Raw genomic sequence first — 113,288 nt, forward strand, 5'->3', positions numbered from 1 at the left:
CAACAACGCCCGCACCGGCCGCACCGGCGACGGCGCTGTGGGGGCAAGGCTATGGCGCGTGGAGCCATGGTTCCAGCGATGGCAATGCATCAGCCTACAGCAGAAACACCGGCGGCTTCGTCACCGGCATGGATTCTCTGATCGCCGGGACATGGCGGCTGGGCGTGCTCGCCGGTTACGGCTCGACATCGCTGCACGGCGCCGCCTCGTCCACCTCCGCCGACAGCTATCAGCTCGGTGTCTATGGCGGCACCAGCATCGATGCGCTGACCTTGAGCCTTGGCACCATCCTGGCGCATCACGCCATCGATACGCACCGCTCGGTGACTTTCGGTTCGTTGGCGGAGACGGAAAGTGCCGGTTATGCCGCCAACACGGTGCAGCTGTTCGGTGAAGCCGCCTACCGCATCGATACGCCCTATGCCGCCGTCGAACCCTTTGCCGCAGCCGCCTATACCCATCTGAAGACCGATGGTTTTAGCGAGACCGGCGGCATCGCTGCCCTGTCGGCGCCAGCGGCAACGACAGATCTGACCACGACGACGCTGGGGCTGCGCGCCTCGCGCGCCTTCACGCTTGGCAATGCCACCACCGTCACCGCGCGTGGCATGGCGGGCTGGCGCCATGCCTATGGCGATGTGGCGCCGCAGGCGCAGCTTGCCTTTGCCAGCGGCGGCGAAAGCTTTGCCGTCAGCGGCCAGCCGATTGCCGCCGACACCGCGCTCATCGAAGCCGGGCTCGCCTTCGATGTCGGCAAAGCCACCACCATCGGCCTCACCTATACCGGCCAATTCTCCAGTCAGGCTAACGACAATGCGGTCAAGGCCAATCTGGCGGTAAGGTTCTAGGAGATGAACACGGCTGCCGCGATGAGAAAGCTGTCTTTCCCATACGTTACGATCGAGACTGGCAGAACCGGAACTCTTCGCAACATCACTTGCGTGGAGGAGGCGTTTGAATGGCTTACGCTTTATTGGCCCAAACAGTATAGGGGAGCACGATGGTCCATGGCTCACCAAGCTTGTATAGACGCCACAAACAGAAAGGCGAGTGTTACGAGTGTTCAAAAGGCATTTATCGAAGCCGCCAAAGAGGCCGGAATTTATTTCAATCAGCAGAAATTTCCAGTTAGGACATAAAAAGTGAGCGTGCGTACTACACCATTCCGACTTAGGTATTGTGCAATAGGTTTCACTTCTCGGCACGACCAGACCTCAAGCGAATGACCAGATAATAACACCTCCACCCTTGACTTTTCGGCGGGTGTTGGTACATGTCCGCCTGAATTTCCGCTTATAGCCACGTTGTTGGACTGAACGGCGGTCCTCTTCTAATAAAGACAGGTAAACTGAAAATGGCTAAGGCTGCAAATATCAAGATCAAGCTTCTGTCGACCGCTGACACCGGTTTCTTCTACGTCACGAGCAAGAACAGCCGTACGAAGACAGAGAAGTTCTCTTTCCGCAAGTACGACCCGGTCGTACGCAAGCACGTTGAATTCAAGGAAACCAAGATCAAGTAATCCTGGATTTTCCCGCATGTTCAAAATGCCGCCTTCGGGCGGCATTTTTGTTTGTGGCGATCCGATTCGGGGGCGGCCTCACGCCGCCTCGGAGACAACCTTGTTGCGCCCCGATGCCTTGGCGCCATACAGCGCCTCATCGGCACGCTTGAGCATGTTCTGCACGCTGTCATCCTTCGACTGCACGCTGGCAATGCCGATGCTGATGGTCACCGGCACGCTGGTGACGCCGTCGTCGACGAAAAACGGCGTCGAGGCCACTTCACGCCGGATGCGCTCGGCAACGATGGCCGCCATGGTCAGGTCCGTATCGGGCATGACGATGAAGAACTCCTCCCCGCCATAGCGGCTGGCAAGGTCGCTGCCGCGCACGTTGCGGCGCAGGCGCCGGGCGAATTCCCGCAGCACCTCATCCCCGCCATCATGGCCATAGGTGTCGTTGATCAGCTTGAACCGGTCGATGTCCGTCATCAGGATCGACAGCGGACGGCGGCGGTCGACGGCACGCTTGAACAGGGTGGCCAGATGCGTTTCCAGATACAGCCGGTTGTGCAGGCCCGTCAGACTGTCGGTGACCGCCATCTCATAGGTCTTGACGACGCTGGCGCGCAGCCCGTCATGATAGGCCTTGCGGCGCAGCTGCGTGCGCAGGCGCGCCAGCAACTCGTTGGAATTGAGCGGCCGCACCACATAATCGTTGACGCCCAGTTCCAGCGCGCGGCGGATTTTCGGCTCCTCGCCCTGGTCCGCCACGATGATGATCGGCATCGACCGCGTGTTGTCGAGCGAGCGCAACTGCGCGCAAATGCGCAGCGGATCGTAATCGGCAAAGCTCGATGCGATGATCAGGCAGTCGTGATTGCCCTGAATGGCGTCGAAAAAGCCCGTCTGCGGATCGGTCTGTACATCGACGGTGCATTCTTCGGCCAGGATGGTTCTGATTCGCTCGACGCTGCCGGGCCGCTCATCGATGAGCAGCACCTTGGCATCCCGGGCTATGGCCTCGGTGCCGCTGGGAAAGCGCAGGATGGATTCCAGGCCGACATCGCGGGTCGTTGCCACCCGCAGCCGCAATTCGTCGGTGAGGTTCTTCAGGCGGACAAGGCTTTTCACCCGGGCGAGCAGTTGCAGGTCATTGACCGGCTTGGTGAGAAAATCATCGGCGCCGAAGTTCAATCCGGTGATCCGGTCCATGTCCTGGTCGAGCGCAGTCACCAGAATGACCGGAATATGCGCCGTGGCGGGTTGCGATTTCAGCCGGCGGCAGACCTCGAACCCGTCCATACCCGGCATCATGACATCGAGAAGGATGACATCGACGCTGTTGTTTTCGCAGAATTCCAGCGCTTCATAGCCGTTCGATGCCGTCACGACTTCATAATATTCCGCGCTCAAGCGCGCTTCCAGAAGCTTCACGTTGGCAGGAACATCATCCACGACAAGTATGCGGGCCGTCATAGTTCACTTCTCCGGGAAAACAGGCGGCTCACGCGTCACCAAGGTAGGATTTGATGGTTTCGATGAATTTCGGCACGGAAATCGGCTTGGATATATAGGCCTCGCAGCCGCCCTGGCGAATGCGTTCCTCATCGCCCTTCATCGCGAAGGCGGTGACGGCGATGATGGGGATCACATGCAGATCATCATCCGCCTTCAGCCATTTGGTCACTTCGAGCCCCGAAACCTCCGGCAGCTGGATGTCCATGAGGATCAGGTCGGGGCGATGCTCGCGCGCCAGATCGAGTGCCTCGAGACCGTTGCGCGTGCGGATGGTTTCATAGCCGCTGGCTTCGATAAGGTCGCGGAAGAGCTTCATGTTGAGCTCGTTGTCCTCGACGATCATGACTTTCTTCACCATTGGCAATGTCCCGTTGATCATGCGTGGTGCGGGTTTGCCGCCTTGACAAGGCTCCCACCGCAGCATCATTGAATGGATGCATGTGATAGCGTGTTTTGATTGATGAAAAGGTAACTCTTCAGGTCAGTCAAAAAATGCTGCAGATCATGTTTAACCAAGGCTTTATTGAACATCTTCTTTTGTAGAGATTCAATTGGTCATTGGCACTCCGGGTTGCAATGGGCTTCCTGCGCGCCGCCAAACGGAAATATTGTTTTCAAGGGTGTTCGGATGAACACACATTTCGGGACCGACAGGCAGAATGAAACAGCAGATGAACCTTGAGGGTGCGCAGGATCTGGCGATCAATGCCCTGGTCTTCCTGGCGCAGGACAGCGAATTGCTGCCGCGCTTTCTTGCGCTTACCGGCATCACGGCGGATCAAATCCGCCAGGCGGCACAGGAGCCGGGTTTTCTGGCGGGCGTCCTGCAGTTCTACCTGGCGCATGAGCCGACGCTGATGCGTTATTGCGCGGCGACCGAGACGGACCCTGCCCTGTTCCAGCAGGCGCTGCATCTGCTGCCGGGCGGCCGGCAGGAGGATGTGTATTAAGACCGCAAACGGCTTGCAAGCGGCCTGTCTCTTCAGTAAGTTCGGCATGTTCTATTTATGTTCCGAGCATCATGGCGCCCCTCAACGATCCTGAATTTGGATTCTGCCGCGACTGTCTGACAGCGCAGGCCTCCGCCGGGCGCCGCTGCCAGCAATGCGGCAGCCCGCGCCTGCTGCGCCACCCGGAACTCTACAGGCTCTCCATCGCGCATGTGGACTGCGACGCATTCTACGCCTCGGTGGAAAAGCGCGACAATCCGGAGCTGCGCAACAAACCCGTCATCATCGGCGGCGGCAAGCGCGGTGTCGTCTCTACCGCCTGTTATGTCGCGCGCATTCATGGTGTGAAATCCGCCATGCCGATGTTCAAGGCGCTGGAAGCCTGCCCGCATGCGGTGGTCATCAGCCCGAACATGGAAAAATATGTGCGCGTGGGGCGCGAAATCCGCCAGATGATGCGCGATCTGACGCCGCAGGTCGAACCGCTGTCGATCGACGAGGCCTTTCTCGACCTGTCGGGCACGCAGCGCCTGCACCACGACCCGCCGGTGCGGGTCATGGCGCAGTTTTCCAACCGCGTGGAAAAGGAAATGGGCCTGTCCGTCTCGGTCGGCCTTTCCTATTGCAAGTTCCTGGCAAAAATCGCCTCGGATTTCGACAAGCCGCGCGGCTTTTCCGTCATCGGCGAAGCGGAAACGCCGCGTTTCCTCAGCGACAAGCCGGTGACGATGATCTGGGGCGTCGGCAAGGTGTTCGCCGCCACGCTGGAACGGGACGGTATCCGCACCATCGGCCAGTTGCAGACCATGGAACTCGGCGCGCTGATGGCCGCCTATGGCACGATGGGCCAGCGTCTTTACCAGCTGTCGCGCGGTATCGACACGCGGCGGGTGGAGCCCGACGGCGAATCCAAGAGCGTATCGGCCGAAACGACGTTCAATGAGGACATCGGCACGCTGGAAGAGCTGGTTCCGATCCTGCGCTCGCTCTCGGAAAAAGTCTCGCGCCGCCTGAAGGCCGCCGACATTGCCGGCCGGACTGTGGTCCTCAAGCTCAAATCCCGTGATTTCAAACTCAAAACCCGCAACCGGCAATTGGCCGATCCGACCCAGCTTGCCGACCGGATTTTCCGCACAGGGCTGGCACTTTTGGAAAAGGAGATTGATGGCACGCGGTTCCGGCTCATCGGCATCGGCGTGAGCGACCTCAGTGATGACGGCCGCGCCGATCCGCTCGATCTCGTCGACGTGCAGGCGACCAAGCGGGCCGTGGCGGAGACTGCCATCGACAAGCTGCGCGGAAAATTCGGTAACAACGCCGTTGAGACCGGCTACACCTTCGGCAAGATCAGGCAAAGGACACGGCCTGTCCCGGACGAGATTGATTGATTTGATTCAGGGATTTACGGGAAATTTCGGAGAAAATGAATCCGGATTGTTTTGGATTGCAATGACGATGGTGCAGGATGCCTTTTGCAGCAAAGCGAAGGAGATGGCCAGACCACCGTCCGAAGGCGCTATTTCAGCGGCAGAAACAGGTCCGCGGCCGCCTCATGCTCCGGCACCTGCGGGAATAAGCTCAGACGCTGGCAGTACATCGGGAAGTCACGCGCCTCCTCGCCGCTGGCCGGAAGCCAGTCGCGATACAGATAGAGCGCAGCGGGCTCCAGATTGTCGGTGTTGCCGACGACGCGCAGCACCGCACAGCGCCCGCCAGGAATCTCCCCGGCTTTGACCTGCTCGCCTTTCACCTCGACCGGCTGGTCGGTGCCGACACAAAGGTCCATGCTGTAATCGGCGGGCGACGCGGGGTGGCGCTCGGAATGCCAGACCGTGAAGGTTGGGTGTGTCCTGGGGTGCAGGCCGGCAGCCTTGCGCCAAGCAATGAACCGCTTGATGGTGGCACCGATCATCGCGGGGTCACCCCGGTGTTCCATGAACGCTATCCGCGTCGGGACTACATCGCGAATCGTCACGTCATTCGTGGTAAAATTCTTCTGCATGCGCTTGCTCCTTGCGTTGTCAAAAGGCCCGAAGGCCGCAAGCCACGGCTCCCAGTCGGGAGATTTCCGGAACGACGAAGGCGATTGCCCGAACCGCTGCCGGAAGGCACGGGCGAAGGCATCGGGCGCATCGTAACCAGCATCCATCGCTATATCCGTGACGCTTTGGGTATCCGTGTAGGCCAGCCGGTACGAAGCGCGCTTCATACGGGCAAGCTGCACATAGCGATGCACCGACAACCCGAAGGTGGACATGAACTGCCGGTGGAAATGGTATTTCGAGAACGCCGCGACACCGCTCAGCACGTCCAGGCCCAGATCATCGTCAAGATGCTGTTCGATGTGATCCAGCACCCGCTGCATCCGGGCATGGTAGTTTTCAAGGGCCGCCTTCATCGCCTGTTCCTCCGTGGCGTCACCAGCTAGCCCCTTGCGGATATACAGCGCTCGACCGATCTTGCGGTTTGGGAGGGATCGAACAATAGAGTGCAACCCGCCTCAGCGCGGTTGTGGCTGCGCGTCTGCGCTTAAACCATCTCCACGTCGACCACGCCGGGAATCGCCTTCATCGCGCTGGCGACCTGCGGGCCGACGCGATAGCGGTGTGGCAATTCGATCTCCACTTCACTGGCGCCGTTCTCCTTGATCAGGATGAGGGAGACAATCTGGCCGTCATTCTGCGGGGCGAGATAGGGCGTGATGGCGCTCAGCGGTTCGCTGGAGCGCATATAGAGCCGCAACGCCTTCTGCATGCGCGTCGCTTCATCCTCAAGCGATTGCGCCGTCTGGATGCGCAGGCTGATGCCCTCTGGCCGATCTTCGGCGCCGACCGTCACCACAACGGAGCGTCCCGGCTCCAAGAGATCGCGGTACTGCGCCAGCGCCTCGGAGAAAAGCACCGCCTCAAACTGGCCCGATGCATCGGAAAACTGGATGATGCCCATCTTGTTGCCGGTCTTGGTCTTGCGTTCCTGCTTGGCGGTGATGGTTCCGGCGAGCCGTCCGGCATTGGCGCCGCGTTTGACCGCGGCGGAAAATTCGGCCCAGCTCTGCACCCGCATCTTTTCCAGGATCGGCCGGTATTCGTCGAGCGGGTGGGCGGAGAGGTAGAAACCGGCGGCTTCAAACTCGCGCCGCAGTTTTTCCGCCGACAGCCATGGCGCCGCATTGGGCAGCTGCAGCCCCTGCGATCCGCCCGCGGCCATGCCGCCAAAAATATCCGCCTGCCCGCTGACGCTGTCTTCCTGGGTGCGCTGCGCATGGCCGATGATGCGGTCGAGACCGGCAATGAGCGCCGGGCGTTCGCGCCCGAAGCAATCGAATGCGCCAGCGTTGATCAGGCTTTCAAACACGCGCCGGTTGACAACGCGCGGGTCGATGCGCTCGCAGAAATCCTCAAGGCTGGCATAGGGCGTGTCGCCGCGCTTCTCGACGATATGGTCGACCGCCGCCTCGCCCACGCCCTTGATGGCAGCGAGCGAATAGAAAATACGGTTATCGCCGACTTCAAACAGGCGGAACGACGTGTTGACCGAAGGGGTGACCACCTCGATGCCCAGCCGCAGCGCCTCACGGCGGAAATCGTTGAGCTTGTCGGTATTGGCCATATCGTAGGCCATCGACGAGGCCAGGAACTCGACGGGATAGTGCGCCTTCATATAGGCCGTCTGGAACGACACGATGGCATAGGCAGCGGCGTGCGACTTGTTGAAGCCGTAATCGGCGAATTTTGCCAAGAGGTCGAAAATGAAATTCGCCTGCGGCTTGGTCACACCGCGTTCCACCGCGCCGTCGACAAAGCGCTCGCGCTGCTTGTCCATTTCGGCGCGGATCTTCTTGCCCATGGCGCGGCGCAGAAGATCGGCTTCACCCAGCGTATAGCCGGACATTTCCTGCGCGATCTGCATCACCTGTTCCTGGTAGATGATGACGCCCTGGGTTTCCTTGACGAGATGGTCGATCTTGGGATGGATCGACGCCATCTCCTCGTCGCCATTCTTGCGCGCATTGTAGGTCGGGATGTTTTCCATCGGCCCCGGACGGTACAGCGCCACAAGCGCGATAATATCCTCGATCCGGTCGGGCTTCATGCCGATCAGCGCCTTGCGCATGCCGGTGCTTTCCACCTGGAACACGCCGACCGTCTCGCCGCGCGACAGCATTTCATAGCTGAGCTTGTCATCCAGCGGCAGATTGGACAAATCCACGGAAATGCCGCGCCGCTTGACCAGATTGACGGCGGTCTGCAGCACCGTCAGGGTTTTCAGGCCGAGAAAGTCGAATTTGACCAGCCCCGCCTCTTCCACCATCTTCATGTTGAACTGCGTGACCGGCATGTCGGAACGCGGATCGCGATACATCGGCACGAGTTCGGACAGCGGACGGTCGCCGATGACGATACCGGCGGCGTGGGTCGAGGCGTGGCGGTAAAGCCCTTCCAGCTTCAGCGCAATGTCCAGCAGGCGCTCGACAACCGGTTCCTTGTCGCGCTCTTCGCGCAGGCGCGGCTCGTCCTCGATGGCCTTTGCCAGCGTCACCGGATTGGCCGGGTTGGCCGGAACCATCTTGGTCAGGCGGTCTACCTGACCATAGGGCATTTCGAGCACGCGGCCGACGTCGCGCAGCACGGCGCGCGCCTGCAGCGTTCCGAAGGTGATGATCTGCGCCACCTGATCGCGGCCATATTTGGCCTGAACATAGCGGATGACCTCGTCGCGCCGTTCCTGGCAGAAATCGATGTCAAAGTCGGGCATCGAAACGCGGTCGGGATTGAGGAAGCGTTCGAACAGCAGGGAGAAGCGCAGCGGATCGACGTCGGTGATCGTCAGCGCATAGGCAACGAGCGAACCCGCACCGGAACCACGACCGGGACCGACAGGAATATCATGGGCTTTCGCCCATTTGATGAAGTCGGACACGATGAGGAAGTAACCCGGATATTTCATCCGGGTGATGATGGAAATCTCGTACTCCAGCCGCTCGGCATATTCCTGCTGCGTGTGGCCATCGGCCAGACCCAGCGTTTCGATGCGGCTTGCCAGCCCTTCGCGTGCCTGCCGCGCCAGTTCGTCGGCTTCCGCCTGCAGCGCCGCTTCGGGATCGTCGCTCTCCCCGGTGAAGCGCGGCAGGATCGGCGCGCGATTCTTCGGATAGTAGGAGCAGCGCAGCGCGATCTCGACGGTGTTTTCCAGAGCCTCGGGCAGATCGGCGAACAGCGCCACCATCTCGTCCTCGGTCTTGAGATAATGGTCGGGTGTCAGGCGGCGGCGGTCATCGATGGACAACAGTGAACCCGCCGCAATGGCCAGCAGCGCATCGTGCGCCTCATAATCCGCGCTCTTGGAAAAGAACACGTCATTGGTGGCAACCAGAGGCAGTTCCAGCTCATAGGCAAGCGCGATATGGGTCGCTTCCAGGGTGCGGTCATAGCCGCGATGGCGCTGCAGCTCGACATAGAGCCGGTCGCCATAGAGCGAGCGCAGATGAATGAGACGCTGACGGGCGCGGTCGATGCGGTCATCCTTGATCGCCTTGGCGATCGGCCCTTCCGGGCCGCCGGAAAGAACGATGATCCCCTCGGTCAGCCCCGGCAGCCAGGAAGCGGCGACGTGGACGGGATCGCCGGCGGGCGTTTCCAGATAGGCGCGGCTGACAAGCCGGACAAGATTGGCATAGCCCGTTTCCGTCGCCGCCAGCAGCACGAGCGGCGCAAGACCGAGAGCTTCGCGCCGGTTGGCGCTGCGGCTTTCCTCGGCCTGATCGTGAAAGGCAATATCGAGCTGACAGCCGATGATCGGCTGCAAGCCGGATTTCGATCCCTTCTGGGCAAATTCAAGCGCCCCGAACAGATTGTTGGTGTCGGTAATGGCGATGGCCGGGCTTTTGTTCGCAACGGCGAGATCGATGACCTTGGCAACCTGCAGCGCGCCTTCGAGCAGGGAATAGGCGGAATGCACCCGCAGATGGACGAAACGAAGCGCCTGCTTTTCCGCATTGCCCGCGCCTGGGTTACCCTGTCCGTCTGCCACTGTATCCATCTCCAGAAATTTTGAACGGAGAACGTGATTCACCGTTGGCGTATTCTCGAACAATGGTCAGGGGGTGTCCACCTATACTTTGGCCGCCGGATCGTGCGACTGTGAACAACCTGTGATGCGCTATCGAAAGGCCCGCGAATGAGCAATGCATATCCCGAAATCTATCTGGTGCGGCACGGTCAGACGGAGTGGAGCCTGTCCGGCCAGCACACCGGCCGGACCGACATACCGCTGACGGCCGCGGGCGAAGCGGCGGCCCGCACCCTCGCCGGCCGCCTGCATGGCCTTGTCTTTTCCGCCGTCTGGTCGAGCCCGTCCCAGCGCGCGTCGAAAACCTGCGTCCTCGCCGGATTTGGCGACACCCGTGTGATCAAGGACGACCTGGCGGAATGGGATTATGGCACCTATGAGGGCATCACCACCAAGGCGATCCTGGCGGAGCGCCCCGGCTGGCAGCTTTTTCGCGACGGCTGCCCCGGCGGCGAATCCACTGGTGATGTCGGTGCGCGTGCCGACCGGATCATCCATGCCATACGCGACGCGAATGACCGGGTGCTCATTTTTTCAAGTTCGCATTTCCTGCGGGTGCTGACGGCCCGCTGGCTTGGCTTGCCGCCCGAAGGCGGTGCGCTTTTCGTTCTGGATACCGCCAGCATCAGTGTGCTCGGCTATGAGCACGACCTGACGGAACCGGTTGTTCGCAGGTGGAACCAGACATGACGATGGGCGACGCCCGCGGGCCAGGAACCAGGCGAAACCTAGTCATCCCGGCCCCGCCGGTTCTTTCAGATAACGCTGACCCACATGGCGAATGTTGCAATAAACAGACTGACTGTAACGAATGACATGACGTCCTGGAAAAGTTCGCTCATCGGTAAAACCCTTCTTCGTTTGCTCTATGTATATGTTTTGTTCTATTTTTGTTCCAAAGTCAAGCGCACCAAAACCACCATTGGCGCTATGGTTGTCGATTTCTTAACAGAGGGTAAAACGCACGCCGCCCCGCGGGCACCGACAAACGCAAACGGGCACGGATTTCTCCGCGCCCGTTTGCTATGTATGGCGTGAACGGATCAGGAGACCGTGGTGATCTTGCCGTCCTTCAGGGTGACCCGGCGATCCATGCGACGGGCAAGTTCGTGATTGTGCGTGGCGATCATTGCCGACAGGCCGGACTGGCGCACCAGGGCCTCCAGTGCCTCGAACACATAGGATGACGTCACCGGATCGAGATTGCCGGTGGGCTCATCGGCAAGCAGCACGAGCGGCGCATTGGCCACGGCACGGGCGATGGCGACGCGCTGCTGTTCGCCGCCGGACAGTTCCGACGGACGGTGCGAGGCGCGCGCGCCCACCTTCATATAGTCGAGCAGCTGCTGGGCGCGTTCCGACGCGACGCGCGGTTTCATGCCACGGATCATCTGCGGCATCATCACGTTTTCGAGTGCGGAGAATTCCGGCAGGAGATGATGGAACTGATAGACGAAACCGATGTCGTTGCGGCGGATCGCCGTGCGCTCTTCATCGGACAGCGAGCCGCAGGCGCGCCCGTCCAGAATCACATCGCCATTGTCGGGCCGCTCCAAAAGGCCAGCCGTGTGCAGAAGCGTCGACTTGCCGGCACCCGACGGCGCGACAAGCGCAACCATCTCGCCCCGGCCGAGGGAGAAATTGGCATCGTCCAGGATAACCAGCTCCCGGTCGATCTCATTGTACCGGCGGCCGACACTGGTCAGCTGAAGAATGGGCCCGGCTGACATTATTCGTACCTCAAGGCTTCAACGGGATCGAGCTTGGCCGCGCGCCATGCGGGGAAAAGCGTCGCCAGAAACGACAGGAAGAGCGCCATCAGGATGACCGAAAAGGTTTCATTGAAATCCATCTTGGCGGGCAAGGTGCTCAGGAAATAAAGCTCCGGATTGAACAGAGTTGTTCCAGACAACCAGGAGAAGAATTGCCGGATGCGTTCGACGTTCAGGCAGACGAGGACGCCGAGAGCCACACCGGCGATGGTGCCGCTGACCCCGATGGCGGCACCCGTCATCAGGAAGATGCGCAGCACCGAGTTACGCGTCGCCCCCATGGTGCGCAGGATGGCGATATCGCGGCCCTTGTCCTTGACCAGCATGATCAGGCCGGAAATGATGTTCAGCGCCGCCACGAGCACGATCAGCGTCAGGATCATGAACATGACGTTGCGCTCCACCTGCAGGGCGGAGAAGAAGGTCACGTTGCGCTGGCGCCAGTCGGTGAGCATCAGCGGCCGCTGCGCCGCATCCTCGATCGGCTTTTTCAGCGCGTCGACATTGTCGGGATTGTTGGCGAAAATCTCGATGGACTGGACCTTGCCTTCCTGGTTGAAATAGAGCTGGGCTTCATCCAGCGGCATCAGCGCGATCGAGGCGTCATATTCGGACATGCCGATCTGGAAAATGGCGACGACCGGATAGGATTTCACCCGCGGTGAAACCCCGAGCGGCGTCACATCGCCATCCAGCGACATCAATGTCAGCTTGTCGCCGATGCCAAGGCCCAGATTTTCCGCCATGCGGGTGCCAATAGCCACGCCGCCCGCCTTGTCGAAATTGGCGAAGGTGCCCTGCTTGACGTTCTTGGCGACGAGCTGGAGCTTTTTGATGTCCTCTTCGCGCAGACCCCGCACGAGCGTGCCGGTGCCCTGCCCGACATTGCCCTGGCCCAGCACCTGCCCCTCCACCACGGGAATGGCGAAGGAAACACCGGGAACCGCATCGATCCGCTTGATCACATTGTCATAATCATCCAGCGGCCGGTCCATCGGCTGCATGATGACATGACCGTTGATGCCGAGAATGCGCGTCAGCAATTCGCTGCGGAAACCGTTCATGACGGCCATGACGATAATGAGCGTCGCCACGCCGAGCATGATGCCGGTGAAGGAGAAACCGGCAATCACCGAAATAAACGTTTCCTTGCGCCGGGCGCGCAGATAGCGCCATGCGATCATCCGCTCATAGGAAGAGAACGGTTTTGGACCCTGTTGTACAGCAGTGACGGCCGATTCGGTCATAGAGTTCCAGCCTGAAAGTCAGCGGGGCCTGCAAGCTTGTTGATTGCAGCTTCGATGCTCAGGGTTTCCCGTTCACCCGTCGCGCGATCCTTGATCTCGACTTCACCGGCGGCAACGCCGCGCGGCCCGATGATGACCTGCGTCGGCAGGCCGATCAGGTCCATCTTGGCGAATTTCGCACCGGGACGATCGTCCGTATCATCCAGCAGCGGTTCAAGCCCGGCATTGGTCAGGGCCTCGTAGACCTTGGCGGATGCCGCATCGCAGGCCTCGTCGCCCGGCTTCATATTGACGATACCAGCACCGAACGGCGCAACGGCCCTCGGCCAGATGATGCCGTTCTCGTCATGCGACGCCTCGATGATCGCAGCGATGACGCGGGACGGCCCGATGCCGTAGGAACCCATCGAAACCATATGTTCCTTGCCGTCGGGACCGGTGACCTTGGCGCCCATGGGTTCGGAATATTTGGTGCCGAAATGGAAGATGTGGCCAACTTCGATGCCGCGTGCGGCAAGCTGTTCGGACGCGCCGACCTTGTCCCACGCCGCCTCGTCGTGCATTTCATCCGTCGCCGCATAGGGCGTCGTCCACTGGCTCACGATATCGGCGACCTGCGCATTGTCATCGAAATTGGTGTCTGCCCCCGGAACCGGCAGGTCGAGATAGGCGCGGTCGCAATAGACCTGACTCTCGCCGGTTTCGGCCAGAATGATGAATTCGTGGCTGAGATCGCCGCCGATGGGGCCGGTATCGGCACGCATGGGAATGACCTTGATTCCGAGGCGCGAGAAAGTGCGCAGATAAGCCACGAACATGCGGTTGTAGGCGGCCTTGGCGCCTTCGAAATCGATGTCGAAGCTGTAGGCGTCCTTCATCAGGAATTCACGCGAGCGCATGACGCCGAAACGCGGGCGGCGCTCGTCGCGGAACTTCCACTGAATATGATAAAGATTGAGCGGCAAGTCCTTGTAAGACTTCACATAAGCCCGGAAAATCTCGGTGATCATTTCCTCATTGGTCGGGCCGAACAGCATCTCGCGGTCGCCGCGATCCTTGATGCGCAGCATCTCGTCGCCATAGGCGTCATAACGGCCGCTTTCGCGCCACAGATCGGCGGACTGGATCGTCGGCATCAGCAGCTCGATGGCACCGGACCGGTTCTGTTCCTCGCGGATGATGTTGGACACCTTGTTGAGGATGCGCAGCCCTGCCGGCAGCCAGGCATAGATGCCGGCCGATTCCTGACGGATCAGGCCGGCACGCAGCATCAGCCGGTGCGAGACGATTTCCGCCTCTTTGGGATTTTCTTTCAGGATAGGCAGGAAATAACGGGAAAGCCGCATTGAGATCACCAAATTGAAACACAGCCTGAATGCTTGAAGAATCAGGCAAAACCAAGTGCAAAGTTAGCGTATTGCCCAAAAATCGTTGCCGATTTCCGGAAAGAATCATACGCCGCCAAATGTGTTGCCGCATCCCGCCCAAAATCCGGATAATCCGCGACGCAGCACTGTTTCTTAGCGGCTTAACAGCGGGTTGGAAACCCGCCAACGGCAAATGAGACGCTACAGATTTGTGACAGTTTTGTTACGCTGCCGGATTTGTAAGCAAAAAATGACTGTATCGAATATTTTTCGTGACATTTCGAAGGCAGTCCGCTATTTTTTTAATCATAATGAGAAAGTAAGAATAATTCTGCTTTCCAGCGCGGTCAAAGTCTTGGGAGGATGTGACCTTTGGCGCGGTAATACGCAGCCACCATGCAAATGGAATAGGGTCAGACGCGATCTAACAATGCAAGGCGAAAGCCTTGCATTTTTTTTGCCTTGATACGGAAATACAAAGACTTATCAAGAGAATTTAAAGTAGATTTCACCGGCGGCAATGTTCCGGCCGCATTACTTTAGTTCTATTTTGCTACTACTTGAGCAACACGAAGATGCATTCCCAAACAGGCAATCGCCCCGGATGTGACCAGTCCGCTCGCGTCCCCTTGGCCCAGCAGATCAGGATTGCATGCCGGAGCTAGCGGCGATTCGCATGAATTCATTTCATCGTCCCGAGCGCGGTCTTAGACTAAGGTCGCAATGTTCAGCTCATCTTTACCTGCTAGATTGGCGGTGCAGGATCAATGTGCCAAGCGTGGGGATTGGCACATCTGCGACGTTGCAATGTTCGGGGACGAACCATGAGAATTCACACGCGCGGCACGGCTGAACCCGGCAAGCGCAGCATTTGCATCAGCACGATTACGCGCAATCGTCCATTCATGCTGCAGAACCTGTTGCACTCCTATGCCGCCATGGATGTTCCCCATGGGGCGGATTTGCATTTTCTTATTGTCGAAAACAATGAGATGGCCACGCTGCACGATGTCATCGCGCAATTCCGGGCGCTCGTACCGCAATGGACGGTCCAGTACGAGGTGGAACCGCGCCTCGGCATTGCCCGCGCCCGCAACCATGCGCTGGCATGCGCCCTGGCCGGCAATCACGATCTCATGACATTTGCCGATGATGATGAACGGGTGGAACCCGACTGGCTGATTGAACTTCTGGCCGAACTGGATGCCTCGACCCTCGATATCATCGGCTCTCCCGTGCGCGCCGCACCGATTTCCGCCGATGCGCCGTTTTCCGCGCAGCTCGTCTGGGCCGGCCTCAACCGGCGGAACATGGAAAGCGAACGCAAAGCCCGGCTGCGCTATGAGCGCAACGAAGCGCACAAGATCCTGCTGGCAACCGGCAGCTGGATGGGCAGGCTGAGCTTCTTCGACCGGACAGGCCTGCGTTTTGACGATTCGCTTGATCTGGCCGGCGGCGAAGACTGGCGTCTGTACCGGGAAGCCAGGAAACTCGGCGCCAGGACCGGCTGGACGCCGCATGCCATTGCCTATGAAACCGTGCCGATGGACCGGCTGACCCTCGGCTATCACTTTCGCCGCGACCGCGACAGCAGTTCCATTGAAACCTGCACGAGGCTTGCCCAGCAGCGCGCGCGGACCTTGCTGCGCATTCCCGGTTCGCTGGCCATCCGGGTGTTCAAACTGTGCAGCTATACCCTCGCCGCACCGTTCACGCGCGGGGAAGCACTGGTGCGGCTGGCGGCGTGCATGGGCAGTATTTGGGGAATCTGTCAGGGCTGCCTTGGCAAGAGATCATCGCACTACCGGCGCACAAGCGGTTTTTAACGGCTGCACGCTTGTGATGCGTGGTTCGCCGTGCGGATACGGGATCTGACCCCGGTCCTAATGCAGCTGCGGGAAGAAAACCGGAATGCTCTCGACGCCGAAACCAAGCTTTTGGTTGACGATGTAGAAGAGGATGAAAACCACGGCTGAAATCGCGGTGGTGATCAGGAACACCCGTCCCATGCGGTGCTTGTGCGGTGCGCTGGCTGTGGTGCCCAGCGTGACATCATTCTCGTCGGCCTGGGTGCGCAGGCCAAACGGCAGCACGGTGAACAGCGTCAACCACCAGAAGATGAAATAAACCGCCATTCCAGTTGCGATGGGCATGTCAGACTTGCTCCAGTTCGATCAGCGTCCCGTTGAAATCCTTCGGGTGAAGGAACAGCACCGGTTTGCCGTGGGCGCCGATTTTGGGTTCGCCATCACCCAGAATACGCGCACCCTGCAGTTGTAGCTGATTTCGCGCCGCCAGAATATCGGTCACTTCGTAGCAGAGGTGGTGCATGCCGCCGGACGGGTTCTTTGCCAGAAAGGCAGCGATGGGCGACTGCGCATTCAGGGGTTCGAGAAGTTCGATCTTGGTGTTGCCGACATCGATGAAAACCACGGTCACACCATGCTCCGGCAGGACTTGCGGCTCGGTGAGTGTCGCACCAAGCGTATCGCGATAGACTGCCGATGCCGCAGCAAGATCGGGAACGGCAATGGCGACATGGTTCAAACGGCCGAGCATTCTTGACCTCACGTGCGGGTTACGAACACGGTGACGATCGGCTTCTTGCCCCACGCCTCGTTGGCAGCGGCACGGACGGCGCGGCGCACCGCCTCGCGGACCATCGCCAAATCCTTGCGCTTTTCACGCGGGATACTCTGCACGGCGCCAACGGCCGCATCGTAGAGCAGATCTTCCAGCAGTTCGCCTTCCCGATCGTTCTCGGGCAGGCCGACCGGCACGACTTCCGGATCCTCGATGATGTTGTACTTCGCATCCAGCAGCATCGATACCGCGACATGGCCGACATAAGACAGCTTGCGCCGGTCAACGATGCCGACCTCTTCCTCGTCGCCGATGAGCTTGCCGTCCTTCATCACGCGGCCAAACGGCGCCTGATCGATGATCTCCGCCCTGCCCGGTGCCAGACGCAGAATGTCGCCATTGCGCACCTGCGGCACCTCGGGAATGCCGGCCATGGCCGCCAGCGAGCCCTGTGCCACGAGATGCGCGGCTTCGCCATGCACAGGCACGAGAATGCGCGGGCGCACCCATTCATACATGCGCTTCAGCTCGTTGCGGCGCGGATGGCCCGAGACGTGCACCAGCTGGTCATCGTCGGAGATGATATGGATGCCCTGCTCGATCAAAAGGTTTTTTGTCTCGATGATCGGCTTTTCATTGCCGGGAATGGTGCGCGAGGAATAGATGACCGTATCACCGGCCGACAGCGCCACATTGCGCATCTCGTCACGGGCGAGCTTGGCCAGCGCCGCGCGGGATTCGCCCTGGCTGCCGGTCAAAATGATGACGATGTTCTCGCGCGGGATGAAACCGTAATCCTCTTCGGAGAGGAATTCCGGAATGCCGTCGAGATAACCCAGCTCGCTCGCCACATCGATCATGCGCTTCATCGAGCGGCCGAGCACCAGCACCTGGCGTCCGGCATCGCGGGCGGCGATGGCAATGGAGCGGATACGCCCGACATTGGACGAAAAGGTGGTGATGGCAACGCGGCCGCGGGCATTTTCGATGATGTCGCGCAGGCTGTCGCCGACCTCACGCTCGGAGGGTGATTCCCCCTCCCGCAAGGCATTGGTGGAGTCGCACATCATCGCCAGGACGCCTTCGTCGCCGAGCGCGCGGAACCCAGCCTCGTCGATCAGCGGTCCCAGTGACGGCTCCGGGTCCATCTTCCAGTCGCCGGTGTGAACAACGATGCCCAGTGGCGTCCGGATTGCCAGCGAGACCGGTTCCGGGATGGAGTGCGTCACGGCAAGCGCTTCGAACTCGAAAGGGCCGACATTGAACCTTTCGCCGGCACGGTAAATGGTGACGGGAATATCCGGCGCGCCCGGCTCCGACTGGCGCTTGGCCTCCAGCAGGCCGGCGGTGAACGGCGTCGCATAGACCGGCACGTTCAACAGCGGCCAGAGGTCGAGCAAGGCGCCGTAATGGTCCTCATGGGCATGCGTGATCACAATGCCCTTGAGATTATGCCGCTCGGCCTGCAGAAAACGAATATCGGGAAGAACGAGATCAGCGCCTGGAAGATCCGGTCCGGCGAAGGTGACGCCCATGTCGACGACCACCCATTCGCGCTTGTGTGCGGGGCCATAGCCATACATGGCCAGATTCATCCCGATTTCACCAACGCCGCCCAAAGGCAGGAACACGAGCTCTGCCTGATCGGAATTTGCCATTTATACTCCTTACAACCGGCTATCCGGCACTTGCCGATGCAACTGCTCCGAAATGAACATCGCCGGCAGCAATCTTCACCCGTTCCCCATCATTATCGCGTATGACGAAACGGCAGTCTTCGTCAATTGTTTCGAATATACCACGCAGCACCGAGCCGTCGACCCGCACGGCAACTTCACTGCCAATTCCTGCCGCCCGCTTGAGCCAGCGCTTGCGAATCTCGGCAAGCCCGCGCCCCTCGTCCCAGATGCGGCTGTTTTCCTGCCAGGCATCGGACAGCGCCAGAAACAGCGTTTCCGCATCGCAGGCCGCACCGAGCTGCTTCAGCGACGTCGCGGGATAGGGCACGTCCTCGGGGTAAGCAACCACATTGACGCCAATGCCGACGACAACGGCAAACCGCCCGTCCGGCAGATGCGTCGATTCCAGGAGAATGCCGGCAAGCTTGGCCTTGTTGGCCAGAAGATCATTCGGCCATTTGAGTTCCACCCGCAAATCCGACACGCTGGAACCGATACCATCGACACCAAGCGAAACCGCGCCTTGCGGGCAGACGGCGTCAAGCGCATCCGCCAGGGAAAGCCCGGCGACAAAGCCGAGGGTGGCCGCGGTCTTCAACTCGAAAGTACCGGTGAGCAGCAGGGACGCCGCCAGATTGCCATGGGATGTGGCCCAGGCGCGGCCGCGGCGACCGCGCCCGCTTTCCTGTTTCTTGGAGACGACCCACAGCCGTCCGGGATCGCCGGCCTGCGCACGCTCCAGCGCGACCGCATTGGTCGAGCCGACCGTATCGAAGGCCTCCATCCGGAAGCCGTTTTGCTGAGCCAGCGGCGAGAGCGAGAATCCCATTGATCAGGGTTCCCGGCCTCAGAAGAACGTTTTCGCGGCAGCTTCCGCATAGGTGCTGACCGGTCCGCCGATCAGTACGTACAGCAGCGTCAGCAGGCCCGAAACACCGAGGACCAGGCGCAGTTCACCGGCAACCGGCACGAACCCGCCAGCCGGTTCATCGAACCACATGATCTTGATGATGCGCAGGTAGTAGAATGCACCAACGACCGACGCGACAATACCGATGATGGCCAGCGCGTAGAGATTGGCCTGCATCGCGGCAAGGAAGGTGTACCACTTGCCCCAGAACCCGGCGAGTGGCGGAATACCGGCCAGCGAGAACATCAGGATGGTGAAGATCGTCGCCATGACCGGATTGGTGCGGGACAGGCCAGCCAGATCCTCGATCAGTTCGACATTGCCGTGCTTGCGGCGCATGGCCAGGATGAAGGCAAACACGCCGAGCGTCGTGATCAAATAGATCAGCATATAGATCGCCACGCCGCGCACACCGACCTGCGTGCCGGCGGCAAGGCCGACAAGCGCATAGCCCATGTGGCTGATGGACGAATAGGCCATCAGGCGCTTGATGTTGCGCTGGCCGATGGCAGCGAATGCCCCCAGAACCATCGACGCAATGGCGATGAAGACGATGATCTGCTGCCAGTCATGGGTGATTGGCTGGAATGTCTCGACGGCAACGCGCGTCAACAGCGCCATGGCGGCCATCTTCGGCGCGCTGGCGAAGAAGGCGGTGACCGGTGTCGGCGCGCCTTCATAGACATCCGGCGTCCACATGTGGAACGGCACGGCGGAAATCTTGAAGGCAAGACCGGCAAAGATGAACACGAGGCCGAACACCACGCCAAGCTGGCGCTCGCCGCCTGCCAGCGCCTGGGCGATGCCCGCAAAGCCGGTGTGGCCGGTAAAGCCGTAGACGAGCGAAATGCCGTAAAGCAGCATGCCCGACGACAGCGCGCCGAGAACGAAGTATTTCAGGCCAGCTTCCGTCGAGCGGGCGCTGTCGCGGTTGATTGCAGCGATGACATACAGCGCCAGAGACTGCAGTTCGAGACCGAGATAGAGCGACAGGGTGTCATTGGCCGAAATCATCAGGAGCATGCCGAGGGTCGACAGCAGGATGAGGATCGGGAACTCGAACTTGTCGAATTTCTCCGCCTTGGCGAAGCCGACCGACATGACGAGCGCAATGATCGAACCGACCAGCGTCAGCACTTTCATGAAGCGCGCGAACGGATCCGAAACGAAGGCACGGCCGAAGGCGTGACCATCGTGCGGGAAGAGAACGAGGATTGCCAATGCTGCAAGCAGCACGGCAACCGCCAGTCCGTTGACCAGGGAATTCGCCCGTTCACCGGAGAAGGCCCCGATCATCAGTAGAGCCAATGCGCCCACTGCGATGAGCAGTTCGGGAGCCATAAGCGTCAGGTTGGCAATCATGTCGGTCTGCATCGGCCTTGGCCTCTTCCTGCTATTTCAGCGCCAGTGTGGCGGCTGCGGACAGCGCGTTATTGTATTGATTGATAAGGGCGTGCACCGAGCTTGCCGTCGCATCGAAGACAGGCATCGGATAAACACCGTAGAAGATGGTGAGGATCACCAGCGGATAGACCACCAGCTTTTCACGCGGCGACATATCCAGAAGCGACTTCAGGCTTTCCTTGTCCAGCGACCCGAACACGACGCGGCGATAGAGCCACAGCGCGTAGGCGGCCGAGAAAATCACGCCTGATGTTGCAAACAGCGCAACCCAGGTGTTGACGCGGAAGACGCCGAGCAGGGTGAGGAATTCACCGATGAAGCCCGAGGTGCCCGGCAGGCCGACATTGGCCATAGTCAGGACCAGGAAAACCACCGCATATTTCGGCATGTTGTTAACGAGGCCGCCATAGGCAGAGATATCGCGGGTGTGGGTACGGTCATAGACAACACCCACGCACAGGAACAGTGCGGCCGAAACCAGACCGTGCGACAGCATCTGGAACAATGCGCCCTGGATGCCCTGCTCGTTCGCGGCAAAAATACCCATGGTCACATAGCCCATGTGCGCGACCGAGGAATAGGCGATCAGCTTCTTGATGTCTTCCTGCATCAGCGCCACCAGCGAGGTGTAGACGATGGCGACAACCGAAAGCGTGTAGATCAAGGGAGCAAAATCAGCCGATGCAACCGGGAACATCGGCAGGGAGAAGCGCAGGAAGCCGTAGCCGCCGAGCTTCAACAGGATGCCGGCCAGAATGGCTGATGCAGCCGTCGGTGCTTCCACGTGCGCATCCGGCAGCCAGGTGTGCACCGGCCACATCGGCATCTTCACGGCGAAGGATGCGAAGAAGGCCAGCCACAGCCATGTCTGCATGGAGGCCGGGAACGGATAGGCGAGCAGCGTCGGGATATCGGTCGTACCAGCCTGCCAGTACATGGCCATGATGGCCAGCAGCATCAGCACGGAGCCGAGCAGCGTGTAGAGGAAGAACTTGAAGCTGGCATAGACGCGGCGCTTGCCGCCCCACACGCCGATGATGATGAACATGGGCACCAGCACGGCTTCGAAGAAGACGTAGAACAGCACGATATCCAGCGCGCAGAACACACCGATCATCAGTGTTTCCAGCACGAGGAAGGCAATCATGTATTCCTTGACCCGGTTCTGGATCGCTTCCCAGCTGGCCAGGATGCACAGCGGCATCAGGAATGTCGTCAGGATGACGAACAGCATCGAAATGCCGTCCACGCCCATGTGGTAGGAAATCCCGGAGTCGAGCCAGGCCATCTTTTCCACGAACTGGAAGCCGGCATGGCCCTTGTCGAAATAATACCAGATCGGCAGGGAAAGCAGGAATGTGATGACCGTCGTCCACAGTGCCACGTTGCGGATATTGCGCCGCGCGGATTCACTGTCATCCCGGATCAGAAGGATCAGGAATGCACCGACCAATGGCAGGAAGGTAACAGTCGATAGAATTGGCCAGTCGGTCATCAGAAGTTGCTCCCGAGCATCATCCACGTGACGAGTGCGGCGACCCCAATGAGCATCGCGAACGCATAATGATAGAGGTAACCGGTCTGCAGGCGCACCACGCGGTTGGTGACATCCACGACGCGGGCCGAGATGCCATCCGGACCATGGCCGTCAATCAGCCAGCCATCGCCCTTCTTCCACAGGAACTTGCCAAGGGCTTTGGCCGGACGCACGAACAGGAAGTCGTAGAGTTCGTCAAAATACCACTTGTTGAGCAGGAACTGGTACAGGCCGCGATGCTGCTCGGCCAGCCGGACGGGTGTCTGCGGCGAGCGGATGTAGAAGTACCAGGACAGGATGAACCCGGCCAGCATCGCAAGGAACGGCGAGGCAGCAACCAGAGCGGGCACGTGGTGGTGCAGCTCCAGAATCTCGTTTTCCTTGCCCGTGAACAGTGCACCCTTCCAGAACTCGGCATATTCGTGACCGAAGAAGTATTCGCGGAATATCACACCGGCAAACAGCGCGCCGATGGCAAGGATGAACAGCGGCACCAGCATGACATAAGGCGATTCATGCACGTGATGCATGACGTCGTGCGAGGCACGCGGCTTGCCATGGAACGTCATGAAAATCAGGCGCCATGAATAGAAGCTGGTGAACAGCGCTGCAATCACCAGGAGGATGAAGGCATAGCCTGCCGCCGGGCTGGTCGACGCATAGGCCGATTCGATGATCGCATCCTTGGAGAAGAAGCCGGCGGTACCGATCGCGGTGCCGGGGATGCCGAGACCGGTCAGGGCAACCGTGCCGATGATCATCATCCAGTACGTCTGCGGGATAAGCTTGCGCAGGCCGCCCATGTGACGCATGTCCTGCTCGTCGGAAACCGCGTGAATGACGGAACCGGCGCCAAGGAACAGCAGGGCCTTGAAGAAGGCGTGCGTGAACAGGTGGAAAATGGCGGCGCCATAGGCACCCAGACCAAGCGCCACGAACATGTAGCCGAGCTGCGAGCAGGTCGAATAGGCGATGACGCGCTTGATGTCGTTCTGCACCAGGCCGACCGTGGCGGCAAAGAAGGCAGTCGTCGCGCCGACAAGCGTGACAACGATCAGCGCCGTGTGCGACAGTTCGAAGATCGGCGACAGGCGCGCAACCATGAACACGCCTGCGGTCACCATCGTTGCCGCATGGATCAGCGCGGACACCGGTGTCGGGCCCTCCATGGCGTCAGGCAGCCAGGTGTGCAGCAGGAACTGCGCGGATTTACCCATCGCGCCCATGAACAGCAGCAGGCAGGCAACCGTGATCGCTTCCTGCTTGCCCAGGGCATAGCCGAGGAAATTCAGGACAACCTTGCCGTCCCCTGCGCCTTCCGCCGGAAGATACTGGGCGGCGGACTGGAATAGCGTGTCGAACTGAACCGTATCGAACAGCACGAACAGCGCGAAAATACCGAGAAGGAAGCCGAAATCGCCGACGCGGTTGACGATGAAAGCTTTCATCGCCGCGGCATTGGCCGAAGGCTTCTTGAACCAGAAACCGATGAGCAGGTAGGACGCAAGACCCACGCCTTCCCAGCCGAAGAACATCTGAACCAGATTGTCGCCGGTCACCAGCATCAGCATGGCGAAGGTGAAAAGCGAGAGATAGGCGAAGAAGCGCGGCCGATGCGGATCGTGATGCATATAGCCGATCGAATAGGTATGGACGAGCGCCGACACCGTGTTGACGACGATCAGCATGACAGCGGTCAGCGTATCGATGCGCAGGGCCCAGTCGAAGCTCAGCGAACCAGACTCGACCCAGTGCATGACCGGAACCTTGAACGCCTCGCCATGGCCGAGCGCCACGGTCGTGAATGCGATCCATGAGAGAACCGCAACCACGATCATCAGACCGGTGGTGACATACTCGCTCGCCTTCGCGCCGATGGACGAGCCGAACAGACCCGCGATCAGAAAGCCGAGCAGCGGAAGGAAGACAATCGCCAGATACAGCATGCCCCCGTCAACCTTTCATCATGTTGACGTCTTCTACGGCAATCGACCCACGATTGCGGTAGAACACGACGAGAATAGCCAGACCGATGGCAGCCTCAGCGGCCGCTACGGTCAGGACAAACAATGCAAAAACCTGTCCAACCAGATCACCCAGCGCGGCGGAGAACGCCACGAAATTCAGGTTGACGGCGAGCAGGATCAATTCGACCGACATCAGGATGACGATCACGTTCTTACGATTGAGGAAGATACCGAAGATCCCCATCGTGAACAGGAGCGCCGAAACTGTCAGATAATGTGCAATACCGATGACCATCATGCGCTCCTGTCAAATACCCTTGCCCGTTTCGACCTGCTTGACCTCGATGGCCGTTTCAGGCGTGCGTCCGACCTGCTGGGAGATGTTCTGGCGCTTGATGCCTTCCTTGTGGCGAAGCGTCAGCACAATCGCGCCGATCATGGCGACCAGAAGCACGAGACCGGCAATCTGGAAGTAATAGATGTAATCCGTGTAGAGGATGTCGCCGAGCGCCGCCGTATTGGTGCGCGTGGCGATATCGGGTGTCGGCTGAACAACCACGCGGCCGATACTTGGCGTGAAGACCGAACCGCCGAGAACGACAATCAGCTCCACAGCCAGGATCATGCCGACAAGCGCGCCGACGGGCGCATATTGCAGCGCGCCGCGCTTCATTTCGGCAAAATCCACATCCAGCATCATCACGACGAAGAGGAAGAGGACGGCCACCGCGCCGACATAGACCACAAGAAGGATCATCGCCAGGAATTCAGCACCCGTCAGCAGGAAGAGCCCCGCCGCGTTGAAGAAGGCGAGGATCAGAAACAGCACGGAGTGCACGGGATTACGCGCCGCAATCACCATGAACGCACTGGCGACGGTGATGAAGGCGAAGAGATAAAAAAACGCCGCCGCAATACCTGTCAGCATGGGTTCCCCCGATTTCCATTCCGGCAGACTGTTCTGCCATTTTAAAAGCGATTCACGGAGTTTCCGCGTATTCGCAGCCTCATAACGCATGTTCCCGGCGGGTAGAAGCACCCTGCCCTAAGACACATGCGCGCACTCGGACGGGACGACGCCCCATCCACTCAATTGTTACCGGTACGGCGCATCCATTGCGATGTTCCGTGCCAGCTCGCGTTCCCAGCGGTCGCCATTGGCGAGCAGCCGGTCCTTGTCATAATAAAGCTCTTCACGGGTTTCCGTAGCGAACTCGAAATTCGGGCCTTCGACAATGGCATCCACCGGGCAGGCTTCCTGGCAGAAGCCGCAATAGATGCACTTCACCATGTCAATGTCATAACGCACCGTGCGGCGCGTTCCGTCATTGCGGCGCGGACCGGCTTCGATGGTGATGGCCTGTGCCGGGCAGATCGCTTCGCAGAGCTTGCAGGCAATGCAGCGTTCTTCGCCGTTGGGATAGCGGCGCAGCGCATGTTCTCCGCGAAAGCGCGGGCTGAGCGGTCCCTTTTCAAAGGGATAGTTCAACGTCGCCTTCGGCGCGAAGAACTGGCGCATCGACAGGAAGAAGGCGCCGACGAACTCCGCCAGCAGGAGCGATTTAGCAGCTTGTGCGAGTTGTGCCATGCTGATTCTCCTTACGGTGTCAGGCCGGTGATTTTAAGAAACGCCGCGGTGGCGATGACCATGAAGAGCGAGATCGGCAGGAACACCTTCCAGCCCAGACGCATCAACTGGTCATAGCGGTAGCGCGGAACGAATGCCTTCACCATGGCGAACATGAAGAAGACGAAGAAAAGCTTGAGCATGAACCAGACGATGCCGGGTACCCAGTTGAGGAACCAGACGTCAACCGGTGGCAGCCAGCCGCCGAGGAACAGGATCGTGGTCAATGCGCACATCAGGGTGATGGCGACATATTCACCGAGGAAGAACAGCAGGAACGCGGTCGACGAATACTCGATCATGTGACCGGCAACGAGTTCCGATTCCGCTTCGACCAGATCGAAAGGCGGGCGGTTGGTCTCGGCCAGCGCCGAGATGAAGAAAATGACGAACATCGGGAACAGGCCGAGCCAATGCCAGTCAAGGAATGTATTGGGCAGGCCGACCATGGTGCCGAGACCGGTCTTCTGCGACAGAACGATATCCGTGAGGTTCAGCGAACCGACAGTGAGCAGAACGGTGACGATGACGAAACCGATGGAGACTTCATAGGACACCATCTGCGCAGCGGAGCGAAGCGCGCCGAGGAACGGGTACTTCGAGTTCGATGCCCAGCCGGCCATGATGACGCCGTAGACTTCGAGCGAGGAAATGGCGAGCACATAGAGAATGCCGACATTGACATTGGCAATCGCCCAGCCCTCATTGACCGGAATGACCGCCCAGGCCGCCATGGCCAGTACCGAGGATACCAGCGGTGCCAGGAGGAAAATGCCCTTGTTGGCGCCGGACGGAATGATCGGTTCCTTGACCACGAACTTCAAAAGGTCGGCAAAGGACTGCAGCAGGCCGAACGGTCCAACGACATTCGGGCCGCGCCGCAACTGAACTGCCGCCCAGATCTTGCGATCCGCGTAAAGCAGGTAGGCGATGATCAGCAGCATCACCACGAGCATCAGCACTGATTTTCCGAGGATAATCAGCAGCGGCAGGATGTAGGTTGCGAAAATATCTTCCATATCAGTCTCTTCCCCGCCTACTCGGCCGCCTGCTTGAAGCCGCCCTTGGCCAGCGCGGAACATTCAGCCATGACAGCTGAGGCGCGGGCGATCGGGTTGGTCAAGTAGAAGTCTTGGACCGGCGATGCGAAGGCCGTCTTGTCGACGGTGCCCGACGCATTGGCCAGCTTCTTGATGTCGGCAGCGTCACCGGCCTGAATGGCGTCGACGACAGCCAGGTGCGGGTATTCTGCATAAAGGTGTGCGCGCAGGGCGGCAAGCGAGTCGAATGGCAGCTTTTTGCCGAGCACATCGGACAGCGCGCGCAGGATCGCCCAGTCTTCCTTGGCATTACCAGGCGCAAACGCGGCGCGGTTGGTCATCTGCACACGGCCTTCGGTGTTGACGAAGGTGCCGGACTTTTCCGTATAGGTCGCGCCCGGCAGGATCACGTCGGCATTGTGCGCGCCCTGATCGCCATGGGTGCCGATATAAACGGTGAAGGCACCGCCCTTGCCGGCCCAGTTCAATTCGTCAGCGCCGAGCAGGAACAGAACGTCGAGTGCATCCTGCATCTGCGCAACTGTCTTGCCGCCCTCGCCCGGCACGAAACCGATATCGAGCGCGCCAACCCGGCTGGCAGCGGTATGAATGACGCCGAAACCGTTCCAGTCATCGGCAAGTGCGCCGGTATCCGCTGCAATCTTGGCAGCAAGGCCGAGAACCGCATTGCCATCGGCACGGCTGAGAGCGCCCTGCCCGATGATGATGATCGGCTTCTTGGCCTTCTTCAGCACGCCGTGGAATTTCAGCGAACCATTGGCGAGTTCCGCCAATGTGTCGGCACCGGCGCCGAGATATTCGTAGTTGAAGCGCAGGTCGGCCTGTTCGCCGATCAGCGCAATCGGAATGCCGGCAGCGCGCCAGCGCTTGCGCAGGCGGGCATTGAGCAGCGATGCTTCAAAGCGCGGATTGGAACCGATGATGAGCACGGCGTCAGCGTCTTCGATACCGTCAATGCTTGGATTGAAGATATAGGAGGCGCGGCCATTGGCCGTGTTCAGCACTGTTCCATCCTGGCGTCCGTCGATGTTGGCGGAGCCGAGCGATGTGACAAGCTGCTTGAGCGCATACATTTCCTCGACGCTGGCGAGATCGCCGGCAATCGCGCCGATCCTGTCGCCGGTCGTCTTGGCAACGGCAGCCTTGATCGCCTCGAACGCTTCCGGCCAGCTTGCCGGAACCAGACGGCCATCGCGGCGCACATAGGGGCGGTCAAGGCGCTGAGTGCGCAGGCCATCCCAGATGAAGCGGGTCTTGTCGGAAATCCATTCCTCGTTCACCGCCTCGTTGACGCGCGGAAGCACGCGCATCACTTCGCGGCCGCGGGTATCGACGCGGATAGACGAGCCGACCGCATCCATCACGTCGATGGATTCGGTCTTGGTCAATTCCCACGGACGGGCCTGGAAGGCATAGGGCTTCGATGTCAGCGCACCGACCGGGCAAAGATCGATCACGTTGCCCTGCAGCTCCGATGTCATCGCCTGCTCGAGATAGGTGGTGATTTCGGCATCTTCGCCGCGGCCGATCAGGCCAAGCTCGGAAATGCCAGCCACTTCGGTGGTGAAGCGGACGCAGCGCGTGCAGTGAATGCAGCGCGTCATGACCGTCTTGACGAGCGGTCCGATATATTTGTCTTCAACGGCACGCTTGTTTTCCTTGTAGCGCGAGGAATCCACGCCAAAGACCATCGCCTGATCCTGCAGATCGCACTCGCCGCCCTGATCGCAGATCGGGCAATCCAGGGGATGGTTGATCAGCAGGAATTCCATCACGCCTTCGCGGGCCTTCTTGACCATCGGCGTGTTGGTGAAAATCTCCGGTGTTTCGCCGTTCGGGCCCGGACGCAGGTCGCGCACGCCCATGGCGCAGGATGCGGCAGGCTTGGGCGGTCCGCCCTTCACTTCAATCAAGCACATGCGGCAATTGCCGGCGATCGACAAACGCTCATGGAAACAGAACCGCGGCACCTCGGCACCCGCCGTTTCCGCAGCCTGCAGAAGCGTGTAGTGATCCGGTACTTCGATTTCCCTACCGTCGACTTTGATCTTTGCCATCGTCTGTCCAACCTCGCGGAACATTCCGCATTTTCATTTGGCATTCCCGCGATACCGCTGAAATACCTTCAATTGCTCCATGCCGGTCCAAGCCAGCATGGCTTTATTCGGGCTTCACCCCCGCCAAGGCGGCGGATTGTTTGACCCACTCATCCCGCACGATACGCCCGCCGAATTTCAGATGATCATCGACCCAGGCAGTTTCCCGGGGTGACCATGCTGCAATCTGCGCATAGGTGTAGATGCCAAGACCGTTCAAGACCTGCTCTAGCTTCGGACCAATGCCCGAAATCCGCTTCAGGTCATCCGGCAAGCCCGGCTTTGCGATTGCCGCCGGTTTCGACGGACCCGTTGAGACCACCGCCAGCTTGGCTTTTTTGCCAGCAACCGCCTTTGGTGCCGTTTCAGTCGCCTTCTTGCGAATGATCGTCTTCAATTCAGCAACATCCGGCGCCTGCTTTGCCGCGGGCGCCAGCGGCTTCAGCTTCGTATTGGCGTCAAGCACACCGGCAAGAGCGCCAGCCCACAGACCCCACATCTGGCTGGCGATGCCGAGAGTCAAAACAGACGCCGCCGCCATCGCGCCCATCGGCGGTGTCAGCAGATTGGCAGCCGGAACGATCTGCTTCGGCATCACTGCCGACCAGTCCGCACCCGATCGCTTGTCTGTTTTGGTATCCGGCATATCCCCTCAACCCTATTCCGCTGCAACAAGCACGGGGCTTGCCGCAGAGGCATTGCGTGTAAACTCATCGATACGGCGTTCGATTTCCGGACGGAAATGCCGGATCAGACCCTGTACTGGCCATGCCGCCGCGTCGCCGAGCGCGCAGATGGTGTGGCCTTCGATCTGCTTGGTCACGTCGAGCAGCATGTCGATCTCGCGCTTCTGCGCATTGCCGACCGCCATGCGTTCCATGACGCGCCACATCCAGCCCGTGCCTTCGCGGCATGGCGTGCACTGGCCGCAGCTCTCATGCTTGAAGAAGTAGGACAGGCGGGCAATGGCGCGAACGATGTCGGTGGACTTGTCCATGACGATCGCAGCCGCCGTACCGAAGGACGACTTGACGTTGCGCAGCCCATCGAAATCCATCGGGCAATCGATGATATCAGCAGCCGGAACGACCGGGCAGGATGCACCGCCGGGAATAACCGCGAGGAGGTTGTCCCAGCCGCCGCGAACGCCGCCCGCGTGCTTGTCGACCAACTCGCGGAAGGTGATGCCCATGGCTTCCTCGACCGTGCATGGACGGTTGACGTGGCCGGAGATCATGAACAGCTTGGTGCCGACATTGTTCGGACGGCCGATGCCGGAGAACCAGGCCGCGCCGCGGCGCAGGATGGTCGGGGCAACGGCAACCGATTCAACATTGTTGACGGTCGTCGGGCAGCCATAAAGACCCATATTGGCCGGGAATGGCGGCTTCAGGCGCGGCTGGCCCTTCTTGCCTTCAAGGCTCTCCAGCAAGGCGGTTTCTTCGCCGCAGATATAGGCGCCGGCGCCGTGATGGACATAGATATCGTAGTCCCAGCCGTTCTTGTTGTTCTTGCCGAGCAGCTTGGCGTCATAGCATTCGTCAATGGCGGCCTGCAGCGCTTCACGCTCGCGGATATACTCGCCGCGCACATAGATGTAGCAGGTGTTGGCGCCCATGGCGAAACCGGCGATCAGGCAGCCTTCGATCAGCGTATGCGGATCGTGGCGCATGATATCGCGGTCCTTGCAGGTGCCCGGCTCGGATTCGTCGGCATTGATGACGAGATAATGCGGGCGTCCGTCGCTTTCCTTGGGCATGAAGGACCACTTCAGACCCGTCGGGAAGCCGGCGCCGCCACGGCCGCGCAGGCCGGAGGCTTTCATCTCGTTGATGATCCAGTCACGGCCCTTGGCGATGATCCCCGCAGTGCCATCCCAGCAGCCGCGTGACATCGCACCCTTCAACGACTTGTCGAAAAGGCCGTAAATATTGGTGAAGATGCGGTCTTTGTCAGCGAGCATATCGCACCCGTCCTACTCTCTTCGTCCATTCTCCAGCGAAAACGCACATCGTTTCCGCCAATGATCTTATCTCGGCTTCTTGCCGAAAACCTTGATGTACTCGGCTTCGCCGCCCTTGGCCAAGGCCTTGGCTTGCTTGACCCAGTCGTCACGTTCGATACGGCCCTTGAAGTTGAGGTAACCGTCAACCCATTCGCGCTCGGCCTTTTTCCAGCTGGCGACCTGGGCAAATGTGTAGATGCCGAGTTCATGCAGGATACCGGCAATCTTCGGACCGACACCGGAAATCAGTTCGAGATCATCCACGGCGGCAGGCTTTTCGATCGCCGCCGGACGATTCTTGTCGTCGAGCGATACGGCCTTTGCCGGTGCCTCGTCCTGCTTTACCGCACTGGCGGCCGGAACAGCAGCGCCATCGGCAGCCTTTGCCGCGCGTTTCGGCTTGGCCGCGCCATTGCCTTCGATCAGCGTCGTTGCGCCGCCCTCGGGGGCGGAGAAATAACGGTCGATCTGCGGGCCGGGCGTGATCGTATCGCCCTTGCCGGCTTCGAAAGCATCGATGATTTCCTCGAGGCGTTCGGGTGTCAGATCCTCATAGGTATCCTTGAACACCATGATCATCGGCGCGTTGACGCAGGCGCCAAGGCATTCCACCTCTTCCCACGACAAAGTGCCGGATTCATTGGTGTGGAACGGCTCATGATGGATGCGGTGCTGGCAGACCTTCTTCAGGTCCTCCGCGCCGCGCAGCATGCACGGCGTGGTGCCGCAAACCTGGATGTGGGCACGGGTTCCGACCGGCTTCAGCTGGAACTGCGTGTAGAAGGTCGCCACTTCCAGAACGCGGATCAGCGGCATGTCGAGCATGGCTGCAACATGTTCGATGGCAGCCTTGGTGACCCAGCCATCCTGCTCCTGCGCCCGCATCAGCAGCGGAATGACCGCGGACTGTTCGCGGCCCTTGGGATATTTCTTGATGGTCTGCTTGGCCCAGGCAGTGTTTTCGCGATTGAACGCGAAGGCTGCTGGTTGGACGCTATCTTCTGCAAGACGACGGACGGACATTAGCGATCAACCTCACCAAATACGATATCGAGCGAGCCGAGGACAGCGGAGACGTCGGCCAGCATGTGGCCACGGCACAGGAAGTCCATGGCCTGGAGATGGGCAAAGCCCGGGGCGCGCAGCTTGACGCGGTATGGCTTGTTGGAGCCATCGGACACCAGGAACACACCGAATTCGCCCTTGGGCGCTTCAACCGCGGCGTAAACCTCACCGGCGGGCACGTGATAGCCTTCGGTATACAGCTTGAAGTGATGGATCAGCGCTTCCATCGACCGCTTCATCTCGCCGCGCTTCGGCGGAACGATCTTGGCGGACATGTTGGAGACAGGCCCCACCCGCTCCTTGCCCAGCAGCAGATCCACGCACTGGCGCATGATGCGCACCGACTGGCGCATTTCTTCCATGCGGATGAGATAACGGTCGTAGCAGTCGCCATTCTTGCCGATCGGAACATCGAATTCCATCTCGGAATAGCATTCATAGGGCTGTGACTTGCGTAAGTCCCAGGCAGCACCCGAGCCGCGCACCATGACGCCGGAAAAACCCCATGCCCAGGCATCCTCCAGCGTCACGACGCCGATATCGACGTTGCGCTGCTTGAAAATGCGGTTCGGGGTGATCAGGTCGTCAAGATTCTTGACGGTCTGCAGGAACGGATCGCACCACTTGCCGATGTCCTCGATAAGCCTGTCGGGAAGATCCTGATGCACGCCGCCGGGACGGAAATAGGCCGCATGCATACGGGCACCGCAAGCGCGCTCATAGAACACCATCAGCTTTTCGCGCTCTTCGAAGCCCCAGAGCGGCGGCGTCAGGGCACCAACGTCCATGGCCTGCGTGGTCACGTTGAGCAGGTGCGACAGGATACGGCCAATTTCCGAGAAGAGCACGCGGATCAGCTGACCGCGCTTGGGGACCTCGATGCCGAGCAGGCGCTCGACGGCCAACGCATAGGCATGCTCCTGGTTCATCGGCGCCACATAGTCGAGGCGGTCGAGATAGGGCACGGCCTGCAGATAGGTCTTGGCTTCCATCAGCTTCTCGGTGCCGCGATGCAGCAACCCGATATGCGGGTCAACGCGCGCGACCACCTCGCCGTCCAGTTCAAGCACAAGGCGCAAAACGCCGTGCGCCGCAGGATGTTGCGGGCCGAAGTTGATGTTAAAGTTGCGGACGCTGTGTTCAGTCATATTTCGCTCCGCGAAACGTGAGTAGTGAATGGTGAGTAGTCATCACCGCCATCACTGTTTTGCCTTTTCGTCGCCCGGCAGCACATAGTCCGTGCCTTCCCAGGGTGACTGGAAGTCGAAATTGCGGAATTCCTGCCGCAGTTCGACGGGCTCATAGACGACGCGCTTGACCTCATCGTCATAGCGGACTTCAACGAAGCCTGTCAGCGGGAAGTCCTTGCGCAGCGGATGGCCGTCAAAACCGTAGTCGGTCAGGATGCGGCGCAGATCCGGATGACCGGAGAACAGCACGCCATAGAGATCGTAGGTCTCGCGCTCATACCAGTCGGCACCGGGATAAACCGGGGTAGCTGATGGCACCGGCGTATCCTCGTCCGTCGCCACCTTGACGCGGATGCGCAGGTTCTGGCGCGGGGACAGGAGGTGATAGACCACGTCAAAGCGATGCGAACGGTAGGGATAATCCACGCCGCTGATATCGATCAGCGAAATGAACTGGCACTGCACGTCGTCACGCAGAAAGGTCAGCGTATCGATCAGCTTGCCGGCTTCGACTTCAAGATTAAGCTCGCCATAGGCCATCGTTACCGACTGCAGGGCAAGACCCGGCTTTTCCTGCAGGTAGCTGGAGAGTTCATTCAATGCTTCTTCAAACATCGCCCTCTCCTATCGCTCGATCGTGCCGGTGCGGCGGATTTTCTTCTGCAGCATCAGAACGCCGTAGAGCAGCGCTTCGGCCGTGGGCGGGCAGCCCGGCACGTAGATATCCACCGGCACGACGCGGTCGCAACCGCGCACGACCGAATAGGAATAGTGATAATAGCCGCCGCCATTGGCGCAGGAACCCATCGAGATGACGTAGCGCGGCTCAGGCATCTGGTCATAGACCTTGCGCAGTGCCGGTGCCATCTTGTTGGTCAGCGTGCCGGCAACGATCATCACGTCGGACTGGCGCGGTGACGCGCGCGGGGCAAAGCCGAACCGCTCGCCGTCATAGCGCGGCATCGAGGTGTGCATCATTTCGACCGCGCAGCAGGCAAGGCCGAAGGTCATCCACATCAGCGAACCGGTGCGCGCCCAGGTGACCAGCGCATCGGCTGACGTGACGAGAAATCCCTTGTCGGCGAGTTCATTGTTGATCTCACCGAAGAACGCATCATCGGAACCGATCGGCTTGCCCGTGCCCGGGTCAATGATGCCTTTGGGTTTCGGTGCCACGAGGGTGGTTTGGCTAGCGGTCAATCCCATTCCAGCGCTCCCTTTTTCCACTCATAGATAAAGCCGATCGTCAGAACGCCGAGGAAGATCATCATCGACCAGAAACCGAACCAGCCGATCTTGCTGAAGGCCACGGCCCACGGAAAGAGGAAGGCTACTTCTAGATCGAAGATGATGAACAGAATCGAGACAAGATAGAAGCGGACATCAAATTTCATGCGGGCATCATCGAATGCGTTGAAGCCGCACTCATAGGCCGACAATTTTTCCGGGTCTGGCGACTTGTATGCGACCAGAAAAGGCGCAACCAACAGTGCCAAACCGATTACCAGCGCTACCCCGATGAAGATAACGATGGGCAGGTAGGAACTTAAAAGCTCGTTCATGATCCGACTTTTTCCGCCTTGTGAACTCAGGCTGACAAGAATGCCATGTTATGCACATGACTGCCACCAATACGCGACAGACCGCACCAGCTTTGACACCGGTACGATGCGGCGAGGGTTAGCGCGTTAGCGCCATGCGCGCAAGTGCAACAATCGCCCCGATACCACCGGTTTTTTGTCACCATTTCGTGACGCATATCCATAAAAAGCCGCGAAATTCGCAGTTTTAAGCCAGTTTGGCCCGCAAAACACAGCTGAATCACTCTTTAGAATGATATTAATGTGCCTTGCCGGCCTGTTTGTCCGCGACGTGGTTTTCAGAACTGCGACATTCGGTCCTATAAACGATTTAGACCAAAATGCAGATATGCCGCGCGCGTGGAAACGGCACGCGCGCCAGGGCGCGAATGCTGTCGTGCAAAGCCGGGGAAAGAGGGTTTGCCTAAACGCCGGCAAGAGGCTCGAGACTGAGCCTTTCCCCCTCTTCAGTTAGATATCGCTTCTTCTGCGCCCTGCGGTCGAGCAGCAGCGACCAGACCGCCACGCCCAGACCGAGCAAGGCCAGCGCCGATCCCACGAAGGGCAGGTTCTGATAGGACACGCCCCAGGTGAGCGCCGCGCCGCCAACCCAGGCGCCTGCGGCGTTGCCGGCATTGAATGCGCCCTGGTTGAGCGTGGCCGCCAGATTGGGCGCTTCGCTCGCCGTTTCAACCACCCGCATCTGCAGCGGCGGAACAATGACGAAGGTCAGCATGCCCCACAGGAACACCACGGCGATCGCCGCCGCTGCCGTGCCGCTGACTTCCGCCAGCAGGGCATGGGTGAACACCACGGTGACCAGCGTGCCGATCACCGTGGGCATCAGCTTCCAGTCGGCAAGCCTGCCGCCGATGACGTTGCCGACGGTCATACCGGCCCCGAACAGCAAGAGGACCCAGGTCACCGCGGCGGTCGACAGGCCGGACACATCAGTGAGGATCGGCTTGATATAGGTGAAGACGGCAAAGAGGCTGCCGGAGGCGAGCGCCGAGATCAGCATGGCAAGCCAGACCTGCAGTTTGCCGAGAACCTTGATCTCGCTGAGAATGCCCCCGCCCTTCTCTTCCTCTTTCGCAGCGGGAACCAGCAGCGCAATGGCGATGACTGCGGCAACGCCGATAGCGACAACCGCATAGAAGGTCGAGCGCCAGCCATAGAGTTCGCCAAGCGCCGTCCCTGCGGGAACACCGAGAATGTTGGCGAGGGTCAGGCCCGCGAACATCAGCGCGATGGCGCTGGCGCGCTTGTGGCGCGGCACAAGGCTGGCGGCCACCACCGAGCCGATGCCGAAGAAGGCACCATGGCCGAAAGCCGTGACCACGCGGGCGATCATCAGCATCCAGTAATTGGGGGCGATGGCACAGAACAGATTGCCGATGACGAAGAGCATGGCCAGGCCGATGAGCACGGGCTTGCGCGGCAGAGATGCCGTGGCAATGGCGATGATGGGCGCACCGATGACGACGCCAAGCGCATAGCCGGTCACCAGCAGGCCCGCATGCGGAATGGTGACATGCAGGTCGGCCGCCACTTCCGGCAAGAGGCCCATGATCACGAATTCGGTTGTGCCGATGCAGAAGGAGGCAATGGCAAGGGCGAGAATCGGCAAGGGCATGGGCGGCAACCGTCGGAGCTGGAGTAAGGAATCATGCTGCCTAGTCCACAAAGGTTTCACAACTGATTTTTGTGCAACGCAGCAATGCATTTATGCGGGGCGATTCGTCTTCGTGGCGAATCGTATCCACGGGTTGAAAAACAGCGGAAAAGATTCGCCGTCCGCATACCAGCGGAAAAACAGACGGGACTGATTTTCCTAAGCCGCATCAGAAACCGGCAGGAGCCAGACGCGCGAACCGGACAGCAACAGGCGGTGAACTATGGGAACATTCGGGAGAGAAGAGATGCAAGCGTGCGGGGCACCACTTTCCACAATATCAAGCATTTACATCAATTGCTTGAGAGGGAAAGTGGCGCGAGTGACGGGGCTCGAACCCGCGACCTCCGGCGTGACAGGCCGGCACTCTAACCAACTGAGCTACACCCGCGCACTTTGCAAACCAGAAATTCATCTGGTGTGAGCGGTCGTTTAAGGGGTTCGCGGGGGAGTGTCAAGCGCTAGTGGACAGGAAAAATGCGATTGTGAAAAACTCTTCAAACAAATCATAAAAGTGTCTCATACCCTCTTGCCAATATCGCACGAAACGCCTAAACGCTCCCCACACACCCTTTGTGAGGGGGCGATTAGCTCAGTTGGTAGAGCGCTTCGTTTACACCGAAGATGTCGGGAGTTCGAGTCTCTCATCGCCCACCATTCGCCCAGCGGAATAGTTTCTTCCCTTTCTTCAAGTCGAGATAACCGGTCAATTCACATCGCAAGCGGCATGCGCGCGATCGGAATATGGCATCCGGCAGCAGCGGATTTTTGCCGCGGCAGTGAGCACCTGCAACATTTTATCCTTTGCGCCCGCGATTTTCTGCGGCAACACTGTTCTCCTCCTTCCAAGAGCAAACCAAATAACGGGAACATTACATGCCAAACAACCGCGCAGCACGAATCGCAACCCTCTCCTTCGCCACGCTTTACCCTGCCCTTGCCCATGCGCATGTCGGCGTGGGTGACACCAGCGGCTTTACCCATGGCTTCGCCCACCCCATGTCCGGCCTTGATCACGTCCTGGCGATGATTCTCGTCGGCATCTTTGCCTTCCAGCTGGGCGGACGCGCCCTGTGGCTCGTTCCGGCAGCGTTTGTCGGCATGATGGCCGCTGGCGGCGCGCTTGGCGCTGCCGGAATCAGTCTGCCCTTCATCGAACTCGCCATCGCACTCTCGGTGATTGTGCTCGGAGCAGCCGTCGCCTTCGAAATTCAGGCGCCGGTGGCCATTGCAACCGCTCTCGTCGGCCTCTTCGCCATTTTTCATGGCTACGCCCATGGCGCGGAAATGCCTGACAGCGCCGGCGGCCTCGCTTATGCGGGCGGCTTCATGGCTGCCACCGCCCTGCTCCACGTCGCCGGTATCGGCATCGGCTTTGCCATCGGCAGAATCAGCCAGCGCGCCGGCCCCAGTGCGGTGCGAATCATTGGCGGCCTGGCGGCGCTCGCGGGCGTTGGCATCCTGACAGGCGCGCTCTGAACAATTCGAATGCCGAATCAAAAAAGCCGGGCAATTGCTTGCCCGGCTTTTGTTTGTTTATTTCCGGTGGCTTCAGTGCGCGATCTGCGCCGAAGCGTCATCTTCGACCACGGCGGCGGCAGGCACATTGACCGGCTCCGTCCATTCGATCGGCTCCGGCTGACGCACGAGCGCATGCCTGATCACTTCCCCGGCACGCGATACCGGGATGATCTCAAGGCCGTTCTTCACATTGTCCGGAATCTCCGCCAGATCCTTGGCGTTTTCTTCCGGGATCAGAACCGTCTTGATGCCGCCGCGCAGGGCAGCCAGCAGCTTCTCCTTCAGGCCGCCAATCGGCAGGACCCGTCCGCGCAGCGTGATCTCGCCGGTCATGGCGATATCCTTGCGGACCGGAATACCGGTCAGGATCGAGACAATGGCCGTCACCATCGCAATACCGGCCGACGGACCATCCTTCGGCGTCGCGCCTTCCGGCACGTGCACATGGATGTCCCTGCGGTCGAACAGCGGCGGCTCGACGCCGAAATCGATGGCTCTGGAGCGGACATAGGATGCCGCTGCGGAAATCGATTCCTTCATCACGTCGCGCAGGTTGCCCGTCACGGTCATGCGGCCCTTGCCGGGCATCATGACGCCTTCGATGGTCAGCAGTTCGCCGCCCACCTCGGTCCAGGCAAGACCCGTGACAACGCCCACCTGATCTTCACCGTCGATCTGGCCGAAGCGGAATTTCTGCACGCCGAGATAGTCGTTGATGTTGGCCTCCGTGACCTTCACCGTCTTCTTGGTCTTCGACTTCAGAATTTCCGTCACTGCCTTGCGGGCAAGCTTCATCAGTTCCCGTTCGAGACTGCGCACACCGGCTTCCCGCGTGTAATCGCGGACGATGGCACGAATCGCGCCTTCCGATACGGAAAACTCCTTCGGCTGCAACGCATGATCGCGGATGGCCTTGGGCAGGAGGTGCCGCTTGGCAATCTCGACCTTCTCGTCTTCCGTGTAACCGGCAATACGGATGATCTCCATGCGGTCCATCAACGGACCGGGGATGTTCAGCGTATTGGCCGTCGTCACGAACATCACGTTCGAGAGGTCATATTCGACCTCGAGATAGTGATCCATGAAGGTTGAGTTCTGTTCCGGATCAAGCACCTCGAGCAGAGCCGATGACGGATCGCCGCGGAAATCCTGGCCCATCTTGTCGATTTCATCGAGCAGGAAGAGCGGATTGGACTTCTTTGCCTTCTTCATCGACTGGATGACCTTGCCGGGCATCGAACCGATATAGGTGCGGCGGTGACCGCGGATTTCAGCCTCGTCACGCACGCCGCCGAGCGACATGCGGACATATTCACGGCCGGTCGCCTTGGCGATCGAACGGGCGAGCGAGGTCTTACCGACGCCGGGAGGACCAACGAGGCACAGGATCGGACCCTTGATCTTGGTCGACCGCGACTGCACGGCGAGATATTCCACGATCCGGTCTTTCACCTTGTCGAGGCCGTAATGCTCGGCATCCAGAATCTCGTCGGCGAGGTTCAGGTCGTTCTTCACCTTCGACTTCTTGCCCCACGGAATGGTCAGCAGCCAGTCGAGATAATTGCGCACAACCGTCGCTTCGGCGGACATCGGGCTCATCTGGCGAAGCTTCTTCAGCTCCTGATTGGCCTTTTCGCGCGCTTCCTTGGAGAATTTCGTCTTCTTGATGCGCTCTTCCAGCTCGGCTGCCTCGTCGCGGCCGTCTTCGCCGTCGCCGAGTTCCTTCTGGATCGCCTTCATCTGTTCATTGAGGTAGTACTCGCGCTGGGTCTTCTCCATCTGGCGCTTGACGCGCGAACGGATACGCTTTTCCACCTGAAGAACGGAAATTTCCGACTCCATGAACGACATGGCCTTTTCCAGCCGTGCGCGCACGGACAGGATCGACAGCATGTCCTGCTTCTCGGGAATCTTGATCGCAAGATGCGAGGCGACCGTATCGGCCAGCTTCGAGTAGTCCTCGATCTGTCCGGCAGCGCCAACGACTTCAGGCGAAATCTTCTTGTTCAGCTTCACGTAGTTTTCAAAGTCCGACACGACGGAGCGGGCCAGGGCTTCGATTTCAACGGCGTCTTCGGCGGGTTCCGACAGCGTCGTGGCATTGGCTTCGTGGTAATCCTCGCGGTCGCTGAAACCGGTGATTTCAGCGCGAGCAATACCTTCGACCAAAACCTTGACCGTACCGTCCGGCAGTTTCAGCAACTGCAGGACATTGGCGATGGTGCCGATGTTGTAGATGGCATCCGCCTGCGGATCATCATCCGCAGCGTTCTTCTGTGTGGCAAGCAGGATTTGCTTGTCGACGCCCATCACTTCCTCAAGTGCGCGAATGGATTTTTCGCGACCGACAAAGAGCGGAACGATCATGTGTGGGAAGACAACGATATCGCGCAATGGCAAAACGGCATAAAGCCCGCTTTCTCCACCCGCCAGTGTCTTCTTGCTTGCAACCGTCATTTCATGTCCTTTCTCAGGCCAATCGGCCTAGATCGCCACATCCGGGTACCCTTTGGTTGCCTGATCTTTCCAAAAGTCGGGATCACTTTTGGGGATCATGCGAAGAGCGGCATACGACCGGCTGTGCAGCTTAACCTTTACTTGGAGTGGCGGGGCTCTGGTTTCAAGCGCCCCGGTTTCAAGCTCGGTCACAGAATCGTAATCTATCCTGCTCCTACCAAACTCCAAGCGCAATCTTTTGCGATGCAGCACACCTCTGAAGAGGATGATTTTCGTGGAAATCATCTGTCGACGGGGGCGATACTGCCCGGCCTACACTGTCTTACCGACGCTGCTCTGCAAAAATTGTGCGCCCCTTGTGGTTAATCAACCGTAAATATTGTTTCGTGGCGCAATTAAGACCCGCAACAAACGCCAAGGTCAAAATGCAAAAGGCTCCGCTGATGCGGAGCCCCTGCTTCCCAGGCATTGGTTCGGCGCCTTAGGCCGAAACATTGCCCTTTTCTTCCTTGCGCTCGGCATAGATGTAGAGCGGGCGCGAATTGCCCTCAACCACATCGCCGGAGATGACAACTTCCTGCACGCCATCGAGCGTCGGCAGCTCATACATCGTGTCAAGCAGGATCTTTTCCATGATCGAACGCAGGCCGCGTGCGCCGGTCTTGCGGGCAATGGCCTTGAGGGCGATTGCCTTCAGCGCGTCCTCATGGAACGTCAGCTCGACGTTTTCCATGTCGAACAGGCGCTGGTACTGCTTGACCAGGGCGTTCTTCGGTTCCGACAGAATCTGCACCAGGGCAGCTTCGTCGAGATCCTCGAGCGTGGCGATGACAGGCAGACGGCCGACAAATTCGGGGATGAGACCGAATTTCAACAGATCTTCCGGTTCAAGCTCGCGGAAGATCGCGCCGACGCGGCGATCATCCGGCGCCTTCACCGCAGCGCTGAAGCCGATGGACGTCTTCTCGCCGCGTGCCGAGATGATCTTGTCGAGACCGGCAAAGGCACCGCCGCAGATGAACAGGATGTTGGTCGTGTCCACCTGCAGGAATTCCTGCTGAGGATGCTTGCGTCCGCCCTGCGGCGGAACGGAAGCGACCGTGCCTTCCATGATCTTCAGCAGCGCCTGCTGCACGCCCTCACCCGACACGTCGCGTGTGATCGACGGATTGTCGGACTTGCGGCTGATCTTGTCGACTTCGTCGATATAGACGATGCCGCGCTGGGCCCGCTCGACATTGTAGTCGGCCGACTGCAGCAGCTTGAGAATGATGTTCTCGACATCCTCGCCGACATAACCGGCTTCCGTCAGCGTCGTCGCGTCTGCCATTGTAAACGGCACGTCGATGATGCGGGCGAGCGATTGCGCCAGATAGGTTTTGCCGCAACCGGTTGGGCCAACGAGAAGGATGTTGGACTTCGCCAGTTCGACTTCATTGTTTTTCGATGCGTGGGCCAACCGCTTATAGTGGTTGTGCACCGCGACAGAGAGAACACGCTTGGCATGGTTCTGGCCGATGACGTAATCATCGAGCACCGCCATGATTTCCTGCGGCGTCGGAACGCCTTCGCGGGATTTCACCATCGAGGATTTGTTTTCCTCGCGGATGATGTCCATGCACAGCTCAACGCATTCATCGCAGATGAAAACAGTCGGGCCCGCAATCAACTTGCGAACTTCGTGCTGGCTCTTCCCGCAAAACGAGCAATAAAGCGTATTCTTTGAATCACCGCCGCCGTTGCTGACTTTGCTCATTGCAGTTTCCTTTCAGTATCGGCGCCCTGTTTGGCCGGGAACCGTTCACCCCCTTTGGGACTCTGCCCTGCGGGGAATGATTCGAATAGTAATTCGAAGAATAGGCTTCCTCTACTCACCAATCACTTAACGTAGCGTCTGTTGGCCTGCATGCAAGCCGGATGTGTGGCAAAAAGTCCGCATCCGGGTCAAAAAAAGTTCATTCCCGACCCGGTGCGGCCATTTAGCCGGTTACTTTGTATCCCCTTCGATGATCGCACGGGATTCGAGCACCTTGTCGATAAGACCGAACTCGAGTGATTCCTGTGCCGTCATGAAGTGATCGCGGTCGAGAGTCTTCTCGATTGTCTCGTAGTCGCGGCCCGTGTGTTTGACATAGATCTCGTTGAGGCGGCGCTTCATCTTGATGATGTCCTGGGCATGGCGCTCGATGTCCGATGCCTGCCCCTGGAAACCGCCTGACGGCTGGTGCAGCATGATGCGGGCGTTGGGCAGCACGAAGCGCATGTCCTTTTCACCGGCTGTCAGAAGCAGCGAACCCATCGAGGCGGCCTGACCGAAGCACAGGGTCGAAACGGCCGGGCGGATGAACTGCATGGTGTCGTAGATCGCCATGCCCGACGTGACCACGCCGCCGGGTGAATTGATGTAGAGGTTGATCTCTTTCTTCGGATTTTCCGATTCAAGGAACAGAAGCTGGGCGCAGATCAGCGTCGCCATGCCGTCCTCGATGGGTCCGGTAATGAAAATGATGCGTTCTTTCAGCAGGCGCGAGAAAATATCATAGGCCCGCTCGCCCCGGTTGGTCTGCTCGACGACCATGGGTACGAGGTTCATTGCTGTTTCGATTGGATCTCTCATCGGTGGGCCTCAGCGTTTTTGGAGAACAAGGGGAGCAAAAGCCCCCAGATTCGTGGATTACACATTCGATACATAGGGCGTTGCCACCCTGTTCCGCAAGATGTTCTGCCGCCATCCCGTAAGGAGCGCAAGCGCAGGACCGCTTTTTACGCGGCTTCCGCCCGCAACCAGCGCTGCAGCAGCGGCACATCGCCGGTTCCCAGCGTTTGCGCAACCCGCCGCCCGACAGCTGTACCGAATTTGTATCCGTGTCCGGAACAGGCCGAGACGACGAGGCATTTGTCCCGCTCCACGGCGAAAAACCGCTCATCGTCCGTGAAGGTGTAGGCGCATGTCACGACGCTGCTCACCCGGTATTCGCCGATCCGCTGCAGCGGCGGGGCGAAGAGGTCGCGGATCGCCTCGCCCTCGCCCGCCTCGGCGACACGGGCAGCGTCGGCATCGGCCGATTTGCGCTTGTGCAGGCCCGAACCGAATTTCAGGCCGCCGCCGCCGCTGGCCGGAATGATATAACCGTCGGTACGCCCACCCACGTCGAGCACGACGGGAGAATGCTCCCAGGCTGCCCGCAAATCCGCAGGCGGTTCGAGATAGACCACGGCCGTCCGGTAGATGGTAAGGGACGAGACGAGATCGGGGAACAGTTTTGTCACCCAGGCCCCTGCCGTCACCACCACCTTGTCGGCTGTGATCACCGTGCCGTCCGCAAGGGTCACCGCACCCGCGGCGCTGTCGACGGCGGTCACCCTGGTGTTTTCCAGAAGCGTGGCGCCATGCGCACGCAGCCAGCGCGCCATGTCCCCGGCGATCCTGCGGCAATGCAGCGCTCCGCCTTCCGGCGAGAAGAACGCATAGCGGAACGTGCCCGCTTCCAGATAACCACAGCGCCTTATGGCTTCGGCCGGCTCATAAAGCTCAAGGGGATAACCGCCCCGCTCGAGCCCCTTGCGGTATTCCTCGGCGTCATCGCCCGCTTCGCGCGATATGCAGATGAAGCCGCGCGGATCGAGATGGCTCGCGCCGATGTCCTGCCACAGCTCATCCCACGCCGCATAGGCCTCCGAAATGGCATCGGCATACCCGCCGGCGGCACCATAGGCGCGGCGGATGATGCGGTGATGGTCACCGGAGGCTGCCAGCGGGTTTGGTATCGGCCCCTGCTCGATCAGCGTCACCGTATGACCGGCCTTGGTCAGCGACCAGGCGCTGGACAGTCCGGCAATTCCTGCTCCGACGATGGTGATTTTCATGATGGGGTCCTGCTATGACTGCTGAAGGAGGGAGATTCGCATGCAATATGAAACCATTCGCATCGATTGCTCAAACATTTTCGACGCGCAGAGCTTTCACCGCGTGTTTGCCGCCGCGTTTGGCTTCCCCTCCTTCTACGGCGCCAACATGGACGCCTGGATCGATTGCATGACATCGCTTGATGCACCCGATGACGGCATGACGTCCGTCACCGTTGGCAAAGGCGGCATCGTGGTGCTGCAGCTCGATGCTGCCGCACAGATGCGCACGCGCTGCCGCCGTGTCTATGACGACCTTCTCGACTGCGCTGGTTTCGTCAACTGGCGCCGCATGCAAAGCGGTGATCCGCCCATTCTCTGTCTCTCCTTCGCTTGACCCACGGTATATCTGATCATGACACCTGCCACACCAGCCTCATTCCAGTTCACGCCTGCCACCCGCCATCTGCGGCTCGATCCGCACGATCAGGTCTTTGTGCAGAATCCCTATGGCGCCTATGCCGCGCTGCATGCGCAGACATCGGCGTTCTTCTGGGAGGAATACGGGTTCTGGTGTTTCATCGGCTATGACAGCGTCAACAAATTATTGCGCGACCGCCGCTTCGGCAGGGAAAACCGCCATGGCATCGCCGATTCTCAGGGCAATACCGGTGATCGTGCACACCTCAAAGACTTCGACCACGTCGAAAAATTCTCGATGCTGGAGCTGGAACCGCCCACCCACACCCGGCTGCGCACGCTGGTGAACCGCGCTTTCGTCTCCCGGCAGGTGGAAAGGCTGCGCCCGCGCATCGAGACGCTGGCGCACGCGCTGATCGACCGCTTCGAAGCAAAGGGCAAAGCCGATCTCATCGCCGATTTCGCCACACCCATTCCGGTCACCGTGATTGCTGAAATGCTGGGGGTGCCGACGGAAGCGGCGCCGCGGCTTCTCGACTGGTCGCACCGCATGGTTGCGATGTACATGCATGGCCGCAACCGCCGGTCGGAAGACAGCGCCAATGCCGCCGCCGCCGAATTCTCCGGCTTCCTCAGGGACTATGCCGGACGGCGGCGCAGCGAACCGGCCGACGATCTTCTCAGCCTGCTGCTGGCGGCCGAGGCGGATGGTGCGAAACTCTCCGAGGATGAGCTGATCACCACCGCAATCCTGCTGCTCAATGCCGGGCACGAAGCCACGGTGCACCAGACCGGCAATGCGGTCAAAACCATTGTGGAAAGCGGCCGCAGCGCCGCCGCACTGTTTCACGATGCCGATTCGACGGCGCGAACGGTCGAGGAATGCCTGCGCTTCGACGCGCCGCTGCATATGTTCACGCGCTACGCCTATGAGGAGATCGACCTTGGCGATGGCATTGCGGTGAAGCCCGGCGACCAGATCGGCCTGATGCTGGGCGCAGGCAACCGCGACCCCAACGCTTTCGCCGAGGCCGGTGCCTTTCTGCCGGAGCGGTCAGACCAGAAAAACCTGTCCTTTGGCGCGGGTATCCATTTCTGCATTGGCGCGCCGCTGGCGCGGCTGGAACTGCAGGTCTCGCTCAAAGTGCTGTTCGACCGGCTTCCCGGGCTGCACTTCAAGCAAGCGCCGCGCTTCAAGGATACCTATCATTTCCATGGGCTGGAGCGGCTGGACGCGGAGTGGTAAGCAAGAATGGGCGCTACAACCGGATCACATATTCCTTGCGCGTGGTTTCGATGACTTCCCAGGTGCCGCGAAAGCCGGGGCGCAGCACAAAACTGTCTCCCGCCTGCAAATGCTGCTCCCCGCCGCCCTCTTCCGTGACGACCGAACGGCCGGAGAGGATGTGGCAGAACTCCCACTCGTCATAGACGATGCGCCATTTGCCCGGCGTTGCTTCCCAGATTCCAGCGTAGAGGCCGCCATCGGCCTCGTCGCAGTTCCAGGTGCGGAACTGCGGATCGCCCGCAATCACCCGGTCTGCCGCCGGGGCGCCGTGTTCGGGATCGATGCTGCCGAAATCGATGGTGACAAAATGCGATGATGTCATGGGCTTATCCCGCCTTCGTCAGTGCCTGGTCGAGATCGGAAATCAGATCCTCGACGGTCTCGATGCCGATAGACAGCCGCACGACATCCGGCCCCGCACCCGCGGCGATCTTCTGTGCATCGCTCAATTGCCGGTGCGTGGTCGATGCGGGATGAATGATCAGGGATTTGGTATCGCCGATATTGGCCAGATGCGAAAACAGCTGCAGGTGCTCGACCAGCTTGACCCCGGCTTCATAGCCGCCCTTCAGCCCGAAGGTGAAAACCGCACCGGCGCCGCGCGGCGCATATTTCTGCTGCAGGGCATGATAGGGATCATCAGGCAGACCGGCATAGCTGACCCAGGCCACCTTTGCATGGCCGGAAAGCCATTGCGCCACTTTCAGCGCATTGTCCGCGTGGCGCTGCATGCGCAGCGGCAAGGTTTCGATGCCGGTCAGGATCTGGAACGCGTTGAACGGCGACAGCGCCGGCCCGAGATCGCGCAACCCAAGCACACGGCAGGCGATGGCAAAGGCAAAATTGCCGAAGGTTTCGTGCAGCACGATGCCGTTATATTCGCTGCGCGGCTCGGACAGCAGCGGATAATTGCCCGACTTCGACCAGTCGAACGTGCCGCAATCGACAATCACCCCGCCCATGGAATTGCCATGGCCGCCGAGGAATTTGGTCATGGAATGGACGATGATATCGGCGCCGTGCTCGATGGGGCGGATGAGATAGGGGGACGCCAGCGTGTTGTCGACGATCAGCGGCAGGCCATGCTTGTGGGCGATGGCAGCGATGGCCTCGATATCGGTGACAATACCGCCGGGATTGGCAAAGCTTTCGATGAAGATGGCGCGCGTCCGGTCATCAATCTGCGCTTCGAACGAGGCGAGATCGTCGGGCTCCGCCCAGCGCACATGCCAATCGAAGGACTTGAACGACTGGCCGAACTGATTGATAGAGCCGCCATAGAGTTTTTTGGAGGCGATGAAATTGTCGCCGGGCTGCATCAATGTGTGAAAGACCAGCAGCTGCGCCGCATGGCCCGACGCAACCGCCAGCGCGGCAGTCCCGCCTTCCAGTGCAGCCATGCGCTCTTCGAGCACCGCATTGGTCGGATTGGTGATGCGGGTATAGATATTGCCGAACGCCTTCAGGCCGAACAGTGACGCGGCATGGTCGGCATCGTCGAAAACAAAGGCTGTCGTCTGGTAGATCGGCGTGGCGCGCGCGCCGGTTGCCGGATCAGGCTGGGCGCCCGCATGCACGGCAAGAGTCTCAATTCCGGGTGCGCGGTGCGCCATGGTTCATCTCCCTGTCATTCCTGATTTTTCCATACGCTATGGGATTGCGGCTTTGCCGCCAACCTATTTTGGCGATCTGAGGCCAAAACTCTGGAAGCCCTGCCGCATCTGCGGTTTTTTCGCCGACAGGATGCGCGAATTGACGCCGCTCCAGCCGATCTCGCCGCACAGCCGCGCATATTCGATCTTGGGGCAGCGATTCATCACCACCTGGATACCAGCCGCTTCCGCCTTGCGCGCCGCTTCGTCGTGGCGGACGGTCAGCTGCGTCCAGATGACCTTCGGCAATGGCTTCAGCGCCAGCACTTCATCGACAATCGCCGGCACGGCCTCGGAGGCGCGGAATACGTCGACCATGTCGATGGCTTCGGGGATATCGGCGAGGCGCGCAAAAACCTTCTGGCCGAGAATGTCCTTGCCAGCCTGTCCGGGATTGACCGGTATGACCCGGTAGCCCTTGTCGATCAGGTATTTCATGACAAAGAAGCTTGGCCGCACCTCATTGGCTGATGCGCCCACCATGGCAATCGTTTTGACGGATGAAAGAATGCCGCTGATATAGTCGTCCGGGTAATGATCGTGATCCATGCGCTTATTCGCCCGTCCATTCCGGCTTGCGCTTTTCGATGAAGGCGTTGATGCCTTCCTCCGCATCACGCGCCAGCATGTTTTCTACCATCACCTGCGCCGTGTAGGCATAGGCCTCGGAAAGTCCCATTTCGGCCTGCCGGTAAAAGGCTTCCTTGCCGGTCTTGACGGTTAAAGTCGATTTCTCCGCAATGGCTTGGGCGTATTTCCTGACAATCGGATTCAGGTACTCCTCCGGCACCACGCGGTTGACCAGGCCGAACTCCCGTGCCGTTGAGGCATCGATGGTCTCGCCGGTCAGGAGCATTTCCATGGCCTGTTTGCGCGAGACGTTGCGCGACAGGGCCACCATGGGCGTGGAGCAGAAAAGACCGATATTGACGCCCGGCGTGCAGAATGTCGCCTTGTCGGAGCAGATCGCCAGATCACAGGAGGCGACAAGCTGGCATCCCGCCGCTGTGGCAAGGCCGCCAACCGCGGCAATCACCGGTCTTGGATGATGCACGATAGCCTGCATCAGCTCGGCGCAGAGCTGCATCGTCTCTTCGAAAAATGCCCGGCCGCGGTCGGCGTCCTGCCGGTGCGCCGTCAGTTCCTTCAGATCATGGCCCGCCGAAAACAGCTTTTGCGCCGAATCGATGATGATCACCCGCACAGCCTTATCGTCCCGCGCCGCCTGCAAATGATCGAGCAGCAGACGCATCATGGCGAGCGAAAGCGCATTGGCAGGCGGATTCTGCAATGTCAGGCGCAGAACGCCCGAGGCAAGCTCATGCCCGACGATTGGTTCATCCTTGCGGATAATGTGAACTTCTCCCATGTCGCTCCTCGTTGCCATGCCCGTACAACCGCGGTCAGAGGCTGGTCCATTGTTTATAGAGTGGTTTGATCGAACTCATATGCTTTTTAACAATAGCCAGATTCTCTTCCGACGGGCGCGCTTTCTCGACCGTTGCCAATCCGCTTTTCAGTCCGTCAATCATTTCCGCCTTCTGCTTGTCAGACAGGTTGGGCATGGACGGGATGGAGGCGATGGCCTTTTCCACCTCCTCGCGCGGATCGGGATTGGTCACCCAATGATAAGTTACCATGATGGTTCTTGTGGTTTCGCCCCAGTCATTGAAATCCTTGAAACCATATTCCGCCGCCTTCTTGTCCAGCCGCGCCGTTGCTTCGGGTGAAAGGACGGCGTTGCCCGCCGCTTCTTCCTTCATCTGCGCGCCAACGGGCGCAAAGCTGTAGAGAAAGCGCTTGATGATGTCCTGGGTCAGCGTCACCGGCCGGACCGGCAGGCTGAAGGGTTCGATCTGCGGCGCGGTCTGCGCAAGGGACGGCGTCACGGGCGTTACCGCCAGAACGGCAATGAAAAACAGCGCGGATCGGAGCAGCGTCATGACTGGCTTCCTTGCAAAGAAAACACGGATGGCTAGTGGTCCGATTCTGACATTTGCATTCCTTCGATACAAGCCATTCAGGCAAATGTCAGAATCAAAGGACCACTAGAAAGTCTATGATTCTAGTGGAACTTTGAATTTGACATTCGCATGTTCCGCGTGATGTCAAATGGGATGCGAATGTCAAATTCGTTCCACTAGGAATACCAGCGATCAACGCCAGAGAACAGATGGAGTGTACCGGTGGGGACTGCAATGGATGTAACAGCGTTAACGGCCTTTCTGGAGCGCGAATTTCCGCAGGTGAACGCGGACGGGGTGGCCTTTACCGTTACCGGTGCAGGGCCGGGTTATGCCACGATGCGGCTTGATCCGGCGGACCGGCATCTGCGCCCCGGCGGCACGGTATCGGGACCGACCCTGTTTGCCCTTGCCGATATTGCAGCCTATGTGGCGATCCTCGCACAGATCGGCCCCATCGCCCTTGCGGTGACAACCAATCTCAACATCAACTTCCTGCGCAAGCCGCAACTCGGGCCCATCGATGCCACGGCAAAGGTGCTCAAGCTGGGCAAACGGCTCGCGGTGATGGATATCGCGCTCACCAATGGCGAAGACAACGAACTGGTGGCCCATGCCACCGCGACCTATTCGATTCCGCCGCGCAGCTAGGGCTGCAAGCGGGCTTAAAATCCCGCAAAGCGCTGCAAATCCGGGCAAGAAGTATGTGGTAATATAATACCTTTTTCTTAAGTCATTGTTTTATAAAGAATATTTGTCAAAACTGCCAAAAACATCTGCTTGACGTGATCCCGTTGGGCCGGTATTGAACCCCTCGACTGCGGTAGGTTCTTCCTGCCGCATTTAACTGTTGTGCGGATGTTCGTCATTCACACAACGCAAGCAACAAGAAAAGCCTTCCTATGTGAAGGATGATCTCAAGGACGAACACAAATGGCTACCTTCACCCAGAAGCCGGCAGATGTGACGAAAAAGTGGATCCTGATTGACGCCGAAGGTCTCGTCGTCGGCCGTCTCGCCACCATCGTTGCCAACATCCTGCGCGGCAAGCACAAAGCAACCTTCACTCCTCACGTTGACGATGGCGACAATGTCATCATCATCAATGCCGAAAAGGTTGCCTTCACCGGTAAGAAGTTTACCGACAAGGTTTACTACTGGCACACCGGCCATCCCGGCGGCATCAAGGAACGCACTGCCCGTCAGCTGCTCGAAGGCCGTTTCCCGGAACGCGTCGTCGAAAAGGCTGTTGAGCGCATGGTTCCCCGTGGTCCGCTCGGCCGTCGCCAGATGAAGAATCTGCGCGTTTACGCAGGTTCCAATCACCCCCATGAAGCGCAGGCACCCGTCGTTCTCGACGTTGGCGCGCTGAATTCCAAGAACAAAAGGAGCGCATAAGAATGGCTGAGCTCAATTCGCTCGCAGATCTCGGTACTGCCGCCGCATCGACGCAGGCAGCTGCACCGGTTCATGTCCAGAAGCTCGACGCCAATGGCCGTGCCTATGCAACAGGCAAGCGTAAGGATGCGGTCGCCCGCGTCTGGATCAAGCCAGGTTCCGGCAAGATCGTCATCAACGACAAGGAATACGGCAAGTATTTTGCCCGTCCGGTTCTGCAGATGATCCTGCAGCAGCCAATCGTTGCTGCCAACCGCGCCGGCCAGTACGACATCATCGCGACCGTTGCCGGTGGCGGTCTGTCTGGTCAGGCCGGTGCCGTTCGTCACGGCATTTCCAAGGCCCTCACCTACTTCGAACCTGCCCTGCGCGGTGTTCTGAAGAAGGGTGGTTTCCTCACACGCGATAGCCGCGTCGTTGAACGCAAGAAGTACGGCAAGGCGAAGGCCCGTCGTTCCTTCCAGTTCTCGAAGCGCTAATCCAGCGTTTCCATTGGACAGAACAGAAAGCGGGCCTTCGGGTCCGCTTTTTTGTTGCGCATAAACAGGTTTGCGGTAGCTTCGCCACCCAGCAGACGACGCAGACACTCCCGGAGTTAGAAATCCAATGCCATCGAAGACCATCGATCACGCCTTTACCGCACGGTCCCTGACCAGCGCTGCGACCGATCCCACGCATGCGGGAGCGCTGTCCTTCATGCGCCGGCGCTATACGAAGAATCTGAACGGTGCTGATGTGGTCGTCTGGGGTATTCCCTTCGACGCGGCGGTTTCCAACCGGCCGGGTGCGCGGTTCGGTCCGCAGGCCATCCGGCGGGCATCGGCGATTTTCGACAATGACCCGCAATATCCCTTCCAGCGCGATCTGTTCGAAGACCTCGCCGTCATCGATTACGGCGATTGCCTGCTCGACTACGGCAATCATCAGAAAACCCCGGCGACAATTGAGCGCGAAGCGGCCAAGATCGTCAAATCGGGTGCGTTCCTGCTCTCCATGGGCGGCGATCACTTCGTCACCTGGCCCATCCTGAAAGCACATGCCGCCAAGCACGGACCGGTGGCGCTGGTGCAGTTCGACGCACATCAGGACACCTGGTACGATGACGGCAAGCGCATCGACCACGGCTCCTTTGTCGGCCGGGCGGCGCGCGACGGCGTCATCGATCCCGCCCATTCCATTCAGGTCGGCATCCGCACCCACGCGCCGGATGATTGCGGCCTGCAGATCGTCTATGGCTACGACGTCGAGGAAATGTCGGCTGCCGAGATTGCCAAAGCCATCATCAAGCGCACGGCGGGCAAGCCCGTCTATCTCACCTTCGACATCGACTGCCTCGACCCGGCCTTTGCCCCCGGAACCGGTACGCCCGTTGCCGGCGGCCCGTCCTCGGCGAAAATCCTTTCTGTCCTGCGCCATCTGACGGAACTCAATATCGTCGGCGCCGATGTGGTGGAGGTCGCCCCCGCCTATGATCATGCGGATGTGACGGCCATCGCCGGTGCCACAATAGCGATGTACTATCTTGGTATTCTCGCGGAGAAAAAAGCCAAGCGATGAAGCTGATCTTTTGATTCAGGGTTCCTATATCGAATCCGGTTTTCTCGCTAACTCTCTGAATATCAAGCGCCAAAGGCATCTCACATGAAACCGAAAATCTTTATCGACGGCGAACACGGCACCACAGGACTGCAAATCCGGACACGGCTGGCCGGCCGTCATGATCTCGACGTCCTCTCCATTCCCGAAGCCGAGCGGCGCAACAAGGACATGCGCGCCGACTTTCTGAAGAGCGCTGATGTGGCAATCCTGTGCCTGCCCGACGATGCGTCGAAGGAGGCCGTTGCCATTCTCGACGGCCATAATTCCACGCGGATCATCGATACATCGACGGCGCACCGGATTCATCCGGACTGGGCCTATGGCTTTGCTGAACTTGACCGGGCCCAGCGGCAGAAAATCGCCGATGCCCGGCTGGTTGCCAATCCCGGCTGCTATCCGACCGGCGCGATCTCGCTGGTCCGGCCGCTGCGCGATGCGGGCATTCTTCCCGGCGACTATCCGATCACCGTCAATGCGGTTTCCGGTTATACCGGCGGCGGCAAGCAGATGATCGCCCAGATGGAAGACCCGGCCAATCCCGAGCATATCAGCGCCAATAACTTTCTTTACGGCTTGCCGCTCAAACACAAGCACGTGCCGGAACTGCAGACGCACGGTCATCTCGACCGGCGTCCGATTTTCAGCCCCAGCGTTGGCCGCTTTGCGCAGGGGATGATCGTGCAGGTTCCTGTATTCACCGCTGATCTCAACGGCAATGCCTCGCTTGAATCCATCCATGCCGCCCTGACAGCCCATTATGAAGGCCAGGACATCGTGCAGGTGGTGCCGCTGGCGCAGAGCGCATCGCTGGCAAGGATCGATGCGGAGGAACTGCGTGACACCGACATCATGAAGCTGTTCGTGCTCGGCACCGAAGGCCAGGGTGAGGTCAACCTCGTGGCGCTTCTTGACAATCTCGGCAAGGGCGCATCCGGCGCGGCTGTGCAGAATCTGGACCTTATGCTGAACAATGGCTGATAGCATATACGAGACGTTCCCTGCCGAATGGCAGATATCCTCTCCGGAACTGTTCGTTGAAACCCATACCAGCCGCATCATCATGGTGCGGCTGGCTGACGGCACGCCCGCCGTGGTGAAGGCACTCAACGAAACCGGCATGCAGGAAGAGTTGCGCGGCGCGCACTATCTCGACTGGCACGATGGCCATGGCTCCATCCGCCTGCTGGCCGAAAAAGGCAATCTTCTGCTGCTCGAATATGCCGGCAGCCGCACCCTGTTGGATCATCTCAATGCGCACGGCGACGATGCGGCGACGGCCATTTCCGTCGATGTCCTGCTGAAACTTCTGGGCAACAACGGCAAGGGCAAATCCTTCGCGCCGGACCTGCGGCCATTGCGCGAACAATATGCCAGCCTGTTCAAGAAAGCAGAAATCGACCGGAAACAGGGTGATGCCAGCATTTTTGTTGAAGCGGCGGGGATTGCCGACAGGCTGCTCGGCAATCCGGCGGATGTTCAGCCCCTGCACGGCGATGTTCATCACGAAAACATTCTTCTGGGCGCGCGCGGCTGGCTGGTCATCGATCCCAAGGGGCTTCTCGGCGATCCGATGTACGATGCCGCCAACATGTTCTACAACCCTGTGGAGCGGCAGGACCTGCGCGCCAGCGACCAGCGTGTTGCCACCATGGCCCTCACCTTCTCCCGCGCGTTCAACCGCGATATCAGAACCATCCTCGGCTATGCCATGTCCCACGCGGCCCTGTCGGCCTCGTGGCACACGGAAGATGAGAATTTCGAGGAAGCCGGGCGAAGCCTGGACGTGGCGCGGGCAGCGCAACGGGTGATGGCCTCACTGGGTTGAGCGCCTGATCAGGCTGGCAACCGCAAGGAATGTCAGGACGCCGAGAATGCCGGCTATGGCGGCAACCGACAAGGCCAGCGCCGGTCCGAGCTTTTCCATGATGAAAGCGAAAATGAACGGTGCAGATGATGACACGATCAGTCGCGCCGAGGTGATCTTGCCCAGAATTTCGCCATAGCCCTGATGCCCGAACAGCGCCAGCGGCAGGGTCCCCTGCACAATGCTGTTGAGCCCCGATCCCATGCCGAACAGCATGGCAAACACCACGGCGCCCGCCACAAGCGGGATGGGCAGCGGCGCAATCAGCATCAGGAACGACAGGGGGATCAAGGCCGTCGACAGCACGGCGATCGACATCGCCGACAGCTTGGTGCCGAAAACCATGTTTACCAGACGCGCTGCGAACTGCGATGGCCCGAAGATGGCGCCGACGAGTACGGCGGAGGTTCCCACGCCGACGGCGGCCAGCACCGGCACGAGGTGGACGAGCATGGCCGACAATGAAAAGCTTGCCAGCGAGAACCCGGCCATGATCAGCAGCAGCGCCGAACGCCTGTTCTCGGCGGGCAGTTGGCCGCCGACGCCCCTGGCGGGTTCATCGGCGCGCTCCTCATGCAGCTTTGGCGAGCGCCGCGTCATCTGTGATAACCAGAAATGGATGGGAAAGCAGATGAAGACCTGCAATCCCGCGTAGAACAGATAAATCTCCCGCCAGGTAAACACCGTCAGCAGACGTGTTGCCAGTGGCCAGAACAGGGTCGAGGAAAACCCGGCTATCAGCGTCAGATAGGTGATCCGGCGCGGCGCCGTCTGCGGATCGATCTGCACAAGCACCGCGAAGGCTGTGTTGTAGAGGATGAACGGCGTTGCCATCCCTGTTGTCACGAGCGCCGGAGCGAACCAGATCCAGCTTTGCGACAGGACGCAGAGGATGAGTGACAGCGCTGCGGCGAGCGAGCCGAATGTCATCACCCGCCCTGCTCCGAAGCGGTCTGCCCAGCGGCCGGACCATGGCGAGATGATGCCGCCGATCAGAAGCGTGCCGGAGAAGGCCGCAAACAGCCATTGCCGCGACTGGCCGAACTCCTGCGCCATGGCCGGTTCGAGGATGCTGAAACTGTAATAAAGCGTGCCGTAACTGACGATCTGCGTGACACCCAGACCTGTAACGGCGGCCAGTGAGCGTCTTGCGCTAAGAATCATGATGGTTGCTTTCGATACGGCGGGAATGCCGCGCTGTCCGTAGCCAGCGAAGCTCTCGAATCACTACACCGAGTCTTTGCGCAAAGACAGCCGCTACGAGCGTGCGGTGGTGATTTCCGTTGGCAAGGGATAGGCGCCCTTGGTGGCACGCCAATGGGCAACCGCAAATCCAAGGATGACGATGGCAAATCCCTGATGCAAAAGGCCCAGGCCCATCGGCACCTGCATCAGCAGCGTGGTGATGCCGATGGCTGCCTGCAGGAGGACAAGGACCACCAGGAATATCGCGCGCCGCGCATGGGTTGTACCCGGCAGGCGCCGCACCGTCGATACTGCCTGCCACAGCGCCGCAAGCAGCACGAAATAGGCAAAGCAGCGGTGAACGAACTGCACGGTTTTCGGGTTCTCGAAGAAATTGTGCCAGATCGGCTGGATCGGAAACATGTCGCCGGGAATGACGGCGCCATCCATCAGCGGCCACGTATTATAGGAAAGACCGGCATCGAGGCCCGCGACCAATGCGCCGAGGTAAATCTGGATGAAGACAAACAGCACGAACCAGCCCGCGAGCCGTTGAATGCCGCTTCCGGCAGGGCGTTCGGAATAGACGGCAAGGCCGCGCGCCACATACATCACGGCGGCAAAAATGATGCAGGCCAGTGTCAGGTGCGTCGCCAGCCGGTACTGGCTGACATCGACGCGGCCGCTGAGACCCGATGCAACCATCCACCAGCCCACGGCGCCCTGCAGGCCGCCAAGCGCCAGGATGCCGATCATGCGCGGCTTCAGCAGCCGTTCAAGCCGTCCGGTCAGCCAGAAGAAGGCAAGCGGGATGGCGACGAGGAAACCGACGCCCCGCGCCAGGAACCGGTGCGACCACTCCCACCAGAAAATGCGCTGGAATTCGCCAAGGCTCATGCCCTTGTTGAGCTGCTCATACTGGGGAATAAGCTTGTATTTCTCGAATTCTTCCAGCCATTGCGCGTGGTTCAAGGGCGGAATGATGCCGTGGATCGGCTTCCATTCGGTGATTGAAAGGCCCGAACCGGTCATGCGCGTCGCACCGCCCACAAGAACAATCGTGGCAAGCACAAGCAGCACCAGATAGAGCCACACGCGGATCAGCCTGCGGTTGCGCGCTTCGCGATCTCCGGCGGAGGACACAGCGCCTTCGGATAGGGTGTGGGCGGCCATTCAAAACACTCCTGTAACTGGCCGGATAGGTGCAGCATATGCGCCGGGATGACAAGCCGGGTTTACGCGACAAGCCGTCGCGTTTTTGCCGCAAGGGGGGCTTTTTTGCTTTTCGCCTGCGGCTTAACCGGTTAGATGAAACCCTTGCGCACGTGTTGCAGATGAAAAAGACCAGAACTGGAATGGATTCATGCCCGTAAGGCTCAAGAAACTCATCGGAACCATCCTGCTGGTTACCCTGGTATGCGTCTACGCCATTGTCGCCACGATCTTCGCCGTGGCACTGCTTGCCAATGCCAGCCCGTGGATCCACCTGATCTATTTTCTTGGCACCGGCCTGCTCTGGGTCATTCCGGCCATGTTCATCATCAGCTGGATGGAAAAGGCACCAAAGAAAAAGGCCTAACTCAGGCCTGAATGACGCGCCGTCCGGCATTGGCGATCGGCGTTGTCACACCGCTCATCATCGTCTTCGCATAGACAAGCTTCTGAAAACGGCCATTGATCGAAATGCGCGGCAAGGCATGCAGCGTATCGCGGTGCTCGGCATGGATGGTGCCGTGGCGCGTGGTGACCGCCGACAGAAACCCTTCCGACGCCGCAATGTCGGCTTCCCGCCGTCCGGCAGCCTTGGCCGAGCCGTAGGGATAGGCAAAATGCTGCGGCCGCCGCCCGAGCTGATCCTCGATCATCCCCGCTGACAGATGCATTTCCTGCGCGACCATGCCCGCCGTCAGCTTTTTCAGATTGTAGTGATGCACCGTATGGCCGCCGATGGTGCACAGCGGATCGCGGTTCATCTGGCGGATTTCGTTCCAGCTCATCACGTCGCGGTCGGGCGCGACGCTGCACACCATATCCTGCGCCGCGCACATCTCGCGCAGCACAGGCATCTGTTCCAGTTCGGTCAGCGTATATGAGAAATACCGCATAATGGCATGAAATGCCGATCTTTTCTGGGAAAGCGTGCCGCATCGCCATTCCGGTCCGTCGGGGATGCGGATGAAATCCGCCTTGGCTACAAGGCTTTCAACGACTTCCCACCACAGCACCGCCGCCCCTTCGATGAAACCCGGCGCGACATACACGACGAAGGGCACCGCATGCTTCTGGAAGACAGGATAGGCATGGCGGAAATTATCGTCATAACCATCGTCAAGTGTCACCGCGACGAAGCGCCGGCCGGGGCGTTTGCCGCTCTTCACCCGTTCGACCACCTCGTCCATGGAGATGAAGTCGGTTCCCTCGGATTTGAGTGAAACGATGATCTGTTCAAGGAACGCCGGGGTGATGGACAGGGAGCGCGTCACGCCAAGCGGGCTGACGCAGTCCGGACGGACGCGATGCAGCATGATGATCGAGCCCAGCCCGCCAAAATGCTCGCGCGCCGTCGACGCAAAACCGGTGTGCCACGCCAGTCGCATCACGGCCTTTCGTATCAAGTCGGCCGCGTGGACCATTCCTTCACCAATTCGCGCTAATAGGCATGTTGAAACGGGATCGTGACCGTCATTTCATGCAGATTAAGTGTTTATATATCGTTGATCAACGGCATGGTATTTGACGCAATACCGCTTTCACTGGAACCCGCCATGCCTTTATCCCATCTCGATCCAAGAATCATTGCGGCGCCCGGTGAAATCGCAACAATCTGGCAGTCCCTGCCCCAGAACCATGTCTGCGGCCCGGCACAGTCCGAAGATTGGGTTTCCCTCTGGCAGTCGACTGTCAATCCGGATTGCCTGCTCGCCTGCCTCTATGCTGGAGAAATGCCGGTCTTTGTTCTGCCGCTGGAGATCAGCCGGTCCGGCCCCTTCAGGATCGCCGCCTACCCCGGCGGGCCGCATGCCAACTGCAACTTCCCGGTTGTTTCCCCCGCGCATCCCGTCAGCCCCGGCGAGCTGAACCGGCTCTTCGCGGCCCTGCACCAGGTGCGGCCGGACATCGACCTCGTCATGCTGGAACGGCAGCTTCCGCTGCTTGACGGTTGCACCAACCCACTGCTGCACCTGCCGAACCGGGAAAACGCCAATATCAGCCTGGCGATCACGCTGGACCACAGTTTTCAGACGGTTCTCGAACGCCACAACGCCAAGCGCAAGAAGAAAAAGCACCGCAACAGCATCGGCAAGTTTGCAGAGGCTGGCGGTTATCGCATTGTCACGGCAACGGTACCCAGCGAGACCGATGCCATGCTTGAGAACTACCTTGCGAACAAGGCGGAAAAATTTGCCAGATCCGGGATCAGGAACACGTTTGAGCCTGAGGAAATTCAGCGTTTCTTCCGGCAATTGTTTGCCCGGCATGCGGCGAAGGAACAGCCGCTGTTCCAGCTCAAAGCCGTGGAGGTCGCCGGGCGCTTTCGGGCAGTCCTCGGTAAATCCCGGGCGAGAACGCAGACCTTCATCGACTTCATCGGCATTGCCGAGGATGACATGAGCAATGCCAGTCCGGGTGAGTTCTTGTTTTTCGAAGACATTCAGGACAGCTGTAACACCGATCTTGCCTTCTACAGTTTCGGGGTCGGCGACGAACCGTACAAGCGGAACTGGTGCGATGTCGAAACGCGGCTCTATGACACGCAGCACAGCCTGACGGCCAAGGGCTACGCCTGTGCCGCCTACCGCACCGCCCGCGGCACTCTCGTGCGTACCGTCAAGAGGAATGACCGCCTGTGGGCCACGGTGAAAAAACTGCGGTCCCGGCTTTTCGGCCGCGCCTGAACGGCGTCAGTGCTGGTGGCTCATGGCTCCGGCGCGCACGATCAGCCCATCATCCAGCTCAAGCGAACCATCCTCAAACGGCGTGAGAAGCTCGGGCTTGATGAACTCACCATCAAACAGCGCCATGGATATGGCCTTGACGTCGCGGTCTTCAGGATCGACCAGGCTCAGCACAAGTTCCGAACCATCGTCGACAATGTGCTTCAGCTCGGCTGCCGTGGCCGGCCCGCTGTCGATCACCACCAGATCATAGGCCGACTGCAAGGCATTGAGGATCATCGGCAGGCGCCCGATGGATTGCATGGCCTTGACGGGGTCATGGGTGCCGAGGGGGATGAGTTCGGCCTGCGAATAATGGTCGGCATGAATGACTTCGCTGAACGACCGCTCATTGGCCAGAAGATCGGTCATTCCGGCAAGGTTCTGGCCATCCAGCATGGAACGGCCGATTTCACCCGATCCGGTCATATCGATCAGAACAATCCGCACGCCACGGTCGGCAAGTTCCCGCACCAGCAATATGGTCAGCGCAGAGGCCTCATCCCCTTCCGGCGACACGACGACCGCGCGCGCGGCACCGCTTGCCATCAGGCGGTCGGCAACACCTGCAATACCGGAATGGTCGGTATGATGATCGGGACTTTGCGCGGACGGCACTGCCCGAACCGGCGCAGCAACCGGCAATGGCGTAAATACCGGTGCAGCAACCGGCAATGGCTCGGCATGCACGGGCTTGCTGCTGTCAACCGGCGGCACAAGCGCTGGCGCCACTTTCGGGAGAGCAACCACTTTGGGTTCCGCCGCACCGCCATCTGGAATGGCCGTGTGTGCAGGACGTAAGGCCCGGCCGCTGAACAAAGCGCTGAGCAGCGTGCCGATGCTGAGGATCAGCAGCGAGGCGACAAAGGCCGCGCCGGTCATCGGGAGAACCTTGGGGAAATAGGGCTCAACCGGCTTATCGGCGCGGGAGAAGATGCGGACATCGGCGGGCAGATAGCCGCGATCCGTGCGCGAGGACGCCTCGCGGTAGCGGGTCAGGTATGATTCGAGCAGCTGGCGCTGTGCCGCAGCCTCGCGCTCCAATGCCCGCAATTCCACTTCCTCTTCACCGGCCTTGGATGATTGCGCCTTCAAGCCGTTGAGGGTCCGCGTCAGTTCAGACTCGCGCAGGCGGGCCGTTTCCGCTTCGTTTTCAAGGCTGCCAAGCACTTTGCGGGCTTCCAGCCGGATCTGCTGATCGAGATCGGCCAGCTGCGACCGCAAAGCCTTGATGCGCGGATGACCGCTCAGCAGGGATGCAGACAGATCGGCAATATCATTGTTGAGCTGAACCTGGCGTTCACGCAGCCGCTGGATCAGCGGCGACGCCATCACATCGGGCAGCGTTTCAACCGGTGCGCCCTTGGCAAGAGCCGTGCGCACGCTGGCGGCCTTGGCCTCGCTGGCAGCCTTGTTGGCACGCACGCGCGACAATTCCGACGACAGTTCAGACAGCTGCTGCGTTGCCAGCACCGCATTGTTCTGGCCAATCAGCAGGTCCGACGAGCTGCGATAGGCGGCAACCTTGGCTTCGGCATCCTTCACCCGCTTGCTCAGATCGGCAATTTCGGGCTCGAGCCAGCCGGTGGCATCGGCATTGGACTGGGATTTCGACGCCTGCTGCGTTGCCACATATTCATCGGCGATGGCATTGGGCACGGCAGCGGACAGCGCGGGGTCCTTGGAGGAAAACTGGATGACGATGACACGCGAATTCTGAACGCTGTAAACCACCAGGCGATCACGCACGGCCTGCAGGATGTAATCGTCGCGCGCCGTGGTATCGGGATCGGCAGCCAGGCCAAGCTTTGCCAGGATGCGAATCAGCACCGAGGGATCGGCACCGGCCGCCAGTTCGGCATTGCTGCCCAGATCGAGCTTGGTGATCACCCGCTTCAACAGGTCGGAAGAACCGATAAGCTCCACCTGGCTCTTGATTCCCTCCTGGTCGAGAATCGGCCGATCGTCGCCCTGCTCGCCGCTGGGTCGGGTAAACACGGATTCGCGCGTCTCGATGAGAATGCGCGTTTCCGCCCGGTATTTGGGCGAAATAAGCGAAAGAACCAGGAATGCCGCCAGCGTCAGAAGGATGGCACCCAGCAGCACGCGCGCCCTGTTGCGCCACAAACTGGCAAACAGTGCACCAACGTCAATATCCACGTCACTATCGACAGAGCCAGCCCGAGGCATTCCCCACTCCACTTTGAATGCCGCAATGGTAAAGACCTATGGTAACCAGCGGGTTAAAATATCCGGCACACTCAAGAAGACAGCACAACAAAAGTGCATGCGCAGTTTACCAGCCATTAACCCTAATGAACTGATAATCCCGCTCAGAGTCGAGCGAATTCGTCGCCATTGTTGCAAGGGTTTTTACGGTGTTCAGCAAGCAAATCTTTCTGGTCGCGATCAGCGTTGTGTCGATGACACTTGGCGGCTGCGCCAGTTATCGCCCTGCCCCTGCGGCATTCCATGCAGCCATCAACAAACCCTATCTGCTCGATGCGGGCGACCGGGTGCGCCTGACTGTCTTCGAACAGGAAGGCTTGACCAACACCTACAGCGTCGACCAGGCCGGTTATATCTCGGTACCGCTGATCGGCAGCGTGCCTGCCCGCGGCAAGACAATCCAGCAGATCGAGGCCGCCGTGGCAGCCAAGCTGCGCAAGGGCTATTTGCGCGATCCGGACGTCGCCGTCGAAGTCGACCGGTACCGGCCGGTCTTCGTCATGGGCGAAGTGGGTGCCGCCGGGCAGTACTCCTATGTTCCCGGCATGACCGCCCAGAAGGCGATAGCCGCAGCTGGCGGTTTCAGCCCCCGTGCCAATCAGGGGGACGTGGATATCACCCGCCAGCTCAATGGCGAGATCCTCACCGGCCGCGTGACGATTTCCGATCCTGTCCTGCCCGGCGATACCGTCTATGTGCGCGAGCGCTTCTTCTGATCGCGGGAAATGAGCGACAGGCGATCCCTTCGTATTGTTCACTGCTTTCGCGCACCTGTCGGGGGAATATTCCGGCACGTGCGCGATCTCGTTGATGCCCAGGTCAAGGCCGGCCATCAGGTCGGCGTTGTCTGCGACGCCTCGACCGGCGGCGACTTCGAAGAAACCTTGCTGGCGAGTATGCGGGACAAGCTGGCCCTGGGGCTGAAACGCATTGCCATGCAGCGGCAGATCGGTCCGGGCGACCTGATTGCGGCCGTGCGCACCCGCAGCACATTCAAAGCCATGCAGCCGGACATCCTGCATGGTCACGGCGCCAAGGGCGGCATCTACGCCAGACTATCCGGCTCGCTGCTGCGCCTTTCGGGCAAGCGCGTTGCGCGGTTTTACTCCCCGCATGGCGGCAGCCTGCACTATGCCCCCTCCGCAATGGCGGGCCGCGTGATCTTTCGCATCGAGCGGTTCATGGAGGGGATGACCGACCGGATCATCTTTGTCTCGGCGTTCGAGCGTGACACCTACATCAGCAAGGTCGGTGCGCCGCGCTGCACATCCGCACTGATCTACAATGGTCTGGCGGATGGCGAGTTCGAACCCGTGCAGCCGGACACGAATACAGCCGATTTCCTGTTCATCGGCGAACTGCGCACCCTGAAAGGGCCGGACCTTTTCATCGACGCCCTGGCGGGCGCGGGCAGAATGGGCGGACCGCCGCCGACCGCCGTCATGGTCGGTGACGGCGGTGAGCGCGATCAGCTTGTCCGGCAGGCCGAAGCGGCGGGAATCGGCGCCCAGATCAGGTTCCTGCCGCCCATGCAGGCACGCGCGGCATTTCGTCTTGCCCGGACGGTGGTCATCCCGTCCCGCGCCGAGGCGCTGCCCTATATTGTCCTGGAAGCACTGGCTGCCGGGCGGCCCGTCATCGTCAGCCGTGTCGGCGGCATTCCGGAGATCGTGGGCGATCACTCCGCGGCCCTTGTGCAGCCGGATGCGCAGGCCCTTGCCCGCAAGATGGCGGCTGTCCTCGGCGATCCCGCCGCCCATGCAGCGGCCCTTCCCAACCCCGGCCAGATCAGACAAAGATTCAGCATCGGCGGCATGGCAACACGGCTTGAAAACGAATATTTCGCCGCGCTGAATGAATAGGGTCCAGGGCCTGTCCAAAAGCATTTTTCAGGCAAGCATTTTTTAGCTCATCCGTGATATGACGGATCAATCGAACTCTTCAAGGTGCCGTATGAAAGACAGAAAAGGGGAAACCAGGTTCTCTCGGGATGCCGTGCGCAATCTTGCCGCCGACAACGCGGCAAAACCTGCCGATAAAGCCACACTCAGCCCTGTCGCCTACCAGATTGCCTCGCAATATGCGCGCAACAGCAATTCACCCGTCATGATCAGCGGCATCATGCGGATCGTGGAATTCCTGATCATCCTCGTGACCGGCATGACGGTCTTCCTGATGTATGTCGGCCCGCATCAGGGAACCGGCTTCAGCTATTTCTTCGCCATTCTGGTGACCGCTATTGTCGGCGTTCTCGTCCTGGAGCTTACCGACAGTTACCAGCTTGCGGTGATGCGCAATCCCTTCACCCGGTTCGGGCGCCTGCTGATGGCATGGTCCGGCACATTCGCCCTGATGGCGCTGGCTGCGTTTTTTCTCAAGATCTCGGAAGCCTATTCGCGCATATGGCTCGGCGCCTGGTATGTGTCCGGGCTGATCCTGTTCATTGCCTTTCGCGTGATCATGTCGCGGCTCATCCGCCGCTGGGCCCGCAATGGCAAAATGGAACGCCGCGCCGTCATTGTCGGCGGCGGAAAACCGGCCGAGGATCTGATCCGCTCGATCGAGCAGCAGCCCTACAACGATATCCGCATCTGCGGCGTCTTCGATGACCGGGACGCCAAGCGGTCGCCGCCCGTCGTCGCGGGCTATCCGAAGCTCGGCAACATTTCCGAGCTGATCGAGTTCGCGCGCATCGCCCATATCGACATGCTCATCGTCTCGCTGCCGATCACGGCGGAAGAGCGCGTTCTGGCGCTTCTCAAAAAACTCTGGGTCCTGCCGGTGGATATCCGGCTGTCGGCCCACAACAATCACCTGCAGTTCCGCCCGCGCGCCTATTCCTACATCGGCTCGGTCGCCATGATCGATCTGTTCGACAAGCCCATCAACGATTGGGATTCCGTGGCGAAACGGGCTTTTGATATCGTCTTCAGCCTGTTCGGCATCCTTGTCTTCAGTCCGTTCATGCTGGCGACCGCCATCGCCATCCGGCTGGAGAGCAAGGGCTCGGTCATTTTCAAGCAGCAGCGGCACGGCTTCAACAATGAAGTCATTGAAGTCTGGAAATTCCGCTCGATGTATACGGAAATGTGCGACCCGACGGCGCGCAACGCGGTGGTGAAAAACGACCCGCGCGTCACCAAGGTCGGGCGCATCATCCGCAAGACGTCCATCGATGAATTGCCGCAGTTTTTCAATGCGCTGATGGGAACGCTCTCACTCGTCGGCCCCCGGCCCCACGCCATATCGGCCCATACCCACAATCTGCTCTACAATGAGGTCGTGGACGGATATTTCGCCCGCCACCGGGTGAAACCGGGCGTGACCGGCTGGGCGCAGATCAATGGCTGGCGCGGTGAAATCGACACGGAAGACAAGATCAAGATGCGGACGGAGTTCGATCTCTACTACATCGAAAACTGGTCCTTGTGGTTCGATCTGAAAATCCTGTTCCTGACACCCGTCCGCCTGCTCAACACGGATAATGCCTATTGAGCGCCACCGCCAATCCCGCTGATTCAGCCCGTATCGAGCGGGCCGTCCGGAACCGCGCGCTGATCCGCATGGTTTCGATGACAGCCGTCGGTTTCGGCGTTTTCCTCAGCGGTTTCGTGATCAATGAACCCGCGCCTTATGAATTGTACATGGCCGCGCTGATCGCGGTCTGGGCGCTCTTCGGTCTGCGCTTCTCGCGCAGCACCGTCGTTCTCCTGGCGACGCTGGTGCTGTTCAATCTTGGCGGGTGGCTGTCCGTGGCGCAGATGGCCGACCTGAAGACCGCGCCCATGTATATGGCCGTGTCGCTGTTTCTCGCGCTCACATCCGTGTTCTTTGCGGCAATCGTCGAAGGCAACCACCGCATCCTGCAGGCGATCTTCAACGGCTATCTGATCGCGGCGGTCTGTACGACCATGCTGGGGTTACTCGGCTATTTCAACGCCTTCCCGGGCGCGGAGGTTTTCACGCGTTATGGCCGCGCGATGGGCGCCTTCAAGGACCCCAACGTCTTCGGCCCCTTCCTGATCCTGCCGATTGCCTGGCTGGTGCATGGCATACTGGTGGGCAATCTGCGGACGCTGCCGCTGCGCCTTGTGCCTACGCTCATCCTCACCCTTGGCGTTTTCCTGTCCTTTTCCCGCGCGGCATGGGGCATGGCCGTGCTGGTCATCGCCGGCCTTGCGCTTGCACTGTTCATCCGCAGCCCGAGCCGCCTCTTCCGCATCAGGATCATTCTGCTTGCCGGGCTGGCTGTCGCGGTTCTTCTCGTCGCCATTGTCATCGCGCTGCAGATTCCCAGCGTCTCGGAACTGTTCTTTGCGCGGGCGCAGCTGGTGCAGGAGTATGACAATGCCCAGTTTGGCCGTTTTGCCCGCCACTGGTACGGCCTGCTGATGTCGGTCGACCACCCCCTCGGCATCGGTCCGCTGGAGTTCGGGCCCATTTATGGCGAAGACACCCACAATATCTGGCTGAAGGCAGCGCTCGATTATGGCTGGACCGGTTTCGTCAGCTACCTCACCCTGACGATGCTGACCCTGGGGCTTGGCCTGCGCATCCTGTTTCGCGACAGGCCGTGGCAGCCCTTCCTGCTGTGCGCTTACCTGACCTATCTCTCGCATGTGGCCATCGGCAATGTCATCGATACCGATCACTGGCGGCATTTCTACATCCTTGTGGGTATCATCTGGGGATGTGTCGCGCTGGAAGCCCGACACGCGCGAACGCCTGCCGTATCCAAAGCAATAATGTAAAACTGTCGCAATATGTTCTACTTGAACGCATTTTGTTCTTATGAGTTTCAATAATATGTTTAATACGGATAAATAAATTGGAACAACAAACCGATAATCACTTATAATATATTTCCAATACCACCCCAGTGCGTTACCTTGAGAAAGACGCAATTTTAACGTAACATCAGGTGGTTAAATCAAATTTCTCATATGAGTGGAATTTATAAACTACCGGTTGCATCCAACACATAAGAATAATGGGTGGAAATGGTCATTGACGTTTTTAGACACCGATAATCCGAACTATTCAAAAGCCGATGGCGAACTCATGCAGCAAGCGCTGGACGAGGCTGCAAGGGTGTTGAAAATCGAAGACGACAACGATCCGGAATGGAAAATCCTGGCGCGTTTTGTCCGTGCCGCCTTCATCATCGGCAACAGGGATGTCGAGGCGATGGCTGGATTTGCCGTGGATGCGGTGCTTGTCCGGCGCAAGGCCGCCGAGAGCACGATCCGTTCTACCCCCGGAAATTACCGATAAACTGGCGGAACGCCGCCGAGGTCGCACCGCTGAACATTTCGGCGGGCGAACCTGCGCAGTCAATCAGCCCCTCGCGCATGAACACGACGCGGTTGGAAACGTCGCGGGCAAAATTCATTTCATGGGTCACGACGAGCATCGTCATCCCCTCCTCCGCCAGCGCGCGCATCACCCGCAGCACTTCGCCGACCAGTTCGGGATCGAGCGCCGAGGTGGGTTCGTCAAACAGCATGACCTTCGGCTTCATCGCCAGGGAGCGGGCAATGGCTGCGCGCTGCTGCTGACCGCCGGACAGATGCGCCGGATAGGCATGGCGCTTGTCGGCAATCCCGACCTTGACCAGAAGCGCTTCCGCCTCCTCGATGCATTCCGCCCGCGGGCGTTTGAGCACGTGGACGGGACCTTCGATCAGATTTTGCAGGATGGTCATGTGCGACCACAGATTGAACGACTGGAACACCATCCCGAGTTCGGAGCGGATATGGTCCACCTGCTTCGAACTTGCGGGCACGTTCCTGCCGTGCTTGCTGATCATGTTGATGTGTTCGCCATCCACCCAGATCTCGCCTTCATCGGCGATTTCCAGAAGATTGATGCAGCGCAGGAATGTCGACTTGCCCGACCCGCTCGACCCGAGAATCGAGATGACGTCGCCGTCATGGGCTTCGAGCGAAATGCCGCGCAGAACTTCCAGCGGGCCGAATTTCTTGCGGATATTGCGCACGGAAAGCCGGTTGACGGTCGTTGCGGCGGCGGAAGGTTCATGCACCATGACAAAAATTCCTTACGGCAAACGCGGAACGGCGCGCCGATGCTGGGAAAGCCTGTGTTCCAGCAGCGCCATGGCCTGCAGAATCAGGAAATTGAGGATGAGATAAATCGCCGCCGCGCACAAAAACACTTCCATGGTGCGGTAGGTCTGCGAGATCAGCCGCTGCGCCACGCCCGTGACCTCCCAGACCGTCACAAGGCTGGCAAGCGCGGTCGATTTGACCATCATGACGATTTCGGTGGAATAGGCCGGAAGCGCATGGCGGAAAGCGATCGGTCCGATGATCCGCCGGACGAGCAGAAAACCCGACATGCCGATGGAGCGCGCAGCCTCGATCTCCTTGACGGAGACGGCTCGCAGACCGCCGCGAAATATCTCGGCGGTATAACCGGCCGTGCACAGCGCGAGCGAAAGCACGGCGCAGACAAAGGGTTCGCGCAGGAACGGCCAGAGAAAGCTGTAGCGGATGAAGCCGAACTGGCCGAGCCCGTAAAACACCAGGAACATCTGGATCAGCAGCGGCGAGCCGCGGAACACGAAAATATACCCCTTGGCAAAATTGCTGAGGATCGGGTTTCTGGCGACACGCATCCATACCACCAAGAGTGCCAGCAGCCCGCCGAAGAAGATCGACAGGAAAAACAGGGCAAGCGTCATCGGCACAGCTGCCAGCAATGTCCGCATGGTCTGGAGAATGAAGACGAAATCCATGACCGCTCCTCAGGCCTGACCAAGGGAAGACGGCATGGAACGGTTGGCGCGCCGTTCCGCCCGGTTGAACAGCCGGTCCGACAGGCTGGTCAGAACGAGGTAGAGACAGCCGCCGGCAATGAAGAACAGGAAATATTGCCGCGTCGACCCGGCTGCGACCTGGCTGGTGCGCATCAGATCCGCCAGTCCGGTCACGGAGACAAGCGCCGAGTCCTTCAGGCTGAGCTGCCAGACATTGCCGATTCCCGGAATGGCAAAACGCAGCACCTGCGGCGCGATGATGCGGCGAAAGCGTAGGCCGCGATGCATGCCGATGGCCTCCGCGGCCTCCAATTCCCCCTTGGGAATGGCGAGAAAGGCGCCGCGATAGACCTCGGCCTGGTAAGCGCCGGAGATGATGCCGACCGCCAGCGCACCGGCGGCAAAGGACGGCAATCCGAGAAAGCCTTCATAGCCGAGATAGCGCCCGATGGCGGTAACGGCCCCCGATCCGCCGAAATAGATGAGATAGATGATGAGAAGTTCGGGGACACCGCGAAACACCGTCGTATAGGCGTTGCCGAGCGCGCGCAAAACCGCATTTCCCGACAGTTTCGCCCAGGCAACCATGGTGCCGAGAACCGCGCCGAGCAGCAGCGCGGCGATGGTCACGCACAGGGTCATCAGCGCACCGGCGATAAGCAGCCCGCCCCAGCCCTGCTGTCCAAATCCGAGCACCCCGATTATCCACATGCGCCGTGTTCCCGCTCCGCCCGGTTGATCCGGTTTTTCAGAGTATAGGCGGGCATTGCCAGATGCTGCAAATGCCGCGCCTTTCCGGCAATGCCCAGTTCATCCAGAGGGCGTTACCGCCGTGCGGCGATGGTCACGGGCTGACGTCGGTCTTGAACCACTTCATCGACAGGGTCTTGACCGTACCGTCCGCCAGGGCGGCGGTGATGGCCTTGTCGAACATGGCCTTCAAATCCGTGTCGGCCTTGCGGATGCCGAGCCCCTCGCCGATGCCGAAGATCGTACCGCCGAATTCGGGGCCGGTGAAAACCAGCGCGCCATTGGCCTTTTCGAATGTCGTGCCAAAATACACGGCATCGTCGAAGGCAAGATCGATACGGCCGGACTCCAGATCCAGATCGCGTTCCGCACCGGTCTTGTATTCGCGCACGGTGGCGATACTGCCGAAATTGTCGTAGATGAACTTGGCATAGACGGTCGCCGCCTGAATACCGATGGTCTTGCCCTTGAAGGCTGTCTTCATCGCCTCGATTTCGGCAACGCCGGTCTGCCCCGGCGTGAGCTTCAGAACCGAACCGGTTCCGGCCGCATTGGCCAGCGGACTGTCCTTCTGGGTGGCGAAACCGGCATGGGTATTGGCATAGGGGATGGTGAAATCAATGACCTGCTTGCGCTCGTCGGTGATCGACAGCGCATCCATGATGACATCGAATTTTCCGGCGTTGAGCGCCGGAATCATGCCATCCCAATCGGAAGCCACCAGTTTGCACTCGACCTTCATCCCGGCGCACAGATGCGCGGCCAGTTCCGGCTCGAAGCCGCCCAGCGTACCGTCGGGATTGGTGATATTCCAGGGCGCGTAGGCACCCTCCAGCGTGATTGTGACTGTTTTCCAGTCCTTCGCATGGGCCGCTGCAGACATGGACAGCGCGGAAAGCGCCATCGCCCCTGACAGCAAGAGCTTGTGTAGTTTCATCAGCCTTCTCCTCTTGAGGTTGGCACCTGTTGAACCCGTGTTCCCGCACCACGCTGCGGTGGCTTTTGCGCTTTTGTCTTTTGGCAAGTTGTATATGGTACCTTATGACATCTCCTGTGCCGCGCAAGAGGGAAAGTCGCACCGGGAGGCAAATTCCGATCCTGCACAAGGAATGAGCAATAAGGGGCCTGCGATGACCGACGCCATGCTCAAGAAGCAACCTGCCACACGCTATGGTGCGCCGCTTTATGCCCATGTGAAACGGATGATCCTTGGCCGCATTCACAGCGGCGAATGGCCGCCCGAGCATCGTGTTCCCTCGGAGAACGAGCTGGTGGCGCGATGGGGCGTCAGCAAGATGACCGCCAACCGCGCCCTGCGCGAGCTTGCCAGTGAAGGGGAACTGGTGCGCATCCGCGGCGTCGGTTCGTTTGTCGCGGCGCGCAAGGGCCATTCAACCCTGTTCGAAGTGCGCAACATCGCCGACGAGATTATCGAGCGCGGCCATGTCCACAGCGCGTCAGTGGTTCGTCTGGCACGCGAAAACGCCGCCTGCGCCGTCGCCGATGCCCTTGAGCTGCCATCCGGCGCCCCCGTCTTTCACTCGGTGATCGTGCACCGGGAAAACGGCGTTGCCGTGCAGGTCGAGGATCGCTTTGTCAATCCGCGTGCGGCTCCGGACTATCTGGCGCAGGATTTTACGGCGCATACGCCCAACGCCTATCTCAGCGCGATTGCCCCCCTCAGCGGGTCGGAACATATCGTCGAGGCGGCCATGCCGTCGGCGCGCGACTGCAAGCTTCTCGGCCTTGCGCGCAGCGAGCCATGCCTTGCCATCCGCCGCCGGACCTGGTCGGGCGGCACCGTCGTCTCGCTGGTCCATCTGGTCTATCCCGGCACGCGCTACCGGCTGGAATCGCGGACGGGCGCCACGCCGGAGAAGCTTTGACGTACACCGCCAAGCAAAAAAGCCAGACCCGAGGTCTGGCTTTTTGATAACCGATCTATCCAACCAATGATTGATCTGGCGGGATAAATGGTCGGAGCGGCCGGATTCGAACCGACGACCCCTTGACCCCCAGTCAAGTGCGCTACCGGGCTGCGCTACGCTCCGCCGGTGCCGAACCCCTAGAATACTGGGGTTTTTTTGGCAATAGCCGATTTGGAAGAAAAAGAACAAACTGCACACAAATGCACGGCATGGCTGTTTTCAGTACAGGAAGTCCCACGGATTTCTTTACCTTCCCCATCCTTCCCTCATACTCGCCGCGCTAAACGGGATGATTCGAATGCGGAATTCGGATTTCATTTTGGAGGATTCTGATGTTGATCGATTTCCAGGGCCGCTATATCGAGAAAGCGGCCCTCGTCGTTATGCACTATCAAGCCGACGTGTTTGCAATCCTGTTCGGGGAGCAGCCATCGCCCTTGCTGGACCGGTGCAACGGCCTGATCAGGCGCTGGCGCGCCACCGGACGGCCGTTGCTGTTCCCCAACTTTTCGTTGGGTGAAGCCTATGAACACGCACCGCCGCCGAGCAACCGTCAGATTTCGCCCTATATATCGTCCGGACATTTTCGCACCGGCCGCCCCGTTGCGGGACTTGCGATCGAACCGGGTGATCTTTTCTATGCATGTCCGCGGGCCAGCGTTTTTCATGGCACATCGCTCGACGCCGATCTTCGGACACGCGGTGTAAGCACCCTTGTCATGGCCGGGATAAGCACCACCGGCGTCGTTCTGTCCAGCGTCACCTGGGCCAGCGATGCGGACTACGATGTGCGCCTGATTGAGGACTGCTGCTATGATCCCGATCAGGAGGCGCATGACGCTCTGTTCCGCTCCGGGTTCGGCGGACGCGTCCAGGCCCACACACTTCAGGAGAAGCCATGTTTGACCATGTGAAATTCGGCGTAAGCGACTATGCAGCCAGCAAAGCGTTCTACCTGAAGGCACTCGAACCGCTCGGTGTCGCTGTCATCGCAGAGGGGACGACACCGGCACAGGGTGCCGAGCTCAGCCCGGAGGGCAAGGCTTCCCTGTGCCTGTACCAAACCGAGGAGAAGCCGGCGCACCTTCATCTGGCGTTCACGGCAGAGAATCGCCAGCAAGTCGATGCATTCTATCGGGGCGCTCTGGCGGCGGGCGGCAAGGACAATGGTGCTCCGGGGCTGCGCCCGCGCTACCACGCGAACTACTATGCCGCTTTCGTCCTTGATCCGGACGGGCACAACATTGAAATGGTTTGCCACAAACCCGAGGCCTGACCGGCGGTCACACGAAGACAGGGCGAGCTGAACCTCCTCGCCCGTCTCAAATCGACTGGGGATGTGCCATATCCGGCTGGATCTATGCTGCGATGGCGTATCGCTTCTTTCCCGCAGCTTTTGCCTGGTACAGGGCCCTGTCGGCCTTATCCAGTAAAACGCCGGCCGCATGTCCGTGCCGCGGCGCAATGGCAATGCCCATGCTGGAGCCCACTTCCACGCAGCTGCCGGCATTCAAGCGGATGCGCGCACCTATGTTTTCAGAAATTGATGCCGCAAACGCCGTCAGCTCCTGCTCGTCGCCGCTTGCTTTCACGATGACAAACTCATCGCCGCCAATGCGTGCCGCTGCATCGTCAGGCCCGAGATTGGACAATATCCTGCGCGACACCTCAAACAGGACCTCGTCGCCACTTGCATGGCCGTATTGATCGTTTACGAGCTTGAACCCATCCAGATCGAGGTAAAGCACGGCAAAGCCTGTCTGATCCCGCTGCAGCGCAGGCAACCGGTCATTGATGTGCGCCAGCAAACCGGTGCGGTTCAGCAATCCCGTCAGGGCATCTTCATTTGCCCGGCGCTCATTTTCGCGTTCGGCCAGCTTTGTCGCGATCAGCATCGCGTTCAGCTTATGCGAGGCCATGGCCATGCTGATGAGATAGAGCGGAATTTGCAGCAGCGTGACATATAGGATTGGCTCGCCAGACATCGCTCCACCGAGGCAAGCCGGTCCAAGGCTTAAGATGATCATGACAGAGGCAAGACGCGGCGCGCCGAAATTGCGAAAGCAGATGCCTCCCACCATGGCGCCGGCAGACAGGCAGGCGAGCGTTGCCGCAACCCAATCCCCGCTCATCATGCTGATGAAACAGCCGTAACCGACAGCGCCCGACCAGGCCAAGGCCAGCAAAATATAAATGTCGGTCGGCGTGGCTTTGCCCGCTTTGGCATTCCTGTGGCTTATAAGCAGCACCACGAGCCTCATGCTGCAAATCAGCAATTCACAGCCCAGCCAGAAGATGAATTCCGGCCGCGGTATCCTGTAAGCAATGAATGCCGACACCAGAATTGTGTTGATCACCCCTCCGGCAAAGATCGGAAGGGTCCCGAACAGGCTCGCAATCAATTCCGATCGAATGTAACCAGGCACATTGGATCCAGCATCGGCCAACCAGCGTGTCAGACGCCATCTTGGTACACTGAATCCTGAAATTTCCTCGCGCATAGACCACCCGCTCCTTTGTCGAAAAGATGCCTAGCGAAGAGTCGTCAAGAATTAGAGAATCCCGTGACGCTTCCCAACTGGATAGTTAGCGTCAGGACCCATTAATATGATCGAAATGGCGCCTGAAACGGCAAGAAGATGCGAGGAGAGATGCGAAGGGCGGGGTCTTCCCCCCGACCGAGCAGCTCGACACTGCAGCTTGCAGCCGTTTCGGCGTCCGTAGGATACGGTCCATTTGCCCGGCTCCATCGTCGCAAAGGACTTGAGAATGGATAAACATTCCCATCGCCTTTGCTCCTTGTATCCAAACAAATGGCCGCGTACCATTTCGACCAGATTAATAGGTCCTGACCCTAGGAATGCCTTAAGATGGGAACAGCGATCCTGATGAGCGGGCATCATCGCATCGGCAACGGATTTTCGGACCACGAGGGATCGCCTGCCGGATTTGCGGACCAAAACCGGATACCCGTGAAATCAATCGACTGCACATTGTCCGGCAGGGCATCGCGATAAATGCCAAAGCGCGGCTGGACGTCGATGAACGGGCGGCCGGAACTATCGCGGGCTCCGTGATCGGGATAGCCGAGAAGCCCGGTATAGGGATCGCAACCGCGTCCGTTGAGCCAGACCTCTACCTGGCTCGCGCCTTCCTTTAGACTTGGCTTGATCATGACCTTCACATCATTCCAGTGCTCCAGGTCCAGATGCCATGGACCGCATATTATTCTGGATTCCCCAAGGTTGCAGTCAGTGGTTCCGCGCACCTTGACCAGGAAATCCGCCCCCGTGGCCGACGGGCGGGCCTCGACCTTGAACAGGGGATTGGCGGCGGGACACGCCCCTTGCGGCTTCTCGTCGCCCGCCTGAATGTTCTGTTTTACCTGATGGATGACCGTCCGGTTGCCGATGCCCTGCCAGGGGCGTTCAAGACGGAACCGGAAGCGGTACCAGGTCGGCTCATCGAATTTGATGACTTCCTTTCGCATCTGGATTTCCACGCGTTCCGTCGATTTTTCGTCGGACTCCCTTTCAACGGCGTCACCCGGATGCACGGCGAGGCGCAACACTGGCTCGGACGAAGAAGCAGCGCCGGCATCACAGGACAAGCGTGACCGCCATGCCCCCTGATCCAATTTCTTGCTGATCTTCCACAGGCTTGGGGGATGCTGCGGATCGGGCGCGCACACCTCGGCAAGATCGCCTGACAGGGGCGGAGCCGCCTCCTGCGCCGTGGCAGACCCCGCAACCATGAAGCTCAGGCTGAAGAAAACACAAGCTATCCGCGAAAGACGTGCGTTCACGAAACGAACTCCCCCTGTTCCATATCCTCTCATTCCCCTTCGTCATAAGCTGCAATCCCAATGGCAACATGACACAAAAGCATCAGCCTGTGTAAATCTGTAGATTGCCTGGGCTGAATGGCCGGGTGCAGGCAGTTTGCCTGCGACGATTGCCCTCGCTCAGGCAAACGTTTGGATTGCAGGGTGTTGAAACCGGCGCAGGGTGGCGCCGAGCTGCTCGAACTCCTGTATCCGGGGATCGCTGCGCCGCCAGGCCAGAACAATGGTGCGCGCATATTCACTGCCCCGCAGCGGCAGGTAGCGCAGCCCATGCACTTCGCTTTCCGCCAGGACGGGCAACAGCGTGCACCCCTCACCCGCGGCAACCATGTATTTCAGTGTCTCCAGGCTGGTCGCATGCCGGCTGGACGTGTCGATCTCCGCACAGGCGGCAATGGCCTGATCCCGCAGGCAGTGCCCTTCCTCCAGCAGCAGCCGCTCATGGGCGGACAGGTCCTGCCATCCGGCGGCGCCGGACAGGGTCGCCGCATGTCCCTCGGGGCAGGCCATGACGAACGGCTCGTGAAACAGCGGGATTTCGCACAATGCCGGTTCTCCCGTTGGTGTCGACATGAGCACGGCGTCAAGGTCGCCGCGCAGCAGGGCCGTGACGAGATCACCGGTACGCCCTTCCCCCAGCACAAGGGCAAGCGCCGGGTAGTGCGCGCGCAAGCTCTGGAGAATGCGCGGGAAATAATAGGGCCCAAGCGTGGCGATGGCCGACAGGCGCAGCGTGCCGCCAAAAGCTTCCCCGGAACGGACGGAGAGCTCCAGCAACCGTCCCGCCTCGCCCACCACACGGCGCATCTGCCCGATCAGTTCCTGCCCCTGCGGCGTAACGATCACCCGCCGCGTCGTGCGCTCGAAGAGAACTGTCTTGAGCCGTGCCTCGAGCTTGCCGACCTGAACCGATAGCGAGGGTTGCGCAACCCGGCACCGTTCGGCCGCCTTGCCGAAGCTGCCGAGGTCGGCAACCGCAATGGCGTATTCCAGATCACGCAGCGACAGGCCGGACAGAGTCATGGCGGTGATATCCCTTTTCCGTGCAGCCAGCGCCGCAAATAGTGCCGCAGACACCGGCCTGCGGTCAATTCATAGTTTATATCTATGAGAATATGGCATTTATTGTATTATGCCAATGTATGTGCGCACGATATATGAAACAGGCCTGATATGGCGCGCATAAGCGGCGCCCAGGGCAGAGACGCCGGGCCGGACAATGGTCAGGGCATTTTCCGTTACGTGAAGGAACGTATGATGACAACGAACGAGCAGATACCGGTCAAGGAGATGGAAGTCGCCGCCACACTCAAAGCGCTGAATACGGCCCTGTCGGAAGCGGGCGTTGAGGCGGACAAGATCATCTCGATCCATTTCGTCCTTGGGGTCAAGGCGACGGTCGGACAGCCGATCGAAGACAAATACCGGGTCCATTACCGCAGTTGAATGAACGGAATGCTCCGGCAGCGCCGGTCTTGGCATATGACGGCTTGATTGTGACAAACGCCTTTGGCAAGTCAGCTTCGCTTGAGCAACCCAAGCAACGGGGTCCAGTGTGCGTGCCTGCTTTTCACAAGGTGCTGCGCTGGGCCTCGCCTTGCATGGGCACGTGAGCCGTGCGCCAGCAGCGGTCTTGTCCCGGGTACAATCGTTTACTTGCCCAGCACCGCAACCCTGTCCAGGGCCTCGGCGAACCCTTTCAGCGATACGCTCAGCGTCACCGGCTTGTTGTCGACGCTGGCAACCGCATTGATCTTCAGCGCCTGCCCCTTGCGCAATGCTGCCAGCTTCGCCGCATCGAATGACAGCGGAACGATACAACCGATCGGCAGGCAGGTTTTGAACGGCAAGGTCGCATCCGGCTTGCCGTCGTCGACCTGCAGGGTTGCACCCGATGCCAGCGCCAGACCGAAGGGCAGCACCAGATTGCCCGCGGCATTCTTTTCGCCCTGAATCGCCAACTCGATGTTCAGAACGAGCTGGCCATTCTGCTGCGACTGCTGTTGTGAAAAGGCGCAATGCTTGGCCGCTTCCTGCTGTACGCAGGCAACGCGCCAATCCTGGAATGTCTCCTGTATCGAGGAGGCCCCGCCCGGAAGGGCGGAGGCCGGAGCCTGCGCATAGGCCTGACCGCACATAAGGAGGGTGCCTGCCAGAAGTCCTAATCGCTTTATCATACTGTTACCACTTGATCCTGAAACCGGTCGTTCCATTCAAGCTATAGCTATCGCCGAAATTGGCAAGACTGGTATTCACGGAAACCTCGCCGTAAATCGAATATTTGTCATCGGCCCAGTTGAAGCTGCCGCCAGCCCCGATACCGCCCCAGAGGCGCTCGTTGCCGCTGACAAACTTGGTTGTAGAAACATCAACCTGTGTGCCGTTGAGGAATTCGTAGTAGAGGTTCGCGATACCGTAGACATTGGTGCGTGCCATTCTGCCGGACTTGTCGGCCCAGGCATTCTGGTAATTGGCGGCAAGACCAAGGCGGCCCTTCAGACTATCGCCGCTGTCCAGCGATATCCGCGCACCGAACGGATCGGTAAAGCGGTCGAAATCCACGGCGGAATAGGACAGCTGGGCCTGTGGCGTCAGTGTCCAATGCTGGTTGAGAGCGATGCGCTGCCCCGCCTCGAGGCTGAAGGCATAGCCGAAGCCGTTATTGCCATCGGCCATGGTCCGCGCCGCCGTATCGGACTTCAGATCACTGTCGAACCATGTCGCCTGGGCCTGGCCGTCGACATAGAAGCCGTTCTGGCCGTACCAGGTGAGCGTGCCGCCGAAACCATAACCATCGGTATCGATGGTGCCTGTCCCGTAAACCGATGAAATATCGGCGGAGACATTGCCGTAATGGACTGTGATGCCGCCGATGAGCGTGCCGGCATCGCTTTCGTACAGCTTTCCGTCAACGCCCGACTGCAGCTTCCAGATGTCATACTTGTAGTCGGTGCCGCTGGTCGACATCTTCGGCTCGGCGGTCATGTGGGCCGCTTCGATGCGGGTCCAGATCGCCCGGCCATCGACGCGGGTCGTTCCTCCGTCCGACGGCAGCGGTTCGGCTTCCGGCGTTCCCGGCCCGTCGCCTTGCGCAATGGCGGCATTTCCGGCGCCCATCCAGTAGCGGTTACCCACACGCTGCTGCAATGTCGGCAGCCCGTTGAGGCCGAGGAGCGTCTGCGCATAGGCCTCGTAAAGCGGAACACCCGGCTGATAAAGCGGTACAACAGGCGGCACCACCGGCGGTACAACAGGCGGAACCACAGGTGGAACAACGGGCGGCGTGAGTGGGTTGGTCAGGCTCGAGCGCAGATACCAGTCGCCATCGGTCGGCGTGGTCACGCCATTCTTGTAGAGCCGGTAGCCATAGGCGCCCGCGACGATCGCCTGCTGACCCTGGAAAACATAATTTCCTGCCAGCGCAAAGGTCGCGTTCGAAGCACCGGCGATATCGACGACTTTAATGCCGTTGACGGTTGCTGCGCCGTTGCCGCCGATATTGGTCACTTTCAGGGTTGACGTACCCTGCGTGTCACCACCGACTTTCACGAGATCGGTCACGGACGAATCGTTGCCAAACACCGTGTTGAGCGCAATCGTACCATTGTTGCTGGTGTAGCCGCCTGACATGGCAAGGACGGTGCCGGGCTTGCCGCCCAATGTTACAAGACCGTCATTGCTCAGCGACTGCACCGACTGATCATAGCCCTTCAGATCGACAGCCGCATTGGCGGCGACAGTATAGGCCGAGGCCGCGCTGAACACATTGGTTCCGCCGGCAACCAGCGTTCCCGCCTTGACCGTTGTCGGCCCGCTGTTGGAGGCGTTGCCGGCAAGAAGCATGGTGCCGGTGCCGTCCTTGGTGATGCTGCCTGCCCCGCTGAGCGGACCGTTCAATGTCAGCGTGGTTCCCGCATCCGTCAGCAGCGTTCCAGTGCTCAGCGTGTTGACCGCCCGCGATGTCGCAATGTCCTTGGTGGTGTGGAGCGTGCCGCCGTCGAAGGTCAGGCCTCCGGCTGCCGCACCGAGATTGCTGTCGCTGGACACCTGCAGCGTGCCGCCGCGGATGTTTGTCCCGCCGGTGTAGCTGTTGGCATGGTTGAGAACCAACGTGCCGAGGTCGGTCTTGACGAGCTGCGAATTGCCGGTCAGTTCGGCGTTGATGGTCGCGGTATAGCCCGCGCCGTCGGACGTACCGTCACCCACGCGGACAACGGACGACGGCGCGCCCACCAGCGTGATGGCATCGCCATTGACGACGTAACCGTCAGAGGCAAACTGCATGCCCGACACATTGACCTTGCCGAGACTGTTGTCGACCGTAACGTTCCCCGGTTTGGCCATGAAGATGGCAAACGCGGCATCCTGGAACGGCGCATTGACCGATCCGGTCTGCTCCGTCCAATTGTCATTGCCGGTAAAATTCTGCCAGACACCGTCACCGCCGTTGACGGCGCCGTTGTTCTTCGGTCCGGCATTGCCATCCCAGTAGTTCAGCACGAGGCCGTTGGTGTTGACCAGATTGACCTGGTTGGCCACCGATGTCTGCACATAGAAGTCGGGCGACGGAATGGTTCCGATGTTCAAGCCGTTGTTGGTCAGGGCGCCGCTGTAGCTGATCACCCGGTAGACACCGGGGTCAAACGTGCCGCCGGATGTGGTCGCCACATTCAACGTACCATCCAGAACGAGATCGCCCTTGACCTTCGTCAGATCGTTGAATGCACCGCCGACGATGTTGGCCTGCCCGAAACTGTAATCGAGAATGGAGCCCGACGAGAGCGAAAGGTTCTGATTGATTGTCAGCATACCGGGCACGGTGCCGAGATCGCCGGGTGAAAGGTGCGCGCCGTCGGCAATCACAACGCTGCCGCCGATGGTGCCCGTGCCGCCGAGATTGGCCCCGTTATTGACCGTGGTCAGGCCGGTCGCTGCCGATTGATTGCCGTTGACGTAGAGGCTGCCGGTGGCAACGGTCGTTGCCCCGGTGTAGCTGTTCGTGCCGGTCAGCACCGTGTTGCCGGAACCGCTCTGGAGCAAAGTGCCGGTGCCGGAGACTACGCCGCCGAAATTGACTGTGTCGGATCGCTTGAACACCAGCGCGCCGTTGTTGGCGACGTTGCCTGTGATGCTGCCGGATGTTCCGCCGTCGCCAAGCTGCAAGGTGCCGCCTGATATCGTGGTGCCCCCGCCATAGCTGTTGCTCCCGGTCAGCGTCAGCGTGCCGGATCCAGCCTTTGTCAGGGCGCCCTGCCCGGTTATTCCCTGCGATACCGTCGAATTGAATGCTTGCGTGTCGATCGTGCCGCCCGGCGCATTGACCGTGATGGCGCGCGATGCCGACAGGTTGAGGTTCGTGTTCAATTGCAGCGTGCCGCCGTTGAACGTCAGCGGACCGGCCGCAGCACCGAGAGCGTTATCGGCACTGATTGCGATGGTCCCCTGATTGATCCGGGTGCCGCCGGAATAGGTGTTTCCGCCCGCAGCTGCCGGGCTGAGCGTGAGAACACCAGCGCCGGTTTTTTCCACCGCACCGGTGCCGGTGATCAGGCCAGTATAGGTTCCGGCATCCGGCTGGGCGAACCGCACCAGCCCGTTGTTGGTCACTGTCGGCGGCAGGCTTTGGGCGCGTGCCTCGAGCGTGCCAGGGCCGTTGACGGTGACACTGCCGTTGAAACTGCTGTTGTTGCCGGTCAGCGCCAGTGTGCCCTGGCCGACGGTAACCGCCAGCTGCGTCCCGCCGCCATTGTTGCCGATCGTTCCCGACAGCGTCCAGCGCCCATCGCCCGTCTTGAGAAGCGTCTGGAAATTGCTGATGTTTCCGGCCAGAACATCCTGCGAGCCTGCACCGCCATCGAGCACCAGCGCATTTGTTCCGCCGCCGCCGTTGAAACTGCCGGTGATGACCGACCCGGCTTCGAGGGTCAGCTTGTCGTTACCGCGGCCGAATGTGAGATTTCCCTCGACCCGTGCGCCGGTACGATTGATGAAATTCACATCGCTTGTGCCGCCATTGCCGATAACATTGGAATTGCCGCCGTTCACCAGTGTCCGGATGATGCCGTAATTGTCGATGACATTCGGCGCGCCATTGACCTGGTCCTCGAACCAGATCGCAGCGCCTGAGTTCGATTGGATCAATCCGTTGTTGACGATGCGGTTGCCAAAGCCGTGCACATTGATCGCTTCGGCATTGGTAGCAGTTCCAGTCGAGAGAATCTGGCCACCTGCCTGAATCGTCAATGTGCCGCTGCTGCCGAATTCAACGGTATTTCGACCTGTTCCGAAATTTCCGCCGCCATTAGTTATGGCCTTGTTCTGAACGGTCGCATTGGCTCCAATGGTGATATTGGCATTGTTGCCCAAGCTGATGGCATTCAAACCGTCAGAATTAATCTGGGCATTGGGGTTAACATTCACCGTTGCATTGTTCAAACCTGGACCAGTGCCCACCGTTGCACTCTGAATACCATTGGTGTCGCACGTGGTTGTTCCGCCGGTGACGGGTGCCGGTGCGCAGACAGCAAGCGCTTGGGAGGTCAGGAACAGGTCAGCGATGACAACGAGTGCGGTGGAGGCCAACAGTTTTGTGGCGATCACTGATTTCTGGTTCAAGCTATAGACCCCCGTACTGAAAATATTGATTCAAATTTTGAACTATATTCCAGTAAGACGTCACAACCGGATTGCGCAACCTAAAATGGTATCGGTTGCATCGGCTTTGACACCATCTGTGTCATCTGCGCATCACATTTGCCCATACATGTAGAAAAAGACATTGGGAAACCCCAATATTTGCCAGTATTTGAAACTAATGTTTCGCATGAGATAGGGATGTATCACCCCCGGCAAAATCCCATGGCTCCCGGAACGGCAACCGGCCGAATCGCGCCTGGCTGCATGCACGGATATCGGCCGCAACGGCAAAACAGCCACTGGCGGACATACCCTCCCCAAGACCGCGCCCGCATCTCAGTTTCGCCTCAGGTTCGGATAATCTCCTGCTCAGCTTCCCGTGTTATCACCCGCACGTTGTCACCTTCGGGCAACGGAGGCTCGGCATTCCCATCACCCCCCGATGCCCCTTGCCGGGCCTCACCCGAAGAATGCGGGCACCATGCGGCATCCCGTTCGATCCCGTTGCCACGCGAAGTCTGTTTCATCTTCAATTGCAGATTGTAACAGGATTGGAACCGCACGTTGAATGCGCTATGGGATATGAATGAAGCTCATTCAAATCACCGCCTGGCTGCTGTTTGCGGCCATACTTTTCATCACTGTTGATCCCATCAGCCTGCGGCCCGAGAGCGGCCTGCCGGTCAATGTCGAGCGTTTTGCCGCTTTTGCCGTGCTGGGCTTTGTCTTTGCCGCAGCCTATCCGCGGCGGTGGCTGCTCATCCTGGTTTTGGTGGTCGGTGCGGCTTTCGGGTTCGAGCTGGCGCAGATGCTTGCCCCTACCCGGCACGCCCGGCTGATGGATGCCGTGGTGAAGGCGGCGGGTGGAACCTTTGGCGTTGCCGCGAGTGCTCTCATCCTGCGCCTCTTGCGCTAACCCTGTCGCGAAGACGTTGAAAGGATGACGTTGCTGCAGCCTCCTTGTTGCGATGATGGCTGATCCTATGCGCGGCGGACCGCCTCGAAGCGGACATCGCCCGCGGCGGCCAGAAGGATGATTTCGTCGCCCAGCGACCATTCCGCCGCCCGCGCCGCCATCCGTGCGGGGACGGCCTGCGAATTGCCCGGACCAGCCGGCACATCATAGGTCGCATGGCCATCATGGGAAAGGATCACCGTAAATCCCTTTTCCAGCGCGGCTCGCGCCGTCGCGGCCAGGCACATTTCCGACAGCATGCCGCAGATCGCCATCGACCGGACGCCATGCCGCCGCAGCATATCCTCAAGTCCGGTGCCGTCGAAACCATTATCCTCCGACTTGCGAACCACCGCTTCGTGCACGCCGGGCGGGAAGAACAATTGCCAGCCATCGCTATTGGGCTCGTCAACCGCGCCGGGAACACCGTCATTCTGCAGGAAGATAACCGGCACATCCGCCGCGCGCGCATTCTCAAGAAGTATTTCCACCGCGCCCTGAAGCTGCCGATGATCCGGAACGGCGTCCGCCCCCGTGATGAAGGCCTTTTGCACATCGACGACCACCAGGGCCTGGGCAGTCAAGTCATCCTGCGTGAACACCAAATCTCCGCCCTCCTCGCTTTCAAGTGAGGTGTCCAACATAAAGGCCTGTCCCCATATGCTATTCACCGTTTCGTGTACGTCCGGCCCGGCATTCGAACATTAGATATGTTCCAAACTATCCGGAATCATTGCATATATTACGTCTCTCAAAAAAAGTCATAAGACACGAGGGGTGCGGAACATGCGAACAAGAATTAAGTTTCTGGGGCAACAGAGCTGCAAAGAAAAAATCATCGTTCAGGCGGAGGAGCAAAGTCGCGCTGCCCAGATGAATTTTCTCGATTGCGCAACCGATGTGCAGGCGCTGATCAGGCGCATACGGCGGAAGGCGAGAATTAAACTTCTGACATCGCACAGATAATCCGGATTTTTGCGGACGGAACTGTGATTTGACTGTTACAGGTCGAGGCCCCACATTTTCGGGGCAGCGCTCTTGCGCGGCTGGAGGCTCGGTAACTGACACTGATGAAGGCAGGCTACCGGGCCTCGTCTGCATGGTGCCTTGCTGGCGGCTGCATTGTTAAACGGCGTATCAATCCAGCCCAGAATCAGCCACAAGCAAATGGCCCGCAAGGGCACGGCGCGACTGCTATCAACTTCAGGATAGGGTCGGGCGGGCTGATTGACGTCTCACCCGCTGCCACGAACAGACGTGGCCGCCCGATATTCCCGCAAGCGGCAGCCGAACACGGATCCCGCGGCACCGGTGCGGAAATTCATTCGCCGTCATTGCCCGGCAATCTTCCTTTGCGAAGTCTCGAGCGAAAATTCATGCGGACTGGTCATTGATTGTGAAGCGAAGCGGTTCCATCGCGAAGAAACTGACGGATTTCCTGATTCTTTTCCTGTGGGTTATCACCCTTGTGGAGCTGATGCTGTTTTCCCTCTTCGATATCCTCAATTAGCCCTACCCGGGGTGGGACGAGGTTTCCCACCGGACTGGCCCTCGCGGAATTACCAAACGAAAACATGATTAATATTTCAACGCCCCATCACAATTTTGTTACAATATCATGATATGCTTTCAATTTACAGTATTCATCACGAATATACTTGATATTAACCATACGTTAACTTGTAGTTGCAAATCCGCAACAATAAAAATCCCATCGCTCCCGGCATTAAAGATTTGTAATTTGACATTTGACTCTACGACCAAAGTCGCAGAATACCGGATTGTCACTACCAATCTCATGGAGAGCAACAATGAACATTAAGAGCCTTCTTCTCGGCTCCGCTGCAGCTCTGGTTGCAGTAACCGGTGCGCGCGCTGCTGACGCAGTTGTCGTCGCCGAACCTGAAGCTGTCGAATACGTTCGCGTTTGCGATGCTTACGGCAAGGGCTTCTTCTACATTCCTGGCACAGAGACATGCCTGAAGATCGGCGGCTACCTGCGCGCTGACATCAAGGGCGGCGACAGCGTATACACCGGCGGCCACATCAATGACGTAGCTGGTGGCGACGATGGCACCTACTACATGCGCACACGCGCTACCGTTCGTTTCGATGCCCGTTCGGAAACCGAACTCGGCACACTGCGTTCGTACATTGAAACACGTTTCAACTACACGAACGGTTCCAACAGCGGCGGCCTCATTCCGAATGCATTCATCGAACTCGGCGGCTTCCGCATCGGTGTTGCTGACGAAATCTTCGGTTCGTGGACCGGTTATGCCGGCAGCGTCATCAACGACGACGTGATCAACTACCAGTCCGGCACATCCAACCAGGTCAGCTACACCTTCGCAGCTGGCAACGGTTTCTCGGCCATGATCGCTGCTGAACAGGGCGAATCTGAATCCGACAACGATGGTGTTTCGCACGACTACCGCATCAACGATTACATGCCGCATGTCATCGGCGGTGTGAAATACGAGCAGGGTTGGGGCGGCATCTCGGCTGTTGCAGCTTATGACTCGGTTATCGAAGAATGGGCCGGTAAGGTTCGTTTGGACGTCAAGTTCACCGACACCGTCAAGGCATTCGTCATGGGTGGCTATCAGTCCAACTTCGACGACAACTACTCGGTTGGCCACACACGCAGCCTGAACTGGTTCGGCCGCTGGGAAGGCGACTGGGCTGTCTGGGGCGGTCTGTCTGCCAAGGTTTCGGATAAGGCAACTGTCAATGCACAGGTTGCATACGAATCCGAAGGCACCGTTGCTGGTACTTTGAACGTTGCTTACGAGCTCGTTCCTGGCTTCACGATCACGCCAGAAATCAGCTACACCAAGTTCGATGGTCATCGTAAGGATGTATCGATTGCCAAGGGCGGCAACGACGACGCATTCGGCGGCATGATCCGCTTCCAGCGCAACTTCTAATCCTTTCAGGATTTGAAGATGTATCCGGGGCCTGTCCCCGGATACTCAGGCCTTGGCCCAACAAACCTATGAATTGTGTTTGGCAATGGAGAAGGACTGCATTGCCGAACTGCGATGATGAGATCTCCAGTCACGTCATTTTTTGAAACGGTGGGCTTCGCGGCTCACCGTTTTTTACATGTGCGGTGCCCCTGCGCTGCGTGTCCGTCAGGTCGACATGTTGTGATTTGGAAACCGGCGCGTTTCCCGCTATATTCCCCGCTGGAATGCAGGAGGTTGCGGATATGCGTGATCTTGATTTCTTGCTTGCAGTCATTGTGATTGTCTTGCTGGCCTACCAGGCGAAACCCTCGCGCCGGGTGTAAGCGGCAGGAATTGACTGACCTCTCCATAGAATGATCCAGGCAAGGATCGACCGTCCGTCGTATGATCCCGTGATATCCGCATACCAGCCACAGCATTGGGTTTCCGGCATGGGCCGGGAGCGGAACGTCGTCAGGGAGCGAATGAACTATGGGAGAAGCAATTCTTCACACGCCGCATCACGCACAGCCTGCCTCGCCCAAAACGATGCAGAAAGTCAGCAAGCAAATTCCGAAGATCGCCTGCGATCCGACAAAACTCTCTTCAATCCTGCGGCTGGCCAAAGGCGGATTCAGCCACCGGCGCTTTAAGCATGACACCAAGTAGGTTTTGACCGGCCAAGCAAAAAGCCCGTTATCGGAACGCCGATAACGGGCATGCGGGGGTGTGCCGGGCAGCGTTCGCCGCTGTCTTATTTTGGCAGGAGAACCTTGTCGATCACGTGAATGACGCCGTTTGACTGCCTGACATCTGCGATCGTGACATGGGCGACATTGCCCTTCTCGTCCTTGATCGCAATCTTGCCGCCCTTCTCGCTGACCGTCAGAACGCAGCCGCCGACTGTCTTCACCTTGTGGGCGCCGCCATCATCCTTGATCATCTTGGCGATTGTCGCCGACAGGGCGTCAGCGGCCACCACATGGCAGGTCAGCACCTTCGTCAGAGTTGCCTTGTTTTCCGGCTTCAACAGCGTCTCGACAGTGCCCTTGGGCAATGCCGCAAATGCTTCGTTGGTGGGCGCGAAAACCGTGAAGGGACCCTTGCCCTGCAATGTCTCGACAAGTCCGGCCGCCTTGACCGCGGCGACAAGTGTCGTGTGGTCCTTGGAGTTGACCGCATTTTCGATGATGTTCTTGTTGGCATACATGGGCGCGCCGCCAACCATGGGGTTGTCCTTCGCCAATGCCGCTCCGCTCAGTGCCGTAACCGCCAGAAATCCGGCGAAAATGCCTGCAGTCAATTTACCCATTGTATTGCTCCACGTTTGCCTCCCCGTTGTGGGGAATGCAAACAAGAACGAGGGCTTGATCGGGAAAGTTTCCAGCGGAGTGCATTTATTCTGTGTCCAGGCATATGGCGGCCCGGCAATTCACCGGGGAACCTAAGCGGCTCCTGCCCGTTATAGGCTTGTCATGCACAGGAGCATAAAGAATGGCAATATTTTCCAAAAATACCGATGATATTCAGGACGACGTCGAGGCGCAGATCGCCGCCTTGCGCAAGGAAGTGTCCAGACTGACGGCCAACCTCGCCGACATGGGCGGAGAAAAGCTGGATGATGTGAAACGCGCCGCCACCAAACAGGTGCGCTATGCCGCCGACGCAGCCAAGGAGAACCCGCTGGCAACCCTTGCCATCGTGGCGGGCGCGGCCCTGCTCATCGGGCTTGTTTCAAGACGCTAAGGAAGAAGGGTGATGGCCATGGATAGTGCAGAACCAATCCCCACCGATGATGATCGCGCGCGTCTGCAGCGTGAAATCGAGGATCTGAAGCGCGATCTGGCCGCGCTGACGCAGACGCTCACTGACAAGGGCGTGCAGCTGCTCGATGATCTCGAAGGCGATGATTCATCGGCCTTTGACGCCATCAAGGACGGCGGACGGCGCGCAGCACGCGCTGTCGGCCATCAGGCCCGCAGGATCGGCGACATTCAGACACGGAATTCCGTGTCGACGCTGATGGTCATTGCTGGCCTCGGCATCGTTATCGGCATGCTGGCCCGTTAAATCTGTTCCAGATTTTTTTCAAAATGTTCTGGAACCTTTTGCGGGCAGCACCGTTTTCCTGAAACTGGTCCCCCAACCAGCTAGGCTGAACCCCACAGCCAACCCCAAATCCCAGCTTTCACTCCCCGTGGAAGCTGGGTTTTTTGTTGGCGGGCGCGAATTGCGCGGTTGACTTAGCGGACCTGATCCAAGAGGCGCTTGCATTCCAGGAGGTCGAAAAGCGTTTCCTGCAGCAGGGTCCGGTTGTCCTTTGACAGCCGCTTGCCGTCGGCAGCCACCGGCCCGTCATCATCGCCCTTGATCAGACCAAAGAGGCGCCGGCCATGGGACGAAGCTTTCGGCGATCCCATGATGGCGGCTTCTTCCGCCGCGTCGGCACGTTCCTGCTCGGCGGAATGCGCTTCCTCCTCGCGAACGGCCGCCTGCTTCTGCTGGCTGATGGCCTCGGCTGCCGCCGTGTCGCCGCTGCCGAGCGCAATGATGAACTGCGCGCCGTTCTCGCGCAAAAGCCGCTGCACGCCCTTGATCGTATAGCCCTGATCATACAGCAGATGGCGGATACCCTTGAGAAGATCGACATCCAGCGGGCGGTAATACCGTCGCCCGCCGCCGCGCTTCATCGGTTTGATATGGGTAAAACGCGTTTCCCAAAAACGCAGAACATGCTGGGGAAGATCGAGATCTTCGGCAACTTCACTGATGGTTCTAAAAGCGTCGGGACTCTTGTCCATGTTTTCACCCTTTCAGGAGAAAATCTGATTCGACGCCTATTTCAGCGGTTTATCAAGCGGTTTTCAAGTACAACGCGAGATTGCCCCACAGCAATCTCGCTGGGAAAGCCGAAGCCCCCGCATAAATCCGCTATGCGGATTTCTTCTTGCGTGCCTGGTGCGAACGCAAAATGCGCTGCTTGAGCACATTGGATGCTTTGAACGTCATGACCCGGCGAGGCAAAATGGGGACCTCTTCACCCGTTTTCGGGTTGCGGCCGATGCGTTCGTTCTTGTCCCGGACCTGAAACGTGGCGAACGATGACAATTTGACCGTTTCGCCACGAACAATGGCATCACATACTTCATCGAGAATGGTTTCGACGAGTGAAGCTGACTCCGTGCGCGAAAGCCCTACCTTGCGATAGACTGCTTCGGCCAGATCAGCGCGCGTAATGGTCTTACCCCCCATACGATCTCTAAGCTCTCGTTTGTTGCAAAACTATCAAGGTGGAAGCGGAAGTTATAGGATCAAATCCGATAGGGCAAGCAGGTAAAACAGTTGATAAAACAAACTGCTGACCCAACCGGACCGTCACCACCGTAGCAGAACTGCACCCCACGTAAAGCCCCCGCCCATGGCTTCAAGAAGGACAAGATCGCCCTGTTTGATCCGCCCGTCGGCAACCGCTGTTGCCAGGGCCAGGGGAACGGACGCCGCGGAGGTATTGCCATGCTGGTCAACCGTAATGACCACTTTTTCCTCGGCGAGGTTCAATTTCTTGGCGGATGCATCGATGATGCGCTTGTTGGCCTGGTGCGGCACGAACCAGTCGACATCCTCCGCGGTGATGCCGGCTTCGGAGAACGAGGCTTCGATCACATCGGTGATCATGCCGACCGCATGCTTGAAAACCTCGCGGCCTTCCATGCGCAAATGCCCGACGGTCTGGGTGCTGGAAGGCCCGCCATCCACATAGAGTTTTTGCTTGTGCGAACCATCGGACCGCAGGTTTGCGGTGAGGATACCGCGGTCGGATGTCAGGCCGCGCCCCTCATTGCCCTCCAGCACGACGGCACCGGCACCGTCCCCGAACAGGACACAGGTCGTGCGGTCATTCCAGTCGAGAAGCCGGGAAAATGTCTCCGAACCGATGACCAGAACGCGTTTGGCCATGCCGCCGCGAATATAGAGATCGGCGGTGCTGATGGCATAGACAAAGCCGGAGCAGACCGCCTGCATGTCGAAGGCAAAGCCGTGGGTCATGCCGAGGCGCGCCTGAATATCGACGGCGGAGGCCGGGAACGTATTGTCAGGCGTCGAGGTTGCCAGAATGATCAGGTCGATGTCATCCGGCGTCATCCCGGCATTGTCGAGCGCGGCACGCGCGGCCGCCTCGCCCAGCGATGCGGTTGTTTCGCCCTCGCCTGCAATATAGCGCTGGCGGATGCCCGTCCGCTGCACGATCCACTCGTCGCTGGTTTCGACAATACCTTCCAGATCGGCGTTCTTGACCAGACGCGCCGGTTTGGCCGCCCCAACACCTCTAACAACGGACCGGATCATTTATTTTTCCTACGCCTGTGGCTCTATCTCAGCTTCTGAATCATTTTCGGCGTCGCCCTGAAACGCGACACCGACCGGACTTTTGTGAAAATGGCTCAGATCCGCGGCAATTTTGCTCAAAAGCTTGTTGCGCGCCATGTCATAGCCGACATCGACCGCAGAGGCGAAGCCCAGCGCATCGGTTCCGCCATGGCTCTTGATGACAACGCCATTCAACCCGAGAAACACGCCGCCATTGATCTTGCGCGGATCCATTTTCTCCCGCAGATGATTGAATGCGCCCTTGGCGAAGAGATAGCCGATCTTGGCCATCAATGTGCGGCCCATGGCATCGCGCAGATACTGCGCAAACTGCTTGGCCGTCCCTTCCGCCGTCTTCAGCGCGATGTTTCCGGTAAACCCTTCAGTGACCACCACGTCGACGGTGCCCTTGCCGATGTCGTCACCTTCGACGAAGCCGTAATATTCAAGGCTTGGCAGGGGAATCTCGCGCAGAATGCGCGCGGCATCCTTGACGTCGTCCTGTCCCTTGATTTCTTCCACCCCGACATTGAGCAAGCCGATCGTCGGGCGCTCGATCTCGAACAGCGAACGGGCCATGGCGGCGCCCATGACGGCATAGTCGACCAGTTGCTGCGCATCGGCGCCGATGGTCGCGCCGATATCGAGCACGATGCTCTCGCCGCGCAATGTCGGCCAGATGCCGGCAATGGCCGGGCGTTCCACATTGGCCATGGTGCGCAGGCAGAATTTCGACATGGCCATCAGCGCGCCGGTATTGCCCGCCGATACGCAGACATCCGCCTCGCCTGTTTTTACCGCCTCGATGGAGCGCCACATGGATGACTTCCAGCGGCCATTGCGCAAGGCCTGGCTGGGTTTCTCATCCATACGCACCGATACGTCACAGTGGTGAAATATGGAGCTTGCAAGCGTGGGATGGCGGTTGAGAACCGGCCTTACCTCTTCCTCACGACCGAAGATCACAAACCGGATATCAGGATGGCGCTCCAGCGCCGTTGCCAGACCGGGAATGACGATCTCAGGACCGAAATCACCGCCCATGGCATCAATGGAAATTCTGATCACTCTCGATTGTCCTGTTCAGTGAGTATGCTTGCTGGGTTTATCAATTGCTCAAAGACTCGGCGAAAATAGTCAATTTCCGTCGCTGTACAACCGGAATCTGCCGGACCTGCGGCACATAGACTGGAATCATTGTGAAAAACACTGCCCCTTTTCGGGTATTTTCCATTGTTATAGCCCATCAGGGCAGCATTTCGATAGTCAGCCCCAGGAAATCGTCACAATCAAGGCTTCTGTTTCCAGTCCTTGAGGCCGGCAAACGGACTGACCGGCTTCTCGGCCGTGTCGTCGTCACCGAAGACGACCTCGATGGGCGCATCCGGCACGCCCTCCTTGCGCGGGTATGGATCAATTGCCAGCTCGAAAAACTCCTCTGCGATCGCACCGGCGTCCAGCGTATCGCCCGAAAATGTCTCCGGTATATCGGGACCGTCGGCGCTGATGATCAGCTCGCCGTTCTCATCGAGCGGCAGACGCGCCAGCTTGGAGTTTTCGGGAACAAAGAGCGTATCCACTTCCGCATTGACAACCGCATCGACAGGCTCCGACGTGACAACGCAGGATTGTACAATGCTGGCCTTCACCAGCCCGCGCACGCGGATGCCGTCTTTCTTCCAGGGTACGATCTGCAGATCGGCCTTGAAGGACGTCACATCCTGCAGGTCATGAAAATCCCGCAATGCCGCGCGCTCGCGCGCGTCCGCTTCGATCTTGATGGTCAGCCCCTTCTGCGGCAGCCGCTTGACCGAGACCGGGAAACTGAGTGCACCGTCGATATTCCGTGTCATTTTGCTCCCCTTTCTTCGTTCTGCAGGGCTTGCGTGCCGGCGTCCGGAAAGGCCAGCTGCCCGCGGGCAATGTCGTCATCCGGCTGGTTTTCCAGAAACAGCGCGGCCTCAATGGTGTATCCGGCCAGCGCAGAGGCGCCGGTCCATCCGCTGGTATCGGGGCGGACATTACGGGCCAAGGCGGCTGCCAGGGCCGGAAGGTCGTTGGTCTGGAGCGCCTTATCGTAGGACTCCACCCGGCCATAGAACATGCGCGCCAGCTTTTTCATGCGCTTGGGGATGCCGGAATCGCCGATCCCCAGCTCCCGCAGGGAATGGTCGACGTCCCGGAAGAATTCATCCGTCACTTCCTGACCGATCATCTTGAGCGCCGGTGTCCGCCCCTTTATCCGGCGCATGAAAAGAAAGACGTGCAAAGACACCATTTCGTAGCGTCCGAGCGGCGAATCCGGCACATCAATGTCAGAATAGAGGTATGGCTGCCGCGCCGCTGCCACGATCACATCGTAGAGGGCTGTGGTAATCGCCTCATTTGCTTTGGCCTTACGGCTGAATAAACTGAGAATCATCTATGTGCTTTCACTTGGGCCGACCGCAACACGAGTCGCTAGTTGCATCGGACTTCAAGGTGGTTTACCGAAGTTCTGCGGGCAGCGAAAGACTTGCGCCCACTATTGAAATGGAGATGTCGTTGTTGCAGCGGATTTTCAAGGCCGATCGTTCCCGGGACTATCTTCTCGCCGGAACTCTGTTTTTTGTCGTAGGGCTTGCCGGCTGTAATACCGCCAACCTCAACCCATCCGAAACATTCTCGGAAGGCTATATTCTCGACGAGAAGGCGCTGGCGTTCGTTCCGGTCGGGTCCAGCCGCGAGCAGGTCATCCTGTCGCTTGGCAGCCCTTCATCGACGGCAACGTTCGACAACGAAGTCTTCTATTACATTTCCCAGAAGCGCAAACGCAGCGTCGCCTTCATGCAGCCGAAGGTGACCGAACGCCGCATTCTGGCGGTCTATTTCGACCAGAAGAGCAAGGTTGCCAGCATTTCCAACTACGGATTGCAGGACGGCAAGGTTTTCGACTTCATCTCGCGCACCACGCCAACCGGCGGCAAGGATCTTTCGTTCCTCGGCCAGCTGCTGGCGGGCGTTGGCAAGGCTCCCGGCTCCATTGGCGCAGGCGGACCTCCCGGCCAGTAAATTCCGTACTGAAAACAAAAACCCGCGAAACAGGATTTCGCGGGTTTTTCTTTGACTGGGCCAGAGGCTTATCCGTGCGCAAGCACCGCCAGCAGCAGCAAGGCCACGATGTTGGTGATCTTGATCGCCGGATTGACCGCAGGGCCCGCCGTATCCTTGTAGGGATCGCCGACGGTATCGCCGGTCACGGAGGCCTTGTGGGCTTCGGAGCCCTTCAGGTGCCGCGTTCCATCCTTGTCGACAAAACCGTCTTCGAAGGACTTTTTGGCATTGTCCCACGCCCCGCCGCCTGACGTCATCGATATGGCGACGAAAATGCCATTGATGATCACGCCGAGAAGCGAAGCACCGAGCGCGGCAAAGGCCGAAGCTTTCGAACCGGAAATCAAAAGCACGCCGAAATAGACGACGAGCGGTGCCAATACCGGCAGCAGCGACGGCACGACCATTTCCTTGATGGCGGCACGGGTGAGAATATCCACCGCCCGCGCATAGTCCGGCCGCTCCGTACCGGCCATGATGCCCGGCTTTTCACGGAACTGCCTGCGCACCTCTTCCACCACGGAACCCGCCGCCCGGCCAACAGCCGTCATCGCGATACCGCCGAAGAGGTAGGGGATGAGGCCACCGAAGATCAGACCGGCGACAACGTAGGGATTGGACAGCTCGAACGATACGGCGCCTATTCCCTTGAAATAGGAGAAGGCCGTCGAACCATCCTTGTTCGCCTCGCTGATGAAGAACTGCAGATCGTTGGAATAGGCGGCAAACAGCACCAGCGCGCCCAGACCGGCCGAACCGATGGCATAGCCCTTGGTTACGGCTTTGGTCGTATTACCAACGGCATCCAGCGCGTCCGTGGACTTGCGTACTTCCGGATCAAGCCCGGCCATTTCGGCAATACCGCCGGCATTGTCGGTTACCGGACCGAAGGCGTCGAGCGCAACGATCATGCCGGCAATGCCGAGCATGGCGGTGACGGCAATGCCGGTGCCGAACAGTCCGGCAAGCTGGTAGGTCGAGATGATGCCGCCGACGATGACCAGAGCGGGCAGCGCCGTCGATTCAAGCGACACGGCCAGACCCTGGATGACGTTGGTGCCGTGGCCGGTCACCGACGCCTGGGCAATCGAATTGACCGGACGCTTGTTGGTGCCGGTATAATATTCGGTGATCACCACGATCAGGCCCGTCACCACGAGCCCGACAAGGCCGCAATAGAACAGGTTGATGCCGGTGATCGACTTGCCCGCAACGGTTCCCACCTCGCCCCAACCGACCGTCATCGACGTGGCAAGGGCAAGACCGGCAATCGACAGAAGACCCGTCACGATGAGGCCCTTGTAGAGCGCGCCCATGATCGAGTTGTTCGCGCCGAGCTTGACGAAGAATGTCCCGGCAATCGAGGTGATGATGCAGGCGCCGCAGATGGCGAGCGGATAGAGCATGACGGTGCTCAGAACGGGCGTTGCGGCGAAGAAGATGGCACCCAGAACCATGGTGGCAACGATGGTCACCGCATAGGTTTCAAACAAATCGGCGGCCATACCGGCGCAATCGCCGACATTGTCGCCCACATTGTCGGCGATGGTCGCCGGATTGCGCGGGTCATCTTCGGGAATTCCGGCTTCGACCTTGCCGACGAGATCGCCGCCAACGTCCGCGCCCTTGGTGAAGATGCCGCCGCCAAGACGGGCGAAGATGGAAATAAGCGACGCACCGAACCCGAGGGAGACAAGAGCGTCAATAACGATGCGGTCCGCGGGCAGATGGCCCATCGGACCGGTCAGGATGTAATAATAGACCGAGACGCCCAGAAGGGCGAGACCGGCCACGAGCATCCCGGTGATCGCGCCGGATTTGAACGCGATCTCGAGGCCGGCGGCCAGACTGCGGGATGACGCCTGTGCCGTGCGCACATTGGCACGGACGGAAACGTGCATGCCGATGAAACCGGCAAGCCCCGACAAGACGGCACCGATCAGGAAGCCGACTGCCGCGGTGGAAGACAAGAGGTACCAGACTGCTAGAAAGACAACGACGCCAACGATGGCGATCGTGGTATACTGACGTGTGAGATAGGCCTGTGCACCTTCGCGGATTGCACCGGCGATTTCTTGCATGCGCGCATTGCCCTGGTCCGCTGCGAGCACCGATTGGGTAGCCCAGAAAGCGTAAACGACAGACAGCAGACCGCAGGCGATGACGAGAAACAGTATAGTCATGCCACTCCCTCAGATTTTGACCCGAAAAATACCCCTCCCCAGGTCAGGTTCGGTACGGCACGCAAAATCTGCCAGGCCGGCAGAAACGCGACCGTATGTACTAGGAGTAACGAAGCGGATGCGAAAAGGTCAAGGCCTTTCGCTGAGGCGGCTTAGGGTTGGGATAAGCTTGCCAACAGGCACGATGGAACACCCCCCTCTGGGCTGCAGGACAGAGGGGGGTGCCCGCCAATTTCAATGAATGGATGTCAGCCGCGCGGGTTCTTCGCGCCGCGGCTTTCACCGCGCAGTTCGAAAGCCAGACGATCGAGCACGGCATTCACCAGTTTGGGTTCGTCTTCCGTGTAGAAAGCCTTGGCAATGTCGATATATTCCGAAACGATAACCGCCGTCGGCACATCCGGGCGGTTCTTCAGTTCCCAGATACCGGCGCGCAGGATCGCCCGCAGCGTGGAATCGAGCCGTGACAGCGGCCAATCCTCGGTCAGGGCCTGACGGATCATCGGGTCGAGGGATGTCTGCTCGGCAACGACACCGGCGACAATGGCGCGGAACCATTGCGGATCGGCATCCAGATACTGCGTACCGTCGACTTCCTTGCCGAGACGGTGCGCTTCATATTCCGCCACCACCTCGATCACGCCGGTTCCGGCAACATCCATCTGGTACAGTGCCTGCACCGCTGCCAGGCGGGCAACACCGCGCTTGTTGGCGGGCTTTACAGCGGGACTTTGCCCATCTTTGGCCCCATCTTTGGCAGAAGTCATCCGGTCAGGCTCCGAGTTTTTCCTTGAGGGCAATCATGGTCAAGGCAGCGCGCGCTGCAAAGCCACCCTTGTCCTTGTCCTCGCGGCGGGCACGGGCCCAGGCCTGCTCTTCGTCCTCGACGGTGAGAATGCCGTTGCCGATGGCAATGCTTTCCTCCACCGCAAGCTCCATCAGAGCGCGGCAGGATTCATTGGCAACGATATCGAAATGATAGGTTTCGCCGCGAATGACCGTACCAAGCGCCACAAAACCATCATACTCCGTTCCGCCGTCTTCCGCTGCATCGAGGGCAAAGGAAATGGCGGCGGGCACTTCAAGCGCGCCGGGAACGGTCACGACATCATAGGTTGCCTTGCCTTCGTCGAGCGCCAGCTTGGCACCGTTCAGCAGGGCATCCGACAGATCGTCATAGAATCGCGCTTCCACGATCAACAGATGGGGCGCATGCGCCTTTTTTTTGGACATGGAAAACTCCAGAACTCAATGGGGGTGGCGAAGATGCTCCGCCTCTGCGTGTGGTCCTAGGCTGATTTCGGATATTCTGCAAGCCGTGCAGCGTATCTCGCCATCTGATCGATCTCGATATTCACCCTGTCACCGGCCTTGCGGTCGCCCCAGGTGGTGACTTCAAGCGAATGGCGGATCAACAGCACATCGAATTCATTGCCATCGACGGCGTTGACCGTCAGCGACGTGCCGTCAAGCGCCACGGAGCCTTTCGGCGCGATAAACCGCGCCAGTTCTTCCGGCACCCGCAGCGTGAAACGGACGGCATCGCCCTCATCCTCGCGCTTGACGATCTCGGCCATGGCGTCGATATGGCCGGAGACAAGGTGTCCGCCCATCTCATCGCCCAGCTTCAGCGAGCGTTCCAGATTGATGCGCGTGCCATTCTTCCAGTTGGCAATGCTGGTCAGGCGCAGAGCCTCTTCCCAGGCTTCCACCTCGAACCAGCGGGCATTCGAGCCCTTTTCCGGCAGAGTCACGACAGTTAGGCACACGCCCGAACAGGAGATGGACGCGCCGATTTCGATCGTCTGCGGATCGTAATTGGTCTCCACGCGCAAAAGCACGCCCTCATTGAGCGGCTTGACCTGACCTACCTTGCCGATATCCGTTACTATTCCCGTAAACATGCATGCTTCCTCAAATGGGTCTTACGTATTCGCGATAGCGATCGTCACCGAAGCGCTCATCCCGCGCCAGCGTGAAGTCACGAGCGATATGGGAAGAAAGTTCCGGTACTGCAAGACCACCCTCCGATCCGATGGCCAGTGGGCCTTCAAAAAGCGCAATGCGGTCAACAAGATCGTCCTGCAGAAGCGCAGAAGCGACGGCAGCACCGCCCTCCACCATCAGCGTGGCGATGCCCTGTGCCGCCAGATCGTCAAGCAGTTCCGGCAGCGCGGTTGCGCCGCAGTCGGTTTCGGTCGCGAGCATGCGGCAGCCCGCCGCAACCAGCGCCTGACGCCTGGCCGGATCGGCCTGGGCGCTGGCGGCAATCCAGAGTGGAACGCTACCCGCCGATTGTACCAGCTTGCTGTCCACGGGCAGACGCAGCCGGCTGTCAAGCACGATGCGCACCGGCGAACGGTTTTCCAGCCCCGGCAGGCGGCAGGTCAAGACGGGATCATCGGCCAGCGCCGTACCGATGCCGACGAGAATGGCATCGGATTCAGCCCGCATCAGATGCACCTGCGCCCGCGCTACGGGACCGGTGATTGCAATCTGGCCCGTGCCGTGCCTGCCGATATAGCCATCGGCGGAAAGCGCAAGTTTCAGAGTCACTTCCGGGCGTTTTTTCGAGGATCGAATCAGGTAGCCGGCGAGATAATCGGCTGCTTGCGCCGCCAGAACGCCGGTGACCACCTCGATGCCGCCATTGCGCAGGATGGCATAGCCCCTGCCCGCCACCCGGTCATCCGGGTCATTGGCGGCGGCAACGACGCGGCTGACACCGGCCGTGACCAGTGCGTCCGCACAGGGCGGCGTCTTGCCGTGATGGGCGCAGGGTTCCAGCGTGACATAGGCCGTGGCGCCCCTCGCCCGCGCGCCAGCCTCGGCCAGAGCCTGGGTTTCCGCATGCGGCCGACCGCCGATGGCGGTCACGCCGCGCCCGGCAATGACGCCGTCGCGGTCGACAATCAGCGTGGCGACAGACGGATTTGTTCCCGTCAGCCCCTGATGGCTGCGTGACAGGCGAATGGCTGCAGCCATGTAGCGCCGGTCAAGCGCACTCTGCTCCGATGGGTTCATGGGGTTTATTCATCCTCGACCGGATCGGACGCAACATCGCCAGCGGTGATTTCGTCGATCACATTGTGGAAATCCTTGGCCTCGCGGAAATTGCGGTAGACCGAGGCAAAGCGGATGTAGGCGATGTCATCAATGCCTTTGAGTGCATCCATGACCAGACGGCCAATTTCATCGGAGCTGACCTCTGGCTCACCGGAGCTTTCGAGCTGGCGGACGATGCCCGACACCGCGCGCTCCACGCGTTCCGGATCGACCTGCCGCTTGCGCAGCGCCACCTCGACCGAGCGCATCAGCTTGTCGCGGTCAAAAGCCACCTTGCGGCCGCTCTTCTTGATCACGCTGAGATCGCGCAACTGCACGCGCTCGAAGGTGGTAAAACGTCCGCCGCACACGGTACAGATGCGCCGTCTGCGGATCACCGCCCCGTCTTCAGCTGGGCGGGAATCTTTCACCTGAGTATCCTCAGACTGGCAGTAGGGACAACGCATCGTTTGGCTTTCTGGAGATGATTCTGAAATCGTTAGGGAAGATAGTGGCTTTCGGTACGATATAAAAGCACCCTGGCCGCAACGGTGTGTCAAAGAAACGGTTGGTGTGGTTCGACGCGCACTTCCTCCTGCAGCCGCAAACAAAAATGGCGGCACTTGCGTACCGCCATTTTCCAAATTCTGTGCCGGACTTACTGTCCGAGATAGGGGTAAAGCGGGAAGCGGCCGGTCAGCTCGACCACCTTGGTCTGCACGGCCTTTTCAACCGCTGCATTGCCCTCGTCGGAATTGGCGACCTTGAGGCCATCGAGAACTTCCGAAATCAGATTGCCGATCTCGGTGAACTCGGCCGCGCCGAAACCGCGCGTCGTGCCGGCTGGCGTGCCCAGGCGCACGCCCGATGTTACAAACGGCTTTTCCGGGTCGAACGGGATACCGTTCTTGTTGCAGGTGATGTTGGCGCGGCCAAGCGCGGCTTCCGCGCGCTTGCCTGTGGCGTTCTTGGGCCGCAGGTCCACCAGCATCAGATGGTTGTCGGTGCCGCCCGAAACGATGTTGAGGCCGTTCTTCTTCAGCGATTCTGCCAGGGTACGGGCATTGTTCACGACATTCTGGCCGTAGGTCTTGAATTCCGGCTTCAGCGCTTCACCGAAAGCCACGGCCTTGGCGGCGATGACATGCATCAGCGGTCCGCCCTGCAGGCCGGGGAACACGGCTGAATTGATCTTCTTGGCGATGTCAGCGTCGTTGGTCAAAATCATGCCGCCGCGCGGGCCGCGCAGGGATTTGTGCGTCGTGGTGGTGGTGACATGCGCGTGCGGCAGCGGCGACGGGTGCACACCGGCAGCCACGAGACCGGCGATATGTGCCATGTCGACCATGAGATAGGCGCCGATCGCATCGGCAATCTGGCGGAAGCGCTCGAAATCCCAGACGCGCGAATAGGCCGTGCCGCCCGCAATGATCAGCTTTGGCTTGTGCTGATGCGCCAGGCGTTCGATTTCCGCCATGTCGAGCAGGTTGTCATCCTGGCGCACGCCATAGGAAACGACATTGAACCACTTGCCGGACATGTTGACGGGCGAACCATGGGTCAGGTGTCCGCCGGAATTGAGGTCGAGGCCCATGAACGTGTCGCCCGGCTGTAGCAGGGCCAGGAATACGGCCTGGTTCATCTGGCTGCCGGAATTCGGCTGCACATTGGCATAGTCGCAGTTGAACAGCTTTTTGGCGCGCTCGATGGCCAGTTCTTCCGCGATATCAACGAACTGGCAGCCGCCATAGTAGCGCTTGCCCGGATAGCCCTCGGCATATTTGTTGGTCATGATCGAGCCTTGGGCTTCAAGCACGGCACGCGATACGATGTTTTCCGAGGCAATCAGCTCGATCTCATGGCGCTGGCGGCCCAGTTCCTTGCGGATGGAACCAAAAATTTCCGGATCGATGTCTTCGAGTGATGCGTTGAAAAATGTATCTGCAACGGAAGCGCTTGCATTCGACATGGTGCCTGGACCCTCATTTGCCTTAAGTGAGTGAGTAGGTATTTCCGGCGCATTATCATACTTAAACGATCAAGGCCAATGGCCGGTGGGCGAAAAGCACTAGCCCGAAACCGCCATCCACCATTCAAATGCAAAAAGACCGCCCGGAGGCGGTCTTTGCTGCATCAGTGTCTTCAAGGACAGCGATCAGGTATTGGTGCCGATCGACAGGGCCTGCTGGCCGTCGCGCTCGTAAATATCGTCGCGCAGCTGGACGACGCCGTCGCCGGTCGACCAGGCGCTGACATAGACGAAATGCAGCGGAACCGGATCGGTAACGGCAATCGGCGTGTTGACGCCGGATTTGATCGTCGCATCCATGGTCTGGCGATCCCAGCCCGGCGTGTTGCGCAGCAACCAGACATTGAGGTCGCGCACGTTCTGAACACGCACGCAGCCGGACGAATCGAAGCGCATCAGCTTGTTGAAATTGCCCTGCTGCGGCGTGTCGTGCATGTAGACGGCATAGGGGTTGGCGAAGTTGATTTTTGTCGAGGACATGGCGTTGATCTTGCCCGGATCCTGACGGAACATCAGCTTGACCGCATCGTCCGTGTTCCAGTCGACGCTTTCCGGCGGCACTTCCTGACGCTGTTCGTTGAACAGGCGGATCTTGTTGCGCGTGAGGTATGTCGGGTCCTTGCGCATCAGCGGAATAATATCCTTCTGGATGATCGACTTTGGTGCCGTCCAGTAAGGGTTGAGGATGACCTCGGAGATCTTGGAGTCGAGAATCGGCGTCTGGCGGTCGATCTTGCCGACAATGGCCGTGTGGCGCTGCACGACACGGCCGCCCTCGACGGCTTCGATCTGCGCGGCGGGAATATTGACCATGACATAGCGGGCGCCCTGGTTGGCAGCGGCAAGCGTGCGCACGCGCTCCAGATTGGTCTGCAGCTGGCCGAGCCGGATATTGGCCGGAATGTTCATGGCGGCAATGGTGAACTGGCCCATGACACCATCAGCGGGAAGGCCATGACGAGCCTGAAAACGCTTCACAGCCGCATCGACATAGGTGTCGAATGAATTGGAAATGCCGGCGCTCGCGGACAGATCGCCCGATACCATCAGACGCTTGCGCAGGATGGAAACCGACGGATCGACAACGCCGAGTTGCAGTTTGGTGGTCACCGGCACGTTCGGCCAGCCGCCATTGGCAACGATCTGGCTGTAGCTGTTGATGGCCGCCTGAACGAAGGACACCGTCTCGGGGCTGGCAATCGGCTGGAAACTGGCCACCTTGGCGTGGGCGCTGGAGCGTGCGTCGAACTGGTCATCCCAGTTGCCGCGGCGTGGAGAAGCCAGGATGTCGTTGATTGCCGCATCCTCCGCCCAGGCGGATGTTGCAATGGCGGCCAGCCCAGCCGTTGCCACGCCCGTAAGGAATGTGCGGCGATCCAGCCCCGATGATCCAAGTTTCTTCATAGTATTGCCCAACCCAATTGGAAGTTCCGTAACCAACCCGTCGCCTCATAACGCAGAACACGGATTATGGTTTCCAAAATTATCAGGAACACCCTTAACAAACAGCAACTTTTGCACTGATCGCGTTATCGTGATGGTTCAAGCGCCGATCAGCCCTTACGCAGGCCGCTATTTAAGCTTCACTGAATTATGGAATAACTCGGATCGCTTTTCCACGCCATTATGGCGGATTGATGACTTTTGGCCCGCAGGCGCACAGCAAAGCCCGCCTTCGCCATCATGCGAAGCCGGGCTTTTGTTTGACAGACGGCATCGAGGATTACATGCGGTAGGCGATGGTATCGTTCCAGAAGCGGTCGAGACGCTGCAACGCCTTGTTCATCGACTGGAATTCTTCCGCCTTGATGCCGCCGACGTGCTCGATCGAAGCCACATGACGCTCGTAGAGACCGGCCACGAGTTCGGCCACTTCATTGCCCTTCTCCGTCAGGCTGACACGAACCGAACGGCGGTCGGTGCGCGAACGCTCGTGGGAGATGAAGCCAAGCTCGACCAGTTTCTTCAGATTGTAGGACACGTTCGAGCCGAGATAGTAGCCGCGGCTGCGCAATTCGCCAGCGGTCAGTTCAGCATTGCCGATGTTGAAAAGCAGCAATGCCTGGATGGCATTGATGTCGCTGCGGCCGTTGCGGTCGAATTCATCTTTGACAACGTCAAGTAGACGACGATGCAGACGTTCAACCAACTGAAGTGCTTCAAGATAAAGAGTCCGCAATGCTGTATCATTGACGGTCGCATGCGGGCTCGTGCCAGACTTTCTCTGTATGTTGTTCATAATACCTGCCTCACTGTTGTTTCGGTGTATTTTTCTCACCGTTGAGGCAACACTATCGAATACGCATAAAATTCGAATTAAAACTCAGACTTAACAGTACCTTACCACGAGGCATGCAATTTCAGGCTTAATGAAGACTTACCGCTGCGGCATAGCCTGCTGGCGTTTCTGCAGCAAAAGCACGATGCGGAAGGCGATATAGAGCAAGGCGACACAGCCATGGATAACGGCGATGGCAGGCCGGTAATAAAAGTATTCCCAGAACACCGTGAACATGAGCGTCTCGCCCGCGGCGGCCACGAACCAGATCACGGGACCCCACGAAACCATCATCCAAAGCCCGGTTGCCGCCACGGGAAACAGCATGGCCAGCGACACGGATGCCACCTTCCATTGCCAGGGCATCAGGTCGAAGCGCCAGAGCAGCCCGTCGTAATAGCCCATGATCTGCACCCAGTAACCGACACCGGCCGCAAGGCAATACAGCGACACAATGCGCAGCAGCCAGATGAATCCGGTCTGGGCCAGCGTCGAATCGAAGGGCAGATGGGTGGGCTTCTCGATCATGTAAGCTGCAATTCCCGCTCGCCCAGCGGCGCGAAATAGGCATCCACCATCTCCGGCGTCACATCCTCGACCGTTACCGGCTGCCAGACCGGCGCATTGTCCTTGTCGACCAGGAGCGCGCGGACGCCTTCATAGAAATCATGGTTTTCCAGCATTCGGGACAGGATCCGGTATTCCATCTGCATGCATTGATCCATGTCGAGGTCGCGTCCTTCTTCGATCTGCCTGAATGTCACATGCAGGCTGGTGGGAGAACGTGTCCTGACGATATCCAGAACGCGCTGCGCATCCTCGTTTCCGTTCACACCGGCAGCAGCCAGACGGATGAGACAACCGCCAAGCGTTTGCGAATCGAAGAGCACGCCGATCATATCGCGTATTTTTTCACTGGTTTCATAGTCCGGATTGATGGTTTTACCGTGCAGGGCTTCCGCCGGGTCGCCTGTTTTGATCAGGCTGTCGCGGATCGCATCCTTGTCCTGCGCCCGGATGGCATGGGTGGCAATGCCGCTCTGCAGGCAGTCACCCTGGCGGATACGATTGCCGGTCAGGGCAAGGTAAGTGCCGAAATGCTCGGGCAAATGCGGCAGGAAGGCGCTGCCGCCCACATCGGGAAAGAAGCCGATCCCGACTTCCGGCATGGCAAACATGACGTTTTCCGTGACGATCCGGTGCGAGCCGTGCACGGAAATGCCGACGCCGCCACCCATGACGATGCCGTCGATCAGGGAAACATAGGGTTTCGGAAAATGGCGGATAAAGGCGTTGAGCCGGTACTCGTCGTAAAAGAACTCATAGAGCGGCTTGCCCGCCTGCCCCGCATGGTAGACGGCAAGGATGTCGCCGCCCGCACAAAAGGCGCGGCCTTCCCCTTCGACGATGACACAGGCGATATCGGGATCGACGGCCCAGGCCTGCAGGGCGCGATGCATCGCCCGGACCATGACCGGGGTCAGGGCATTGAGGGCTTTCGGGCGCGTCAAACGGACCAGTCCCGCCCTGCCCCTGGTTTCGAAGACTATTTCGCCTTCGCCGCCGAAATCGATTTCCATGCACCCCTCCTCATTCCTTGATGCGAGGTTAGGAAACTCCAGCGCACCGCGTCAATGGATCACATCTGTTGCCAAGCATCTTGGTCCACGCGGGGAAGCCTGTTAAAACACTTCTAAACAACAGCAGAAAGTCCGCCGCACGCGGATAAGGCAGCCATCATGAACAAAGTTTCCCCTTTTCATGCCAGCACCGGCAGGACCGTCGATGAAATCACGCAGAGCCGCCGCCTGCGCCGCATGCGCAAAGCCGACTGGTCGCGCCGCCTGGTTCAGGAGAACCAGCTGACGGTGAATGACCTGATCTGGCCGATCTTTCTGTGCGAGGGAACGAATCGCCGCGAAGATATTGCCGCCATGCCGGGCGTGCAGCGTTTTTCTGTGGATATGGCCGCGCGCGAGGCGGAACGCGCCGCAAAGCTTGGCATTCCGGCCATCGCCACCTTCGCCAATATCGACCCGGCGCTGCGCGACGAGACGGGATCGGGCATTCTCGATGCCGACAATTTGATCAACCGTGCCACCCGCGCCATCAAGGACGCGGTGCCGGAAATCGGCATGATCACCGATGTGGCGCTCGACCCGTTTACCAGCCACGGCCATGACGGCATCTTGCGTGACGGTATCATCGTCAATGATGAGACGGTGGCGCAGATCACCCGCGGCGCCGTGCTGCAGGCGGCCGCCGGTGCCGATATCATCGCGCCATCCGACATGATGGATGGCCGCATCGGCGCCATCCGCGAGGCGCTGGACCAGAATGGTTTCCAGGATGTGGCGATCATGGCCTATGCCACCAAGTTCGCTTCGGCCTTCTATGGCCCCTATCGCGAAGCCATCGGCACGTCGGGACGCCTCAAGGGCGACAAGAAGACCTATTACATCGACCCGGCCAACACCGACGAGGCGATCCGCGAGGCAGAGCAGGATTTGGCGGAAGGCGCGGATTCACTGATGGTCAAGCCGGGCCTGCCCTATCTCGACATCATCCACCGGCTCAAGGAGACATTCCGCGTTCCGACATTCGCCTATCAGGTGTCCGGCGAATACACGATGATCAAGGCCGCTGGCGCCAATGGCTGGATCGACGAGGAACGGGTGATGATGGAAACGCTGCTGGCGTTCAAGCGTGCCGGCTGCGACGGTATCCTGACCTATTTCGCCCCGCTTGTCGCCGAGCGCCTGAAAGCCGGCCTGTAAAAAATCTGCTTGAATTTCCATTCTAGAGTTCCCACGTTCTGCAGCACGGCACTGTGTCCGTATGTTTGAAACGGGAAACAAAATGAATACGAGCGCGCTTGACGGCGAAATAATCACCAACCGCCTGGATGACTGGCGGATGTACCAGGGCGTGCGGTCCAGCCGCATTTTCGCGTTCCTGATGGATTATGTCATCGTGTTTTTCCTGTGCATCCCGGTTGCGATCGTCATCGCCATTCTGGGTGTTGCAACGCTTGGCCTCGGATGGATGCTGTACGGCATCATGTTCCCGGCCGTGGCGCTAGCCTATGTGGCGACAACACTCGGCGGACCGCGCCAGGCAACCAAGGGCATGCAGATGATGGGCCTCAGACTCGAACGTCTTGACGGCCAGAAGGTCGATGGCCTGCTTGCGATCGTCCATACGGTGCTGTTCTGGGGTTTGAACGTGGTGCTGACACCGCTCATCCTGCTCGCAACGTTCGTCCTGGACCGCAAACGCACGGTCCACGACCTTCTTCTCGGTACGGTTGTCGTACGCGCCTATCATTAATCCGGAGGGCTCCCATGGGAGCCCTCTTTCCTTACCGGCCACATCCATGACACATCGCAGGCTCGCTGCCTTCGCCGCAATGGCATTCCTATTCTATGGTTCCGGTCTTGGCCACGGCATCGCGGCATCGCCGGCCGGACGGTTTTGCGGCGAGGTGATTTCAAGCGGCGATTACCGCGACGTCATCACGGCCCTCAACGTGGATCGCGACGGCCGCATATCAGGCACATACCAGATCGAAGCGCGTGATGGCCTCGTCATGGGGACTCTGACCGAAAGCGATGTGGCCAAAGGCACCGAACGCACGATGGTCTGGGTCGACAAATATGGTTCCGGACTTTTGACTGTGCGCTTTTCCAACGACTACCGCTCCTTTGCCGGCCGCTGGGGCCGCACGGTCGACGGCAAGGCGGACACGCCGAGCCATTCGTGGAATGGTCAGCCCTGCTACAATCTGAATGACGATCACGGCTGACATTTTGCCTGGCACCTTCGTCCTCGCCGGGCCGTTTGCAACTTGCCCCCGCGACATTCACATCTGAATGCAATATAATTGAATTGACGTTTTCGGGGGTCTTACGATTCTATAGGGGTTGCAGACTGTTCCAGGATAACGAATGACGCATCAACCGCAGCAATCACCGCAGTTCTTCCTGACAGCACCCTCGCCCTGTCCCTATCTGGAAGGGCAATTGGAGCGCAAGGTTTTTACGCATCTCGTCGGCGGGCGCGCCGCCGAGCTGAATGATCTCCTGACCCAGGGCGGTTTCCGCCGTTCCCAGAACATTGCCTACCGGCCGGCCTGCGAGAATTGCCGGGCTTGCGTTTCCGTGCGGATTCTGGCCGGGGAATTCAAGCAGGACAAATCCATGCGCCGGGTCTGGAACCACAACCGGGACCTGATCGGCAATATCCACCAGGCGGAACCTTCGACCGAACAATACGCCCTGTTCCGGCGCTATCTCGATGCGCGGCACAACAAGGGCGGCATGTCGGAAATGACGGTGCTCGACTATGCGATGATGGTCGAAGACACCCACGTCCCCACCCAGATCATCGAATACCGCCGCCGCGGGCCGGATTCCTTCATCACCAAGAAGGGCGAAGGCGAGCTGATCGCCGTGGCGCTCACCGATATCATGGGCGACGGATTGTCGATGGTCTATTCGTTCTTCAATCCCGATTATGCCGACCGTTCGCTCGGCACCTTTATGATCCTCGATCACATCCAGCGCGCCGCAGCCGCCGGTCTGCCGCATGTCTATCTCGGCTACTGGGTCGAGGGCTCGCGCAAGATGCAGTACAAGATCCGCTACAAGCCCCAGGAACATCTGGGACCGAAGGGCTGGGAACGCCGCGATTAATTCATTTGCACTTGGTGGTGCGTGGTTCGACAAGCTCACCATCAGGGATGTGGTTTGGTGCAAGGTTGGTCACAAACGTTGCAGAATAGTGCACCCTGCAATCCTCACCTTCCCTCATGGTGAACTTGTCGAACCACGCACCACGAAACTGCCTTGTGCCATTTGAAACAGATTTATGTGCAGGCGACCTAGAATAAGCCAGCGCTTGCGGCTAATGCTCGGGCCTTAAAACAAGAAAAAGACTTGGAAAGTCAGAGGAAATGTCTGAGCCGCATCTCGATCACCGCAAGGGCCTGCTCATCACGGGCATAGGCGGGCTGATACTCTCCGTCGATATCCCGCTGCTGCGCCTCGGCCAGGGAGAAACCTGGTCGACGCTGCTTTTGCGCAGCGGCACGACCTTCATCTGCGCCCTGATCATCTGGGCGGTGTGGAGCATGGCGACCGGCCGGGTCAAAACCATCTTGCCGGGACGGATCGGCTTTGCCGTGGCCGGGCTTTACGGCCTGGGTTCGATCTTCTTCATGATCGCCGTCTACAACACCTCGACCGCCAACCTTGTCTTCATCCTGGCGTTCAACACGGTGTTTGCCGCCCTGCTCTCCTGGATTTTCCTGAAGGAGCGTCCGAAAACCGCAACCTTCGTCGCTATGTTCTTCATGCTGATCGGCGTGGGGATCATTGTGCGCGAGGGCCTGTCATCGGGGCACCTGTTCGGCAATATCATCGCCCTCATGTCGACATTCTTCCTCGCCTCTGCCATCACGGTGACCCGCGCCTCGAAGAAGGATATGGGCTTTGCCGCCATTATCGGCACCGTCCTGCCGATGACCGTGGCGATTTTCATGGTTTCACAGCACGGCTTTTCCGTCGCGGCGCCCGGCTGGATCATTTTTAACGGTGCGGTGGTAACGACAATCGCCTTTGCCTGCCTGGCGACCGGCCCGCGCTTCCTGTCCGGGCCCGAAGTGGCGATGTTCTATCTCCTGGAGACGGTCCTCGCGCCGATCTGGGTCTGGCTGGTCTTTGCCGAACGTCCGAGCGACCCCACCCTGCTCGGCGGCATCATCATCATCACCACGCTGGTCAGCCATTCGATCTGGCAGATGCACAGCGCCCGCAAGCGCTCGCGGATGGCGGCATTCCGCCACCCGGTCTGAACCCTATTCGGCCGCCTCGCTGGCGTAGCCGGGCCTGGGATAGGCAGGCACGGTGCGCACGCCGGGGCGTGCGGCCGCTTCGGCTTCATCAGGCGTGTTCGGACGGAAGCCCCAATGGAACGCACGCGCCATCCAGCGGCTGAGATCGTCCATGATCGTGTAGAAGGACGGCACGAACACCAGCGACAGGACGGTCGAGATCAGCAGGCCGCCGATCACCGCGATGGCCATGGGCGCCCGGAATTCGCCGCCATCGCCAAAGGCCAGCGCCGCCGGCACCATGCCTGCGGACATGGCAATCGTCGTCATGACAATGGGACGAATGCGCTTGCGGCCCGCATCGATGATGGCCTCATTGCGCGGAATGCCGTGCTTGACCTCTTCAATGGCAAAATCGACGAGCATGATGGCGTTCTTGGTGACAATGCCCATCAACATGAGAATACCGATGACCACGGCCATGGATACGGAATTGTTGGTGAGAAGCAGGGCGGCGGCCACACCGGCAATCGACAATGGCAGCGACATCAGGATGGTGAAGGCATGGAAGATACTGCCAAAGAGCAGGATCAGCACCACGAACACCAGCATCAGGCCCATGATCATCGCATTGCGGAAACCGGCGAACACTTCGCCCATGACTTCGGCGTCGCCGGTTTCCTGAATGCGCACGCCCTCCGGCATCGCCGTGACCTGCGGCAGTCCCTTGACGATGGAAAGCCCTTCGCCAAGCTCCTTGCCGCCGGCCATGTTGGCGCCGACGACGACGCGCCGTTCGCGGTTGAAGCGTTCAATCGATGAGGGCCCCTGGCCGAAACTGACCTGCGCGATGGATGCCAGCGGCACCACGACACCGGATGGGGCGGTCACGGTCAGCGTGTTCAGGACAGTCAGGTCGCGGCGCGACGCCTCGGTCAGCTGAACCCGGATCGGAATCTGCCGGTCACCCACGGTGTATTTCGCCAGATTGGCATCGAGATCGCCAAGCGTCGCCACCCGCAGCGCATCGGACACGGCCGATGTCGACAGGCCAAGCTCGGCCAGCTTGTCCATGCGCGGCGTCACGATGATTTCCGGACGGTCCAGCGCAGCGCTGGAGGACACTGCCTGGAAGCTGCCGGTTGCCGTCATGCCGCTCTGGATGGACCGCGCCTGCTCGCTCACCTTCTGGCCATCCGTACCGATGACGCCGATGGCAAATTCACGGTCGCCGCGGTCGTTGACGAAATTGGCACGCAGATCAGGCACGTCGGAAAGCTTGGCGAAAATATCGGCTTCGATCTGTTTCTGGGTCCGGCTGCGCTCGCTCTTGTGGCTGAGTTTGACGATCATGGTCGCACGGCGCGTATCCACCTCGCCCTTTGGGGAAGACCCGCCGACGACATAGGTCTGCTGCACTTCCGGGATTTCCCGGACCCGCAGCGCCGCTTCATCGGTGACGCGGCGGGTTTCATCGATGCGCGAACCCGGCGTCAGTTCAAGATTGACCGCCACGCGCGCTTCGTCCTGCGCCGGGACAAAACCGGACGGCAGGAATCCCATGGCCCAGATGGCCGTTGCGAACAGCAGGACGCCGCTGATCAGCGTGAGCCAGCGATAGCGCAGGGTCACGCCGAGGAAGCGCGTATAGGCGCCGACCCAGCCGCCGGTGTTTTCCTCATGGTGCAGGTTCTTGCCGTCACGCAGGAGATAGGCGGTCATCATCGGTGTGATCAGGCGGGCGACCAGCAGCGAGAAGAACACCGCCACGGCGACCGTCAGGCCGAACTGCTTGAAATATTGCCCGGCAATGCCGCTCATGAAGCTGACCGGGGCAAACACGGCAATGATCGTTACGGAAATGGCGATGACCGCAAGCCCGATCTCATCGGCCGCCTCCAGCGACGCGCGGTAAGGCGATTTGCCCGACCGCATGTGCCGGACGATGTTCTCGATCTCCACGATGGCGTCATCAACGAGAATACCCGTCACCAGCGTGATGCCGAGCAGGCTGATCAGGTTCAGCGAGAAGCCGAGCATATCGATGGCCCAGAATGTCGGGATGGCGGACAGAGGCAGGGCAATGGCCGCGATCAGCGTCGCGCGGATATTGCGCAGGAACAGGAAGACCACGACAATCGACAGCACTGCGCCTTCGACCAGCGAGCTCATGGCGGCTTCATAATTGCCGTAGGTGTAGTTCACCGCATTGTCGATGATGCTGAACCGGGCGTCGGGGTATTTCTGTTTCAACAGGTCCATGCGGTCCTGAACCCGCTTGAACACATCCGCGTCGCTGGCGCCCTTGGCGCGGAATACGCCGAGGGAGACCACGGTCTGGTTGTTGACGCGGGCAAAGGATTTGGGTTCCTGGAACGAATCCGTCACCGTGCCGATGGCATCCAGCCGGACAGAGCGGCCGCCCGCCAGCGGGATTTCGACGCTGCGCAGGTCGTCCAAAGTGCGGGATGCGCCAAGGGTACGGATGGTCTGCTGGGTCGAACCGAGATCGCCGCGCCCGCCGGTCAGATCGGCATTCATCGATTTCAAGGCGCGGTTGACGTCAAACGCCGTCACGCCCAGTGCCGTCAGGCGGTCCGGGTCGAGAGAGACGCGGATTTCCCGCGTCACACCGCCATAGCGTTCGACGCGGCCGACACCCTTGACACCCTGGATATCGCGCAAAATCTTGTCGTCGACGAACCATGACAGCTCCTCGGAGGTCATTGCCGGCGCGGAAATTGCGTAGGTCAGGATTGCCGACCCCTCGACATCGACGGAACTGACGATGGGCTCCTTGATCGTGGCGGGCAGATCACTGCGGATGCGGGTGACCGCATCCTTGACATCGTTGAGCGCCTTTTGCGTATCCACCTCGAGGCGGAACTCGACGAGCGTCGTCGAAATACCCTCGGTCAGCGTGGTGGTAACGTTTTTCACGCCGGTGATGTTGGCAACCGAATCCTCAACACGCTTGGCGATCTGGGTCTCCAGCTCGCTCGGCGCAACGCCGGGATCGGTGATCGCCACGGAAATCAGGGGAACATCGATATTGGGAAAGCGGGTGATCGGCAGCTTGGAAAAACTCATCAGGCCGAGAACGACGAGCACGACAAACAGCAGGATCGATGGAACAGGATTGCGGATCGACCAGGCGGAAATGTTCCAGTTCATTGGACTGCCCCCGTCGTTTCCGCGCTGATGCGCACCGGCGTCACACGGTCGCCATTGGCGACGAACGTTCCGGCCCGCGCGACGACATCTTCGCCATCGGCTAGGCCGTCGAGCACTTCCACCGCGCGGTCATTGCGGATGCCGAGGCTGACCTTGCGTGTGTCGACCACCCCGTCCTTGACCACCTGCACAAGGGCTGTCGGGCCACGATAGACAACGGCCGAGAGCGGAACGCTGACACCGTTGCGCCGGGTCAATTCGATGACCGCACGGGCAAAATTGCCGGGCCGGATGGCCTCATTGTGCTCCAGCGAAATCTTTACCGCACCGAGGCGGGAGCTCGCGGTGATCTCCGGCAAGATCAGGCGCACCCGGCCGGCAACCGGCTGTTCCATGCCGGACACGCGCACGGCCACCGGCATGTCGGGCTTGAGGCGCGGCAAATCCACTTCCGGTATATTGGCCGATAGTTCGAATTCGCCGTCGCGGGCGATGCGGAACAATGGCCCGGCATTCATCGATACAATGCCGCCAAGCAGCGCATTGCGGCTGAGGACGACACCGGTCGTTGGCGCCTTGACATCGGCTTTTTCAATGCGCAGCAGGACATCGCGCTTCTGCGCGGCCACCAATTGCAGCTGCGACTGGCTGGCGACCAGCGCCTGCCGGGATGTGTTGAGCCGGGCATTGGCGCTGTCATAGGCATTGGTGGCATTGTCGAAATCGGCCTTGGACGTGATGCCCTTGGCCGATAGCGCACGGGCACGGTCGAGTGCTTCCTGGGCCTGCCGGACGGCGATCTGCGCATCGACGATCTGCGCTTCCGATTGGGCGATGGACGCTTCGGCCTGGGCGCGCTGCGCCTCGATCTGTGCCAGCTGGATTTCAAGGGATGACTTGTCGAGGCGGGCGATGATGTCACCCTCCTTCACCCGGTCACCCTGATCGGCGCCAAGTTCGAGCACGATCAGCCCGGCCACGTCGGTTCCCACAGCAACTTCCTGGCGCGGGACGATGGTGCCGGTGACCGTGATGGACGCAACCATCTCGGTTTCGGCGGCTGGAATGACATTGATGACGGGCGGCTTGACCGCCTGTACGGCCGTTTTGTCCTCGGCCATGGCGGCAGGGACAAGCGCGCAGCTGAGGCTAAGGCCCAGAACGACGGATGCCAGAAGTTTAGTGCGACGGTTGCGCATCGGATTACCTGATCAAAAGAGGTATTTGCTGGATCGGTATGTCAGTATTTATGCTTGCACTCTTTATGCTTGCACTGGGC

General features: G+C 59.5%; 110 protein-coding genes, 3 tRNA genes and 2 pseudogenes (1 of these 115 running past the window's edge). 39 read left to right on the top strand and 76 right to left on the bottom strand.

The window, feature by feature from the left end; translation table 11 throughout:
* From C5750_RS18395 to rpmG, 3 genes are all read left to right on the top strand, one after another.
* On the top strand, positions 1 to 848 hold an 848-nt coding region (locus C5750_RS18395; RefSeq protein ID WP_146118187.1), incomplete at its 5' end, for an autotransporter outer membrane beta-barrel domain-containing protein.
* A gap of 21 nt (positions 849 to 869) precedes the next feature.
* Entirely contained in the window at positions 870 to 1,139 is a 270-nt protein-coding gene (locus tag C5750_RS27030) for a DUF982 domain-containing protein (RefSeq protein WP_425350495.1), read from the top strand.
* Between the two features lie 215 nt (positions 1,140 to 1,354).
* Positions 1,355 to 1,522, top strand: a complete 168-nt coding sequence (gene rpmG, locus C5750_RS18405; RefSeq protein WP_105735448.1) for a 50S ribosomal protein L33 — start codon at positions 1,355 to 1,357, stop codon at positions 1,520 to 1,522.
* Positions 1,523 to 1,600: 78 nt separating this feature from the next.
* Here rpmG and C5750_RS18410 read toward each other — a convergent pair whose 3' ends face one another.
* Positions 1,601 to 2,980, bottom strand: coding sequence for a PleD family two-component system response regulator (locus C5750_RS18410; RefSeq protein WP_105735450.1), 1,380 nt, complete (start codon positions 2,978 to 2,980; stop codon positions 1,601 to 1,603).
* Between the two features lie 28 nt (positions 2,981 to 3,008).
* A complete protein-coding gene (locus C5750_RS18415) occupies positions 3,009 to 3,380 on the bottom strand; it encodes a response regulator (protein ID WP_008122893.1) in 372 nt (123 codons plus the stop codon).
* Positions 3,381 to 3,681: 301 nt separating this feature from the next.
* On the opposite strand from C5750_RS18415, the gene C5750_RS18420 reads away from it, so the two are divergent.
* Positions 3,682 to 3,972 (top strand): DUF3572 domain-containing protein, encoded by a 291-nt coding sequence (locus C5750_RS18420; protein ID WP_105735452.1) that lies wholly within the window; start codon positions 3,682 to 3,684, stop codon positions 3,970 to 3,972.
* Positions 3,973 to 4,043: 71 nt separating this feature from the next.
* The gene (locus C5750_RS18425; RefSeq protein WP_105735454.1) at positions 4,044 to 5,360 is read left to right on the top strand and encodes a DNA polymerase IV; all 1,317 of its coding nucleotides are present in this window, start codon (positions 4,044 to 4,046) and stop codon (positions 5,358 to 5,360) included.
* 128 nt (positions 5,361 to 5,488) lie between these two features.
* Here the strand turns inward: C5750_RS18425 and C5750_RS18430 are convergent, their stop codons facing one another.
* Together C5750_RS18430 and dnaE are read right to left on the bottom strand one after the other, a co-directional pair.
* The gene (locus C5750_RS18430; protein WP_105735456.1) at positions 5,489 to 6,370 is read right to left on the bottom strand and encodes an AraC family transcriptional regulator; all 882 of its coding nucleotides are present in this window, start codon (positions 6,368 to 6,370) and stop codon (positions 5,489 to 5,491) included.
* A gap of 131 nt (positions 6,371 to 6,501) precedes the next feature.
* Positions 6,502 to 10,011 (bottom strand): DNA polymerase III subunit alpha, encoded by a 3,510-nt coding sequence (gene dnaE / locus C5750_RS18435; protein ID WP_105735458.1) that lies wholly within the window; start codon positions 10,009 to 10,011, stop codon positions 6,502 to 6,504.
* A gap of 138 nt (positions 10,012 to 10,149) precedes the next feature.
* Between dnaE and C5750_RS18440 the strand changes: the two genes are divergently transcribed.
* Positions 10,150 to 10,731, top strand: a complete 582-nt coding sequence (locus C5750_RS18440; RefSeq protein WP_105735459.1) for a histidine phosphatase family protein — start codon at positions 10,150 to 10,152, stop codon at positions 10,729 to 10,731.
* A 353-nt stretch (positions 10,732 to 11,084) separates the two neighbouring features.
* Here C5750_RS18440 and C5750_RS18445 read toward each other — a convergent pair whose 3' ends face one another.
* Genes C5750_RS18445 through proS form a run of 3 tightly spaced genes read right to left on the bottom strand, consistent with a single transcriptional unit; the run spans position 11,085 to position 14,406 of the window.
* The gene (locus C5750_RS18445; RefSeq protein WP_105735461.1) at positions 11,085 to 11,771 is read right to left on the bottom strand and encodes an ABC transporter ATP-binding protein; all 687 of its coding nucleotides are present in this window, start codon (positions 11,769 to 11,771) and stop codon (positions 11,085 to 11,087) included.
* The gene (locus C5750_RS18450; protein ID WP_105735463.1) at positions 11,771 to 13,060 is read right to left on the bottom strand and encodes a lipoprotein-releasing ABC transporter permease subunit; all 1,290 of its coding nucleotides are present in this window, start codon (positions 13,058 to 13,060) and stop codon (positions 11,771 to 11,773) included. The genes C5750_RS18445 and C5750_RS18450 overlap by 1 nt, the downstream gene beginning before the upstream one ends.
* Positions 13,057 to 14,406, bottom strand: a complete 1,350-nt coding sequence (gene proS, locus C5750_RS18455; RefSeq protein WP_105735465.1) for a proline--tRNA ligase — start codon at positions 14,404 to 14,406, stop codon at positions 13,057 to 13,059. Before proS ends, C5750_RS18450 begins: the two co-directional genes overlap by 4 nt.
* An 845-nt stretch (positions 14,407 to 15,251) precedes the next feature.
* Between proS and C5750_RS18460 the strand changes: the two genes are divergently transcribed.
* Entirely contained in the window at positions 15,252 to 16,253 is a 1,002-nt protein-coding gene (locus C5750_RS18460; protein ID WP_105735467.1) for a glycosyltransferase family 2 protein, read from the top strand.
* A 57-nt stretch (positions 16,254 to 16,310) separates the two neighbouring features.
* On the opposite strand, the gene C5750_RS18465 is transcribed toward C5750_RS18460, so the two are convergent.
* The 21 genes from C5750_RS18465 to C5750_RS18565 all read right to left on the bottom strand — a co-directional run bounded on the left by C5750_RS18465 (position 16,311) and on the right by C5750_RS18565 (position 37,197).
* Complete coding sequence (locus tag C5750_RS18465; RefSeq protein ID WP_105735469.1) at positions 16,311 to 16,580, bottom strand: DUF1467 family protein; 270 nt, start codon at positions 16,578 to 16,580, stop codon at positions 16,311 to 16,313.
* Between the two features lies 1 nt (position 16,581).
* Entirely contained in the window at positions 16,582 to 16,986 is a 405-nt protein-coding gene (mce, locus tag C5750_RS18470; RefSeq protein ID WP_105735471.1) for a methylmalonyl-CoA epimerase, read from the bottom strand.
* Between the two features lie 8 nt (positions 16,987 to 16,994).
* Complete coding sequence (locus tag C5750_RS18475) at positions 16,995 to 18,668, bottom strand: ribonuclease J (protein ID WP_105735473.1); 1,674 nt, start codon at positions 18,666 to 18,668, stop codon at positions 16,995 to 16,997.
* Between the two features lie 19 nt (positions 18,669 to 18,687).
* Entirely contained in the window at positions 18,688 to 19,518 is an 831-nt protein-coding gene (locus C5750_RS18480; protein ID WP_105735474.1) for a biotin--[acetyl-CoA-carboxylase] ligase, read from the bottom strand.
* A gap of 18 nt (positions 19,519 to 19,536) precedes the next feature.
* On the bottom strand, positions 19,537 to 20,973 hold the full coding sequence (gene nuoN / locus C5750_RS18485; protein ID WP_105735476.1) for an NADH-quinone oxidoreductase subunit NuoN: 1,437 nt from the start codon (positions 20,971 to 20,973) through the stop codon (positions 19,537 to 19,539).
* Positions 20,974 to 20,992: 19 nt separating this feature from the next.
* The gene (locus C5750_RS18490) at positions 20,993 to 22,498 is read right to left on the bottom strand and encodes an NADH-quinone oxidoreductase subunit M (RefSeq protein WP_105735478.1); all 1,506 of its coding nucleotides are present in this window, start codon (positions 22,496 to 22,498) and stop codon (positions 20,993 to 20,995) included.
* Positions 22,498 to 24,486: an NADH-quinone oxidoreductase subunit L gene (nuoL, locus tag C5750_RS18495; RefSeq protein WP_105735480.1), complete on the bottom strand. Its 1,989-nt coding sequence runs from the start codon at positions 24,484 to 24,486 to the stop codon at positions 22,498 to 22,500. The genes C5750_RS18490 and nuoL overlap by 1 nt, the downstream gene beginning before the upstream one ends.
* Positions 24,487 to 24,493: 7 nt before the next feature.
* The gene (gene nuoK, locus C5750_RS18500) at positions 24,494 to 24,802 is read right to left on the bottom strand and encodes an NADH-quinone oxidoreductase subunit NuoK (RefSeq protein ID WP_091883761.1); all 309 of its coding nucleotides are present in this window, start codon (positions 24,800 to 24,802) and stop codon (positions 24,494 to 24,496) included.
* A gap of 12 nt (positions 24,803 to 24,814) precedes the next feature.
* A complete protein-coding gene (locus tag C5750_RS18505; RefSeq protein ID WP_105735482.1) occupies positions 24,815 to 25,435 on the bottom strand; it encodes an NADH-quinone oxidoreductase subunit J in 621 nt (206 codons plus the stop codon).
* A gap of 168 nt (positions 25,436 to 25,603) precedes the next feature.
* A complete protein-coding gene (gene nuoI / locus C5750_RS18510; protein ID WP_105735484.1) occupies positions 25,604 to 26,095 on the bottom strand; it encodes an NADH-quinone oxidoreductase subunit NuoI in 492 nt (163 codons plus the stop codon).
* Between the two features lie 11 nt (positions 26,096 to 26,106).
* On the bottom strand, positions 26,107 to 27,153 hold the full coding sequence (gene nuoH / locus C5750_RS18515) for an NADH-quinone oxidoreductase subunit NuoH (RefSeq protein WP_105735486.1): 1,047 nt from the start codon (positions 27,151 to 27,153) through the stop codon (positions 26,107 to 26,109).
* 17 nt (positions 27,154 to 27,170) lie between these two features.
* On the bottom strand, positions 27,171 to 29,252 hold the full coding sequence (gene nuoG / locus C5750_RS18520; protein ID WP_105736124.1) for an NADH-quinone oxidoreductase subunit NuoG: 2,082 nt from the start codon (positions 29,250 to 29,252) through the stop codon (positions 27,171 to 27,173).
* A gap of 103 nt (positions 29,253 to 29,355) precedes the next feature.
* The gene (locus C5750_RS18525; RefSeq protein WP_105735488.1) at positions 29,356 to 29,937 is read right to left on the bottom strand and encodes a helix-hairpin-helix domain-containing protein; all 582 of its coding nucleotides are present in this window, start codon (positions 29,935 to 29,937) and stop codon (positions 29,356 to 29,358) included.
* Positions 29,938 to 29,949: 12 nt separating this feature from the next.
* Positions 29,950 to 31,254, bottom strand: coding sequence for an NADH-quinone oxidoreductase subunit NuoF (gene nuoF / locus C5750_RS18530; protein ID WP_105735490.1), 1,305 nt, complete (start codon positions 31,252 to 31,254; stop codon positions 29,950 to 29,952).
* A gap of 66 nt (positions 31,255 to 31,320) precedes the next feature.
* Positions 31,321 to 32,319 carry an NADH-quinone oxidoreductase subunit NuoE gene (nuoE, locus tag C5750_RS18535; RefSeq protein ID WP_105735492.1) on the bottom strand — a complete coding sequence of 333 codons (999 nt, stop codon included), beginning with the start codon at positions 32,317 to 32,319 and terminating at the stop codon, positions 31,321 to 31,323.
* Positions 32,319 to 33,509: an NADH-quinone oxidoreductase subunit D gene (locus tag C5750_RS18540; protein ID WP_105735494.1), complete on the bottom strand. Its 1,191-nt coding sequence runs from the start codon at positions 33,507 to 33,509 to the stop codon at positions 32,319 to 32,321. The genes nuoE and C5750_RS18540 overlap by 1 nt, the downstream gene beginning before the upstream one ends.
* A gap of 51 nt (positions 33,510 to 33,560) precedes the next feature.
* Positions 33,561 to 34,166 carry an NADH-quinone oxidoreductase subunit C gene (locus C5750_RS18545; protein WP_105735496.1) on the bottom strand — a complete coding sequence of 202 codons (606 nt, stop codon included), beginning with the start codon at positions 34,164 to 34,166 and terminating at the stop codon, positions 33,561 to 33,563.
* 9 nt (positions 34,167 to 34,175) lie between these two features.
* Positions 34,176 to 34,757, bottom strand: a complete 582-nt coding sequence (locus C5750_RS18550) for a NuoB/complex I 20 kDa subunit family protein (protein WP_105735498.1) — start codon at positions 34,755 to 34,757, stop codon at positions 34,176 to 34,178.
* The gene (locus tag C5750_RS18555; protein WP_091883778.1) at positions 34,748 to 35,113 is read right to left on the bottom strand and encodes an NADH-quinone oxidoreductase subunit A; all 366 of its coding nucleotides are present in this window, start codon (positions 35,111 to 35,113) and stop codon (positions 34,748 to 34,750) included. The genes C5750_RS18550 and C5750_RS18555 overlap by 10 nt, the downstream gene beginning before the upstream one ends.
* 442 nt (positions 35,114 to 35,555) lie before the next feature.
* Positions 35,556 to 36,767: an MFS transporter gene (locus C5750_RS18560; RefSeq protein ID WP_105735499.1), complete on the bottom strand. Its 1,212-nt coding sequence runs from the start codon at positions 36,765 to 36,767 to the stop codon at positions 35,556 to 35,558.
* Positions 36,768 to 37,120: 353 nt separating this feature from the next.
* Positions 37,121 to 37,197, bottom strand: a tRNA-Asp gene (locus C5750_RS18565).
* Between the two features lie 190 nt (positions 37,198 to 37,387).
* On the opposite strand from C5750_RS18565, the gene C5750_RS18570 reads away from it, so the two are divergent.
* Positions 37,388 to 37,463, top strand: a tRNA-Val gene (locus tag C5750_RS18570).
* 49 nt (positions 37,464 to 37,512) lie between these two features.
* Here C5750_RS18570 and C5750_RS26930 read toward each other — a convergent pair.
* A complete protein-coding gene (locus C5750_RS26930) occupies positions 37,513 to 37,635 on the bottom strand; it encodes a hypothetical protein (protein ID WP_280952418.1) in 123 nt (40 codons plus the stop codon).
* Positions 37,636 to 37,682: 47 nt separating this feature from the next.
* On the opposite strand from C5750_RS26930, the gene C5750_RS18575 reads away from it, so the two are divergent.
* On the top strand, positions 37,683 to 38,285 hold the full coding sequence (locus tag C5750_RS18575; protein ID WP_105735501.1) for a HupE/UreJ family protein: 603 nt from the start codon (positions 37,683 to 37,685) through the stop codon (positions 38,283 to 38,285).
* 72 nt (positions 38,286 to 38,357) lie between these two features.
* On the opposite strand, the gene lon is transcribed toward C5750_RS18575, so the two are convergent.
* The 4 genes from lon to C5750_RS18600 form a co-directional block, all read right to left on the bottom strand.
* On the bottom strand, positions 38,358 to 40,784 hold the full coding sequence (gene lon, locus C5750_RS18580) for an endopeptidase La (protein ID WP_105735503.1): 2,427 nt from the start codon (positions 40,782 to 40,784) through the stop codon (positions 38,358 to 38,360).
* Positions 40,785 to 41,265: 481 nt separating this feature from the next.
* Positions 41,266 to 42,540, bottom strand: coding sequence for an ATP-dependent Clp protease ATP-binding subunit ClpX (clpX, locus tag C5750_RS18590; protein WP_105735507.1), 1,275 nt, complete (start codon positions 42,538 to 42,540; stop codon positions 41,266 to 41,268).
* 231 nt (positions 42,541 to 42,771) lie between these two features.
* On the bottom strand, positions 42,772 to 43,401 hold the full coding sequence (locus C5750_RS18595) for an ATP-dependent Clp protease proteolytic subunit (protein ID WP_105735509.1): 630 nt from the start codon (positions 43,399 to 43,401) through the stop codon (positions 42,772 to 42,774).
* Positions 43,402 to 43,547: 146 nt separating this feature from the next.
* Positions 43,548 to 44,651 (bottom strand): NAD(P)/FAD-dependent oxidoreductase, encoded by a 1,104-nt coding sequence (locus C5750_RS18600; RefSeq protein ID WP_105735511.1) that lies wholly within the window; start codon positions 44,649 to 44,651, stop codon positions 43,548 to 43,550.
* Between the two features lie 40 nt (positions 44,652 to 44,691).
* Between C5750_RS18600 and C5750_RS18605 the strand changes: the two genes are divergently transcribed.
* The gene (locus C5750_RS18605) at positions 44,692 to 45,027 is read left to right on the top strand and encodes a barstar family protein (RefSeq protein WP_105735513.1); all 336 of its coding nucleotides are present in this window, start codon (positions 44,692 to 44,694) and stop codon (positions 45,025 to 45,027) included.
* Positions 45,028 to 45,045: 18 nt separating this feature from the next.
* A complete protein-coding gene (locus C5750_RS18610) occupies positions 45,046 to 46,296 on the top strand; it encodes a cytochrome P450 (RefSeq protein WP_105735515.1) in 1,251 nt (416 codons plus the stop codon).
* A 13-nt stretch (positions 46,297 to 46,309) separates the two neighbouring features.
* On the opposite strand, the gene C5750_RS18615 is transcribed toward C5750_RS18610, so the two are convergent.
* From C5750_RS18615 to C5750_RS18635, 5 genes are all read right to left on the bottom strand, one after another.
* Positions 46,310 to 46,660: a cupin domain-containing protein gene (locus C5750_RS18615; RefSeq protein WP_105735517.1), complete on the bottom strand. Its 351-nt coding sequence runs from the start codon at positions 46,658 to 46,660 to the stop codon at positions 46,310 to 46,312.
* A 4-nt stretch (positions 46,661 to 46,664) separates the two neighbouring features.
* Positions 46,665 to 47,951 carry an O-acetylhomoserine aminocarboxypropyltransferase gene (locus C5750_RS18620; protein WP_105735519.1) on the bottom strand — a complete coding sequence of 429 codons (1,287 nt, stop codon included), beginning with the start codon at positions 47,949 to 47,951 and terminating at the stop codon, positions 46,665 to 46,667.
* Positions 47,952 to 48,014: 63 nt separating this feature from the next.
* Entirely contained in the window at positions 48,015 to 48,539 is a 525-nt protein-coding gene (locus C5750_RS18625) for a CoA-binding protein (protein WP_105735521.1), read from the bottom strand.
* A 4-nt stretch (positions 48,540 to 48,543) separates the two neighbouring features.
* Positions 48,544 to 49,359 (bottom strand): enoyl-CoA hydratase, encoded by an 816-nt coding sequence (locus tag C5750_RS18630; protein ID WP_105735523.1) that lies wholly within the window; start codon positions 49,357 to 49,359, stop codon positions 48,544 to 48,546.
* A gap of 34 nt (positions 49,360 to 49,393) precedes the next feature.
* Positions 49,394 to 49,933 carry a hypothetical protein gene (locus tag C5750_RS18635; RefSeq protein WP_105735525.1) on the bottom strand — a complete coding sequence of 180 codons (540 nt, stop codon included), beginning with the start codon at positions 49,931 to 49,933 and terminating at the stop codon, positions 49,394 to 49,396.
* Between the two features lie 255 nt (positions 49,934 to 50,188).
* Here C5750_RS18635 and C5750_RS18640 point away from each other — a divergent pair, with 255 nt between their 5' ends.
* The 6 genes from C5750_RS18640 to C5750_RS18665 all read left to right on the top strand — a co-directional run bounded on the left by C5750_RS18640 (position 50,189) and on the right by C5750_RS18665 (position 54,776).
* Positions 50,189 to 50,605 carry a PaaI family thioesterase gene (locus C5750_RS18640; protein ID WP_105735526.1) on the top strand — a complete coding sequence of 139 codons (417 nt, stop codon included), beginning with the start codon at positions 50,189 to 50,191 and terminating at the stop codon, positions 50,603 to 50,605.
* A 282-nt stretch (positions 50,606 to 50,887) separates the two neighbouring features.
* Positions 50,888 to 51,352 (top strand): 50S ribosomal protein L13, encoded by a 465-nt coding sequence (gene rplM / locus C5750_RS18645; RefSeq protein WP_105735528.1) that lies wholly within the window; start codon positions 50,888 to 50,890, stop codon positions 51,350 to 51,352.
* Positions 51,353 to 51,354: 2 nt separating this feature from the next.
* On the top strand, positions 51,355 to 51,831 hold the full coding sequence (gene rpsI, locus C5750_RS18650) for a 30S ribosomal protein S9 (RefSeq protein ID WP_105735530.1): 477 nt from the start codon (positions 51,355 to 51,357) through the stop codon (positions 51,829 to 51,831).
* 127 nt (positions 51,832 to 51,958) lie between these two features.
* On the top strand, positions 51,959 to 52,909 hold the full coding sequence (gene speB / locus C5750_RS18655) for an agmatinase (RefSeq protein WP_105735532.1): 951 nt from the start codon (positions 51,959 to 51,961) through the stop codon (positions 52,907 to 52,909).
* Positions 52,910 to 52,993: 84 nt separating this feature from the next.
* Entirely contained in the window at positions 52,994 to 53,929 is a 936-nt protein-coding gene (gene argC, locus C5750_RS18660) for an N-acetyl-gamma-glutamyl-phosphate reductase (protein ID WP_105735533.1), read from the top strand.
* Complete coding sequence (locus C5750_RS18665; RefSeq protein ID WP_105735535.1) at positions 53,922 to 54,776, top strand: aminoglycoside phosphotransferase family protein; 855 nt, start codon at positions 53,922 to 53,924, stop codon at positions 54,774 to 54,776. Before argC ends, C5750_RS18665 begins: the two co-directional genes overlap by 8 nt.
* On the opposite strand, the gene arsK is transcribed toward C5750_RS18665, so the two are convergent.
* Both arsK and C5750_RS18675 read right to left on the bottom strand, forming a co-directional pair.
* Positions 54,765 to 55,979, bottom strand: coding sequence for an arsenite efflux MFS transporter ArsK (arsK, locus tag C5750_RS18670; protein WP_105735537.1), 1,215 nt, complete (start codon positions 55,977 to 55,979; stop codon positions 54,765 to 54,767). The two genes, C5750_RS18665 and arsK, sit on opposite strands and share 12 nt — an antisense overlap.
* Before the next feature lie 93 nt (positions 55,980 to 56,072).
* On the bottom strand, positions 56,073 to 57,173 hold the full coding sequence (locus C5750_RS18675) for a COX15/CtaA family protein (RefSeq protein ID WP_105735539.1): 1,101 nt from the start codon (positions 57,171 to 57,173) through the stop codon (positions 56,073 to 56,075).
* 190 nt (positions 57,174 to 57,363) lie between these two features.
* Between C5750_RS18675 and C5750_RS18680 the strand changes: the two genes are divergently transcribed.
* Positions 57,364 to 57,579, top strand: a complete 216-nt coding sequence (locus C5750_RS18680) for a DUF2842 domain-containing protein (protein ID WP_105735541.1) — start codon at positions 57,364 to 57,366, stop codon at positions 57,577 to 57,579.
* A gap of 1 nt (position 57,580) precedes the next feature.
* Here the strand turns inward: C5750_RS18680 and C5750_RS18685 are convergent, their stop codons facing one another.
* Entirely contained in the window at positions 57,581 to 58,597 is a 1,017-nt protein-coding gene (locus tag C5750_RS18685; RefSeq protein ID WP_158531348.1) for a polysaccharide deacetylase family protein, read from the bottom strand.
* A gap of 168 nt (positions 58,598 to 58,765) precedes the next feature.
* On the opposite strand from C5750_RS18685, the gene C5750_RS18690 reads away from it, so the two are divergent.
* Entirely contained in the window at positions 58,766 to 59,896 is a 1,131-nt protein-coding gene (locus C5750_RS18690) for a GNAT family N-acetyltransferase (RefSeq protein WP_158531347.1), read from the top strand.
* Between the two features lie 6 nt (positions 59,897 to 59,902).
* On the opposite strand, the gene C5750_RS18695 is transcribed toward C5750_RS18690, so the two are convergent.
* Positions 59,903 to 62,125: a GumC family protein gene (locus C5750_RS18695; RefSeq protein ID WP_105735546.1), complete on the bottom strand. Its 2,223-nt coding sequence runs from the start codon at positions 62,123 to 62,125 to the stop codon at positions 59,903 to 59,905.
* Positions 62,126 to 62,358: 233 nt separating this feature from the next.
* Here C5750_RS18695 and C5750_RS18700 point away from each other — a divergent pair, with 233 nt between their 5' ends.
* The 5 genes from C5750_RS18700 to C5750_RS18720 all read left to right on the top strand — a co-directional run bounded on the left by C5750_RS18700 (position 62,359) and on the right by C5750_RS18720 (position 67,438).
* On the top strand, positions 62,359 to 62,880 hold the full coding sequence (locus C5750_RS18700; protein WP_105736126.1) for a polysaccharide biosynthesis/export family protein: 522 nt from the start codon (positions 62,359 to 62,361) through the stop codon (positions 62,878 to 62,880).
* A 9-nt stretch (positions 62,881 to 62,889) separates the two neighbouring features.
* The gene (locus tag C5750_RS18705) at positions 62,890 to 64,026 is read left to right on the top strand and encodes a glycosyltransferase family 4 protein (protein ID WP_105735548.1); all 1,137 of its coding nucleotides are present in this window, start codon (positions 62,890 to 62,892) and stop codon (positions 64,024 to 64,026) included.
* A 91-nt stretch (positions 64,027 to 64,117) separates the two neighbouring features.
* A complete protein-coding gene (locus C5750_RS18710) occupies positions 64,118 to 65,659 on the top strand; it encodes an undecaprenyl-phosphate glucose phosphotransferase (protein ID WP_105735550.1) in 1,542 nt (513 codons plus the stop codon).
* Complete coding sequence (locus tag C5750_RS18715) at positions 65,656 to 66,915, top strand: O-antigen ligase family protein (RefSeq protein WP_105735552.1); 1,260 nt, start codon at positions 65,656 to 65,658, stop codon at positions 66,913 to 66,915. Before C5750_RS18710 ends, C5750_RS18715 begins: the two co-directional genes overlap by 4 nt.
* A 256-nt stretch (positions 66,916 to 67,171) precedes the next feature.
* Positions 67,172 to 67,438 carry a hypothetical protein gene (locus C5750_RS18720; RefSeq protein ID WP_105735554.1) on the top strand — a complete coding sequence of 89 codons (267 nt, stop codon included), beginning with the start codon at positions 67,172 to 67,174 and terminating at the stop codon, positions 67,436 to 67,438.
* Here the strand turns inward: C5750_RS18720 and C5750_RS18725 are convergent.
* From C5750_RS18725 to C5750_RS18740, 4 genes are all read right to left on the bottom strand, one after another.
* Positions 67,416 to 68,210, bottom strand: a complete 795-nt coding sequence (locus C5750_RS18725) for an ABC transporter ATP-binding protein (RefSeq protein ID WP_105735556.1) — start codon at positions 68,208 to 68,210, stop codon at positions 67,416 to 67,418. The genes C5750_RS18720 and C5750_RS18725 overlap by 23 nt on opposite strands.
* Before the next feature lie 12 nt (positions 68,211 to 68,222).
* Positions 68,223 to 68,921 carry an ABC transporter permease gene (locus C5750_RS18730; protein ID WP_105735558.1) on the bottom strand — a complete coding sequence of 233 codons (699 nt, stop codon included), beginning with the start codon at positions 68,919 to 68,921 and terminating at the stop codon, positions 68,223 to 68,225.
* A 9-nt stretch (positions 68,922 to 68,930) separates the two neighbouring features.
* Entirely contained in the window at positions 68,931 to 69,653 is a 723-nt protein-coding gene (locus C5750_RS18735; protein ID WP_105735560.1) for an ABC transporter permease, read from the bottom strand.
* A gap of 133 nt (positions 69,654 to 69,786) precedes the next feature.
* Entirely contained in the window at positions 69,787 to 70,629 is an 843-nt protein-coding gene (locus C5750_RS18740; RefSeq protein WP_105735562.1) for a transporter substrate-binding domain-containing protein, read from the bottom strand.
* 193 nt (positions 70,630 to 70,822) lie between these two features.
* On the opposite strand from C5750_RS18740, the gene hutC reads away from it, so the two are divergent.
* Positions 70,823 to 71,578: a histidine utilization transcriptional repressor HutC gene (gene hutC, locus C5750_RS18745; RefSeq protein ID WP_199538080.1), complete on the top strand. Its 756-nt coding sequence runs from the start codon at positions 70,823 to 70,825 to the stop codon at positions 71,576 to 71,578.
* Positions 71,579 to 71,666: 88 nt separating this feature from the next.
* On the opposite strand, the gene C5750_RS18750 is transcribed toward hutC, so the two are convergent.
* A tRNA-Pro gene (locus C5750_RS18750) sits at positions 71,667 to 71,743 on the bottom strand.
* A 209-nt stretch (positions 71,744 to 71,952) separates the two neighbouring features.
* Here C5750_RS18750 and C5750_RS18755 point away from each other — a divergent pair.
* Positions 71,953 to 72,534: a cysteine hydrolase family protein gene (locus C5750_RS18755; RefSeq protein ID WP_105735564.1), complete on the top strand. Its 582-nt coding sequence runs from the start codon at positions 71,953 to 71,955 to the stop codon at positions 72,532 to 72,534.
* The gene (locus tag C5750_RS18760) at positions 72,519 to 72,896 is read left to right on the top strand and encodes a VOC family protein (protein WP_105736130.1); all 378 of its coding nucleotides are present in this window, start codon (positions 72,519 to 72,521) and stop codon (positions 72,894 to 72,896) included. The genes C5750_RS18755 and C5750_RS18760 overlap by 16 nt, the downstream gene beginning before the upstream one ends.
* Positions 72,897 to 72,978: 82 nt before the next feature.
* Here the strand turns inward: C5750_RS18760 and C5750_RS18765 are convergent, their stop codons facing one another.
* From C5750_RS18765 to C5750_RS18775, 3 genes are all read right to left on the bottom strand, one after another.
* Complete coding sequence (locus tag C5750_RS18765) at positions 72,979 to 74,121, bottom strand: GGDEF domain-containing protein (RefSeq protein ID WP_105735566.1); 1,143 nt, start codon at positions 74,119 to 74,121, stop codon at positions 72,979 to 72,981.
* A 398-nt stretch (positions 74,122 to 74,519) separates the two neighbouring features.
* On the bottom strand, positions 74,520 to 75,425 hold the full coding sequence (locus C5750_RS18770; protein ID WP_158531346.1) for a heparin lyase I family protein: 906 nt from the start codon (positions 75,423 to 75,425) through the stop codon (positions 74,520 to 74,522).
* 159 nt (positions 75,426 to 75,584) lie between these two features.
* Positions 75,585 to 76,487, bottom strand: a complete 903-nt coding sequence (locus C5750_RS18775) for a LysR substrate-binding domain-containing protein (protein WP_105735570.1) — start codon at positions 76,485 to 76,487, stop codon at positions 75,585 to 75,587.
* Between the two features lie 150 nt (positions 76,488 to 76,637).
* Here C5750_RS18775 and C5750_RS18780 point away from each other — a divergent pair, with 150 nt between their 5' ends.
* Positions 76,638 to 76,910 carry a hypothetical protein gene (locus tag C5750_RS18780; protein ID WP_105735572.1) on the top strand — a complete coding sequence of 91 codons (273 nt, stop codon included), beginning with the start codon at positions 76,638 to 76,640 and terminating at the stop codon, positions 76,908 to 76,910.
* A 206-nt stretch (positions 76,911 to 77,116) separates the two neighbouring features.
* On the opposite strand, the gene C5750_RS18785 is transcribed toward C5750_RS18780, so the two are convergent.
* From C5750_RS18785 to C5750_RS27045, 4 genes and pseudogenes are all read right to left on the bottom strand, one after another.
* Entirely contained in the window at positions 77,117 to 77,641 is a 525-nt protein-coding gene (locus tag C5750_RS18785; RefSeq protein WP_245421165.1) for an invasion associated locus B family protein, read from the bottom strand.
* A 4-nt stretch (positions 77,642 to 77,645) separates the two neighbouring features.
* The gene (locus tag C5750_RS27035; protein WP_425350496.1) at positions 77,646 to 79,361 is read right to left on the bottom strand and encodes an autotransporter family protein; all 1,716 of its coding nucleotides are present in this window, start codon (positions 79,359 to 79,361) and stop codon (positions 77,646 to 77,648) included.
* 81 nt (positions 79,362 to 79,442) lie between these two features.
* Positions 79,443 to 80,522, bottom strand: a pseudogene (locus C5750_RS27040) (autotransporter-associated beta strand repeat-containing protein); the annotation flags it as partial.
* 105 nt (positions 80,523 to 80,627) lie between these two features.
* Positions 80,628 to 82,064: pseudogene (locus tag C5750_RS27045) on the bottom strand (beta strand repeat-containing protein); the annotation flags it as partial.
* Positions 82,065 to 82,686: 622 nt separating this feature from the next.
* Here C5750_RS27045 and C5750_RS18795 point away from each other — a divergent pair.
* Positions 82,687 to 83,016: a VanZ family protein gene (locus C5750_RS18795; RefSeq protein ID WP_105735578.1), complete on the top strand. Its 330-nt coding sequence runs from the start codon at positions 82,687 to 82,689 to the stop codon at positions 83,014 to 83,016.
* 65 nt (positions 83,017 to 83,081) lie between these two features.
* Here C5750_RS18795 and C5750_RS18800 read toward each other — a convergent pair whose 3' ends face one another.
* The gene (locus tag C5750_RS18800; RefSeq protein WP_105735580.1) at positions 83,082 to 83,699 is read right to left on the bottom strand and encodes an isochorismatase family protein; all 618 of its coding nucleotides are present in this window, start codon (positions 83,697 to 83,699) and stop codon (positions 83,082 to 83,084) included.
* Between the two features lie 1,167 nt (positions 83,700 to 84,866).
* Here C5750_RS18800 and C5750_RS18810 point away from each other — a divergent pair.
* Complete coding sequence (locus tag C5750_RS18810; protein ID WP_105735582.1) at positions 84,867 to 85,985, top strand: porin; 1,119 nt, start codon at positions 84,867 to 84,869, stop codon at positions 85,983 to 85,985.
* A 513-nt stretch (positions 85,986 to 86,498) separates the two neighbouring features.
* Positions 86,499 to 86,675 (top strand): hypothetical protein, encoded by a 177-nt coding sequence (locus C5750_RS26615; protein ID WP_158531326.1) that lies wholly within the window; start codon positions 86,499 to 86,501, stop codon positions 86,673 to 86,675.
* Positions 86,676 to 86,760: 85 nt separating this feature from the next.
* Here the strand turns inward: C5750_RS26615 and C5750_RS18815 are convergent, their stop codons facing one another.
* Entirely contained in the window at positions 86,761 to 87,234 is a 474-nt protein-coding gene (locus C5750_RS18815; protein ID WP_245421178.1) for a fasciclin domain-containing protein, read from the bottom strand.
* Between the two features lie 266 nt (positions 87,235 to 87,500).
* Here C5750_RS18815 and C5750_RS18820 point away from each other — a divergent pair, with 266 nt between their 5' ends.
* Positions 87,501 to 87,752 (top strand): DUF883 C-terminal domain-containing protein, encoded by a 252-nt coding sequence (locus C5750_RS18820; protein WP_105735586.1) that lies wholly within the window; start codon positions 87,501 to 87,503, stop codon positions 87,750 to 87,752.
* A gap of 18 nt (positions 87,753 to 87,770) precedes the next feature.
* On the top strand, positions 87,771 to 88,076 hold the full coding sequence (locus C5750_RS18825; protein WP_130502124.1) for a hypothetical protein: 306 nt from the start codon (positions 87,771 to 87,773) through the stop codon (positions 88,074 to 88,076).
* A 173-nt stretch (positions 88,077 to 88,249) separates the two neighbouring features.
* On the opposite strand, the gene C5750_RS18830 is transcribed toward C5750_RS18825, so the two are convergent.
* The 6 genes from C5750_RS18830 to C5750_RS18855 form a co-directional block, all read right to left on the bottom strand.
* Positions 88,250 to 88,807, bottom strand: a complete 558-nt coding sequence (locus tag C5750_RS18830) for a MerR family transcriptional regulator (RefSeq protein WP_105735590.1) — start codon at positions 88,805 to 88,807, stop codon at positions 88,250 to 88,252.
* 130 nt (positions 88,808 to 88,937) lie between these two features.
* Positions 88,938 to 89,258 (bottom strand): integration host factor subunit alpha, encoded by a 321-nt coding sequence (locus C5750_RS18835; protein ID WP_091883889.1) that lies wholly within the window; start codon positions 89,256 to 89,258, stop codon positions 88,938 to 88,940.
* Positions 89,259 to 89,381: 123 nt separating this feature from the next.
* Positions 89,382 to 90,353: a beta-ketoacyl-ACP synthase III gene (locus tag C5750_RS18840; RefSeq protein ID WP_105735591.1), complete on the bottom strand. Its 972-nt coding sequence runs from the start codon at positions 90,351 to 90,353 to the stop codon at positions 89,382 to 89,384.
* Between the two features lie 9 nt (positions 90,354 to 90,362).
* Positions 90,363 to 91,442: a phosphate acyltransferase PlsX gene (plsX, locus tag C5750_RS18845; RefSeq protein WP_105735593.1), complete on the bottom strand. Its 1,080-nt coding sequence runs from the start codon at positions 91,440 to 91,442 to the stop codon at positions 90,363 to 90,365.
* Positions 91,443 to 91,663: 221 nt separating this feature from the next.
* Positions 91,664 to 92,227 carry a YceD family protein gene (locus C5750_RS18850; RefSeq protein WP_105735595.1) on the bottom strand — a complete coding sequence of 188 codons (564 nt, stop codon included), beginning with the start codon at positions 92,225 to 92,227 and terminating at the stop codon, positions 91,664 to 91,666.
* Positions 92,224 to 92,796 carry a ubiquinol-cytochrome C chaperone family protein gene (locus C5750_RS18855; RefSeq protein WP_105735597.1) on the bottom strand — a complete coding sequence of 191 codons (573 nt, stop codon included), beginning with the start codon at positions 92,794 to 92,796 and terminating at the stop codon, positions 92,224 to 92,226. Before C5750_RS18855 ends, C5750_RS18850 begins: the two co-directional genes overlap by 4 nt.
* A 122-nt stretch (positions 92,797 to 92,918) precedes the next feature.
* Here C5750_RS18855 and C5750_RS18860 point away from each other — a divergent pair, with 122 nt between their 5' ends.
* A complete protein-coding gene (locus C5750_RS18860) occupies positions 92,919 to 93,425 on the top strand; it encodes an outer membrane protein assembly factor BamE (RefSeq protein WP_105736132.1) in 507 nt (168 codons plus the stop codon).
* Positions 93,426 to 93,493: 68 nt separating this feature from the next.
* Here C5750_RS18860 and C5750_RS18865 read toward each other — a convergent pair whose 3' ends face one another.
* From C5750_RS18865 to C5750_RS18915, 11 genes are all read right to left on the bottom strand, one after another.
* Positions 93,494 to 95,650: a sodium-translocating pyrophosphatase gene (locus tag C5750_RS18865; RefSeq protein ID WP_105735599.1), complete on the bottom strand. Its 2,157-nt coding sequence runs from the start codon at positions 95,648 to 95,650 to the stop codon at positions 93,494 to 93,496.
* Between the two features lie 248 nt (positions 95,651 to 95,898).
* The gene (nusB, locus tag C5750_RS18870; RefSeq protein WP_105735601.1) at positions 95,899 to 96,417 is read right to left on the bottom strand and encodes a transcription antitermination factor NusB; all 519 of its coding nucleotides are present in this window, start codon (positions 96,415 to 96,417) and stop codon (positions 95,899 to 95,901) included.
* A 4-nt stretch (positions 96,418 to 96,421) separates the two neighbouring features.
* Entirely contained in the window at positions 96,422 to 96,883 is a 462-nt protein-coding gene (gene ribH / locus C5750_RS18875) for a 6,7-dimethyl-8-ribityllumazine synthase (protein ID WP_105735603.1), read from the bottom strand.
* 56 nt (positions 96,884 to 96,939) lie between these two features.
* On the bottom strand, positions 96,940 to 97,554 hold the full coding sequence (locus C5750_RS18880) for a riboflavin synthase (protein ID WP_105735605.1): 615 nt from the start codon (positions 97,552 to 97,554) through the stop codon (positions 96,940 to 96,942).
* Positions 97,555 to 97,564: 10 nt separating this feature from the next.
* Complete coding sequence (gene ribD, locus C5750_RS18885) at positions 97,565 to 98,674, bottom strand: bifunctional diaminohydroxyphosphoribosylaminopyrimidine deaminase/5-amino-6-(5-phosphoribosylamino)uracil reductase RibD (RefSeq protein WP_105735607.1); 1,110 nt, start codon at positions 98,672 to 98,674, stop codon at positions 97,565 to 97,567.
* 5 nt (positions 98,675 to 98,679) lie between these two features.
* Positions 98,680 to 99,162: a transcriptional regulator NrdR gene (gene nrdR / locus C5750_RS18890; protein WP_105735609.1), complete on the bottom strand. Its 483-nt coding sequence runs from the start codon at positions 99,160 to 99,162 to the stop codon at positions 98,680 to 98,682.
* Positions 99,163 to 99,353: 191 nt separating this feature from the next.
* Positions 99,354 to 100,664 carry a serine hydroxymethyltransferase gene (gene glyA / locus C5750_RS18895; protein WP_105735611.1) on the bottom strand — a complete coding sequence of 437 codons (1,311 nt, stop codon included), beginning with the start codon at positions 100,662 to 100,664 and terminating at the stop codon, positions 99,354 to 99,356.
* Positions 100,665 to 100,850: 186 nt separating this feature from the next.
* Entirely contained in the window at positions 100,851 to 102,140 is a 1,290-nt protein-coding gene (locus C5750_RS18900; RefSeq protein WP_425350490.1) for a L,D-transpeptidase family protein, read from the bottom strand.
* A 307-nt stretch (positions 102,141 to 102,447) separates the two neighbouring features.
* On the bottom strand, positions 102,448 to 102,963 hold the full coding sequence (gene ldtR, locus C5750_RS18905; protein WP_105735615.1) for a transcriptional regulator LdtR: 516 nt from the start codon (positions 102,961 to 102,963) through the stop codon (positions 102,448 to 102,450).
* Between the two features lie 138 nt (positions 102,964 to 103,101).
* Positions 103,102 to 103,530: a DUF6163 family protein gene (locus tag C5750_RS18910; RefSeq protein ID WP_105735617.1), complete on the bottom strand. Its 429-nt coding sequence runs from the start codon at positions 103,528 to 103,530 to the stop codon at positions 103,102 to 103,104.
* Positions 103,527 to 104,582, bottom strand: coding sequence for an enoyl-CoA hydratase/isomerase family protein (locus tag C5750_RS18915; RefSeq protein ID WP_105735619.1), 1,056 nt, complete (start codon positions 104,580 to 104,582; stop codon positions 103,527 to 103,529). Before C5750_RS18915 ends, C5750_RS18910 begins: the two co-directional genes overlap by 4 nt.
* Before the next feature lie 159 nt (positions 104,583 to 104,741).
* On the opposite strand from C5750_RS18915, the gene hemB reads away from it, so the two are divergent.
* From hemB to C5750_RS18940, 5 genes are all read left to right on the top strand, one after another.
* Positions 104,742 to 105,779, top strand: a complete 1,038-nt coding sequence (hemB, locus tag C5750_RS18920) for a porphobilinogen synthase (RefSeq protein ID WP_105735621.1) — start codon at positions 104,742 to 104,744, stop codon at positions 105,777 to 105,779.
* Between the two features lie 139 nt (positions 105,780 to 105,918).
* On the top strand, positions 105,919 to 106,332 hold the full coding sequence (locus C5750_RS18925; RefSeq protein ID WP_425350497.1) for an RDD family protein: 414 nt from the start codon (positions 105,919 to 105,921) through the stop codon (positions 106,330 to 106,332).
* A 46-nt stretch (positions 106,333 to 106,378) separates the two neighbouring features.
* The gene (locus C5750_RS18930) at positions 106,379 to 106,807 is read left to right on the top strand and encodes a hypothetical protein (RefSeq protein WP_105735623.1); all 429 of its coding nucleotides are present in this window, start codon (positions 106,379 to 106,381) and stop codon (positions 106,805 to 106,807) included.
* A gap of 142 nt (positions 106,808 to 106,949) precedes the next feature.
* Positions 106,950 to 107,696 carry an arginyltransferase gene (locus C5750_RS18935; RefSeq protein ID WP_105735625.1) on the top strand — a complete coding sequence of 249 codons (747 nt, stop codon included), beginning with the start codon at positions 106,950 to 106,952 and terminating at the stop codon, positions 107,694 to 107,696.
* A 260-nt stretch (positions 107,697 to 107,956) separates the two neighbouring features.
* Entirely contained in the window at positions 107,957 to 108,856 is a 900-nt protein-coding gene (locus tag C5750_RS18940; protein WP_105735627.1) for a DMT family transporter, read from the top strand.
* Positions 108,857 to 108,859: 3 nt separating this feature from the next.
* On the opposite strand, the gene C5750_RS18945 is transcribed toward C5750_RS18940, so the two are convergent.
* The 3 genes from C5750_RS18945 to C5750_RS18955 all read right to left on the bottom strand — a co-directional run.
* Positions 108,860 to 112,009: an efflux RND transporter permease subunit gene (locus C5750_RS18945; RefSeq protein ID WP_105735629.1), complete on the bottom strand. Its 3,150-nt coding sequence runs from the start codon at positions 112,007 to 112,009 to the stop codon at positions 108,860 to 108,862.
* Positions 112,006 to 113,208 carry an efflux RND transporter periplasmic adaptor subunit gene (locus C5750_RS18950; protein WP_105735631.1) on the bottom strand — a complete coding sequence of 401 codons (1,203 nt, stop codon included), beginning with the start codon at positions 113,206 to 113,208 and terminating at the stop codon, positions 112,006 to 112,008. The genes C5750_RS18945 and C5750_RS18950 overlap by 4 nt, the downstream gene beginning before the upstream one ends.
* Before the next feature lie 63 nt (positions 113,209 to 113,271).
* Positions 113,272 to 113,288, bottom strand: partial view of a TetR/AcrR family transcriptional regulator gene (locus C5750_RS18955; protein ID WP_165401801.1) — the 3' end only. Its footprint extends 682 nt past the window's final position; 17 of the gene's 699 nt are visible here — the last part of the coding sequence; its start codon lies beyond the right edge, outside the window; its stop codon occupies positions 113,272 to 113,274.

The sequence above is a fragment of the Phyllobacterium myrsinacearum genome (assembly GCF_002980555.1).
GTDB lineage: Bacteria > Pseudomonadota > Alphaproteobacteria > Rhizobiales > Rhizobiaceae > Phyllobacterium > Phyllobacterium myrsinacearum.

Excerpts from the sequence above, each read along its gene's own strand:
- C5750_RS18545 (WP_105735496.1), bottom strand. The coding sequence starts at position 34,166 with ATGTTTGAAGAAGCATTGAATGAACTCTCCAGCTACCTGCAGGAAAAG.
- hutC (WP_199538080.1), top strand. The coding sequence starts at position 70,823 with ATGACCGACGCCATGCTCAAGAAGCAACCTGCCACACGCTATGGTGCG.
- C5750_RS18825 (WP_130502124.1), top strand. The coding sequence starts at position 87,771 with ATGGATAGTGCAGAACCAATCCCCACCGATGATGATCGCGCGCGTCTG.
- C5750_RS18675 (WP_105735539.1), bottom strand. The coding sequence starts at position 57,173 with ATGGCCGCCCACACCCTATCCGAAGGCGCTGTGTCCTCCGCCGGAGAT.
- C5750_RS18665 (WP_105735535.1), top strand. The coding sequence starts at position 53,922 with ATGGCTGATAGCATATACGAGACGTTCCCTGCCGAATGGCAGATATCC.
- C5750_RS18850 (WP_105735595.1), bottom strand. The coding sequence starts at position 92,227 with ATGACACGGAATATCGACGGTGCACTCAGTTTCCCGGTCTCGGTCAAG.
- C5750_RS18620 (WP_105735519.1), bottom strand. The coding sequence starts at position 47,951 with ATGGCGCACCGCGCACCCGGAATTGAGACTCTTGCCGTGCATGCGGGC.
- C5750_RS18795 (WP_105735578.1), top strand. The coding sequence starts at position 82,687 with ATGAAGCTCATTCAAATCACCGCCTGGCTGCTGTTTGCGGCCATACTT.
- C5750_RS18425 (WP_105735454.1), top strand. The coding sequence starts at position 4,044 with ATGGCGCCCCTCAACGATCCTGAATTTGGATTCTGCCGCGACTGTCTG.
- C5750_RS18950 (WP_105735631.1), bottom strand. The coding sequence starts at position 113,208 with ATGCGCAACCGTCGCACTAAACTTCTGGCATCCGTCGTTCTGGGCCTT.
- C5750_RS18780 (WP_105735572.1), top strand. The coding sequence starts at position 76,638 with ATGGCGCGCATAAGCGGCGCCCAGGGCAGAGACGCCGGGCCGGACAAT.
- C5750_RS18465 (WP_105735469.1), bottom strand. The coding sequence starts at position 16,580 with ATGCCCATCGCAACTGGAATGGCGGTTTATTTCATCTTCTGGTGGTTG.
- C5750_RS18880 (WP_105735605.1), bottom strand. The coding sequence starts at position 97,554 with ATGTTTACGGGAATAGTAACGGATATCGGCAAGGTAGGTCAGGTCAAG.
- lon (WP_105735503.1), bottom strand. The coding sequence starts at position 40,784 with ATGACGGTTGCAAGCAAGAAGACACTGGCGGGTGGAGAAAGCGGGCTT.
- C5750_RS18760 (WP_105736130.1), top strand. The coding sequence starts at position 72,519 with ATGTTTGACCATGTGAAATTCGGCGTAAGCGACTATGCAGCCAGCAAA.
- hemB (WP_105735621.1), top strand. The coding sequence starts at position 104,742 with ATGAACAAAGTTTCCCCTTTTCATGCCAGCACCGGCAGGACCGTCGAT.
- C5750_RS18925 (WP_425350497.1), top strand. The coding sequence starts at position 105,919 with ATGTACCAGGGCGTGCGGTCCAGCCGCATTTTCGCGTTCCTGATGGAT.
- nusB (WP_105735601.1), bottom strand. The coding sequence starts at position 96,417 with ATGACTTCTGCCAAAGATGGGGCCAAAGATGGGCAAAGTCCCGCTGTA.
- C5750_RS18575 (WP_105735501.1), top strand. The coding sequence starts at position 37,683 with ATGCCAAACAACCGCGCAGCACGAATCGCAACCCTCTCCTTCGCCACG.
- C5750_RS18690 (WP_158531347.1), top strand. The coding sequence starts at position 58,766 with ATGCCTTTATCCCATCTCGATCCAAGAATCATTGCGGCGCCCGGTGAA.
- dnaE (WP_105735458.1), bottom strand. The coding sequence starts at position 10,011 with ATGGATACAGTGGCAGACGGACAGGGTAACCCAGGCGCGGGCAATGCG.
- C5750_RS18430 (WP_105735456.1), bottom strand. The coding sequence starts at position 6,370 with ATGAAGGCGGCCCTTGAAAACTACCATGCCCGGATGCAGCGGGTGCTG.
- C5750_RS18420 (WP_105735452.1), top strand. The coding sequence starts at position 3,682 with ATGAAACAGCAGATGAACCTTGAGGGTGCGCAGGATCTGGCGATCAAT.
- C5750_RS18550 (WP_105735498.1), bottom strand. The coding sequence starts at position 34,757 with ATGGGATTGACCGCTAGCCAAACCACCCTCGTGGCACCGAAACCCAAA.
- nuoL (WP_105735480.1), bottom strand. The coding sequence starts at position 24,486 with ATGCTGTATCTGGCGATTGTCTTCCTTCCGCTGCTCGGCTTTCTGATC.
- C5750_RS18725 (WP_105735556.1), bottom strand. The coding sequence starts at position 68,210 with ATGGTGCATGAACCTTCCGCCGCCGCAACGACCGTCAACCGGCTTTCC.
- nuoH (WP_105735486.1), bottom strand. The coding sequence starts at position 27,153 with ATGGAAGATATTTTCGCAACCTACATCCTGCCGCTGCTGATTATCCTC.
- argC (WP_105735533.1), top strand. The coding sequence starts at position 52,994 with ATGAAACCGAAAATCTTTATCGACGGCGAACACGGCACCACAGGACTG.
- C5750_RS18680 (WP_105735541.1), top strand. The coding sequence starts at position 57,364 with ATGCCCGTAAGGCTCAAGAAACTCATCGGAACCATCCTGCTGGTTACC.
- C5750_RS18615 (WP_105735517.1), bottom strand. The coding sequence starts at position 46,660 with ATGACATCATCGCATTTTGTCACCATCGATTTCGGCAGCATCGATCCC.
- C5750_RS18840 (WP_105735591.1), bottom strand. The coding sequence starts at position 90,353 with ATGATCCGGTCCGTTGTTAGAGGTGTTGGGGCGGCCAAACCGGCGCGT.
- C5750_RS18490 (WP_105735478.1), bottom strand. The coding sequence starts at position 22,498 with ATGACCGACTGGCCAATTCTATCGACTGTTACCTTCCTGCCATTGGTC.
- C5750_RS18605 (WP_105735513.1), top strand. The coding sequence starts at position 44,692 with ATGCAATATGAAACCATTCGCATCGATTGCTCAAACATTTTCGACGCG.
- nuoF (WP_105735490.1), bottom strand. The coding sequence starts at position 31,254 with ATGCTCGCTGACAAAGACCGCATCTTCACCAATATTTACGGCCTTTTC.
- nuoE (WP_105735492.1), bottom strand. The coding sequence starts at position 32,319 with ATGTCCGTCCGTCGTCTTGCAGAAGATAGCGTCCAACCAGCAGCCTTC.
- C5750_RS18910 (WP_105735617.1), bottom strand. The coding sequence starts at position 103,530 with ATGATCGAGAAGCCCACCCATCTGCCCTTCGATTCGACGCTGGCCCAG.
- C5750_RS18475 (WP_105735473.1), bottom strand. The coding sequence starts at position 18,668 with ATGGCAAATTCCGATCAGGCAGAGCTCGTGTTCCTGCCTTTGGGCGGC.
- glyA (WP_105735611.1), bottom strand. The coding sequence starts at position 100,664 with ATGTCGAATGCAAGCGCTTCCGTTGCAGATACATTTTTCAACGCATCA.
- C5750_RS18740 (WP_105735562.1), bottom strand. The coding sequence starts at position 70,629 with ATGAAACTACACAAGCTCTTGCTGTCAGGGGCGATGGCGCTTTCCGCG.
- nuoK (WP_091883761.1), bottom strand. The coding sequence starts at position 24,802 with ATGGTCATCGGTATTGCACATTATCTGACAGTTTCGGCGCTCCTGTTC.
- C5750_RS18730 (WP_105735558.1), bottom strand. The coding sequence starts at position 68,921 with ATGGATTTCGTCTTCATTCTCCAGACCATGCGGACATTGCTGGCAGCT.
- nuoG (WP_105736124.1), bottom strand. The coding sequence starts at position 29,252 with ATGGCAAAGATCAAAGTCGACGGTAGGGAAATCGAAGTACCGGATCAC.
- C5750_RS18480 (WP_105735474.1), bottom strand. The coding sequence starts at position 19,518 with ATGGGATTCTCGCTCTCGCCGCTGGCTCAGCAAAACGGCTTCCGGATG.
- C5750_RS18630 (WP_105735523.1), bottom strand. The coding sequence starts at position 49,359 with ATGGGAGAAGTTCACATTATCCGCAAGGATGAACCAATCGTCGGGCAT.
- C5750_RS18735 (WP_105735560.1), bottom strand. The coding sequence starts at position 69,653 with ATGTGGATAATCGGGGTGCTCGGATTTGGACAGCAGGGCTGGGGCGGG.
- C5750_RS18865 (WP_105735599.1), bottom strand. The coding sequence starts at position 95,650 with ATGACTATACTGTTTCTCGTCATCGCCTGCGGTCTGCTGTCTGTCGTT.
- C5750_RS18815 (WP_245421178.1), bottom strand. The coding sequence starts at position 87,234 with ATGGTTGGCGGCGCGCCCATGTATGCCAACAAGAACATCATCGAAAAT.
- C5750_RS18555 (WP_091883778.1), bottom strand. The coding sequence starts at position 35,113 with ATGAACGAGCTTTTAAGTTCCTACCTGCCCATCGTTATCTTCATCGGG.
- C5750_RS18415 (WP_008122893.1), bottom strand. The coding sequence starts at position 3,380 with ATGGTGAAGAAAGTCATGATCGTCGAGGACAACGAGCTCAACATGAAG.
- C5750_RS18855 (WP_105735597.1), bottom strand. The coding sequence starts at position 92,796 with ATGATTCTCAGTTTATTCAGCCGTAAGGCCAAAGCAAATGAGGCGATT.
- C5750_RS26615 (WP_158531326.1), top strand. The coding sequence starts at position 86,499 with ATGGGAGAAGCAATTCTTCACACGCCGCATCACGCACAGCCTGCCTCG.
- mce (WP_105735471.1), bottom strand. The coding sequence starts at position 16,986 with ATGCTCGGCCGTTTGAACCATGTCGCCATTGCCGTTCCCGATCTTGCT.
- arsK (WP_105735537.1), bottom strand. The coding sequence starts at position 55,979 with ATGATTCTTAGCGCAAGACGCTCACTGGCCGCCGTTACAGGTCTGGGT.
- C5750_RS18710 (WP_105735550.1), top strand. The coding sequence starts at position 64,118 with ATGAAAGACAGAAAAGGGGAAACCAGGTTCTCTCGGGATGCCGTGCGC.
- clpX (WP_105735507.1), bottom strand. The coding sequence starts at position 42,540 with ATGAGCAAAGTCAGCAACGGCGGCGGTGATTCAAAGAATACGCTTTAT.
- nuoI (WP_105735484.1), bottom strand. The coding sequence starts at position 26,095 with ATGGCACAACTCGCACAAGCTGCTAAATCGCTCCTGCTGGCGGAGTTC.
- C5750_RS27030 (WP_425350495.1), top strand. The coding sequence starts at position 870 with ATGAGAAAGCTGTCTTTCCCATACGTTACGATCGAGACTGGCAGAACC.
- C5750_RS18505 (WP_105735482.1), bottom strand. The coding sequence starts at position 25,435 with ATGCTGACAGGTATTGCGGCGGCGTTTTTTTATCTCTTCGCCTTCATC.
- rplM (WP_105735528.1), top strand. The coding sequence starts at position 50,888 with ATGGCTACCTTCACCCAGAAGCCGGCAGATGTGACGAAAAAGTGGATC.
- C5750_RS18410 (WP_105735450.1), bottom strand. The coding sequence starts at position 2,980 with ATGACGGCCCGCATACTTGTCGTGGATGATGTTCCTGCCAACGTGAAG.
- ribH (WP_105735603.1), bottom strand. The coding sequence starts at position 96,883 with ATGTCCAAAAAAAAGGCGCATGCGCCCCATCTGTTGATCGTGGAAGCG.
- nuoN (WP_105735476.1), bottom strand. The coding sequence starts at position 20,973 with ATGCAGACCGACATGATTGCCAACCTGACGCTTATGGCTCCCGAACTG.
- C5750_RS18945 (WP_105735629.1), bottom strand. The coding sequence starts at position 112,009 with ATGAACTGGAACATTTCCGCCTGGTCGATCCGCAATCCTGTTCCATCG.
- proS (WP_105735465.1), bottom strand. The coding sequence starts at position 14,406 with ATGCGGCTTTCCCGTTATTTCCTGCCTATCCTGAAAGAAAATCCCAAA.
- C5750_RS18765 (WP_105735566.1), bottom strand. The coding sequence starts at position 74,121 with ATGCGCGAGGAAATTTCAGGATTCAGTGTACCAAGATGGCGTCTGACA.
- speB (WP_105735532.1), top strand. The coding sequence starts at position 51,959 with ATGCCATCGAAGACCATCGATCACGCCTTTACCGCACGGTCCCTGACC.
- C5750_RS18835 (WP_091883889.1), bottom strand. The coding sequence starts at position 89,258 with ATGGGGGGTAAGACCATTACGCGCGCTGATCTGGCCGAAGCAGTCTAT.
- C5750_RS18600 (WP_105735511.1), bottom strand. The coding sequence starts at position 44,651 with ATGAAAATCACCATCGTCGGAGCAGGAATTGCCGGACTGTCCAGCGCC.
- C5750_RS18785 (WP_245421165.1), bottom strand. The coding sequence starts at position 77,641 with ATGATAAAGCGATTAGGACTTCTGGCAGGCACCCTCCTTATGTGCGGT.
- rpsI (WP_105735530.1), top strand. The coding sequence starts at position 51,355 with ATGGCTGAGCTCAATTCGCTCGCAGATCTCGGTACTGCCGCCGCATCG.
- C5750_RS18640 (WP_105735526.1), top strand. The coding sequence starts at position 50,189 with ATGGATGTAACAGCGTTAACGGCCTTTCTGGAGCGCGAATTTCCGCAG.
- C5750_RS18560 (WP_105735499.1), bottom strand. The coding sequence starts at position 36,767 with ATGCCCTTGCCGATTCTCGCCCTTGCCATTGCCTCCTTCTGCATCGGC.
- C5750_RS18540 (WP_105735494.1), bottom strand. The coding sequence starts at position 33,509 with ATGACTGAACACAGCGTCCGCAACTTTAACATCAACTTCGGCCCGCAA.
- C5750_RS18440 (WP_105735459.1), top strand. The coding sequence starts at position 10,150 with ATGAGCAATGCATATCCCGAAATCTATCTGGTGCGGCACGGTCAGACG.
- C5750_RS18935 (WP_105735625.1), top strand. The coding sequence starts at position 106,950 with ATGACGCATCAACCGCAGCAATCACCGCAGTTCTTCCTGACAGCACCC.
- C5750_RS18445 (WP_105735461.1), bottom strand. The coding sequence starts at position 11,771 with ATGTCAGCCGGGCCCATTCTTCAGCTGACCAGTGTCGGCCGCCGGTAC.
- C5750_RS18940 (WP_105735627.1), top strand. The coding sequence starts at position 107,957 with ATGTCTGAGCCGCATCTCGATCACCGCAAGGGCCTGCTCATCACGGGC.
- C5750_RS18800 (WP_105735580.1), bottom strand. The coding sequence starts at position 83,699 with ATGTTGGACACCTCACTTGAAAGCGAGGAGGGCGGAGATTTGGTGTTC.
- C5750_RS18685 (WP_158531348.1), bottom strand. The coding sequence starts at position 58,597 with ATGCGACTGGCGTGGCACACCGGTTTTGCGTCGACGGCGCGCGAGCAT.
- C5750_RS18820 (WP_105735586.1), top strand. The coding sequence starts at position 87,501 with ATGGCAATATTTTCCAAAAATACCGATGATATTCAGGACGACGTCGAG.
- C5750_RS18700 (WP_105736126.1), top strand. The coding sequence starts at position 62,359 with ATGACACTTGGCGGCTGCGCCAGTTATCGCCCTGCCCCTGCGGCATTC.
- C5750_RS18755 (WP_105735564.1), top strand. The coding sequence starts at position 71,953 with ATGTTGATCGATTTCCAGGGCCGCTATATCGAGAAAGCGGCCCTCGTC.
- nrdR (WP_105735609.1), bottom strand. The coding sequence starts at position 99,162 with ATGCGTTGTCCCTACTGCCAGTCTGAGGATACTCAGGTGAAAGATTCC.
- C5750_RS18595 (WP_105735509.1), bottom strand. The coding sequence starts at position 43,401 with ATGAGAGATCCAATCGAAACAGCAATGAACCTCGTACCCATGGTCGTC.
- C5750_RS18525 (WP_105735488.1), bottom strand. The coding sequence starts at position 29,937 with ATGCCGGATACCAAAACAGACAAGCGATCGGGTGCGGACTGGTCGGCA.
- rpmG (WP_105735448.1), top strand. The coding sequence starts at position 1,355 with ATGGCTAAGGCTGCAAATATCAAGATCAAGCTTCTGTCGACCGCTGAC.
- ldtR (WP_105735615.1), bottom strand. The coding sequence starts at position 102,963 with ATGAACAACATACAGAGAAAGTCTGGCACGAGCCCGCATGCGACCGTC.
- C5750_RS18930 (WP_105735623.1), top strand. The coding sequence starts at position 106,379 with ATGACACATCGCAGGCTCGCTGCCTTCGCCGCAATGGCATTCCTATTC.
- C5750_RS18450 (WP_105735463.1), bottom strand. The coding sequence starts at position 13,060 with ATGACCGAATCGGCCGTCACTGCTGTACAACAGGGTCCAAAACCGTTC.
- C5750_RS18810 (WP_105735582.1), top strand. The coding sequence starts at position 84,867 with ATGAACATTAAGAGCCTTCTTCTCGGCTCCGCTGCAGCTCTGGTTGCA.
- C5750_RS18635 (WP_105735525.1), bottom strand. The coding sequence starts at position 49,933 with ATGACGCTGCTCCGATCCGCGCTGTTTTTCATTGCCGTTCTGGCGGTA.
- C5750_RS18625 (WP_105735521.1), bottom strand. The coding sequence starts at position 48,539 with ATGGATCACGATCATTACCCGGACGACTATATCAGCGGCATTCTTTCA.
- C5750_RS18915 (WP_105735619.1), bottom strand. The coding sequence starts at position 104,582 with ATGGAAATCGATTTCGGCGGCGAAGGCGAAATAGTCTTCGAAACCAGG.
- C5750_RS18830 (WP_105735590.1), bottom strand. The coding sequence starts at position 88,807 with ATGGACAAGAGTCCCGACGCTTTTAGAACCATCAGTGAAGTTGCCGAA.
- C5750_RS18460 (WP_105735467.1), top strand. The coding sequence starts at position 15,252 with ATGAGAATTCACACGCGCGGCACGGCTGAACCCGGCAAGCGCAGCATT.
- ribD (WP_105735607.1), bottom strand. The coding sequence starts at position 98,674 with ATGAACCCATCGGAGCAGAGTGCGCTTGACCGGCGCTACATGGCTGCA.
- C5750_RS18775 (WP_105735570.1), bottom strand. The coding sequence starts at position 76,487 with ATGACTCTGTCCGGCCTGTCGCTGCGTGATCTGGAATACGCCATTGCG.
- C5750_RS18705 (WP_105735548.1), top strand. The coding sequence starts at position 62,890 with ATGAGCGACAGGCGATCCCTTCGTATTGTTCACTGCTTTCGCGCACCT.
- C5750_RS18610 (WP_105735515.1), top strand. The coding sequence starts at position 45,046 with ATGACACCTGCCACACCAGCCTCATTCCAGTTCACGCCTGCCACCCGC.
- C5750_RS18695 (WP_105735546.1), bottom strand. The coding sequence starts at position 62,125 with ATGCCTCGGGCTGGCTCTGTCGATAGTGACGTGGATATTGACGTTGGT.